General features: G+C 52.7%; 105 protein-coding genes, 4 tRNA genes and 1 other RNA gene (2 of these 110 running past the window's edge). 60 read left to right on the top strand and 50 right to left on the bottom strand.

Annotated elements, in window-relative coordinates; all coding sequences use genetic code 11:
- The 4 genes in view from KZZ10_RS09715 to glyQ are tightly spaced (at most 3 nt apart) and all read right to left on the bottom strand, a layout consistent with a single transcriptional unit that may run on beyond the window.
- A protein-coding gene (locus tag KZZ10_RS09715; RefSeq protein ID WP_259661507.1) for a lysophospholipid acyltransferase family protein crosses the window boundary here: on the bottom strand, positions 1-610 show its 5' portion. Its footprint begins 116 nt before the window's first position; 610 of the gene's 726 nt are visible here — the first part of the coding sequence; its start codon is at positions 608-610; the stop codon falls past the left edge of the window.
- A gap of 3 nt (positions 611-613) precedes the next feature.
- On the bottom strand, positions 614-1,156 hold the full coding sequence (gmhB, locus tag KZZ10_RS09710; protein WP_259661316.1) for a D-glycero-beta-D-manno-heptose 1,7-bisphosphate 7-phosphatase: 543 nt from the start codon (positions 1,154-1,156) through the stop codon (positions 614-616).
- Positions 1,153-3,285 carry a glycine--tRNA ligase subunit beta gene (gene glyS, locus KZZ10_RS09705; RefSeq protein ID WP_259661315.1) on the bottom strand — a complete coding sequence of 711 codons (2,133 nt, stop codon included), beginning with the start codon at positions 3,283-3,285 and terminating at the stop codon, positions 1,153-1,155. The genes gmhB and glyS overlap by 4 nt, the downstream gene beginning before the upstream one ends.
- Entirely contained in the window at positions 3,285-4,184 is a 900-nt protein-coding gene (glyQ, locus tag KZZ10_RS09700) for a glycine--tRNA ligase subunit alpha (RefSeq protein WP_259661314.1), read from the bottom strand. Before glyQ ends, glyS begins: the two co-directional genes overlap by 1 nt.
- 162 nt (positions 4,185-4,346) lie before the next feature.
- Here glyQ and KZZ10_RS09695 point away from each other — a divergent pair, with 162 nt between their 5' ends.
- Positions 4,347-5,114 (top strand): crotonase/enoyl-CoA hydratase family protein, encoded by a 768-nt coding sequence (locus KZZ10_RS09695; protein ID WP_259661313.1) that lies wholly within the window; start codon positions 4,347-4,349, stop codon positions 5,112-5,114.
- A gap of 53 nt (positions 5,115-5,167) precedes the next feature.
- Positions 5,168-6,691: a fumarate hydratase gene (locus KZZ10_RS09690; RefSeq protein ID WP_259661312.1), complete on the top strand. Its 1,524-nt coding sequence runs from the start codon at positions 5,168-5,170 to the stop codon at positions 6,689-6,691.
- On the opposite strand, the gene KZZ10_RS09685 is transcribed toward KZZ10_RS09690, so the two are convergent.
- The 9 genes from KZZ10_RS09685 to KZZ10_RS09645 are packed head-to-tail and all read right to left on the bottom strand — an operon-like array spanning position 6,653 to position 15,697.
- Positions 6,653-8,326 (bottom strand): AMP-binding protein, encoded by a 1,674-nt coding sequence (locus KZZ10_RS09685; protein WP_259661311.1) that lies wholly within the window; start codon positions 8,324-8,326, stop codon positions 6,653-6,655. The two genes, KZZ10_RS09690 and KZZ10_RS09685, sit on opposite strands and share 39 nt — an antisense overlap.
- A 1-nt stretch (position 8,327) precedes the next feature.
- Positions 8,328-9,044, bottom strand: a complete 717-nt coding sequence (locus KZZ10_RS09680) for an ABC transporter ATP-binding protein (RefSeq protein WP_259661310.1) — start codon at positions 9,042-9,044, stop codon at positions 8,328-8,330.
- A complete protein-coding gene (locus KZZ10_RS09675; RefSeq protein WP_259661309.1) occupies positions 9,041-9,790 on the bottom strand; it encodes an ABC transporter ATP-binding protein in 750 nt (249 codons plus the stop codon). The genes KZZ10_RS09680 and KZZ10_RS09675 overlap by 4 nt, the downstream gene beginning before the upstream one ends.
- Positions 9,787-10,671: a branched-chain amino acid ABC transporter permease gene (locus KZZ10_RS09670; RefSeq protein WP_259661308.1), complete on the bottom strand. Its 885-nt coding sequence runs from the start codon at positions 10,669-10,671 to the stop codon at positions 9,787-9,789. The genes KZZ10_RS09675 and KZZ10_RS09670 overlap by 4 nt, the downstream gene beginning before the upstream one ends.
- A 13-nt stretch (positions 10,672-10,684) precedes the next feature.
- A complete protein-coding gene (locus KZZ10_RS09665; protein WP_259661307.1) occupies positions 10,685-11,557 on the bottom strand; it encodes a branched-chain amino acid ABC transporter permease in 873 nt (290 codons plus the stop codon).
- Positions 11,558-11,571: 14 nt separating this feature from the next.
- The gene (locus tag KZZ10_RS09660) at positions 11,572-12,690 is read right to left on the bottom strand and encodes an ABC transporter substrate-binding protein (RefSeq protein WP_259661306.1); all 1,119 of its coding nucleotides are present in this window, start codon (positions 12,688-12,690) and stop codon (positions 11,572-11,574) included.
- Positions 12,691-12,738: 48 nt separating this feature from the next.
- The gene (locus KZZ10_RS09655) at positions 12,739-13,929 is read right to left on the bottom strand and encodes a CaiB/BaiF CoA transferase family protein (protein WP_259661305.1); all 1,191 of its coding nucleotides are present in this window, start codon (positions 13,927-13,929) and stop codon (positions 12,739-12,741) included.
- Complete coding sequence (locus KZZ10_RS09650) at positions 13,926-14,780, bottom strand: MaoC/PaaZ C-terminal domain-containing protein (RefSeq protein WP_259661304.1); 855 nt, start codon at positions 14,778-14,780, stop codon at positions 13,926-13,928. Before KZZ10_RS09650 ends, KZZ10_RS09655 begins: the two co-directional genes overlap by 4 nt.
- A 2-nt stretch (positions 14,781-14,782) precedes the next feature.
- Positions 14,783-15,697 (bottom strand): SDR family NAD(P)-dependent oxidoreductase, encoded by a 915-nt coding sequence (locus KZZ10_RS09645; protein ID WP_259661303.1) that lies wholly within the window; start codon positions 15,695-15,697, stop codon positions 14,783-14,785.
- 304 nt (positions 15,698-16,001) lie between these two features.
- Between KZZ10_RS09645 and KZZ10_RS09640 the strand changes: the two genes are divergently transcribed.
- From KZZ10_RS09640 to KZZ10_RS09630, 3 genes are read left to right on the top strand one after another with little or no spacing between them, the layout of a single operon-like run.
- The gene (locus tag KZZ10_RS09640; RefSeq protein WP_259661302.1) at positions 16,002-17,381 is read left to right on the top strand and encodes an ethanolamine ammonia-lyase subunit EutB; all 1,380 of its coding nucleotides are present in this window, start codon (positions 16,002-16,004) and stop codon (positions 17,379-17,381) included.
- A gap of 1 nt (position 17,382) precedes the next feature.
- Positions 17,383-18,189: an ethanolamine ammonia-lyase subunit EutC gene (gene eutC, locus KZZ10_RS09635; RefSeq protein WP_259661301.1), complete on the top strand. Its 807-nt coding sequence runs from the start codon at positions 17,383-17,385 to the stop codon at positions 18,187-18,189.
- Between the two features lie 50 nt (positions 18,190-18,239).
- Complete coding sequence (locus KZZ10_RS09630; protein ID WP_259661506.1) at positions 18,240-19,166, top strand: tripartite tricarboxylate transporter substrate binding protein; 927 nt, start codon at positions 18,240-18,242, stop codon at positions 19,164-19,166.
- A gap of 6 nt (positions 19,167-19,172) precedes the next feature.
- Here KZZ10_RS09630 and KZZ10_RS09625 read toward each other — a convergent pair whose 3' ends face one another.
- The 5 genes from KZZ10_RS09625 to KZZ10_RS09605 all read right to left on the bottom strand — a co-directional run bounded on the left by KZZ10_RS09625 (position 19,173) and on the right by KZZ10_RS09605 (position 23,644).
- Positions 19,173-20,171, bottom strand: coding sequence for a Bug family tripartite tricarboxylate transporter substrate binding protein (locus tag KZZ10_RS09625; protein ID WP_259661300.1), 999 nt, complete (start codon positions 20,169-20,171; stop codon positions 19,173-19,175).
- Between the two features lie 60 nt (positions 20,172-20,231).
- Positions 20,232-21,206, bottom strand: a complete 975-nt coding sequence (locus KZZ10_RS09620; RefSeq protein ID WP_259661299.1) for a tripartite tricarboxylate transporter substrate binding protein — start codon at positions 21,204-21,206, stop codon at positions 20,232-20,234.
- A 70-nt stretch (positions 21,207-21,276) separates the two neighbouring features.
- Positions 21,277-22,005 carry a 3-oxoacid CoA-transferase subunit B gene (locus KZZ10_RS09615; RefSeq protein ID WP_259661298.1) on the bottom strand — a complete coding sequence of 243 codons (729 nt, stop codon included), beginning with the start codon at positions 22,003-22,005 and terminating at the stop codon, positions 21,277-21,279.
- On the bottom strand, positions 22,002-22,673 hold the full coding sequence (locus KZZ10_RS09610) for a 3-oxoacid CoA-transferase subunit A (RefSeq protein WP_259661297.1): 672 nt from the start codon (positions 22,671-22,673) through the stop codon (positions 22,002-22,004). Before KZZ10_RS09610 ends, KZZ10_RS09615 begins: the two co-directional genes overlap by 4 nt.
- Positions 22,674-22,675: 2 nt before the next feature.
- On the bottom strand, positions 22,676-23,644 hold the full coding sequence (locus KZZ10_RS09605; RefSeq protein ID WP_259661296.1) for a Bug family tripartite tricarboxylate transporter substrate binding protein: 969 nt from the start codon (positions 23,642-23,644) through the stop codon (positions 22,676-22,678).
- 148 nt (positions 23,645-23,792) lie between these two features.
- Between KZZ10_RS09605 and KZZ10_RS09600 the strand changes: the two genes are divergently transcribed.
- The 4 genes from KZZ10_RS09600 to KZZ10_RS09585 are packed head-to-tail and all read left to right on the top strand — an operon-like array spanning position 23,793 to position 28,138.
- Complete coding sequence (locus KZZ10_RS09600; RefSeq protein ID WP_259661295.1) at positions 23,793-24,983, top strand: acyl-CoA dehydrogenase family protein; 1,191 nt, start codon at positions 23,793-23,795, stop codon at positions 24,981-24,983.
- 8 nt (positions 24,984-24,991) lie between these two features.
- A complete protein-coding gene (locus KZZ10_RS09595) occupies positions 24,992-26,101 on the top strand; it encodes an acyl-CoA dehydrogenase family protein (protein ID WP_259661294.1) in 1,110 nt (369 codons plus the stop codon).
- A gap of 16 nt (positions 26,102-26,117) precedes the next feature.
- Positions 26,118-26,948, top strand: a complete 831-nt coding sequence (locus KZZ10_RS09590) for an HTD2 family dehydratase (protein ID WP_259661293.1) — start codon at positions 26,118-26,120, stop codon at positions 26,946-26,948.
- Positions 26,945-28,138: a CaiB/BaiF CoA transferase family protein gene (locus KZZ10_RS09585; RefSeq protein WP_259661292.1), complete on the top strand. Its 1,194-nt coding sequence runs from the start codon at positions 26,945-26,947 to the stop codon at positions 28,136-28,138. The genes KZZ10_RS09590 and KZZ10_RS09585 overlap by 4 nt, the downstream gene beginning before the upstream one ends.
- Positions 28,139-28,157: 19 nt before the next feature.
- Here the strand turns inward: KZZ10_RS09585 and folK are convergent, their stop codons facing one another.
- The 4 genes from folK to hda are packed head-to-tail and all read right to left on the bottom strand — an operon-like array spanning position 28,158 to position 31,413.
- Positions 28,158-28,634: a 2-amino-4-hydroxy-6-hydroxymethyldihydropteridine diphosphokinase gene (gene folK / locus KZZ10_RS09580; protein WP_259661291.1), complete on the bottom strand. Its 477-nt coding sequence runs from the start codon at positions 28,632-28,634 to the stop codon at positions 28,158-28,160.
- Between the two features lie 9 nt (positions 28,635-28,643).
- A complete protein-coding gene (pcnB, locus tag KZZ10_RS09575) occupies positions 28,644-30,017 on the bottom strand; it encodes a polynucleotide adenylyltransferase PcnB (RefSeq protein ID WP_259661290.1) in 1,374 nt (457 codons plus the stop codon).
- The gene (locus KZZ10_RS09570; protein WP_259661289.1) at positions 30,017-30,715 is read right to left on the bottom strand and encodes an HAD family hydrolase; all 699 of its coding nucleotides are present in this window, start codon (positions 30,713-30,715) and stop codon (positions 30,017-30,019) included. The genes pcnB and KZZ10_RS09570 overlap by 1 nt, the downstream gene beginning before the upstream one ends.
- On the bottom strand, positions 30,712-31,413 hold the full coding sequence (gene hda / locus KZZ10_RS09565) for a DnaA regulatory inactivator Hda (RefSeq protein WP_259661288.1): 702 nt from the start codon (positions 31,411-31,413) through the stop codon (positions 30,712-30,714). Before hda ends, KZZ10_RS09570 begins: the two co-directional genes overlap by 4 nt.
- Before the next feature lie 71 nt (positions 31,414-31,484).
- Here hda and purM point away from each other — a divergent pair, with 71 nt between their 5' ends.
- On the top strand, positions 31,485-32,531 hold the full coding sequence (gene purM, locus KZZ10_RS09560) for a phosphoribosylformylglycinamidine cyclo-ligase (RefSeq protein ID WP_259661287.1): 1,047 nt from the start codon (positions 31,485-31,487) through the stop codon (positions 32,529-32,531).
- A gap of 24 nt (positions 32,532-32,555) precedes the next feature.
- Here purM and miaA read toward each other — a convergent pair whose 3' ends face one another.
- The 5 genes from miaA to KZZ10_RS09535 all read right to left on the bottom strand — a co-directional run bounded on the left by miaA (position 32,556) and on the right by KZZ10_RS09535 (position 38,118).
- Complete coding sequence (gene miaA / locus KZZ10_RS09555) at positions 32,556-33,497, bottom strand: tRNA (adenosine(37)-N6)-dimethylallyltransferase MiaA (RefSeq protein ID WP_259661286.1); 942 nt, start codon at positions 33,495-33,497, stop codon at positions 32,556-32,558.
- Positions 33,494-35,305: a DNA mismatch repair endonuclease MutL gene (gene mutL, locus KZZ10_RS09550; protein WP_259661285.1), complete on the bottom strand. Its 1,812-nt coding sequence runs from the start codon at positions 35,303-35,305 to the stop codon at positions 33,494-33,496. Before mutL ends, miaA begins: the two co-directional genes overlap by 4 nt.
- A gap of 63 nt (positions 35,306-35,368) precedes the next feature.
- Positions 35,369-36,730 carry an N-acetylmuramoyl-L-alanine amidase gene (locus KZZ10_RS09545; protein ID WP_259661284.1) on the bottom strand — a complete coding sequence of 454 codons (1,362 nt, stop codon included), beginning with the start codon at positions 36,728-36,730 and terminating at the stop codon, positions 35,369-35,371.
- A complete protein-coding gene (gene tsaE / locus KZZ10_RS09540) occupies positions 36,673-37,218 on the bottom strand; it encodes a tRNA (adenosine(37)-N6)-threonylcarbamoyltransferase complex ATPase subunit type 1 TsaE (RefSeq protein WP_259661283.1) in 546 nt (181 codons plus the stop codon). The genes KZZ10_RS09545 and tsaE overlap by 58 nt, the downstream gene beginning before the upstream one ends.
- A gap of 6 nt (positions 37,219-37,224) precedes the next feature.
- Positions 37,225-38,118, bottom strand: a complete 894-nt coding sequence (locus KZZ10_RS09535) for an AEC family transporter (RefSeq protein WP_259661282.1) — start codon at positions 38,116-38,118, stop codon at positions 37,225-37,227.
- A gap of 50 nt (positions 38,119-38,168) precedes the next feature.
- Between KZZ10_RS09535 and xerD the strand changes: the two genes are divergently transcribed.
- The 10 genes from xerD (at position 38,169) to recR (ending at position 49,532) form a co-directional block, all read left to right on the top strand.
- Entirely contained in the window at positions 38,169-39,074 is a 906-nt protein-coding gene (gene xerD, locus KZZ10_RS09530) for a site-specific tyrosine recombinase XerD (RefSeq protein WP_259661505.1), read from the top strand.
- A gap of 43 nt (positions 39,075-39,117) precedes the next feature.
- Positions 39,118-39,193, top strand: a tRNA-Arg gene (locus tag KZZ10_RS09525).
- A 28-nt stretch (positions 39,194-39,221) separates the two neighbouring features.
- Entirely contained in the window at positions 39,222-40,457 is a 1,236-nt protein-coding gene (locus tag KZZ10_RS09520; RefSeq protein WP_259661281.1) for an MFS transporter, read from the top strand.
- A gap of 15 nt (positions 40,458-40,472) precedes the next feature.
- The gene (locus tag KZZ10_RS09515; RefSeq protein WP_259661280.1) at positions 40,473-40,616 is read left to right on the top strand and encodes a hypothetical protein; all 144 of its coding nucleotides are present in this window, start codon (positions 40,473-40,475) and stop codon (positions 40,614-40,616) included.
- A gap of 10 nt (positions 40,617-40,626) precedes the next feature.
- Positions 40,627-43,365, top strand: coding sequence for a PD-(D/E)XK nuclease family protein (locus KZZ10_RS09510; protein ID WP_259661279.1), 2,739 nt, complete (start codon positions 40,627-40,629; stop codon positions 43,363-43,365).
- Positions 43,355-46,744 (top strand): UvrD-helicase domain-containing protein, encoded by a 3,390-nt coding sequence (locus tag KZZ10_RS09505; protein WP_259661278.1) that lies wholly within the window; start codon positions 43,355-43,357, stop codon positions 46,742-46,744. Before KZZ10_RS09510 ends, KZZ10_RS09505 begins: the two co-directional genes overlap by 11 nt.
- A 19-nt stretch (positions 46,745-46,763) precedes the next feature.
- Positions 46,764-46,861, top strand: an RNA gene (ffs, locus tag KZZ10_RS09500) — signal recognition particle sRNA small type.
- Positions 46,862-46,890: 29 nt separating this feature from the next.
- Positions 46,891-48,561, top strand: a complete 1,671-nt coding sequence (gene dnaX, locus KZZ10_RS09495) for a DNA polymerase III subunit gamma/tau (protein WP_259661277.1) — start codon at positions 46,891-46,893, stop codon at positions 48,559-48,561.
- 26 nt (positions 48,562-48,587) lie between these two features.
- Entirely contained in the window at positions 48,588-48,914 is a 327-nt protein-coding gene (locus KZZ10_RS09490) for a YbaB/EbfC family nucleoid-associated protein (protein ID WP_259661276.1), read from the top strand.
- Between the two features lie 9 nt (positions 48,915-48,923).
- Positions 48,924-49,532 (top strand): recombination mediator RecR, encoded by a 609-nt coding sequence (gene recR, locus KZZ10_RS09485; protein WP_259661275.1) that lies wholly within the window; start codon positions 48,924-48,926, stop codon positions 49,530-49,532.
- Positions 49,533-49,561: 29 nt separating this feature from the next.
- Here recR and tal read toward each other — a convergent pair whose 3' ends face one another.
- Positions 49,562-50,515: a transaldolase gene (gene tal / locus KZZ10_RS09480; RefSeq protein ID WP_259661274.1), complete on the bottom strand. Its 954-nt coding sequence runs from the start codon at positions 50,513-50,515 to the stop codon at positions 49,562-49,564.
- A gap of 134 nt (positions 50,516-50,649) precedes the next feature.
- Here tal and carA point away from each other — a divergent pair, with 134 nt between their 5' ends.
- Genes carA through KZZ10_RS09460 form a run of 4 tightly spaced genes read left to right on the top strand, consistent with a single transcriptional unit; the run spans position 50,650 to position 56,966 of the window.
- Positions 50,650-51,762, top strand: a complete 1,113-nt coding sequence (gene carA / locus KZZ10_RS09475) for a glutamine-hydrolyzing carbamoyl-phosphate synthase small subunit (RefSeq protein WP_259661504.1) — start codon at positions 50,650-50,652, stop codon at positions 51,760-51,762.
- 9 nt (positions 51,763-51,771) lie between these two features.
- Positions 51,772-55,005, top strand: coding sequence for a carbamoyl-phosphate synthase large subunit (gene carB / locus KZZ10_RS09470; protein ID WP_259661273.1), 3,234 nt, complete (start codon positions 51,772-51,774; stop codon positions 55,003-55,005).
- Positions 55,002-56,201, top strand: coding sequence for a CaiB/BaiF CoA transferase family protein (locus KZZ10_RS09465; protein WP_259661272.1), 1,200 nt, complete (start codon positions 55,002-55,004; stop codon positions 56,199-56,201). The genes carB and KZZ10_RS09465 overlap by 4 nt, the downstream gene beginning before the upstream one ends.
- A 3-nt stretch (positions 56,202-56,204) precedes the next feature.
- Positions 56,205-56,966: an SDR family oxidoreductase gene (locus tag KZZ10_RS09460; RefSeq protein ID WP_259661271.1), complete on the top strand. Its 762-nt coding sequence runs from the start codon at positions 56,205-56,207 to the stop codon at positions 56,964-56,966.
- Positions 56,967-56,980: 14 nt separating this feature from the next.
- Here KZZ10_RS09460 and KZZ10_RS09455 read toward each other — a convergent pair whose 3' ends face one another.
- From KZZ10_RS09455 to KZZ10_RS09445, 3 genes are read right to left on the bottom strand one after another with little or no spacing between them, the layout of a single operon-like run.
- Positions 56,981-57,628 carry a histidine phosphatase family protein gene (locus tag KZZ10_RS09455; RefSeq protein ID WP_259661270.1) on the bottom strand — a complete coding sequence of 216 codons (648 nt, stop codon included), beginning with the start codon at positions 57,626-57,628 and terminating at the stop codon, positions 56,981-56,983.
- Positions 57,629-57,658: 30 nt separating this feature from the next.
- Complete coding sequence (locus tag KZZ10_RS09450; RefSeq protein ID WP_259661269.1) at positions 57,659-58,321, bottom strand: TetR/AcrR family transcriptional regulator; 663 nt, start codon at positions 58,319-58,321, stop codon at positions 57,659-57,661.
- Between the two features lie 26 nt (positions 58,322-58,347).
- A complete protein-coding gene (locus KZZ10_RS09445) occupies positions 58,348-59,121 on the bottom strand; it encodes a ferredoxin--NADP reductase (RefSeq protein WP_259661268.1) in 774 nt (257 codons plus the stop codon).
- A 336-nt stretch (positions 59,122-59,457) separates the two neighbouring features.
- Between KZZ10_RS09445 and greA the strand changes: the two genes are divergently transcribed.
- A complete protein-coding gene (gene greA, locus KZZ10_RS09440; RefSeq protein WP_259661267.1) occupies positions 59,458-59,934 on the top strand; it encodes a transcription elongation factor GreA in 477 nt (158 codons plus the stop codon).
- Positions 59,935-59,962: 28 nt separating this feature from the next.
- Here greA and KZZ10_RS09435 read toward each other — a convergent pair whose 3' ends face one another.
- Entirely contained in the window at positions 59,963-60,568 is a 606-nt protein-coding gene (locus KZZ10_RS09435; protein ID WP_259661266.1) for a YhbY family RNA-binding protein, read from the bottom strand.
- Positions 60,569-60,586: 18 nt separating this feature from the next.
- Between KZZ10_RS09435 and KZZ10_RS09430 the strand changes: the two genes are divergently transcribed.
- From KZZ10_RS09430 to glmM, 4 genes are all read left to right on the top strand, one after another.
- Positions 60,587-61,222: an RlmE family RNA methyltransferase gene (locus KZZ10_RS09430; protein WP_259661265.1), complete on the top strand. Its 636-nt coding sequence runs from the start codon at positions 60,587-60,589 to the stop codon at positions 61,220-61,222.
- A gap of 192 nt (positions 61,223-61,414) precedes the next feature.
- On the top strand, positions 61,415-63,307 hold the full coding sequence (gene ftsH, locus KZZ10_RS09425) for an ATP-dependent zinc metalloprotease FtsH (protein ID WP_259661264.1): 1,893 nt from the start codon (positions 61,415-61,417) through the stop codon (positions 63,305-63,307).
- A gap of 20 nt (positions 63,308-63,327) precedes the next feature.
- Positions 63,328-64,173: a dihydropteroate synthase gene (folP, locus tag KZZ10_RS09420; RefSeq protein ID WP_259661263.1), complete on the top strand. Its 846-nt coding sequence runs from the start codon at positions 63,328-63,330 to the stop codon at positions 64,171-64,173.
- Positions 64,170-65,516 (top strand): phosphoglucosamine mutase, encoded by a 1,347-nt coding sequence (gene glmM, locus KZZ10_RS09415; protein WP_259661262.1) that lies wholly within the window; start codon positions 64,170-64,172, stop codon positions 65,514-65,516. Before folP ends, glmM begins: the two co-directional genes overlap by 4 nt.
- A gap of 9 nt (positions 65,517-65,525) precedes the next feature.
- Here glmM and ppx read toward each other — a convergent pair whose 3' ends face one another.
- Positions 65,526-67,013: an exopolyphosphatase gene (gene ppx, locus KZZ10_RS09410; protein ID WP_259661261.1), complete on the bottom strand. Its 1,488-nt coding sequence runs from the start codon at positions 67,011-67,013 to the stop codon at positions 65,526-65,528.
- A 106-nt stretch (positions 67,014-67,119) separates the two neighbouring features.
- Here ppx and ppk1 point away from each other — a divergent pair, with 106 nt between their 5' ends.
- From ppk1 to KZZ10_RS09380, 6 genes are all read left to right on the top strand, one after another.
- Positions 67,120-69,198 (top strand): polyphosphate kinase 1, encoded by a 2,079-nt coding sequence (gene ppk1 / locus KZZ10_RS09405; RefSeq protein ID WP_259661260.1) that lies wholly within the window; start codon positions 67,120-67,122, stop codon positions 69,196-69,198.
- A gap of 158 nt (positions 69,199-69,356) precedes the next feature.
- Positions 69,357-70,382 (top strand): phosphate ABC transporter substrate-binding protein PstS, encoded by a 1,026-nt coding sequence (gene pstS / locus KZZ10_RS09400; protein ID WP_259661259.1) that lies wholly within the window; start codon positions 69,357-69,359, stop codon positions 70,380-70,382.
- Positions 70,383-70,456: 74 nt separating this feature from the next.
- A complete protein-coding gene (gene pstC / locus KZZ10_RS09395; RefSeq protein ID WP_375372557.1) occupies positions 70,457-71,416 on the top strand; it encodes a phosphate ABC transporter permease subunit PstC in 960 nt (319 codons plus the stop codon).
- Positions 71,417-72,310, top strand: coding sequence for a phosphate ABC transporter permease PstA (pstA, locus tag KZZ10_RS09390; protein ID WP_259661257.1), 894 nt, complete (start codon positions 71,417-71,419; stop codon positions 72,308-72,310).
- A gap of 26 nt (positions 72,311-72,336) precedes the next feature.
- Positions 72,337-73,119, top strand: a complete 783-nt coding sequence (gene pstB, locus KZZ10_RS09385; RefSeq protein ID WP_259661256.1) for a phosphate ABC transporter ATP-binding protein PstB — start codon at positions 72,337-72,339, stop codon at positions 73,117-73,119.
- Between the two features lie 30 nt (positions 73,120-73,149).
- A tRNA-Pro gene (locus KZZ10_RS09380) sits at positions 73,150-73,226 on the top strand.
- A gap of 402 nt (positions 73,227-73,628) precedes the next feature.
- Here KZZ10_RS09380 and KZZ10_RS09375 read toward each other — a convergent pair.
- From KZZ10_RS09375 to KZZ10_RS09355, 5 genes are read right to left on the bottom strand one after another with little or no spacing between them, the layout of a single operon-like run.
- Positions 73,629-74,027 (bottom strand): dihydroneopterin aldolase, encoded by a 399-nt coding sequence (locus KZZ10_RS09375; protein ID WP_259661255.1) that lies wholly within the window; start codon positions 74,025-74,027, stop codon positions 73,629-73,631.
- A gap of 8 nt (positions 74,028-74,035) precedes the next feature.
- Positions 74,036-74,815: an SDR family oxidoreductase gene (locus KZZ10_RS09370; RefSeq protein WP_259661254.1), complete on the bottom strand. Its 780-nt coding sequence runs from the start codon at positions 74,813-74,815 to the stop codon at positions 74,036-74,038.
- Positions 74,816-74,859: 44 nt separating this feature from the next.
- A complete protein-coding gene (locus KZZ10_RS09365; RefSeq protein ID WP_259661253.1) occupies positions 74,860-76,338 on the bottom strand; it encodes an amidase in 1,479 nt (492 codons plus the stop codon).
- Positions 76,339-76,367: 29 nt separating this feature from the next.
- Positions 76,368-77,624, bottom strand: a complete 1,257-nt coding sequence (locus KZZ10_RS09360) for an MFS transporter (protein WP_259661252.1) — start codon at positions 77,622-77,624, stop codon at positions 76,368-76,370.
- Complete coding sequence (locus KZZ10_RS09355; protein WP_259661251.1) at positions 77,621-79,705, bottom strand: acetate--CoA ligase family protein; 2,085 nt, start codon at positions 79,703-79,705, stop codon at positions 77,621-77,623. Before KZZ10_RS09355 ends, KZZ10_RS09360 begins: the two co-directional genes overlap by 4 nt.
- Positions 79,706-79,881: 176 nt before the next feature.
- Between KZZ10_RS09355 and KZZ10_RS09350 the strand changes: the two genes are divergently transcribed.
- Genes KZZ10_RS09350 through KZZ10_RS09340 form a run of 3 tightly spaced genes read left to right on the top strand, consistent with a single transcriptional unit; the run spans position 79,882 to position 83,982 of the window.
- A complete protein-coding gene (locus tag KZZ10_RS09350; protein WP_259661250.1) occupies positions 79,882-81,453 on the top strand; it encodes an ArnT family glycosyltransferase in 1,572 nt (523 codons plus the stop codon).
- A gap of 39 nt (positions 81,454-81,492) precedes the next feature.
- Entirely contained in the window at positions 81,493-83,247 is a 1,755-nt protein-coding gene (araD, locus tag KZZ10_RS09345; protein WP_259661249.1) for an L-arabinonate dehydratase, read from the top strand.
- Positions 83,248-83,262: 15 nt separating this feature from the next.
- A complete protein-coding gene (locus tag KZZ10_RS09340) occupies positions 83,263-83,982 on the top strand; it encodes a ribonuclease activity regulator RraA (protein ID WP_259661248.1) in 720 nt (239 codons plus the stop codon).
- A gap of 67 nt (positions 83,983-84,049) precedes the next feature.
- On the opposite strand, the gene KZZ10_RS09335 is transcribed toward KZZ10_RS09340, so the two are convergent.
- Positions 84,050-84,125: transfer RNA gene (locus KZZ10_RS09335), tRNA-His, on the bottom strand.
- 82 nt (positions 84,126-84,207) lie between these two features.
- On the opposite strand from KZZ10_RS09335, the gene cls reads away from it, so the two are divergent.
- Positions 84,208-85,668 (top strand): cardiolipin synthase, encoded by a 1,461-nt coding sequence (gene cls / locus KZZ10_RS09330; protein WP_259661247.1) that lies wholly within the window; start codon positions 84,208-84,210, stop codon positions 85,666-85,668.
- 3 nt (positions 85,669-85,671) lie between these two features.
- Here the strand turns inward: cls and KZZ10_RS09325 are convergent, their stop codons facing one another.
- Entirely contained in the window at positions 85,672-86,430 is a 759-nt protein-coding gene (locus tag KZZ10_RS09325; protein ID WP_259661246.1) for a transporter substrate-binding domain-containing protein, read from the bottom strand.
- A 170-nt stretch (positions 86,431-86,600) separates the two neighbouring features.
- Here KZZ10_RS09325 and KZZ10_RS09320 point away from each other — a divergent pair, with 170 nt between their 5' ends.
- Positions 86,601-87,404 carry a peptidylprolyl isomerase gene (locus KZZ10_RS09320; protein ID WP_259661245.1) on the top strand — a complete coding sequence of 268 codons (804 nt, stop codon included), beginning with the start codon at positions 86,601-86,603 and terminating at the stop codon, positions 87,402-87,404.
- A gap of 12 nt (positions 87,405-87,416) precedes the next feature.
- Here KZZ10_RS09320 and KZZ10_RS09315 read toward each other — a convergent pair.
- Positions 87,417-87,493, bottom strand: a tRNA-Arg gene (locus tag KZZ10_RS09315).
- Positions 87,494-87,546: 53 nt separating this feature from the next.
- On the opposite strand from KZZ10_RS09315, the gene KZZ10_RS09310 reads away from it, so the two are divergent.
- From KZZ10_RS09310 to KZZ10_RS09265, 10 genes are all read left to right on the top strand, one after another.
- Positions 87,547-88,179 carry an L-threonylcarbamoyladenylate synthase gene (locus KZZ10_RS09310; protein ID WP_259661244.1) on the top strand — a complete coding sequence of 211 codons (633 nt, stop codon included), beginning with the start codon at positions 87,547-87,549 and terminating at the stop codon, positions 88,177-88,179.
- A gap of 25 nt (positions 88,180-88,204) precedes the next feature.
- Positions 88,205-88,852: a site-2 protease family protein gene (locus KZZ10_RS09305; RefSeq protein ID WP_259661243.1), complete on the top strand. Its 648-nt coding sequence runs from the start codon at positions 88,205-88,207 to the stop codon at positions 88,850-88,852.
- Between the two features lie 96 nt (positions 88,853-88,948).
- A complete protein-coding gene (dapA, locus tag KZZ10_RS09300; protein WP_259661242.1) occupies positions 88,949-89,854 on the top strand; it encodes a 4-hydroxy-tetrahydrodipicolinate synthase in 906 nt (301 codons plus the stop codon).
- 1 nt (position 89,855) lies between these two features.
- Positions 89,856-90,995, top strand: coding sequence for an NlpB/DapX family lipoprotein (gene bamC, locus KZZ10_RS09295; RefSeq protein WP_375372554.1), 1,140 nt, complete (start codon positions 89,856-89,858; stop codon positions 90,993-90,995).
- A 195-nt stretch (positions 90,996-91,190) separates the two neighbouring features.
- Positions 91,191-91,430 (top strand): MbtH family protein, encoded by a 240-nt coding sequence (locus KZZ10_RS09290; protein WP_259661240.1) that lies wholly within the window; start codon positions 91,191-91,193, stop codon positions 91,428-91,430.
- Positions 91,431-91,456: 26 nt separating this feature from the next.
- Positions 91,457-92,209, top strand: coding sequence for a ParA family protein (locus tag KZZ10_RS09285; RefSeq protein ID WP_259661239.1), 753 nt, complete (start codon positions 91,457-91,459; stop codon positions 92,207-92,209).
- Positions 92,210-92,220: 11 nt separating this feature from the next.
- Positions 92,221-92,997, top strand: coding sequence for a hypothetical protein (locus KZZ10_RS09280; protein WP_259661238.1), 777 nt, complete (start codon positions 92,221-92,223; stop codon positions 92,995-92,997).
- A 60-nt stretch (positions 92,998-93,057) separates the two neighbouring features.
- A complete protein-coding gene (locus tag KZZ10_RS09275; RefSeq protein WP_259661237.1) occupies positions 93,058-93,666 on the top strand; it encodes a YcjF family protein in 609 nt (202 codons plus the stop codon).
- A gap of 39 nt (positions 93,667-93,705) precedes the next feature.
- The gene (locus KZZ10_RS09270; RefSeq protein ID WP_259661236.1) at positions 93,706-95,343 is read left to right on the top strand and encodes a cyclic peptide export ABC transporter; all 1,638 of its coding nucleotides are present in this window, start codon (positions 93,706-93,708) and stop codon (positions 95,341-95,343) included.
- A gap of 15 nt (positions 95,344-95,358) precedes the next feature.
- Positions 95,359-96,294, top strand: a complete 936-nt coding sequence (locus KZZ10_RS09265) for a prohibitin family protein (protein ID WP_259661235.1) — start codon at positions 95,359-95,361, stop codon at positions 96,292-96,294.
- A gap of 23 nt (positions 96,295-96,317) precedes the next feature.
- On the opposite strand, the gene KZZ10_RS09260 is transcribed toward KZZ10_RS09265, so the two are convergent.
- On the bottom strand, positions 96,318-97,157 hold the full coding sequence (locus KZZ10_RS09260; protein WP_259661234.1) for a hypothetical protein: 840 nt from the start codon (positions 97,155-97,157) through the stop codon (positions 96,318-96,320).
- A 171-nt stretch (positions 97,158-97,328) separates the two neighbouring features.
- Between KZZ10_RS09260 and KZZ10_RS09255 the strand changes: the two genes are divergently transcribed.
- A complete protein-coding gene (locus tag KZZ10_RS09255) occupies positions 97,329-97,538 on the top strand; it encodes a hypothetical protein (protein ID WP_259661233.1) in 210 nt (69 codons plus the stop codon).
- Between the two features lie 45 nt (positions 97,539-97,583).
- Positions 97,584-98,840: a hypothetical protein gene (locus tag KZZ10_RS09250; protein ID WP_259661232.1), complete on the top strand. Its 1,257-nt coding sequence runs from the start codon at positions 97,584-97,586 to the stop codon at positions 98,838-98,840.
- Between the two features lie 60 nt (positions 98,841-98,900).
- Here KZZ10_RS09250 and KZZ10_RS09245 read toward each other — a convergent pair whose 3' ends face one another.
- The gene (locus KZZ10_RS09245) at positions 98,901-99,590 is read right to left on the bottom strand and encodes a thioesterase II family protein (protein WP_259661231.1); all 690 of its coding nucleotides are present in this window, start codon (positions 99,588-99,590) and stop codon (positions 98,901-98,903) included.
- A 69-nt stretch (positions 99,591-99,659) separates the two neighbouring features.
- The gene (locus tag KZZ10_RS09240; RefSeq protein ID WP_259661230.1) at positions 99,660-100,256 is read right to left on the bottom strand and encodes a YcjF family protein; all 597 of its coding nucleotides are present in this window, start codon (positions 100,254-100,256) and stop codon (positions 99,660-99,662) included.
- 188 nt (positions 100,257-100,444) lie between these two features.
- Between KZZ10_RS09240 and KZZ10_RS09235 the strand changes: the two genes are divergently transcribed.
- From KZZ10_RS09235 to KZZ10_RS09220, 4 genes are read left to right on the top strand one after another with little or no spacing between them, the layout of a single operon-like run.
- Positions 100,445-101,260: a substrate-binding periplasmic protein gene (locus KZZ10_RS09235; RefSeq protein WP_259661229.1), complete on the top strand. Its 816-nt coding sequence runs from the start codon at positions 100,445-100,447 to the stop codon at positions 101,258-101,260.
- A gap of 3 nt (positions 101,261-101,263) precedes the next feature.
- Positions 101,264-101,929, top strand: coding sequence for a 50S ribosomal protein L11 methyltransferase (locus tag KZZ10_RS09230; RefSeq protein WP_259661228.1), 666 nt, complete (start codon positions 101,264-101,266; stop codon positions 101,927-101,929).
- A 14-nt stretch (positions 101,930-101,943) separates the two neighbouring features.
- Positions 101,944-103,590, top strand: a complete 1,647-nt coding sequence (locus KZZ10_RS09225) for a transporter substrate-binding domain-containing protein (protein WP_259661227.1) — start codon at positions 101,944-101,946, stop codon at positions 103,588-103,590.
- Positions 103,587-104,201, top strand: coding sequence for an ABC transporter permease family protein (locus KZZ10_RS09220; RefSeq protein WP_259661226.1), 615 nt, complete (start codon positions 103,587-103,589; stop codon positions 104,199-104,201). The genes KZZ10_RS09225 and KZZ10_RS09220 overlap by 4 nt, the downstream gene beginning before the upstream one ends.
- Positions 104,202-104,236: 35 nt before the next feature.
- Here KZZ10_RS09220 and KZZ10_RS09215 read toward each other — a convergent pair whose 3' ends face one another.
- The 4 genes from KZZ10_RS09215 to KZZ10_RS09200 form a co-directional block, all read right to left on the bottom strand.
- Positions 104,237-104,548, bottom strand: a complete 312-nt coding sequence (locus tag KZZ10_RS09215; RefSeq protein ID WP_259661225.1) for a DUF6072 family protein — start codon at positions 104,546-104,548, stop codon at positions 104,237-104,239.
- A 222-nt stretch (positions 104,549-104,770) separates the two neighbouring features.
- The gene (locus tag KZZ10_RS09210) at positions 104,771-106,396 is read right to left on the bottom strand and encodes a GMC family oxidoreductase (RefSeq protein ID WP_259661224.1); all 1,626 of its coding nucleotides are present in this window, start codon (positions 106,394-106,396) and stop codon (positions 104,771-104,773) included.
- A gap of 22 nt (positions 106,397-106,418) precedes the next feature.
- Positions 106,419-106,871 carry a potassium channel family protein gene (locus KZZ10_RS09205; RefSeq protein ID WP_259661223.1) on the bottom strand — a complete coding sequence of 151 codons (453 nt, stop codon included), beginning with the start codon at positions 106,869-106,871 and terminating at the stop codon, positions 106,419-106,421.
- Between the two features lie 50 nt (positions 106,872-106,921).
- Entirely contained in the window at positions 106,922-107,899 is a 978-nt protein-coding gene (locus KZZ10_RS09200) for a MerR family transcriptional regulator (protein ID WP_259661222.1), read from the bottom strand.
- 130 nt (positions 107,900-108,029) lie between these two features.
- Here KZZ10_RS09200 and KZZ10_RS09195 point away from each other — a divergent pair, with 130 nt between their 5' ends.
- Genes KZZ10_RS09195 through KZZ10_RS09185 form a run of 3 tightly spaced genes read left to right on the top strand, consistent with a single transcriptional unit; the run spans position 108,030 to position 109,451 of the window.
- Positions 108,030-108,521, top strand: coding sequence for an RrF2 family transcriptional regulator (locus KZZ10_RS09195; RefSeq protein ID WP_259661221.1), 492 nt, complete (start codon positions 108,030-108,032; stop codon positions 108,519-108,521).
- Positions 108,493-108,708, top strand: coding sequence for a TIGR03643 family protein (locus tag KZZ10_RS09190; RefSeq protein WP_259661220.1), 216 nt, complete (start codon positions 108,493-108,495; stop codon positions 108,706-108,708). The genes KZZ10_RS09195 and KZZ10_RS09190 overlap by 29 nt, the downstream gene beginning before the upstream one ends.
- On the top strand, positions 108,705-109,451 hold the full coding sequence (locus KZZ10_RS09185; protein ID WP_259661219.1) for a 2OG-Fe dioxygenase family protein: 747 nt from the start codon (positions 108,705-108,707) through the stop codon (positions 109,449-109,451). The genes KZZ10_RS09190 and KZZ10_RS09185 overlap by 4 nt, the downstream gene beginning before the upstream one ends.
- Before the next feature lie 54 nt (positions 109,452-109,505).
- Here the strand turns inward: KZZ10_RS09185 and KZZ10_RS09180 are convergent, their stop codons facing one another.
- Together KZZ10_RS09180 and KZZ10_RS09175 are read right to left on the bottom strand one after the other, a co-directional pair.
- Positions 109,506-110,639, bottom strand: a complete 1,134-nt coding sequence (locus KZZ10_RS09180) for a hypothetical protein (RefSeq protein ID WP_259661218.1) — start codon at positions 110,637-110,639, stop codon at positions 109,506-109,508.
- Positions 110,640-110,738: 99 nt separating this feature from the next.
- Positions 110,739-112,013, bottom strand: a complete 1,275-nt coding sequence (locus KZZ10_RS09175; RefSeq protein WP_259661217.1) for a serine hydrolase domain-containing protein — start codon at positions 112,011-112,013, stop codon at positions 110,739-110,741.
- Between the two features lie 100 nt (positions 112,014-112,113).
- Here KZZ10_RS09175 and KZZ10_RS09170 point away from each other — a divergent pair, with 100 nt between their 5' ends.
- On the top strand, positions 112,114-112,989 hold the 5' portion of the coding sequence (locus KZZ10_RS09170) for a tripartite tricarboxylate transporter substrate binding protein (RefSeq protein ID WP_259661216.1). 105 nt of this gene lie beyond the right edge of the window; the window shows 876 of its 981 coding nt (coding positions 1-876); the start codon lies at positions 112,114-112,116; the stop codon falls past the right edge of the window.

Raw genomic sequence — 112,989 nt, 5'->3', positions numbered from 1 at the left:
AGACTGTGATGCAACCAGGTCTCTTAATGAAGGCGTTACGTGGCCAACATTCGCCAGCGTTGTGTGCGATGGGGATAATCGGTACGCCTGTACGCGTGGCGAGTAATGCGCCGCCCATTTTGAAACGGCTCGTCTTGCCGGGTGCGATACGCGTTCCCTCTGGAAATAAGATTGGCCAGCGCCCTTCATCAAGACGTTGTTGACCAACTTTCACGACCTGCTCGAAGGCGTCGCGTCCTTTGCTGCGATCGATGGGGATCATCGCCAAGAGAGCGAGACCCCATCCAAAAAAAGGCACGCGGTGTAACTCGCGCTTATAGACAAAACATACTTCGCGCGGAAGGTGGGAGGGTAAAAACAGCGTTTCCCAGGCAGACTGATGCTTTGACAGCACAATAGCAGGTCCGTCGGGGAGGTTTTCCCAGCCTTGCACCTTCCATCGGACACCGCAAATCACTTTTGCGCCCCAAACCGCGAGCCGTGGCCAACCCATCGTCAGCTTGTAGCGCCAACTCAGGGAGAGTGGTGCCCAAAGCATGCAGGCAAAGGCGTAGGGAATCACGGTGACGATCAGAAAGAGCGTAAAAACAGTAGCGCGAAGCGCAAGCATCATTTAATTAGTCTCGGACAGAATTTGGTCGACCGCATCGGCGAGATCTTTGGCGACGCGTAGGCCTGCAGGGAGGTCCCCTTTGGCTTGGGTCTTGCTGCCATTGCCTGTCTGGACAAGCCAAGGCACGCAGCCCGCAGCAGCCGATGCCTGCAGGTCTCGTAGGGAGTCTCCCACAGCGGGAACGCCCTCTAAAGATGTATCAAATCGCCGCCCGATATCATGAAACAAACCGGGGAGTGGTTTGCGGCACAGGCAATTGTCATCGGGACCATGAGGGCATACAAAAATAGCATCGACAGCTCCACCCAAATGAGAGAGTGCTTTGCGAAACTTTTGATGGATATCCGAGAGTGCAGTGATATCGAAAAGCCCGCGCGCTAAACCTGATTGGTTCGAGGCGATTGCAATGGTCCAGCCTGCCTGATGCAGGCGAGCAATTGCCTCTAAGCTACCGGGAAGCGGATGCCATTCGTCTGGGTGTTTGATGTAGTCGTCGCTATCCTCGTTAATCACGCCATCGCGATCGAGAATGATCAGTTTCATGGAGCGAGCCTTGAAATGTCTGCAACCTGATTCATGAGTCGATGCAGCTGATCCAATAACGCGAGTCTATTGTTTCGTACTGCGATGTCATCGGTCATGACCATGATGTCGTTAAAAAACAGGTCAACCGCCTCTCGGGTCTGCGCTAAGGTATCCATTGCTGCCACATAATCGCCCGCTTCAAACTGCTGCTGCGCGATCGGTTGTGCTTGGGCGACGGCCTTGGCAAGTGCTTGTTCGGCAGCCTCAGTCAATAGCTTGGGTGTAACCGTTGGTAACTGGCCTTCCGATTTCTTTAGCAGATTACCAATCCGCTTGTTCGCGGCCGCGAGACTTGCTGCACTTGGACTTAAAGCGAATTTCTCTGCAGCGATCACGCGCGCCACGACTTGGTGCAGCGGCGGCGTGAGGGCGAGTACTGCTTCGACCGCGTTGCGATCGTGCTGTGCAATCAACTGATTACGTAACCGTTCGAGAATGAAGTCTCGGACTTCTGGAACAGTTTGTTCAGTCAGTGTGCCGGGTGCGAACTGTTTGGCACTGTGCGTGAGTAACTCCTCAAGGGAGAGTGGCCCAGCATTTTGTATTTTTAAGAAACCGCCTGCGGTGAGCTGCTCGAATGCACTGATAACACCCAGCGCGGCACGACGCAAACCGAAGGGATCCCGCTCACCTGTTGGTGCTAAACCGATACCCCAGATACCCACGAGGGTTTCGGCGCGTTCTGCGATAAATAAGATCGTAGCGATCATATTGCTCGCGGTGATCGGTGTATCTAGACGGATACGATATTGCTCAGCAAGTGCCTGAACGACCTCAGGGGCCTCATTGTCACCGCGGGCGTAATAGGCGCCCATAATGCCTTGCAGTTCAGGAAACTCACCGACCATGTTTGTCGTGAGATCTGCTTTAGCGAGTTCAGCAGCGCGCTCAGCCTGCGCTGCATCCGCACCAAGCGTCTGTGCAAGGTAGGCCGCAATCGCGCGAACACGGCTAACGCGCTCTAACTGTGTGCCAAGTTTGTTGTGATAAACGATTGAGTCGAGTTGGGCGACACGCGCGTGTAAGGGCGTTTTGCGATCGGTTTCAAAGAAGAACTGCGCATCGGCCAGACGGGGCCGCACGACGCGCTCGTTGCCTTCGATGATCGCTCTCGGATTGTCCGTGGGCATATTGCTCACGATTAGGAACTGATTGGTGAGAGCACCCGTGTCTTTGTTGAATAGCGGAAAGTATTTTTGATTCAGCCGCATTGTCAGAATCAGACATTCCTGCGGGACCGTTAGAAAACGTTCCTCAAATGTTCCGACATACACTGCCGGTGCTTCCACTAGCGCAGTGACCTCATCGAGTAGTGCATCCACTTCTGGGCCTGTGCCAAGGCTGGCCTGAAGTTTTTGCGTTTGGGTGTTTAACAATTCGGCGATTTGCGCACGACGCAAGGCAAAGCTAGCCGTGACTTTTCCGGTTGTCGCCAGCTGGGCTTCATAAGTATCGGCGTCCTCTATCGTTATAGCGCCTGGATGTAGGAACCTGTGCCCAAATGTTTGCCGACCGGATTGCAAGCCAAGAATAGTTGCAGGAATAATTTGCGAGCCGTGCAAGGCGATGAGCGAATGCGCAGGACGTACAAACTTAACTGCTGTTTCGCCATCTGCAAGTTGATACTTCATCACTTTTGGGATCGGCAGAGCGGCAATGCTGGTCTCAATTGCGCCTTGCAAGGCATCGCCAAGTTTTGCCCCAGCTGCTGTTCCACTTGCGACGAGATATTCTTGCTTGCCATCTGACTCGCGCGCGAGCGCGCTGATATCCATGGACTCCCAGCCTTTGGCGGCTAGTTTTTTTAGCAATGCAGGTGTTGCGTTTCCGTTTGCATCAAGCCCAACTTTGACGGGCATGAGTTTTTCTGAGAATGTCTGATCGGGCGCGATAGGTTGGACGGCGCTAAGCCTAACGCCGAGTCGGCGCGGTGTTGCAAAGGGTTCGACAGAACAGTTTACCTCTGTGAGCCCGAGTGTTTGCAGGGCGTCGTGCAGGCCTTGTGCAAAGGCTTGACCAAGCTTGGGAAGCGCTTTAGGGGGAAGTTCTTCTGTAAAGAGCTCGACAAGAAGGGGGAGGCTGGACATTAGTTCGCCCCTTTGTTTGTATGCAGCATGGGGAAGCCTAGTTGTTCGCGCGACTCAAAGTAGGCTTGCGCAACAGCGCGAGACAGGTTTCTGATCCGACCAATGTAGGCAGCACGTTCTGTCACGCTGATTGCTCCGCGTGCGTCGAGCATATTGAATGTATGGGCAGCTTTCAATGTTGCCTCATAGGCAGGCAAAGCCAAGGGGACTTCCATGAGTCGTTTGGCGAGTGTTTCAAAATCGGTAAAGTGACGGAACAACGTTTCAGCGTCTGAATGCTCAAAGTTGTAAGTCGACTGTTCGACTTCATTTTGATGAAAGACGTCACGATAGAGAACTTTGCCGCGCGGCCCTTCGGTCCAGACCAGGTCATAGACGCTTTCAACGCCTTGCAGATACATTGCGAGGCGCTCAAGGCCGTAGGTGATCTCCCCAGTCGTGGGGGTGCAGTCCAAGCCGCCTACCTGCTGAAAGTAGGTGAACTGCGTGACTTCCATCCCGTTGAGCCAAACCTCCCAACCTAGTCCCCATGCGCCGAGGGTTGGGTTTTCCCAGTCGTCCTCAACAAAGCGAATGTCATGCTCTGTTGGTTTGATTCCTAAAGCGACCAGTGAGCCAATGTATAGGTCCAAAATATCAGGCGGCGCAGGCTTAAGGACTACTTGATACTGGTAGTAGTGTTGCAGACGGTTTGGGTTTTCGCCATAGCGGCCGTCTTTGGGACGGCGCGAAGGCTGGACATACGCCGCGCGCCAAGGCTCTGGGCCGATTGCACGTAAAAAGGTGGCGGTGTGGGAGGTGCCGGCACCGACCTCCATGTCATAGGGTTGGAGCAGGGCACAACCCTGTTTGTCCCAGTATTCTTGCAGGCGCAGAATAATTTGCTGAAAGGTGAGCATCGAGATATTCGGTTAGGTCCGTAAGCGTGCCATTTTAGCTTGCGAGCGGCTTTGGTGTGGGCGTTGAGGGAGGTGTTCGACGCCCGAGCTTCGTGAATCGCCTATGATTTAGTCCATCTAGTCAAAATCTAACTGTTTTAGCCTTGTTTTTGAGGAGTTTTCATGTCGAGTCTGGTGAGTGTCGATGAGGCAGATGGGGTGTTAATCATCACGATTAATCGTCCTGAGGCGCGTAATGCGATTAGCTTTGAAACAGCGCAGCAATTGTCTGTTGCGTTTGAAACGCTTGATGCCCGAGAGGACTTGCGCATTGGGATCCTGACTGGTGCTGGTGGCACCTTTTGTTCGGGGATGGACCTCAAGGACTTCGCCAAGACCCGTAAGCGCTCTTCGGTGCCGGGCAAGGGCTTTGCCGGGCTAAACGAGGCGCCACCTCAAAAGCCTCTGATTGCTGCCGTGGAAGGCTTTGCGGTCGCAGGTGGTTTTGAAATGATGTTGGCCTGTGATCTGATCGTGGCAGCGAACAATGCGATGTTCGGCTTGCCCGAGGTTAAGCGTGGTTTGGTTGCCGGCGGTGGTGGCTTGGTGCGTCTCCCACGACAAGTTCCGTACCACATCGCGATGGAAATTTTGCTCACTGGGGATATGTTTCCAGCCGAGCGCGCGCAGCAATATGGGTTGATTAATGTAATGACCGACCCTGGTCAGGCGCTGGGAGAGGCGATGAAGCTGGCCCGCAAGATCTGCGAAAATGGCCCATTGGCGGTGCGTACATCGAAAAGTGTGCTGGTTCAGGGACTAGATTTCCCTGCGGCAAAAATGTTCGATTTGCAACGTCCCCTGACAGATCATATTTTTATGTCAGAAGATGCCAAAGAAGGTGCAACCGCTTTTGCAGAGAAGCGTAAGCCTGTGTGGCGCGGCAAGTAGATAAATTTTTGGTGTTATTGATTTCAACTATTGTTTCGTAGATAGGTACACATATGTCCGTCACTATTAAAGAAGAAGATTTTGTCGCCTCGATCGCTGATGCGATTCAGTTCATCAGTTACTACCATCCAGCCGACTACATCAAGCACCTTGCGCGCGCTTATGAGCGTGAGGAGAGCCCTGCTGCGAAGGATGCGATCGCACAGATCCTGACGAACTCGCGCATGAGTGCAGAGGGCCGTCGTCCGATTTGTCAGGACACGGGCATCGTCAACGTATTCTTGAAGATCGGTATGGGTGTGCGGTTTGATACCAAGCGAACCATGCAGGAGCTATGCGATGAAGGCGTGCGTCGTGGTTATTTGAACCCCGAAAACCCACTGCGTGCATCGGTTCTTGATGATCCGATCTTCTTGCGCAAGAACACCAAAGACAATACTCCGTGTATCGTTAGTGTCGAGTTGGTGCAAGGCGATACGGTGGATGTGCAGGTCGCTGCGAAAGGTGGTGGCTCAGAAAACAAGTCGAAACTCGCGATGTTGAATCCGAATGATTCGATTGTGGATTGGGTGCTCAAAACTGTTCCGACGATGGGCGCGGGTTGGTGTCCGCCTGGCATGCTTGGAATTGGCGTGGGCGGGACTGCTGAAAAAGCTGTTTTGATGGCTAAGCAATCGCTCATGGAAGATCTCGATATGTACGAACTGCTTGAGCGCGGTCCTAAAAATAAAATCGAAGAGCTGCGTATTGAGCTCTATCACAAGGTCAACGCGCTAGGCATTGGTGCACAAGGGCTAGGTGGTCTCACTACGGTTCTGGATGTGAAGATTCAGACCTTTGCGACGCATGCTGCGTCTTTCCCCGTCGCCATGATTCCAAACTGTGCCGCGACGCGCCATGCGCATTTTGAGTTGGATGGTTCCGGACCGGCACACCTGCATCGTCCCTCGTTATCGGACTGGCCTGATGTGCATTGGGCGCCAGACTACAAGTCCTCAAAGCAGGTGGACTTAAATAAACTGACCCGTGAAGAAGTCGCAAGCTGGAAGCCAGGTCAGACACTCTTGCTGAACGGCAAAATGCTGACGGGACGCGATGCCGCACATAAGCGCATTCAAGATATGCTGGCCAAAGGTGAGAAGTTGCCCGTAGAGTTTCACGGCAAAACGATTTATTACGTTGGGCCTGTGGATCCGGTCGGTGATGAAGTGGTTGGACCAGCGGGCCCAACGACTTCCACCCGTATGGATAAGTTCACAGACATGATGCTTGAGCAGACAGGTCTGTTTGCGATGATTGGAAAAGCAGAGCGTGGTCCGGCCACGATCGAATCCATTCGCAAACACAAGTCGGCCTACCTGATGGCTGTGGGCGGCGCTGCGTACTTAGTCTCTAAGGCGATTAAAGAGGCGAAAGTCATCGGTTTCGCTGACCTCGGCATGGAAGCGATCTATGAGTTTGACGTCGTCGATATGCCTGTCACTGTGGCAGTTGATTCAACCGGGACCTCTGTGCATACGACTGGCCCCAAAGAGTGGTCAGCCAAGATCGCGGGTATCCCGGTCGTCACCGCGTAAACGCGCAAGCGCCATGTCTCGGAGTTTCACGCGTTGAAACTTCAAGCCATTGGCGCTTTGTGTGGCGGGAAAAGCGTCGATAAACCAAATGTGGACCGGCACTTTAAAAGCCGCAAGCTGTTGCGCTAGCTGTGCGCGCACGCTGTCCGCATCGGGTGCCGGTTGACCAGGTGTTGTTGTGGCAAACGCAACGGGCCTGAGCTGACCGTTGATCTCAACGCCCACCACCTGAGCGCTTTCGATCCCAGTTTGTTCTGCGAGAGCATGTTCAATTTCCGTGGGATCCACCAAGAATCCACCCAGCCTCATTGTGTCGCCCATTCGAGATAGGTAGACAAAGCTTGCATCCTCTCGCAAGTAGCCCAGGTCACCTGTTTTGAAATAACCGTCCGGAGTGAACGCGCTTGCGGTTGCTTCCGCGTTGTTGAAGTAGCCTTTAAACAGTGTCGGTGAAAAAATTTCTATTTCCCCCGGAATGTTAGGCGCACAAAGCGCGTCTGTGTCGATGTCTCGTATTCTGACCCGAGCCCGCGGGCTTGCGGCGGGCGTACCACCGCCCTGAGCCCGATCCTCAAGCGGTAGGTTCTCCCGCTGCAGCGAAAACAGTGCGTGCACCTCACTTGACCCATAGAGGCCGTGCAGTGGGAATCCTCGCGCCGAGAGCGATCGCGCTAGCTCGACAAAGCGGGGACTAAACGATGCAAAACCGAAGAGCCGGAGACTAGGAAAAGGAATGTCACAGCGCTCCGCACGGGTGAGCGCTTGTTGATCGACGTGCTCGATGATTCGGCGCAGCATTTCGTCGCTGCCAAAGATGTGGGTAACACTTTCTGCCTGGATAAGTGCACTTGCGCTCGCTGCGTCAAAAAAATCCATCAGCACGAGTGGCATGCCTGCCGCAATCGCAGCCAGGGCGCTATTGAGTCCAAAGACACCACAAAAGGGGAGAGCGCAGAGCAGGCGATTGCCTGCCTGTTCGAAACCGTAGCCGTGTGCAACATCTCTTGCATGCTCGGTGAGCGTGCGTTGCGTGTGCATGACGAGCTTTGGACCTTTGGTGGTTCCAGAGGTCGTAAAGAATGCTGCGAGGGCGTCCGCATGCGCCGCATCATTTGCTGGGTTTGGCTGATGCTGCGCTGTGGGGTCGTTATTGTTTGAAATCGCGTCAAAAGGGGTTACCGGCTTGCCTAAAAGTTCAGCAGGCGCATCGTTTCCCACATCGAGCATAACTATTTTTTGCAAGCAAGGCAGTTGCTTGCCATCGACGCCTTCGATGACTTGTGCAAAGTCAATTTTGCGGAAATTGAGTTGCAAGACAAGTATCGATGCTTGTGAATTACCAAGAATGTTTTGCAACTCAAGGCTGCGATATTTTGTATTTACAGCAACGAGCGTGGCTCCCAGTCTTGCGAGCGCGAAAAATAGTACTAACCACTCTGAGCGATTAACGAGCCACACGGCGACACGAGAACCCTGCACAACACCTTGGCGCGAAAGCCACAAGCAGGTCTGTGAAACTTGTGCCTCAAAGGCGCTGTAACTCAGCGCCCGCCCATTCTCGATCAGAATGCTGCGTTGGGGGAACTGTGCAAGATGAGTACGATAAAGGGAGGTAAGCGACCCTACAGCGGACATCTCAATACAGTTCCATTAGTTCGGTATTATTGCTAAATGCTTCGGGTGTGCCTTCGCGGATGAGCTCGCCAGACTTCATCACAATCACACGATCAGAAATCTTAAGTGCTTCACGAACGTTTTGCTCAACGATCAAGATTGACATCTTGCGTTCTTGTTGAAGCGCACGAATCGGACCCACAAGGTCTTGAAAGAGTTTAGGCGCGAGACCGATGGAGGGCTCGTCGAGCAACAGGCACCGCGGTTGACTGAGAAGGGCGCGTCCCAGTGAGACCATTTGTTGCTGTCCTCCAGAGAGTGTGCCTGCGCGCTGCTGATAGAATTTTTTAATCATGGGTAATACGCTCATCACCCAATCTAGTCGCGCCGACTGCTCGCCAGCTGGAATCCCATTCGCCCAAAAACCGAGTCGCATGATTTCGGCTACGGTCAGTCCTGGAAACACACCACGACCCTCAGGTACGAGTGCGATACCCGCGGCATTCATGCCACGAGGGTCTGGCCGGTCAATGGTTTGTCCCTCAAGCAAAATCGTTCCGCCATTAAGAGGAACCAAGCCAAACAGAGCTTTGAGTAATGTTGATTTGCCCGCACCGTTATGTCCAATTAGACAAAGTACTTCGTTGTGCGCGAGGGCGACGCTGAAACTATCGAGTACGGGTCTGCCGCCATACCCAACCTTTAGATTCTTGGCTTCGAGAAAGTTGGTTAGGCTCATGAGCGGTCTCCAAAGTAAATCGCCGCTAGATGTGGGTCTTTGAGGATGTCTTGTGAGCTACCTTGGGCTAAGAGCTTGCCTTGATCAAGGAAAGCCACTCGGTCCGAAAGCTTAATCACGATATCCAAGTTGTGTTCGATGATGCATATCGTGATGCCACGCTTTGCATAGTCGCGTAATAGCGCCACGAAGCGATCGAAGGATCTTGGATCAAGGCCGGAAGCAGGCTCGTCTAGCAGCCAAAGCTTTGCTTCGCTTGCCATGATGCGCGCGAGGCTTAAGAATTTACGCTCGGCGTAGGCTAGATCGACTGCGCGTTCGGCTCGCTTCTCGGTTAACTGCGTTTCCTCGAGAATCTCATTAACCCGTTTCACTGCTGCTTGCCGTCCGCCTTGCCATAGCCAGCTGCTGCGCTCCATCACCGTCATGATGTTCTCTTCAACGGTCATTTGGCTAAAGAGACGTAGGTCTTGAAAGGTGCGGGCGATTCCCATACGGGCAATCCGCCAGGGTTCGATGCCCTTGAGCGGTTTACCGAGCCAGTGCACGGTGCCACTCGATGGGACTAAGTGTCCGGTGATCAGGTTAAACAGGGTGGTTTTGCCCGCGCCGTTTGGCCCAACAAGCGTCGTGATAACGCCTGCGGGTAAGTCGAGCGTGACATCTGAAATTGCCTGTAGGCCACCAAAATTTTTATTTATATTGCGGATCTCGAGCAGAATCTCTTGCTTGGTTGTTGTTGTCATGCGGATTTCTCCTTACTACGTCCGCCGACTAGTCCACCCGGGCGGAACATCATGAGCAACATCATTGCGAGGCCATAAATAATTTGCTGAATTGTTCCGAGCTCTGCGGGTGGTAAGAAGGGAAGGTAGGTGAGTGCAGCCGGCAGCGACATCAGTAGCGCGGCCCCAACAATTGGACCGAACAGCGTACCCGTGCCTCCTATGATGACCATCGCCATCAGCAGGATCGACATCTCAAGTGTGAAGCTCTCAACGTTAATGAAACTCATATAGAAAGCGTAGAGACAACCGCCAATGCCGGCCAGTCCAGACGACACAGCAACCGAGAGTGTCTTGATGGCGTTGACGTGCTTGCCGTAAGTCTGGGCCGCCGATTCGCTATCCCGAATAGTCATGAGGCTTCGACCGAAGCTGCCGCGAACAAGCAGCGCGGTAATGCCAATCATGATGAGCAATACGACGACGGCAAGTGCGAGAAAAGCGAGGTCGTCGTTAAAGGTGTATCCCAGTAACTTCGGTCGCGGAATGCCGATCATACCGCCTAGGCCACCGGTGGCTGCTTTCCATTCCGAAAAAATAGTGACTCCAATGACTTGGAGACCCAGCGAAGCTGCCACAAAGTATTCACCGCGCACGCGCAAGGCGGGGAGTGCCAAAGCCATGGAGAGAATGGCCGACACGGCAGCTGATGCGCCCATGCAGAGCAGGAGCGAATCTGAGGCATTCAGTGCGATGTACGCCGTCACATACGCGCCAACGCCAAAGAAAATAGCATGTGCCAACGAAAAGATGCCGGCGTAGCCCATGATGAAGTTCAAGGTCAACGCCAAAATGCCGTTGATGCAAAAAAGTACTGCAATGTTTTGTAGATAGGCGATCATGAGTTGTTCCTTTTCACGACACGACAGCGCGACCGTACACACCACCCGGGCGGAACAGGATGAACAAGAACAGAATGACAAAGGTCACAGCCTCGCTCCATTGCGGGTCGATGAAGGCCAGGCAGAGGTTTTCGGCTAGCCCCAACAGCATGCCTGCGACGGCTGCGCCGCGTAAACTGCCCACCCCGCCTACGATCGTCGCAGCGATGCTGATGAGCATGATGTGATGGCCCATCGCTGGGTTCAAGCCGGATGTTGCCGCAGTCAAAATCGCAGCTGGCACCACCAGAATTGAGCCGATCAAAAAAACGTACTGGGAAAGCCGTCTCGGTGTAAGACCATAGACTTCGATGAGTCCGGGGTTTTCACCCAACGCGCGCAAGGCAATACCCAGATTGGTGCGCGTCAGTAGCCACTGCAAAATAGCGAAAGAGATAATCGCGCAAACGATCACGACAGCTGCGATAGGCGCAATGAATAAGCCTGGGAAAACTTCCAAGCTTTTGCTTAAGGGCGTTGAGACTGTCACCATGCCGCGTCCAAAGACGATCGAGATGACGTTTTGCACAACAATCGCTGCACCAAAGGATGCAACAAAAACGGTAAAAAATGAGCCTTCGTGGCGCTGAATGATCGCGTACACATAGCGATCAAGCAGCACGCCGAAGAGACTGGCAGCGACTGCAGAGGCAATGGCCGCAAGCGGCCAATACCAGTGTAGTACGGAATAGCATTCATAAAAAATAAAACCTGCAATCGTGAAGGTTGCCCCATGTGCCGCGTGAAAAATCCGGGTCATGCCAAAGATCAGCGAAAACCCGGCCGCAATCAGCGCGTAGAGCGCGCCGGTCTGCAAGCCATTGGCTAAAAGTTGAGCAAACAACATGGGGCGATTTCCTATTATTTTCCAGCAACGACGACTTTGCTTGTGCCATCACCCACGATTTGGTTGATTTGAATAGGCGACTTGACGGTGCCGTCATCAGCAAAAGACACTTTCGCTCCAACAAACTGGAAAGACTTTGTCGCTTTGCGCTGTGCCAGCAAGTTCTCTCCTGTGACAGGTTTGCCAGCCTTTTCAAGTGCAGCCGCGAGTTCTGCAAACGTCAATACAGCGTTGTAGTAGTTCAGGACGTACATGTTTGGCTCTTTGCCATGTTTCTTTTTATAGTCCTCTTCCACGCGCTTAACGAGTGGATCATTTTTGTCGAGTGTGAGCAACTGGCTGGTGTAGTACAGTCCCTTGGCCTCGGGCAAATTCAGGACAGAGGGCAAAGACATTGCAGAGTAACTCGCCAGTGGTTGGCTGACTCCGTTGTCACGCAATTGCTTGACGAGTTGCACCTGCTGATTGCCATAGGTCGCGATATAGACTGCATCAGGCTTTGTGTCACGCACGCGTGCGGCAACGCCAGAAAACTGTTGCGCAGTCGTTGGGATAGAGAAAGAGCCCACGACAGCGCCGCCAGCTGCTTTGACTTCTTTAGTCAAGTCTGTGAGGACTGCTTGTCCTAGAGGATCGTCAACGTAGATCAAAGCGATGCGCTTAAATCCCTTCTCCTTAACAAGGAAAGGAACGATTGCGGTCACTTCAAAGTTCGCAAGCGGGATCACGTTCCAAAAGTATTCATTAAGTGTTGCGAGATCAGGACCAACGCCACCACCATTGACCATCACTGTTTTGGTGCGTGCGCCAATCGGTGCAATCGCTTTTGAGACACCAGTGAAGGCTGACAGCACATAGGGCACTTTGCTAACGTTCATGAGTTTGTTGGCTGCGATGACACCTTGCGCTGGCAGCCCTTGGCTGTCCTCATAAATGACGCTGAGTTTGCCTGATAGTTTTTTGTCGGCATTAATGTGTTCTGCTGCCAAATTAGCGGCAGAGCTAAATACTTGACCATATTCGGCATTTGGGCCGCTCATCGGAAATGCCGCACCTATTGTGTAGTCTTTGGCGAGCACAGGACCCGCGAGCGCCGTTTGCAGTAGGGCTAGACCTACAAGTAGTTTTTTCATGATGGTGTGTCTCCTAGTTATAAAAAATGACTGCTTTGTCGTGCGTAATTAGCTTTTTCCAAGAATCTCTTTAAGAATCTCGTCCGTATGTTCGCCCAGCATGGGTGCCGAGCGTTTGTACTGAATCGGTGTTGCAGAAAAATGCATTGGGCTTGCGGTAGTGGGTGCGGTGCCGCCGGTCGGATGCGGAATATTCTTCCAGATGTCTCGTGCGATCACTTGCGGGTGCGCAAACACCTGGTCGATTGTTTGTATCGGACCACAAGGCACTCCGACCGCCTCGAGCTTTGCAATCCAAGCGTCACGTTCACCCGTTGCTATAATTTTTTCAAGCGAGGGAATCAGCTCACTGCGATTCAAAATACGTGCGCGATTAGTGGCGTACTTCGGATCCGTGCCGTATTCTGGGATGCCGAGCGCGGTGCAGTAAGAACGAAATTGCGAATCGTTGCCGACCGCCACGATCATGAAGCCGTCCGAAGTCTTAAAAACTTGATAGGGAACGACATTCTGATGCGCATTGCCCGCCCGCTTTGGTGCTTGACCGGACGTCATGAAGTTTAGGTTTTGATTTGCCAACATCGATATATGGCAATCCAGAAGCGCGATATCGAGATGTTGCCCAAGGCCACTGTGGTTACGCTCTTGGATCGCTGCGAGAATCGCAACCGACGCATACATTCCTGTAATGATGTCAGTTACGGCAACGCCAGCTTTCTGAGGACCACCACCAGGCAGATCATCTCGCTCGCCGGTGATGCTCATGAGTCCGCCCATGCCCTGGATCATGAAGTCGTAGCCGGGGCGCTCTGCGTAGGGGCCTGTTTGTCCGAAGCCCGTGATCGAACAATAAATAAGCGTTGGGAATTCGTCTTTCATGCTTTCGTAGTCAAGGCCGTATTGCTTAAGGCCTCCAACTTTGAAGTTCTCAACCAATATATCGCAGTGCTTGGCAAGTTCTTTGACGAGTTTGATTCCCTCGGGACTCGCTAGATCAATTTCAATAGAGCGCTTGTTGCGATTGGTGCTGAGGTAGTACGCGGCTTCGGTCGTGTCTTCGCCGTTCTCGTCTTTCAGGTAAGGCGGACCCCAGGCGCGGGTGTCGTCGCCTAGTTTGGGTCGTTCAACTTTAATGACGTCGGCACCGAGGTCTGCAAGGTTTTGCGTACACCAAGGCCCAGCCAATACGCGCGACAGATCTAGAACACGGATTCCACTTAGAGGTGCGCGTCGCGTCATGCTTTGATCCCAGCAAAACCATGGCTCAAGACGACGACGTCGCGTTCAGCGACTTTTGCTCTAAAACGGACCGACTCGGCTGTGTCTTTCCAGATCTCACAGACCAGCGTTTCGCCTGGAAATACGGGTGAGGAGAAGCGTGTGTGTAGCGCGGTAAGTCTTGAAGCGTCGTTGCCGCAAGCTGCCTGGACAATCGCGCGTGCCGCTACACCGTACGTGCATAAGCCATGCAAAATCGGACGCGGGTAACCCGCACGTGTTGCGACAGCTGGATCTGCGTGCAAAGGATTGTTATCCGCACATAGGCGATAGATCAATGCTGCTTGCGGGAGGGTGGGGATCGAGCAGGTCATGTCAGGTGCACGGTCCGGCGTTGCGTCGAGTGCTGCGGGGCTCTCGTCGGAGTGGCTTAGTCCGCCGTCGCCACGGCAAAAGGTGGTTGATCCTAGCGTCACCAAAAGATTGCCATCGGCATCATGCAGAGTGCGCTCGCTGACCACGAGCGCACCTTTATCCGCGCCTTTGTCAATGACGTGGGTGATGCGAGTGCGTCCAATGACTCGACCAGCAGCGGGCAACTGACGATGAATCGTCAGTCGTTGCTCGCCGTGCACAAGCTTGACCCAATTAATCCCAGCTTTGGGGTCTTTCATCCAAAACCCTGGGTAGCCCAACACCACAGACATGGTAGGAAACGCTTGAAGGTCTTGTTCGTAGACGTATTTCAAGTGGTCAGGATTCGTGGGCTCTTGACCAAATCCGATCCCCAGCGCATAGAGAATGCTGTCGTTTTCTGTGTAGGTCCGGTCAACCTCTGGAAACTTCCAGTTTTTGATGAGTTGGTAATCCATGATTAGATTGGATCCCAGTCAATCGCATCGGGTGAGCGCTCAAGCGCCATGAAGTGATGTTTCATCGCAGGTGCGGCGATCTCGGCAATTGCTTCAGGCGTCCAGCCCGTGCTCATATGCACCGAGCGGATGGGGCGAGGCTGGCTAAACAACATGATTTCGTTCGCGCGCACACCAAAGATTTGGCCCGTGACTTCGCTGGCCCTGTCGCTTCCGAGATAAACGGCCATTGGCGCAATCTTATTGGCTTCCATCTTTTGCAACTTGGTTACACGTGCTTTTTCTTCGTCTGTATTCGCGGGAATAGAGCTTGTCATGCGGCTCCAGGCGAAAGGAGCGATACAGTTTGAGCGCACGTGGTAGCGTGCCATATCTAAAGCGATCGACTTCGATAGTGCTGCGATTCCTAACTTGGCCGCAGAGTAATTCGCTTGACCAAAGTTACCGATCAGACCCGAGGTCGAGGTCATGTGCACAAAGGCACCAGATTCTTGCTCGCGGTAATAGTTTGCAGCAGCGCGACTGACATAAAACGTACCGTTAAGGTGAACGTCAATGACTTGTGTCCATTCTTCTTCACTCATTTTGTGAAACACACGGTCACGCAAATTGCCGGCATTATTCACAACAATGTCGATGCGTCCGAATGTCTGTACAGCCGTTTCGATAATGTTGTTAGCGGTTACGCGCGTCGCAACGCTATCGGTATTGGGAACCGCTTGGCCGCCTGCCTTAATAATTTCATCGGCAACTTGTTGGGCGGGTCCGGCACCGGTACCTTCGCCGGCCAAGCTTGCGCCGATGTCATTGACGACGACTTTTGCGCCAGCAGCGGCCATGGCAAGCGCGATTCCGCGCCCAATCCCACCGCCTGCACCCGTGACCACTGCAACTTTGCCTGCCAACATTCCGCTCATTACTGCTCTCCTGTAAATCGGTTGTTCATTACCTTAACGCATTCGGCATGCTGCGGTGCGCAAGGCAAAGCGAGACAAGTTCCTATGACGTTTAAGCAATAGTAGATTTTTTCTTTCGGCAGGGGTATTCGTCATTTGCTAGGGCAGAGTTCGTTATTTTGGAAATATGCGGTTCGCCCGGGGTGTGTTGTCAGTAGACGCAGGGATAACCCTGATTTTTTTGTTCTGCAGCGAGAAAGATGTTTGAAAAGAATTGACGGGTATCATTGTTCTACGAACCGACTAGATTGCACTTGGGACAGCCATGGGTTTTAGAAAATCATTGGGTTCACGCAGCTATGTGTTTGCGGATTTAAGGTCTTTGATGGCCAAGGCCAGCCCCTTGCGGTCTGGGGACTGTTTATCGGGTGTGGCGGCTGCCACATCGGAGGAGCGAATTGCTGCAGCCCTTATTCTCGCTGAGGTGCCGCTAAAACGATTTCTTGACGAGCCGCTCATCCCCTACGAAGAGGACGAGGTCACGCGTGTGATCTTGGATGATCACCAACCCGATTCGTTTGAACGCATTTCAGGTCTGACCGTTGGAGACTTGCGTAATTGGCTCCTCTCCGACGCGGTGGGGACAGAGGATCTAGCCCAGGTCGCTCGGGGATTAACCCCTGAGATGGTAGCAGCGGTCTCCAAGATCATGAGAAATCAAGACTTGATTTTGGTGAGTGCAAAGTGTCGGGTAGTCACTCGATTTCGGAATACATTGGGATTAGATGGCTGCCTGTCAGTCAGGCTTCAGCCTAACCACCCCACCGATGACGTGCGAGGAGTAGGAGCCTCGATCATCGATGGTTTATTGAATGGGGCGGGAGACGCTGTTATTGGAGTGAATCCCGCCTCAGATAATCTGCGCGAAACGAGCCGTATCCTTTTGTTGTTAGATAAAGTGCGTCAAAAATTTGATATTCCCACGCAAACCTGCGTCCTGGGGCATGTGACGACGACGCTAAAGGCTATCGAGGGTGGACTGCCTGTCGACCTGGTCTTTCAGTCGATTGGCGGAACAGAGGGCGTGAATCGTAGTTTTGGTGTGAGTGTTTCTTTATTGGAAGAGGCTTATGACGCTGCCCTGTCTTTGGGGCGGGGCACCGTAGGCAATAACGTGATGTATTTTGAAACGGGTCAGGGGAGCGCGTTATCCGCTAACGCACATCACGGCGTTGATCAACAAACGATCGAAGCTCGAGCCTACGGCTTGGCGCGCAGATTTAAACCTCTTCTCGTAAATAGCGTTGTAGGTTTCATTGGGCCTGAATACCTCTATGACGGAAAGCAGATCATCCGCGCTGGCTTGGAAGATCACTTTTGCGGCAAATTGCTAGGATTGCCGATGGGGGTTGATATTTGCTACACCAACCACGCCGAGGCAGATCAGGACGATATGGATACCTTGCTCACGCTGCTGGGTGTGGCAGGCATTAACTACATTATGGGTGTGCCTGGGTCGGACGATATCATGCTGGGATATCAAAGCACCTCGTTTCACGACGCCTTGTACATACGGCGAGTGTTGGGTAAGCGACCTGCACCGGAATTTGAGGCGTGGCTTAAGAAGATGGGGGTGACGGACGAGCGCGGCGATCTTATTCGTCACGCAGATGTACAGGCATTGTTGAAATTTGAAGGAACCTAACGTGACCGAGTACAAAATAGCACCGGATCAACCCTCATTTTTAGAAGCGACGCCAGCGTGGTCCGCCCTGAAGGAATTTACTCGGGCTAGGATAGCGCTTGGACGCACAGGTGTGAGTCTTCCGACAAACGAACTTCTTGAATTTCGACTTGCTCACGCTAGAGCGCGCGACGCAGTGCATGAGGCACTCGATATAGAGACGCTCACGCAGGGGTTGGTTCACATGGGATTTGATCCTACCGCTGTCTCGAGCAGAGCCGAAAATAGAGAGCACTATCTGTTACGACCAGATTTGGGTCGTCGCCTCTCGGACATCAGCATTCGCACGTTGGAAGAGTCAATCCGTCAAGCGCGCCTCTCGCCCGGCGCGATCGCATTTGTTGTTGCAGATGGACTCTCAGCGAGAGCGGTTCAAACGCACGCGCTTCCGACGCTCAAGGCGTTGCAGGCTCTCGGATCGCCGCTCGATAACTCGGCGGTTGTAGTGGCTACACAGGCGCGCGTAGCGCTTGGCGATGAGATCGGTGAGGTCTTGGGTGCCGAGATAGTTGTTGTTTTGATTGGTGAGAGGCCAGGTTTGTCGGCGCCCGACAGTATGGGAGTCTATATGACTTGGCATCCTAGGGTGGGACGCAACGACTCTGAACGCAACTGTATATCAAACATCCGACCCGAGGGTTTGAGCTATGCTGGTGCTGCACAGAAACTTGCTTGGTTAATTGCGCAAGCAAGAGTTCTTGGTAAAACTGGCGTAGATTTAAAAGAAGCGTCGGAATACGAAACAGATACGATAAGGATAAAAAAATGAGTCAGTCATTTGCAGCGACCTACCTTTTAAAAACATGCGCGCTGATTGGTATGTGTTTGGTGACCGGCCTCACGCAGGCTGCTTGGCCAGACAAACCGGTTACCTTCATTGTGCCGTTTCCTCCTGGTGGGCCAGTAGACACAACGGCACGTCTTACGACTGCACCGTTATCTCAGTTGTGGTCGGTCACTGCCCCTATTGACAATAAAGCAGGCGCGGGCGGTATCGTCGGTGCGCAAGCGGCTGCTAAGGCTGCGCCCGATGGTTACACCTTTTTCTTTGCTGCTATCCATCACGCGGTACTTCCCAGCTTGAAGAAAAGTCTGAGTTACGACATTCAGAAAGACTTCGTGCCAGTGGGGATGGCCGCGAGGTTTCCGATCGTGCTTGTGGTGCATCCTTCTCTGCCTGTTAAGTCCGTCGCAGAGTTGATTGCCTATGCGAAAGCCAATCCAGGAAAGCTCTCTTATAGCTCCTCGGGTACGGGCGGTGGTACCCATCTCGCGGGTGAACTATTTAATAGCCTTGCTGGTACAAAAATGCAGCACATTCCCTATAAAGGGAGTGCTCCAGCGATGCAGGATTTGGTTGGTGGCCAAGTGCAATTGATGTTTGCTGATGGCCCTTCTGCCTTGCCCTTTATCAAGTCCGGAAAAATTAGAGCTCTTGGTGTTGGTAATCCGGAGACTTCAAAGTTTTTCCCTGAGGTCCCCACGATTTCCGCCGCAGGTTTGCCAGGTTATGAAGCGTATTCTTGGACAGGTGTAGTGGCGCCCGCCGGCACGCCAGCCGATATTGTCAAGCGTGTCAATGCCGATATGGTGCGGGTCTTGTCCGCTCCAAAAACGGTGGAAGCCTTGATGGCTGCTGGCGCAGAACCGGCGCCAGGGTCACCTGAGCAATTCAAAGCGTTTTTGGAAAACGAATTGAAGAAGTGGAGCGATACGATAAAGAGTGCGAATATCGTTGCGGATTAAAGTGGATCAATCAGGATAAATCTTTCCTTTTGTCACAACGCCTTCCCACATTGCGTATTCACTATTGATCTGTTTTTCAAGATCTTTGGCATTGCCTTTGTCGATGGTGTAGCCTGCTGCCACCGCAGAATCCGTAAACCCTTTGCTTGTCTTCGCGGCTTCGACAGCTTTGGTGAGTTTTGCGACGACCTCGGTAGGTATGCCTTTAGGTCCGATGACGGCAAACCATCCCAACACTTCGTAGTCGGCGATTCCAGCTTCGATCATGGTGGGTACGGTCGGTACGCTTGGGTTGCGCGTCTTTGATGTGACGGCGAGTGCACGTGCTCTGCCGCTTTCAACAAACGCTTTGCCTGTCCCGACGATATCGAACATGAACGTCACCTTGCCACTAATCACGTCGACCATCGCAGGGGCGTTCCCCTTGTAGGGGATATGAAGCATTTGGGTATTGGTGGATTGCTTGAGCAGTTCGGCGGACAAGTGATTTGACCCGCCAAAGCCGGCAGAGCCAAAGGTGACTTTGTCTGGATTTTGTCGGGCGTACTCGACAAGCTCTTTGACTGTCTTGACGTTTGTTTGAGACCCAACGAGTAGCATGTTGGTGTAGCTAAGGATCGGACTAATCAGCGTGAAGTCTTTACGTGGGTCGAAAAGCTTGCTGCGTTGAACAATCGGGGAAATAGTAAGACTAGGACTCGCGACATAGTTAAGCGTGTAGCCATCTGGCGCTGACTTTGCCGTTGCGTCAGCGCCGATCATGCCGCTCGCACCCGCGCGATTTTCTACAATGACGGACTGATTAAGCTGCTCGCCCAAGAATTTTGCGAAGACGCGGCCCGAGACATCCACGGGTCCACCTGGTGGGTAAGCGACGATTAGTTTGATCGGACGATCAGGCCAATTTGCCTGCGCATTCGCAGCGGTGCCAGCTACGCCCGCCAGTAACGTTACGCCGAGTGCACCGAGCAGGCGAGCGATTTTTTTTGTAGTGAATGTTTTCATAGAATCTCCGAAGTACATGTTGTCGCGTTCTGCGCAGCCCAGCAAGGTGCACAGTCAGTGTTAGTTAATTTTTGCGCCCGAGTCTTTGACGGCTTTATTCCACATTTGAAGTTCCGCTTCAATATGTTTGCCGAATTCAGCAGGGGTGGACCCCACCATCTGGTAGCCGTTTGCAGCCAGTTGTTCCCGGATTTTTGGATCCTGAGCGACTTCGGCGAATGCTTTGTTGAGTCGATCGATCGCCGCGCTCGGCGTACCTGCGGGGGCCAAAATTCCATACCAGACGTTTACTTCAAAGCCTGGCAACGTTTCAGCTACGGTGGGGACATTGGGCAGAATCTCGGTGCGCTTGGCACCAGTTACTGCAATGGCTTTTAGCTTGCCCGCTTTAACCTGTTGGTACGAGGTGGAAATGCTGTCAAACATCAAGGAGACTTCACCGCCGAGCATCGCGATGACAGCAGGGCCACTCCCTTTGTAAGGGATGTGCACCATCTGCGTACCCGTTTTGCTCTTGAAAACTTCAACAGCTAGGTGACTGGTGTTTCCATTGCCTGCTGATGCGTAAGACAGTTTGTCTGGATTCGCTTTAGCGTAGGCAATGAGCTCAGGAATTGTATTGACTGGCGTTGTCAGGGGTGCAGCCACCAACAAAGGCAAGGTTGCAACAAGAGACACTGGTGCAAAATCTTTACGTGTGTTGTAAGGCAACGAGGGGTAGAGCGCATCGTTGATGGCGTGTGCCGTCAAGACCATCAGAATCGTGTTGCCATCTGGTTTGGCGCGCGCGAGTGCTTGCGTAGCAATGGTGCCACCGGCGCCTGCTTTGTAATCGAGTACGATTGTCTGGCCAAGCTTCTTTTGAAGCTCGGGAAGTATCGGCCTGGCAAGCATATCGGCGCTACCGCCAGGTGGATAGGGAATGATCAGTGTGATGGGCTGGTTACTTGCTGTCTGCGCATTCGCTGCAAAGCTAGCAGCGAGCGCTAGCGAGGCAAGTGCTGTCTTGGCTGACGCCAGGATCGTTGTTGTCATGTTGTTTAGCTCCTGATTAAAAAAACGGCGCCTGCGGCGCCGTTTGATTCAACGCGTATGGCGATTCACACTATCGATCGTAAAAAGGCTTTCCTTCCGAATTACGACGAATCACCGACAGCTTAGACGATGCTTTGATGGGCGCGCCAGTTTTTTGCTTAAGGGTTTCCATGGATAGACCCTCAATAATGGCACGGACTTCGAACCCTTCTGCTCCAATATCAATGATCGCCAAATCGGTGTACACCTGATTCACAACGCCGGCTCCTGTGAGTGGATAAGTGCAGGCTTTCATGAGTTTTGGTGTCTGATCCTTGGCCACATGCTCCATCATCACGATCACGTTACGTGCGCCAACCGCGAGATCCATCGCTCCGCCAATTGCTGCGATGGCATCAGGACCTGAAGTGATCCAGTTTGCCAGGTCACCATTCGCTGCTACTTGAAAGCCTCCTAGGACCGAATAGTCGAGATGGCCTCCGCGCATCATTGCAAACGATACGGTGTGCTCCGTAATCGAGGCGCCAGCAAGTAGCGTGACGGGCGTGCGACTGGCGTTGATGATATCGAGGTCTATCTCGTCTCCCACGGAGGCGCGGCCCATACCCAAAATACCGTTCTCACTGTGCAGGAGTATTTCGCGATCAGTGGGAAGGTGGTCTGCAACCTGAGTCGGCATGCCAATTCCAAGGTTCACGACTGAGCCATCCGGGAAGTCGTTGGCAACCAGGTAGGCAATTTCACTGCGTGAGAGTGGCTTGAGAGTGCTGTCTGAATTGCTGCTTGAAACGTTGCTCATCGCTCCCCTCCGATTGCTACGACTGACTGAACGAATATCCCTGGCGTCATCACATGTTCTGGCGCTAGGTCTCCTAAGGGTACGATGCGATTGACTTGGGCGATCGTGTGCTTGGCCGCCATGCACATCACAGGTCCAAAATTTCGAGCGGCCCACCTGTAAGTCAGGTTGCCCCAGCGATCGCCGAGGTTGGCGCGCACTAAAGCAAAGTCGCCTGTTAACGGCTGTTCCATGATGTAGCCTTTGCCGTTAATGACACGTTGTTCTTTGCCCTCGGCGATGAGCGTGCCGTAGCCTGTCGGGGTGAAGAACGGGCCCAAGCCAGCGCCTGCCGCACGCAAGCGCTCTGCCAATGTGCCTTGCGGCATGCATTCGAGTTCCACTTGACCTGCACGATAGGCATTAGCAAATACATCGGAGTGCGCAGGACGAGGGTGCGAACACACAACCTTACGAACCCTGCCTGCCTTGATGAGCCCAGCAATACCGGTCTCGTGCGTGCCCGCGTTGTTGCTAATGATGGTGAGTTCGCGCAAGCCCTTATCCATGATGGCACTCATGAGCTCAAAGGGGATGCCTGCATCACCGAAGCCACTCACCATCACGGAGGCACCGTCTTGAATCGGCGCGATCGCCTCTTGGAGTGACTGCTTGACCTTATCCAGCATGATTACTCCATTTGCAACTTGGCGGCTTCAACAATCTTTCTCCAGCTTTCACGCTCTTTGTCCATGAAAGCGCCAAACTCTGCAGGGGTATTTCCGCCTGGTACACCACCCATCGTCGCGAAGCGCTTTTGAATATCAGGCATTGCTAATACTTTTTTCGTTGCTTGCTGAATTTTGTTCACGAGCTCTGGTGGAGTACCGGCAGGAGCAACGAAACCAAACCAAGCTGTGACGACCATATCTTTAATGCCGGCTTCGGCCATCGTGGGTACATCAGGTAGTTGTGCAGAGCGCTCGGCGCCCGTCACGGCGAGAGCACGGAATTGGCCGGACCGGATGAATTCAATCGAGCTCGGCAAGTTATCAATCGCGAATGTAACTTGACCACCCAACAGGGCTGCAACGGCTGGACCCATGCCTTTGAATGGGATGTGGGTGAGTGTCAGGCCCGTGCGCTGCGCAAACATTTCAGCCGACATGTGTGGTGACTGTCCCGTCCCAGAGGAGGCAAACGAATAATTGCCTTTTGGGTCGTTTTTGATTGCATCAACGAGATCCTTCACCGTTTTATAGGGTGATTTGCTATTGACCACGAGCACGTTTGGTACCGAGATGACGAGCGTGATGGGGCTGAAGTCCGTGTGCTTGTAGGGAAGCTTTTTGTACAGGCTGTAATTGATGCCGTTCGGACCAATGTTGCCAAATCCGATGGTGTAGCCATCAGGTGCGGACTGTAACAAGGCTTGGGTGCCGATAATGCCAGCTGCGCCCGCGCGGTTTTCAACGATAACGGTCGTGCCCAGTTCTGCACCAATTTTTTCGCTCAGGAGGCGGGCGGTGATGTCGGTTGTTCCACCCGGGGCGGCGGGAACAATGAGGCGAATCGGTTTGTCAGGCCAGGCAGCTTGTGCCGTTGGGGCGAGGGCAAGCGCGCAAAGGCTAATAAGGCCAGCTCGAATTAGGGTTTTCATGGGTAGTCTCCTAGGAAAGGGTGTTTTTTAGCATTTTGCTGGATTGTATGGCCTCTAGAGGATTTTTACTTCCTGAACGCTGGGTTCCAAAATACAAGAAGCTAGCGGTCGACCACGGCGTTAAGATTGTGCGCATAGGAGAATACTTATGGATCTGACTTGGACCCCAGAAGAGCGCGCCTTTCGAGAAGAGGTGCGCGCATTCGTGCTGGCAAAGCTTCCCGCAAGTTTGCGGGCAAAGACGTTCGCACATCATCGTCTCAAGCGCGAAGACTATATGACATGGCATCGATTGCTGGCAGCACAAGGCTGGGGTGCACCTAGTTGGCCGATTGAATACGGTGGTACGGGTTGGAATCCGCTGCAACGTTTGATTTTTGAAATCGAATGCTTCAAGGCGGGTGCCCCTCGGTTGCTTCCGTTTGGGTTGGGAATGATTGGCCCGGTCCTAATGAAATATGGATCCCCAGCACAAAAGGATCGTTTTCTTTCGCGCATCATCACTGTCGAGGATTGGTGGTGTCAGGGGTATTCGGAGCCTGGTTCCGGATCCGATTTGGCGTCTCTTAAAACGCGTGCAGAACGAGTGGGTGACCGCTACGTCATCAACGGGCAAAAAACCTGGACCACACTAGCGCATCATGCTGATTGGATGTTCTGCTTGGCGCGTACAGATCCTGCGGCTAAAGCGCAACGTGGTATTTCGATGATTCTGATCGACATGAAGCAACCTGGGGTTCAGGTTCGTCCGATTAAGACCTTGGATGGTAGTGCCGAGGTCAATGAGGTGTGGCTTGAGAATGTTGAGGCTCCGGTTGAGAACTTGATCGGTGAGGAAAATGCCGGCTGGACGTATGCAAAGTATTTGCTTGGCCATGAGCGCAGTGGTATTGCAGGGATTGGGCATTGCCACCGTGAGCTGGCCATTTTGAAATCTTTGGCCGAGCGCATGATGGCCAGCGGCGAGTCAGTGAGCTTGAATCCCAGGGTGCGCGACGCCATCAATCGTGTCGAAGCACAGGTCCTGGCGTTGGAAATGATGGTGCTGCGTGTAGCGACAGACGACACCACGGAGCCCGGACCAAAAGCATCCATACTCAAAATCCGTGGCTCTGAGTTGCAAATGGAACTCGCAAAGTTGCAGATGCAAGTGGCGGGAGCAGAGTCCTGGCCTTACGACCCAGAGTGGATGTTTGCCGAGTCTGCATTTCATGGTCCAGGCCCTGAGTATGCAGCCGCAGCCGCAGCCGCCTATTTTGATATGCGCAAGACGGCGATTTATGGCGGAACCAATGAGGTTCAAAAGGGCATCATCGCCAAGCAGATTATCGGGGTTTAGGACACATCATGGATTTTTCATATTCAGAAGAACAGCGTATGTTGACCGATAGCCTAAAAAGGCTGGTGGCAGACGAGTGGACGCGTCCAAAGCGTCGGTCGCGTTTAGGTGGGCTTGACGCAGCGGCGTGGGGTAGCCTCGTCGAATTGGGAATGGGTGGCCTGTTGGTCTCCGAGGAGTTCGGAGGCTTCGGTGAGTCACCGGCCACGATGTTGGCGGTTCACCAGGAGTTGGGCCGCGGACTAGTCAGTGAGCCAACGATTTCGAGCGCTGTCATGGCAGTCACGCTATTGGGCCATGCAGACTGCCAAGTACTCAAGCAGCGTTGGCTCTCTGCGCATGCAGAAGGTGAAGCTTTGCTAGCAGTGGCTTGGCAGGAGTCGGGTGAGCGCGACGCGCAACGCCCGCTGTGTACGCGTGCCACCGTGGTTGCGGATGGGTATGCGTTAGACGGACAAAAGATCCTGGTTTGGCATGGTGCGTCAGCCAACGGCGTGATCGTATCGGCGTTGTTGGACGGAGAGCCAGCGTTGTTTATGGTCGAGCAAGGCGCCCAGGGTTTGTCTTGCGAGGATTTCCCGACGTTTGATGGGAGCCGCGCCGCCACGTTACGCTTTGATCGCGTTGTCGTATCTGGCGATCAGCTTATTGCTACTGGTGCACAAGCACAAGCCTTGCTTGCGCTGGCAATCGACTTTGGAATCACCGCACTTTGCGCGCAAGCTTGTGGCGCAATGGCGGCACTGACCGACACGACTATTCAGTATTTGAAAACTAGAAAGCAGTTCGGCCAACCGCTTGCGGCCTTTCAGGTTTTGCAACATCGCTTGGGCGATATGTTGATTCAGTCCGAGATGGGTTTGTCGATGACCTACGCGGCAACCATTGGCCTCGCAGAGCAAGATCCCATCAAGCGTGCGCGGCTAGTGTCGATGGCCAAGATCGAAGTGGCTGCGGCTGCGCGTTTTGTCGGTGAAGCTGCCGTACAGTTGCACGGCGGGATGGGCGTAACGGATGAGTTGGAGGTCGGTGATTTCTTTAAGCGCTTGACCTATGTCGATTTATTGCTAGGCGACACCAACTACCACCTGCAGCGTTTGCAGGACCTCACGGATTAAAGATTAAGGATGATGCATGTCTAGTACTGACTTGAGCGCTTGGCTTGGTAAACAACAAACTGTGGTGGATCGGATGGATCCCGGGCATGCGGCGCGCATTGCCGTCACATTAGGCGATCCCATCCCTGAAGTGGGGATGAAGCTCTCGCCGTTGTGGCATTGGGCTTTCTTTTTGGAGACCGTGCCGATCGCACAAACAGGACTGGATGGTCACCCCGCACGCGGGAGTTTCTTGCCACCTGCGGATAATCGCAATCGTATGTGGGCAGGCGGACGTGTGAGTTTTGATGGCGCGCTGGAAGTGGGTGTAGAAGCCCGCAAGACGTCAACGGTTACCGCGATACAAGAGAAAAAGGGACGTACAGGCTCTTTGCTGTTTGTTACCGTCAAGCACGATATCGAGCAGAATGGAAAGCTTGTCGTGAGCGAGGAGCAAGACATTGTCTACCGCGAGCCAAGCCCACCGAAGTTGCAAGGTACTGAGCCCGCACCAGCATCGCAATGGAGCGAATTAGTTGATCCTAGCCCAGTGCTATTGTTCAGATACTCGGCTGTGACATTCAATAGCCATCGAATTCATTATGATCATCCGTATGTGACACAGACCGAGGGCTATCCTGGTCTAGTGATTCATGGACCACTGATCGCAACGATGATGTGCCGCGCTTTCGCGCATGCTCATCCAAAGGCATCGTTAAAACATCTGGCTTATCGAGGTTTGCGTCCACTGATTGCACCCAAAGTGTTCTCTGTGGCCGGTGCCGTGGTAGCGCAGGGAGAGGCGAAACTTTGGGCAGAACAGGACTCGACCCTGGCGCACCAAGCGGAATTGAGGTTTGAAGCATGAAGAACGTAAAGCCACGCCCCTTGGATGGGGTGACTGTTATCAGTCTAGAACACGCCATTGCGGCGCCATTTTGTACGCGACAACTTGCAGATATGGGCGCGCGCGTCATCAAGGTAGAGCGCCCAGGCGTTGGAGATTTTGCACGCAAGTACGATGAGCGGACCCACGGCATGGCATCGCACTTTGTCTGGACGAATCGCTCCAAAGAGAGCTTGACGCTGGATTTAAAGCACGAACAGGCTGGTCCAATTTTGGAAGAGCTCTTGGGGCAAGCAGATGTGCTGGTGCAGAACCTTGCACCAGGCGCTGCTGCGCGGATGGGGTTGTCATTTGAGGTTTTGCATAAAAAATTTCCTCGCTTGATTGTCTGTGATATTTCCGGTTACGGAGAAGGCGGTCCCTACGAAACAAAAAAAGCTTACGACCTACTTATTCAGAGTGAAAGTGGCTTCATCTCGGTGACAGGATCTGAGGACTCACCTGCCAAGGCTGGTTGCTCGATCGCGGATATCGCAGCAGGCTCCTACGCGTATTCAAGTATTTTGAACGCCTTGCTTTTGCGTCATCAGACAGGGTTGGGCAGCCACCTTGATGTCTCGATGCTTGAGAGCATGGTCGAGTGGATGAGCTTCCCGTTGTATTACGCGATTGATGGGCAAAAGCCGCCGCCACGTGCAGGGGCGGCGCATGCGACGATTTATCCTTACGGACCCTTCCCGGTTGGCGATGGCAGTAACGTGATGTTGGGTTTGCAGAACGAGCGTGAATGGCAAGTGTTCTGCGACAAAGTGCTTGGGCAGTCGGATTTGGCTACGAATCCCCAGTACGACTCCAATCCGAAGCGTGTCGCGAATCGTGAGCATCTGCGAGGCTTGATCGTTGCTGCGTTTTCAAAGATGACAATTGATCAAGTCGTGCAAGCGCTCGAAGATGCGCAAATTGCCAATGCGCGCGTCAATGAGATGAAGGATGTTTGGTCGCATCCCCAGTTAGCGGCGCGTGGGCGTTGGACGCAGGTCGAAAGTCCCGTAGGTGCGTTACCTGCGTTGTTGCCGCCCGCAACCAATAATCAGTTTGACGCACGCATGGATCCAATCCCTGGGATCGGTCAACACACGCTAGCAATCCTAAAGCAACTTGGCGTGAGTGATGAGGTTGTTGCGACTCTTCGTGCAGATAAAGCGATTTGAGACTCGCCTGGCACAGTGCTCAGGGCAAGGGCGAAAGACCCTGGTCTTTGCACTGCCCCAAAAGCGTGTCAAGACTGCCTTGCGATAGCGTCATATTTCCCGCTATGTCGCGCAGTGGTTGGAGCACAAACGCACGCAAATGCATGCGCGGATGCGGGATGGTGAGCATAGGCGTATTGAGTGTGATCTTGTCGTACAGTAAGAGGTCTAAATCCAAGGTTCGCGGCGCGTTAACGTAAGGACGTTCGCGCCCGTGATGCAACTCAATCTTTTGTAGTGCTGCAAGCAATTGCTCAGGGCTAAGTGATGTATGGATACTCGCCACGGTATTGATGTAGTTTGGCCCACTTGAATCAATCGGTGCGCTCGAGTAGAGCGGCGCCACTTTCACGAGCTCGATTCCAGGTTCTGCAGCGAGATCATTTAACGCAGCCTGTACTGTCTCGCGGGCGGCCCCGAGATTTGCGCCTAGACCGATATGTGCGAGTATCGACATGGCTTGTTGTCACTCTTGCTGGGTGGGGCCGTCTGTTCGGTCACCACTCGTTGGGCTACGGCGCCGTCGACGCGTTCGGCTTCGGGGTGCTGTTGTACTCGTATCCTTCGGTAGACGGCTGAGTTCCTCGAGCATCTCAACGCGCGCCGTATCATCGGCATTTGCGAGGTCCATCCACCACTGCGCTAGGACGCTATCAAATTGATGCGCAGCGGCGCGAAGTTGCAGAAAGTCGACAGAAGCACGAAATCTCGGTTGCTCAAACATGCGCCAGATCGATTTAGGTAAACGCTTTTCGAAGCGCGGCTGCATGAACCAGATTTCGCGCATATCAGCGCTGAAACGCTTTTGGATTGCGAGCTTTTCTGTTTGCTCATCTAGCACCGAGTCGGCTGCATCCATGAGAGCCTGAATGCTTGGTTCGCCTGCTTGAATACGCTTTTTCCAACGAAGATCGACTTGATGCCAAAGCAGCGCAGCGAATAAAAAGCTTGGGCTAACAGTTTTGCCGCTGCGGATACGATGATCGGTGCGATCGAGTGCGAGTTCGATGAATTCTTCGCCACCTGGCTGTTCGAGCACAACATCTAGCAAGGGCAAAATACCCTGATGTAGGCCGTCTTGCCGCAGTTGCTGCAAACAGTCCATTGCATGACCACAGGTCAATAGCTTGAGCATTTCGTCAAACAGTCGAGAGGCGGGTACGTTCTCGATTAGCTCTGCCATCGATTGCAAGGGTGCTTTCGTATCGGTATGAATTGTCCCTTTTAACTTTACGGCAAAGCGCACCGCACGCAACATTCGCACGGGATCTTCACGGTAACGGGTACGAGGGTCGCCAATCATTCTGACTGTGCGTGATTTAAGGTCTTCTACACCATTGTGGTAGTCGATCACTTCTTCAGTGGTGGGGTCGTAATACAACGCGTTGATGGTGAAGTCACGTCTTGCTGCGTCTTGCGCATGCGTGCCGAACTCATTGTCGCGTAGGATGCGACCATGGTCGTCGGTCGCCTGCGATTCAGACGCAGGTGCGCGAAAGGTTGAGGTCTCAATGATTTCTTGACCAAAGACAACATGGACGAGCTGGAATCGACGGCCGATAATCCGGGCCCGGCGAAATAGGGGGCGAATCTGCTCGGGTGTGGCGTTTGTTGCCACATCGAAATCCTTCGGCTCAAGTCCAACGATGAGGTCTCGTACAGCGCCGCCGACAATGTAGGCTTGATAACCTTCGTGCTGAAGTACTTCGCATACTTTGATTGCATGACGTGAAACATTGCGTCGATCGATCCCGTGCTTTGCTCGCCCAATCCGGCGCATCGCCTTTGGCTGCTGACCTAAAAGTTTTCCAACAAAGCGTTTGAGTGTATCGGTGATCATCAGGATTTTTTATCGGACAACTGATTAAATAGGTTGAGCACGGGCCAGGTGCGCTCTTGCGCAACTGCAAGTAGGCCGGGGCTTGGGTTGGTTGCGATGGGGTGCGTGACGACCTCTAGCAAGGGAAGATCGTTGGATGAGTCACTGTAGAAATGTGAAGTTTCAAAATCCTGCAACGTCTTTCCAAGGCTTGCTAGCCAGCTTTCGACGCGAATAACCTTGCCATGTTTGAAGCTGGGCGTGCCTGAAATCTTTCCGGTGTAGCGTCCAGCCTGATACTCGGGTTCAGTTGCAATTAATGTTGGGATACCGAAGGCGCGTGCAATGGGAGAGGTCACGAAGCTGTTCGTGGCGGTCACGACCGCACATAGATCGCCTGCTTGTAGGTGTTTTTCGACTAGCGCAATCGCTTGAGCGGTCATCGCCGGACGAATCACTTTTTGCATAAATTCCTCGTGCCATGCTGCAAGCAAGTGCGGTGGATGTGCAGCAAGGAGGCCGAGCATGAACTCGGCGGCCTGCTCGGCTGTGAGCTCACCTGCGTTGTAACGATCCATTAACTCTTGATTGCGGCGCAGTGCCTCTGCAGGGTCTCCGGCACGTCCGGTTTCGGCCATAAAGATGGCCCATTGATAATCGCTATCCAAAGGGAGTAGTGTGTGATCTAAGTCGAACAGAGCGAGTTTTTTATAGGTCATGATTGGAGAAATTCACGGTCGGCTAGCATCAGTCGTACGAGAGGAACCGTGATCGTACGGTGCTTGGACAGAGAGTAGCGGTCTAAGGCATCGATTAAGGCGAAGAGCTGGCGAATGTCGCGTGAGTAATGTGTCAGCATCCAGTCCAGCACGTCAGAGGAAAGCGGTAGTCCTTGCTGTTTGGCATAGGTCACGAGTGCTTCGGATTTGTCTGTATCCGAGAGGGGTTCGAGCCGGAATACAAGATCCCAGCCTAAGCGGGTACGTAAATCTTCGCGCAACGACATCGACAGCGGAGCGCGATCCCCAGTAACGACAAGCGCGAATGCCGCTGCAGTCGAGGCTAACTCACGCCAGCGATTGTACAGGGCAAATACGGCCGCCTGCTGTGGCTCGTCGAGCTCCTGGATGTCGTCTACTGCGATAACTTCAGCGGCTTTTTCAAGAGTGGGGTTGGTTGCAAGGGCCATCATGGCGCTGGCTGAGGTGCCAGCGCCGAGCAATAGGGTAGACCTAGACCCAGCGATTGCGCGCAGCAGATGGCTGCGCCCTGAGCCTGGTGGCCCCCAAAGATAGAGCGCTCGCCCCCGTTCTAGGCCCGTCACAGCCGAGATGGCAGCGGCATTAGCACCCATTACCGTCGCGGCTAACGTCGGCCCCTGAGCGGGGATGATTTCCAGAAGTAATTGCCGACTCATCGACTCATCGTAAAATTGGTGAAAATGATGGTTCAAACCCCACAATTGTCACACAACAGCGATTTTTCTCCATGACTCAACCACAAACTCCTCTTACGTACCGTGACGCCGGCGTCGATATTGATGCAGGTGACGCCCTTGTTGATCGGATTAAACCGATGGCCGCTCGCACCATGCGTGAGGGTGTCCTTGCGGGAATCGGGGGGTTTGGAGCTTTGTTTGAGGTGCCTAAGCGCTACAAAGAGCCTGTGTTGGTGTCGGGTACGGACGGCGTTGGTACCAAGCTGAAGCTGGCTTTTGATTGGCAGCGCCACGATACGGTTGGTATCGACTTGGTTGCGATGAGCGTGAACGATATTTTGGTGCAAGGCGCAGAACCGCTGTTTTTTCTCGATTATTTTGCCTGCGGCAAACTTTCGGTGGATGTGGCAGCGCAAGTAGTCGGCGGCATTGCACGCGGCTGTGAATTATCCGGTTGCGCCTTAATCGGCGGGGAAACCGCGGAAATGCCAGGAATGTATCCCGATGGTGAGTACGATCTGGCTGGTTTTGCTGTGGGTGCAGCGGAAAAGTCGGCGCTGATTGATGGCAAGTCGATCCAGCCAGGCGACGTTGTGTTGGGGCTCGCCTCCAGCGGTGCGCACTCTAATGGCTATTCATTGTTGCGCAAGATTTTGCAGCGTGCTGGGGCAAAGCCAGCACAAGACTTTTTCGGACAGCCTCTTGCCGACGTGGTGATGGCGCCAACGCGCCTTTATGTCAAACCCGTGCTAGCTGTTTTGAAGGAGTTTGGTTCCAAAGTAAAAGGGCTTGCCCATATTACGGGCGGTGGCTTGTTGGATAATGTGCCCCGGATCTTGCAGCCAGGCCTGCAGGCTAAGCTGCAGCGCGATGCTTGGCAAATGCCCAAACTATTCACTTGGCTCCAGCAGCAAGGCGGGGTAGCTGATACAGAGATGTATCGCGTCTTTAATTGCGGTGTCGGTATGGTGGTTGTCGTCAGCGCTCAAGATGCACAAGCGATCAGTCAGGCTTTGACTGCGCAAGGTGAGATGGTCTACAGCTTGGGTGTTATTCAGGGTTGTCAGACAACTGATGCACAGACCGTCGTTGTCTAAGTGCGTGTCGCGGAGGCAGTGGTTTTAATCGAGAAGTCTGCCTACTTCCTGCACAACGGTTTCCTCCGTGGCCGATGCGCAGGCTTGAATGGTTTTTCGTTCTGGCAGACTCCTTAGCCAGGTGAGCTGACGTTTGGCTAGTTGTCTGGTCGCTGCGATGGCTTGCAATCTTGCTTCTGAATAATCAATTTCACCCTCAAGAAGACTCCAAAGCTGTCGGTAACCGACGCAACGGACCGAAGGTAGGTTTGTGTGCAAGTCTCCACGCGCATGCAAAGTTCTCACCTCGTTTAACAAACCCGCTTCAAGCATTTGATCAAACCTCAGAGCGATGGTCTCGTGCAGGATGCTTCGTTCGGTTGGTTCGAGACTTAGGGTCAGAGTCTTGATCGGGATATCTTGCTGCGCTGGTGCGTTGAGCAGCACGGACATGGGGGTACCGCTCACGCGCCAAATCTCTAGTGCGCGTTGGATGCGTTGGCTGTCGTTGGGAGACAAACGCTTCGCAGTTTCCGGATCGACTTGCGCGAGCTGGTCATGCATTGCTGGCCAACCGATCGTTGCTGCGCGTTGTTCTAGCTCGAGCCTGATCGCCGGGTCAGCGCCCGGTAAGTCGTTGAGCCCATCTCGCAGTGCTTTAAAGTAAAGCATTGTCCCGCCTGACAGCAGAGGTATGTTGCCGCGCGCACGTATTTCTTGCACGCAACGTAACGCATCACGCCGAAAGTTTGCAGCCGAATAGGTCTCAAGAGGATCGAGGATGTTTAGCAGATGGTGGGGGGTCTCGCGTTGTTCTGCCTCCGAGGGTTTCGCCGTACCAATGTCCATGCCGCGATAGATGGTTGCCGAGTCGACGTTAATGATTTCGACCGGCCAACGCTTAGCAATCGCGCGCGCTGCAGCGCTTTTGCCTGAGGCCGTCGGACCCGCTAAACAGATCAGCGTTTCGCTCGTGTATTGGCTCATTGGCCGCGCAAAAAGAATTTATCTAAGTCCGATACATTCCAGTGGACCCAGGTGGGACGGCCATGGTTGCATTGGTCAGCACGTTCGGTTTGCTCCATTTGCCGAAGTAGTGCGTTCATCTCTTCGATCGATAGCTGACGATTGGCGCGCACGGCACCATGGCACGCCATCGTCGCAAGCAGCGTATTACGCTGCTCTGTCAGTAGTCTGCTGGCTCCTACCTGTTCGAGATCGCGCAGTATGCCTCGGGCGAGGGCCTCAAGGTCCCCACGCGCGAGCAAGGCAGGCACTGACCGAAGGGTCAGGGCTTGCGGTCCTGAGGCAGCCATTTCAAAGCCGAGCATGGCAAGTTGCTCTTTGCACTCCTCGGCGAGTGCAATCTCTTTATCTGTTACTCGAAACACGACAGGCACTAACAGCGCTTGCTGAGGCAACGTCTGTGCGTCGAGCGCGTGTTTGAGTTGCTCGTAGACTACGCGTTCGTGCGCCGCATGCATGTCGATTAGGGCGAGTCCTGAACTTGTCTGCGACAAGATGTAGATGCCGTGCACCTGCGCTAACGCACGTCCCAGCGGCCAAGTGGGAGCGTCTTGGGCCACCGGTTGGTACAGGGTTTCCCAGTCTTTAAGTCCCCCTGCGGTGCCTGTGGGCTCGCGAAGATGCAAGGCAGCCTGCGAAGTCGGTTGCCATGTTGCCTGCCCCGGCGGAGCAGATGATGAAAAGGACGAGGCTGTGTTGTAGGGCGTTTGGGTGTTGCCAATGTGCGACCAAGATTGCGCACCCTGATCTGTGAAGACTGCAGGGTTGACTTGGTGCGCACCCGCTGTGCCGGACAAAGCTCGGGTGATGGTGTGCGATACAAAGCGGTGTACCGCACCTGTGTCGCGAAAGCGGACCTCGTGTTTTGCTGGATGTACGTTGACATCCACTGCGCTTGGATCAATCTGTAAAAATAATACAAAGGCCGGCTGACGATCGCCATGGAGTACATCCGCGTACGCACTCCGTATGGCGTGTGACACGGTACGGTCGCGTACATGTCGACCATTCACAAAGAGGAATTGACGATCTGCGCGCGCGCGTGCTGCGGTTGGACGTGTGATGACCCCTAGCAGTGAAATTGGACCACTCTCGGCGTTGACTTCGATGCCGTGTTCGTTGAATTCGTCACCCAACACATCACTGATGCGTTTGAGTGCCGATGCGGGTAACCATTGGCGGACCGCACGCTCATTATGAAAAACGCGAAAGCTAACTTCAGGAAAGGCGAGGGCAATGCGCTCAATTGCATCAATGCAGTGTCCGAACTCTGTTGGTTCAGCGCGAAGAAATTTACGCCGTGCAGGAACGGCGTCAAAAAGATACTTAACCTCGACGGTTGTTCCTTGCGCACCCGCTGCGGCCACTGGGCTTGTTGAGCCAGGTGCCAGGCTCCAGGCGTGATCGGCATCGCGCGTACGTGAGATGAGCGTTAGCTGCGAGACTGCTGCAATCGAGGCGAGCGCTTCACCCCTGAAGCCCATCGAGTGCACGGATTCCAGTTCATCAAGCGATGTGATTTTGCTCGTTGCATGACGCGTCAAAGCAAGTGCAAGTTCATGAGGGGGAATTCCAGCGCCGTCATCAATGACTGCGATGCGTCGAATACCCCCGGCTTCAAGGCGAATCTCAACAGACTGAGCACCTGCGTCGACCGCATTCTCCACGAGTTCCTTGAGCACAGAGGCAGGTCGCTCAATGACCTCGCCGGCTGCGATTTGGCTAATGAGTAAGTCGGGGAGAGCGCAGATGGGGCGGCGGTTTGGCATGGCAGGCGCAACAAATATGAAGCACCTATTTTAGAGCTATGTCGTGGCTCTTGCGGCTAAAACCTAACGCGAGGCGATCAAGTGGGGATTTGCGGCGAAGAAGCGATTGATGCCGCTATGCAGTGCCTGTGCAAACTTATCCTGTGCAGCCTGGCTACGCAGCATGCGCTCTTCTTCCGGATTGCTGATAAATGCTGTTTCGACCAAGATGGATGGCATATCAGGCGCTTTCAGTACTGCAAAGCCTGCCGACTCAACCTGAGGTTTGTGTAAACGGTAAACATTTTTCAGTTCGTCGAGCATCCGCATGGCTAGATTGGTTGAATCTTTGATTTGGGCGCTAGTAGATAGATCAAGCAAAATTTTTACAATATTTTGATTTTGCACATTGAGGTTTACGCCCCCGATCAAGTCCGCGGCGTTTTCTTTCTGAGCCAGCCAGCTCGCGCTTGTGCTCGAGGCCCCGCGTTCTGACAACACATAGACCGAGCTACCTCCTGCAGTGGGACGTACAAAGGCATCTGCGTGAATTGACACGAATAAATCAGCCTTTACACGACGCGCTTTTTCAACACGTACGTGTAAGGGGACGAAATAATCGCCATCTCGAGTCAAGTAGGCGCGCATTCCAGGTGTTGCATCGATCCGCGCTTTTAATTTCTGAGCGATTGCGAGCACAACGTTTTTCTCGTAGGTGCCGCCTTTACCGATTGCGCCTGGGTCTTCTCCGCCGTGTCCGGGATCTAGCGCGATCGTTATGGTGCGGCCACGCCGATTGTTGGGCTGTGGTGCGATCTTCGCTTCGATTGGGGGCGCAACGGAGTTTGGGATGACAGGCATCGTTGCCCTGCCTGTGCCCTTTGGATTGCGTCCGATATCTTCAAGAATGCGCGCCAGTGGATCTTCTTCCATCTTCTGCGGATTCTTTTTTAGAAGCGCGGCGAGGGGGTCTTGCGCGTTCTTTGGATACAAGTCTAGAACCAGTCTGTACTTGTAATTCCCAACCGGCTTGAGCGTAAACACTTGCGGTGCTATCGCTTGTTTCAAATCAAAAACGATACGCACGACATTCGAGCGGTTCTGCGCCACGCGTAGCGATTGAATGTAGGGATCATCAGGTCGAACTTTGCGCACGAGCTCGTTAAGTGCGGGGTTGACATCCATACCTTGAATATCAACGACCATACGATGTGGATTTTCGAGAGTGAAATGTTCCGCGCGTAATTCACTATCAAGCTCTAGCGTCACGCGAGTGTATTCGTCTGCAGGCCAAGTGCGCACAGCGAGTAACTGTGCGGCCATCGCAATGCGCGGGATAACTGGGAGTAATAAAAGAGTCGTGGCGGCGCCCAGGAGGCGACGTCGGCTTAGCGCTCGTGTGTTTGACGGCTCACCATCAAGAGAGGAGGCAAAGCGTTGATCCATGAAAGCCCTTTTTCTGAATACGCACTAAGTGTGACTATGCGGCCTAATCCGGCATAGCTGAGCTCGATCAGTAAGTCTGGGTCGCTCAGCAAATTACCTGCGCGCTCTGGCCATTCAATCAAAATGAGCGCGTTGTTTTTAAAGAGATCGCGAAACCCTGCATCTAGCCAATCGGCATTTTCGCTAAATCTATAAAAATCAAGATGATAGAAGTATAAGTTAGAAACTTCATAAGATTCAAGTAGTGCGTAACTTGGACTCTTAATTCGACCAGGAATGCTGCACTGCCGCAAAAGTGCTCGCACAAGTGCTGTTTTTCCCGACCCTAAGTCACCTTTGAGGTGAATGCGACCACCCGCAGCGGGGCCTGGTTGCAGTTTTCCATGCGAATCAGTGGTCAGATCAGCGGCTAGGTGTGCAAGTGCATGGCCAAGTGCGTCGGTTGCGTGTTCGTCCGGAAGTTCGAGCGTAAGCGGTGGGTGTGTCATGTTGATTCAGGAGATAAGCGACAACCAGACAGGCAGCGTTAGCGCTGAGAGAGGAATCCCGATGGAGATCAGCAGACTGACTGCGCGCGCATCACCGCCCATGCGTACGGTCAATACATAGGCAGCGGTTGCTGGTGGCATGGTGGCGAACAAAATTAACATTTGTCGTTCTAACGCATTGAGAGTGAAAAGATCGCATACAAACCATGTGCAGATCGGTAATGCGACGAGCTTGATCGATAACATCCAACCAATGAGTTTAAAGTTCGTCTGCCCTGGCTCCCAAGTCAAACTCGCACCTACGCACAGAATGCCGAGCGCGATGGCCGCAACTCCAAGCTTGCCAAACAATACATCGATAAACTGCGGTAATTGCAGTCCTGCAAGATTGAACATTAGCCCAAGAACTGTCGACACAAGCAAAGGATTGCGCAAGAGCGCACCTACAAATCCGACACCCTGATGTCGCGCGAGTGCGTAGATCGCAGCGAGGTTAACGATAGGCACGGCAAAGCCAACGATCAGAGCCATTACCGCTTGCCCAGGCGCCCCAGCCAAGCCCGGGGCCAGCGCGAGGGCAATGTAGGTATTGAATCGGTAGCCGCACTGTGCCACCGAAGCCATCGTAAAAGAGGGCGCACGTAGGATGGGCCAGGCAAGCCACGACAGGGCGATACCACATGCCGCGACAGAGGCTGTCGCAAAAAACAACTCTGCCGCAGCGCTCATCGAAATCGGCACGCGGACAATCGATTGAAATAGCAGAGCAGGAAACAAGACGTAGTAAATCAGCTTCTCAAGACTATTAAAAAAATCGCGAGAAAAGCCAAATTTTCGGTTGAGTAACCATCCGAAAATAATGATTAGAAAATCGGGCAGAACAAGTAATGCGGGGGACATGAAATGGAGTTGCTTGTCTGAGACATGAATGGACTGAATGCTACTATTGTCTGGCCATGAGTGCACCTGAGTCCGCCGCGATTAGTGCTTTTATCGATGCCGTCTGGCTCGAAGACGGTTTGTCGACGAACACGCTTGCCGCTTATCGACGCGATTTGGTCGCTTTTGAACAGTGGTTACTGCTTGAGCGCGGCCTAGATATTGATCACGCGCAGGCGGGTGATCTTCAGGCATGGTTCGCGGCAAAACATGCGGAAACGAAACCAAGTACGGCAAACAGGCGGCTAGCAACGCTTCGCCGCTATTACCTTTGGGCTCTTCGGCATCAGCGTGTTTCTGTGGATCCTTGTTTGCAGCTGACGTCGGCCAGACAAGCTTTACGGATACCCAAAACCTTGTCTGAAGGCCAGGTTGAGGCGTTGCTCAAGCAGCCACCCTTGCACACGCCACGCGGCTTGCGCGATCGTGCGATGCTTGAGGTCTTATACGCGACGGGTTTGCGTGTCTCAGAGTTAGTGGGTTTAGCGGTGTTGGACGTGAGTCTTGGGGACGGTGTGGTGCGTGTCGTGCAGGGTAAGGGTGGCAAGGATCGCCTCGTGCCACTCGGGGCTGAAGCCGCGCACTGGATAACGACCTACCTTAAGGAGTCTCGACCGATTCTGATGGGCGCGCGCACAGCGCCCGCCCTGTTTGTTACCGCACGGGCCGCCCCAATGACGCGGCAGTCGTTTTGGTTGCTTATTAAGAAATACGCGGTGTTGGCGGGTGTGCACGCGCCCTTGTCGCCGCACGTCCTGCGTCACGCCTTTGCAACCCATTTGCTGAATCACGGCGCAGATTTAAGAGTCGTGCAGATGCTGCTCGGACACGCAGATATCTCGACGACACAGATTTACACGCATGTAGCCCGAGAGCGACTCAAATCCTTACATGCGCAGCATCATCCTCGGGGCTAGTTCAAGCGCCTGCTGAGTGCGCACCTTGTTAAACTAGGGCCACGCCGCCGTAACTCAGTGGATAGAGTACCTTCCTCCTAAGAAGGGAGTCGGACGTTCGATTCGTCTCGGCGGCGCCATTTCCTCCCCTTTTCGTAGCAACGCAACATGACGCAAAACGCAGAAAACCGTAATCCTGGCTTGCTCGAGAACCCCCTGGCGTTCCGAACGATCGTGCTCGGCACCTTGATTGTGTTGCTAGCGATGGGTATCCGCGCAACGATTGGGCTATTCATTCAGCCGATGGGGCTAGAGCGGGGATGGGGGCGCGAAGTGTTTTCGATGGCGTTCGCTCTGCAGAATCTTGTTTGGGGCTTTGGCGCGATTGGCGCTGGCATGATGGCAGACCGCCTGGGTTCCGGCCGAACAATTGCACTGTGCGTTGGTTTCTATGTGATCGGTCTTCTGGGCACAAGATTTTCTACGACGGAACTTGAGTTGTATTTGAGTGCGGGAGTCTTGATCGGTTTGGGGCAAGCCGGAACGACCTTTGCAGTGATCCTGCCTGTCATTGCGCGAACAGTTCCTCTTTCTTCACGCAGCACCGCGATGGGGATCGCAAGCGCCGGCGGATCTCTCGGTCAGTTCCTGGTCGTTCCGACAGGTCAATTATTGATTGACACACTAGATTGGAGTGGCGCTTATTTGGTTCTCTCGATCGTGTTTGCCGCAACACTCCCGCTCGCATGGTTTCTTAGAGGGAAGCCTGGGGCGAGCACGGGCCCAGAGCAGTCGATGTTTTCTGCAATTGGACAGGCGCTCAAACACCCCACATTTCATTTTCTGTTTTGGGGATACTTCGTTTGTGGATTTCACACCGCTTTCATTACCTTGCATCTACCTGCCTTTGTGGTCGATAAAGGCCTGAACGCGAGCACCGGTGCGTTCGCCATTGGTCTGATTGGATTGTTTAATGTGTTCGGCTCTTTCACGGCTGGCAAACTTGGTGGTACCTACAGTAAGAAAAATCTGCTCGCTGGGCTTTACGCTTCGCGAGCGGTTTGTCTCATCTGGATTCTTGTGATGCCAACCTCTCCTTGGGTTGTTTATGTTTTTGCAGCATGGATGGGTGTGTTTTGGCTGGGCACCGTTCCGCTGACACAAGGCCTGATTGGTCAGATTTATGGCTTGCGCTTTGCGGCAACGCTCTCGGGTATGGTTTTCTTGGGCCACCAACTTGGCAGCTTTACGGGTGTCTGGTTAGGTGGCCGTTTGCAGGCAATCACGGGAAGTTATGATTTGGTTTGGTGGATCGCCATTGCGTTAGCTCTCGCTGCCTCAGCCTTGTGTCTTCCCGTGCGTGAGAATCCAATCAACGTTCAACAGCTTGCCAAAGCGGCTTAGAGTTCTAGAGGTGTTATGCAACGACGCACCAAGCAACGATTAATTTGGGTCACGGCCAGTGTGGCGTTGAGTGTGGTCATGGTCGTTGGTCTCATTGGATACACGACACCAGGGATGCGTCTGAACTGGGAAACTGTTGCCTCGCTCTGTGGCTTCTGATCCGCAAACCATGCGGCCCCCGACGCAATACCCTGTCGTGCAGGCATCCAACCTTGGGATGCATGCCGCACGAAATGTGTTTGTCTTAACGGTAAATAATCGTTTGGCGCGACGCTTGATCCAGTTGCTCTCACAGCAGCAGTCGGCGCGTGGACAGAGCGTTGCTGAGATGCCAGAGGTGATGCCCTGGTCGGGCTGGGTGACCCACCAGTTAACGCGCGCTAGCTTCGAAGAGTTTTTGACACCTTACTCTCGTCTGCTTGATGGTTTTGAGGCCCAGCTTTTGTGGGCACAAGTCATTGAGCAACTTGAGGGCGACAACGCATTGCTTGATGTTTATCAAGCAGCAGCGATGGCGCTTGGAGCTGATCAGTTAATTCAAGAGTGGCAGATCGATGTTTTTGCATACGAATACACCGAGGAATATGCTCGCTTCCTTCAATGGCGTGACGCTTACCGCGAGCGCCTGCATGCATTGGACGCTCTGGATACGAGTAGCGCACTGACTCGCTTGGTTCAGTATGTTGAGAACGGTTTGCCGTTGCCTGAACAAATCGTGCTCGCAGGCTTTACGGAGATCTCTCCGCGGATGAGGACCTTGCTCGAAGCACTCGTTGCACGCGGCGTTGTTGTTTCAACGCTGCTAGAAGATGTGCCGCAAGAGTCTGTCGTGACCAGAGTCCAAGCAGCTAGCACACAGGCTGAGTGGTTGGCTGCCGCAAACTGGGCGCGTGCGCAACTCGATGCACAGCCTGACGGACGGTTTGCAATTGTTGCTGTTTCCCTAGACGCACAAGCAGCCTTTGCACGACGTGTGCTTGAAACAAGTTTGAGCGATGTAAACGGTGCTCGCGCACATGCGTTCAATGTGGCGGTCGCGCGGCCATTGTCCGACTGGGCAGCATGTCGTGCTGCATTGGCTTGGTTGCGTACGTTTGTTTTGATGAAAGAGCAGTTTGGTGCAGCGCCAGTCGATCTTGGTGCTGCATTGTTATCTGGACACTGTATTGGACATAGCGTGGAGCAGGGCGCGCGCGCCATGATCGATGCGGGCTGGCGTCAGTGGCAGGTGAGTCGTGTCTCATTGGCTGCTTGGACTACAGCGATAGAGCCTCTGCACCAGCTATCACCTGCTTGGCAGCGCGCGTGGCAGGATTGGCAAGCGCTGCCTCGCACGATGGCGTTGCATCGGTGGTCGGTTGTGTTTCGGGCCAGCTTAGCGACGCTCGGCTTCCCAGGGCGCGGTACGCAAAGCTCTGCGATGTATCAGGTTCTTGAGGCGATTGATGGCTTGCTTGAGCGTTTTGAATCACTCAGCACACTTTTTTCGTCGATACCGTCCTCTGAGGCCTTGAGCATTTTGAGCCGCCTATCTCGCACAACGATGTTTCAACCACAGCGAGATCCTGGTGCCCGTCTAGATGTCTTAGGTCTTCTTGAAGCCGAAGGGGGGCAGTGGGACGGGGTATGGATACTTGGCTTAACCGACGAGGTTTTGCCTGCCGCGACAAAGCCGAATCCATTGATCCCGATGGCGGCTTTGCGTCGCGCCCAAGCTCCCCGAGCCACACCTGAGCGAGAGATTCAATGGGCCCATCAAATTTTTGCCAATCTATGCAAAGTTGCACCGATTGTCACGGTGAGTGCTCCCCGCCTTGATGGTGAACGAGCCCTTCGCCCTTCGCCGCTGATTCAGAGCCTTATCCCCACGGAGATGCTCGATGACCCGATGATTGAGCCATTTGTGGGGGGACGTATTTCTGGCTTGGAAGTGTGGCAGGACGACAAAGGCCCGCCACTTGAAGCCGGCGAAAAGGTGACGGGCGGAGTCTCTGTGCTGGAAACGCAGTCCATCAATCCTTTGTGGGCTTTCTTCCGGCATCGTCTCGGTCTCAAGGGACTACCTGCCTACGGCGAGTTACCGCAAATGGCGTTGCGCGGAAAATTTCTGCATCGCGTCATGGAGCGCGTATGGGAAACATTGCAGGACCAAGATAGTTTGAAGCTTGCAATCGCACAGGGCACTCTTTCGCTACGACTCGATCAAATTGTCGAGGCAGTCGCGGCAACTGAGCTCAGCGCGTACGACACGACTTTACGAGAGCTCGAGACTAAACGTGCAATTCGCTTGGTGAGTGAGTGGCTGTTGCTCGAGGCGAATCGTGCGCCTTTTGTCGTTCAGGAAATTGAGCAAAAGCGTCAGCTTAATGTCAAGGGCTTAGTGCTTGATGTGCGATTAGATCGTCTGGATCATCTTGTCTCTACGGATTCAAGTGACCGAGTCACGCGTCTTGCAGTAATAGACTACAAAACTGGACAATCGTTATCCGGAGTGTTGAAGGACTGGGAAAGCATTCGTCCAGTTAATTTACAAGTTCCGGTCTACGCTGCGATTCTTGATACGCAGACAGCCTCTGGCGATGAGGCGCGCAACCACATCAGTGCCCTAATGCTAGTGCGTCTGCATGCAAAAGGTTGTGCCGCAGTCGGGCTCGCAGAGCAAGATGATCTCGAATTGAAGGGCTTGAAGACGCTTGCCGAAGCGAAATATCAGGATGCAGACTGGCCTCTTTTGCTTTCACGCTTACGCGCTGTGATCGAAATGCTCGCGCAGGAGTTTGTGCAGGGAGAGGCGCTGAATCAGACTTGGAAGACGGCGAATTTAGAGTATTGCGACCTATTGCCGCTCTTGAGGTACTACGATCAAAGTGAAGAAGACGCGCAGGGAGGTAGCGACGATGACGTCTAACCAACCGCCGTCAGACGCCCTGATCCGTGCGAGCGCGGTTGACCCGCGGCGTTCTTTTTTGGTGCAGGCCCCTGCAGGTTCTGGAAAAACAGAGCTGCTAACCGACCGCATCTTGGCTTTGTTGGCAACGGTGAGGCGGCCAGAAGAAATTGTCGCGATCACCTTTACCCGCAAGGCCGCCTCGGAAATGCATGATCGCGTCCTTAAAAAACTCTCGGACGCGATGACACTGCACGAACCGCCAGAGGCCGAACATGATCGGCGCAGCTGGTTGCTTGCGCGTGGCGCTCTGCAGCGCGATAAAGAGTTTGGTTGGAATTTGCTTGAGTACCCTGCGCGTTTGGCGATTCGAACGATCGATTCATTTTGTTCCGGGTTAGTGCGCAGCATGCCGTGGCTATCATCGATGGGAGGACTGCCTGTCGTCGCGGAGGATCCGGATATTCACTACCAGGCTGCTGCGCGGGCGACGATCGCCATGGCTGGTCAAGAGCATGGGGTCAAGCGGTTGCTTGAGCACATGGATCTGGATATTCAGGCAACATGCGACGCGTTGGCCTCAATGCTGGCGCAGCGAGATCAATGGTTGTCCTTGCTTCAAGAGGGTAACGATCGCTCCCTCTTGGAAGCTAATTTTGAGCAGACCGTATCCCAGCAGCTTGAACGACTACTTTCGGAGATGCCACCAGGATGGTGGCAAGACCTGGCACCCTTGGCCCGTTTCGCCGCCGACAATCTAAGCCGCGACAAACCTGAGCACCCGGTCTGCGCCTTGTCGGGTTGGAGCGACGGCCCCCTAGAGGCGGATGCAAGCGACCTGGAGCGTTGGCGAGGGTTGGCAGCCTTGTTGCTCACTGCAGGTAAGGCAGTTCGTACCCAGATCAGTGTAAGGATTGGCTTTCCACCCGGGGCGGCCTTTGCTTCGGCAAAACAAGCTTTTGCGCAATGGCTTGAACCCTTTCGCACTGAGCCAGTGCCGCAGTGGGTCGAGCGCTTGGCAGAGATCGCTCAGACGCCTAGTCCTGTGTTTAGCGAAGATCAGTGGGAGATCCTTCAGGCGCAATTGCAGTGTCTGCGGCTAGCTGCTGGTCAACTCACCGTGCAATTCATGCAGACCGGTGAGGTGGATTTCACTGAAATTGCGAGAAGAGCAGATCTTGCCTTAGGTCGCGTCGATCAGCCTAGCGAACTCTTGTTGCGACTGGACTCAAATATCCAACACTTACTGATCGATGAGTTTCAGGACACGAGCCAATCGCAAATTCAACTAATCGAGAAAATTACCGCCGGTTGGCAACCCGACGATGGACGGACTGTGTTCTTTGTTGGCGATCCGATGCAGTCGATTTATCGATTTCGCAAAGCTAATGTCAGCTTGTTCTTGCAGGTTAGGGATCACGGGCTACGCGCCTATCGTGACGACTGTCTCATACCTGAATATTTGCAATTAACTGATAATTTTCGATCGCAAGCGGGGATTGTGCAGTGGGTTAACAAGACCTTTAAACCTTTGTTCCCGCAGAATGACGATGCTGAAGTCGGGGCAATCTCTTATGCGAGCTCAGCACCTTTTAAGGCCGCGTCGCCGGGCGATGCGGTGCAGTTTCATCATGCTTGGGTTGGGGCATCGCCCAGCGCGCAAGACATTGTGGTCGACTTGGTTCGTCAAGCGCTTGCGCAGTTTCCAGAGGCGAAGCATCCTGTCGCCGTGCTGGTTCGCGCCCGCTCGCATCTTAAGGATGTGACGCGCTTACTCACCCAGGCGGGCATTGCTTGCCGAGCTGTGGATTTGGTGCCTCTTGGTAAGCGACCGTACGTAATAGATTTGCTTCAGATTGTGCGGGCAGTCACACATCCTGGTGATCGTGCCGCATGGGTTTCTATTTTGCGATCCGCATACTGTGGTTTGTCTTTGAAGAGCCTGCATGCGTTGTTTGCTCAGCACTCGAGACTTTCAGTGCCTCAGGTCCTGCATCGCTTAATGCACGTACCGGACGATGGCCAAATGTGTCAGGCCGAGAAAATATTGGAGCCCTCACAGTTTGAACGGCTTTGTGCGGTGGCGCCTGTCTTACTTGATGCGCTTGAAACAGATGATGTGTTGCCTTATGCCTCGCGGCTGCAACGGGTGTGGCGAGATCTCGGTGGTCCTGCGCTGGCACAGTCGCCAGCGGATTTGCTCGATGCTGAAAGTTTGTTTGGCCTCATTGAGCGCTTGGCACCCTATGGTGGCTTAGATTTAGGCGTACTTGAAACACAGATCAAAAAATTGTTTGCATCGCCTGGAACGGATGCTCAGGCTGTCGAAGTGATGACGATGCACAAATGCAAGGGCTTGCAATTTGAGTCAGTGATTTTGTATGGACTGCACCACGGGCCTTCGAACGATAAGATTCCCCTCGTTTACTTTGAGCAGGTCGGTTCGAAGTTGATGCTCGGACCGATTAAGCCACGTGCCAGCGAGGAGCATGATCCTATTTCACGCTATCTTGGGTTGCGCGAGAAACGCCGCGGTGATTTTGAAGTGGACCGTTTGCTTTATGTTGCGGCGACACGCGCGAAAGAGAGTTTGCATCTCATTGCTGAGGTCTCTGTCAAGGACGGTGTGATCGCCAAACCTGCAAGCGGGAGCTTGCTCAGCAGGTTGTGGTCAAGCTGGCCGTCTCTTACAGTCCCGCCTGATTTGCTGAACGCGAGCGGAGCCTCGGACCCGATCCCCGCCCATCGCGGGTCAGACCTGTTGAGACGTGAGCGGACTGCTGTGTGTGCCCAGCGCGATAAAGCGAAGCAGCATTTAAGCAGAACCATAGCGTCTGGATTGGGCTATTCGCAGGGATTTACCTGGCCCGCCGTCAAATCCCATGAACGTGTCCTTGGCACCTTGATCCACTCTTGGCTAGACCATTTAGGACGGCACGCTGGCCAAGGATGGACCGTTGAGAAGCTGTGGGCGCAGCGTGGACGACTTGAAGTGCAATGCCAACAACTTGGTTTACCTCAAGAAGCGATTGCTGAGCTGGCGCAGGAGGTTCTTGAAACGCTGTCGGCGATGCTGACGAGCAAGCAAGGCCGAGCGTTGTTGAGCGCTTTGGATGCGCGTCGTGAGTGGGCGCTCTTGGATGCAACTGGGAGGGTGTCTGTACTTGACTTGGCGATCTCTGAGCCCGAGGGGTGGTTGGTGGTTGATTACAAAACTGGTCGCCCAGCGCCGCAAGAGAGTCATGAAGCGTTCGGTGCCCGTATGTTGGCGCGGTACACACCGCAGTTGGCACGCTACTGTGATCAGGTAAGCGCCTTTGATGGCCGCCCGGCGCGGGCAGCCCTTTATTTTCCGCGTGATGACCTCTGGTTTGACTTTGATCCGCGTGCAACGGGCTAGCCCTGCTAGAATTGAGGTTGGCGGGCCCCTTCGCATGGTTCGGCGGCAAACCTGGTCAGGTCGGGAACGAAGCAGCCATAGTCGTGCAGAATCAGTGCCGAAGTCAGGCTCGCCTCTTTAATTTCCGTTTGTGGTCGGTACAGCTCATGAGTTATCTGGTCCTTGCGCGCAAATGGCGTCCCCGCTCGTTCGATACTTTGGTCGGACAGGATCATGTTGTCCGCGCGCTGACGCATGCCTTGACGACGCAGCGTTTGCACCATGCGTGGTTGTTTACGGGTACCCGCGGGGTGGGGAAAACGACCCTATCGCGCATCTTGGCAAAAGCACTCAATTGCGAGAAAGGCATCACCGCAACTCCTTGTGGAGTGTGTCAGGCTTGCACTGAAATCGATGAAGGTCGTTTTGTCGATTATCTTGAGCTAGACGCGGCGTCCAATCGTGGCGTCGAGGAAATGACGCAATTGCTTGAGCAAGCTGTTTATTCCCCAAGTGTAGGGCGTTTCAAAGTCTACATGATTGATGAAGTTCACATGCTGTCGGGGCACGCATTTAACGCGATGCTCAAGACGCTTGAAGAGCCGCCGCCTCACGTTAAGTTCATATTGGCTACAACGGATCCGCAGAAAATACCGGTCACCGTGTTGTCCCGTTGTTTACAGTTCAACCTTAAGCAGATGCCGGGTGAGGCGATTGTGGGTCACCTTGAAAACGTTCTGGCTCAAGAGCAGATGCCGTATGAGGTCCTAGCGCTCAGATTACTAGGGCAGGCCGCTGGCGGTTCCATGCGCGACGCATTGTCCCTGACGGACCAAGCAATCGCCTACAGTGCCGGAAACCTGACCGAGGAAGCGGTGCGTGGCATGCTAGGCACGATCGATCAGCGCCACTTGGTACGCTTGCTTGATGCGCTTCAGGCTGGCCAAGCCTCGACTGTGCTCGAAATTGCGGATGAACTGGCGACTCGGGGCTTGTCGTATCGAGCCGCCCTTGCAGATTTAGCCATCATGTTGTCCCGTATTGCGATTGTTCAAAGAGTGCCGCAGGCGGTGGACCAGACGGATCCGATCGCGACCGACTTGTCGCGCTTTGCGACGAGCTTACACGCTGATGTGGTTCAGTTGTTCTACACCGTCGCGGTGCATAGTCGTAACGAACTGGTCCTCGCACCCGACGAGTATGCTGGGTTTGTGATGGCGTGTTTGCGTATGTTGGCACTAGTGCCGCGCGGTGCGCAAGAGCCAGAAAAGCTTCTCCCAGCTGAGCCTGCTCCACAGCGAGTCATCGACTCGACTCCGGTCGCCGCACCAAACCAAGCTGCTGGCGCAGTAGTCGCAAAGCCCTTAGCGGCAGTGGTCGCTTCCGTCAAAGCACCAACCGTCCAGAGTGCGACGCCCACGCCAGCGCGTGCGCCGTCATCCGATGTTGTATTGCCTGAGCCTTGGGCTGCATTTTCTGCCAAATTACCGTTGACCGGCATGGCCATGCAACTCGCTCGCCAGTCCGAATGCGTAGCCGTCAAAGGGCGTGCCATCTTGTTGCGAGTGTCTAACAAAGCGCTGTCTGAAGGTGTGCACGCAGAAAGGTTGCGCGTTGTACTCAAAGAGTTTTTTGGTCAAGACGTGCAAGTTGCCTTTGAGGTTGGAGTCGTACAAGGCCAATCTGCGCACGCGCTGGATCAGGCTGAGCAACAGACCCGCCAACAAGACGCCGAGGCTTCTGTTCAGATTGATCCCTTTGTGCAGGCGTTGGTAAAAGATTTTGGCGCGCAGGTTGTCCCGGGTTCTGTTCATCCTGGGCAGTCAAATTCAATTTAAATCACTCGTATTGAGGAATCTCTATCATGATGAAAGGGCAGATTGCCGGTTTGATGCGCCAAGCGCAACAAATGCAAGAAAATATGAAGAAAGCGCAAGATGCGCTCGCTGATATTCAGGTCGAGGGTGCTTCGGGTGGTGGTCTGGTAAAGGTCACCATGACCTGCCGTCATGACGTCAAGCGTGTCGTGATTGATCCGACCCTGCTCGCCGACGATAAAGACATGCTCGAAGATCTGGTCGCGGCAGCGTTTAATGATGCGCTACGCAAAGCAGAGGCGACTTCCTCCGAAAAAATGGCGGCTGTGACGGCCGGTATGCCTTTGCCGCCCGGAATGAAACTGCCTTTCTAATTTCATTCTATGGAAAACTCGACATCAGAGCCGCAGCCGCTACTCGCCTTAGTAGACGCCTTGAAGCGACTTCCTGGTGTGGGCGTGCGCACCGCACGACGGATGGCCTACCATTTGCTTCAACATGATCTGCAGGCAGCTCAGCAATTAGGTCAGGCCCTGACCAATGCTGTGGAGCGACTGCAGCATTGCGAGCAGTGCAATGGTTTTACTGAAGTTCCAATCTGTGCAACTTGTTTGCATCCAGAGCGCGATAAGACACTGCTTTGTATTGTCGAGACACCAGCAGATCAAAACTCAATCGAAGCCACACATGGTTACACCGGCCTCTACTATGTTTTGATGGGGCGGCTGGCTCCGCTCGAAGGCACCGGTCCCGATGAGCTTGATTTCGATCGCGTGCTCGCGCGCGCGGCGGATGGGATCGTTCAGGAGGTCATTCTCGCGACGAACTTTACCGCTGAGGGCGAGACAACGGCGCACTATTTGTCTGAGGCGTTGCGCACACGCGGGATAAAAGTCACAAGATTGGCCCGCGGAGTACCTGCAGGTAGCGAAATCGAATACGTTGATGCGGGCACCGTTGCCTGGGCCCTCATGGAACGTAAGCCAACCTAAAGTCGTTGCGCCAAACCAGCAAAAAAGTTTTAGCGCTGGGCTTCGATCAGGCTATCGAGCTTGCGCGCATCAGCCACGAAGGCGCGTATCCCTTCAGAAAGTTTTTCGCTCGCCATGGCATCTTCGTTCAAGAGAAACCGAAAGGCCTGTTCGCCTGGCGGTAGACGTTGCGCAGGATTGGCGCGTGCAAAGTCCTTATTTAGACGAGAAGGCACGACGCCTTGATCCGTCGACAAGCTTGCAAGTAGTTCTGGACTAATCGTGAGTAGATCGCAGCCAGCAAGCGCCAAAATTTGACCTGTGTTTCTAAAGCTCGCACCCATGATTTCGGTGTCGATGCCAAAATTTTTGTAATAGCTATAAATACGCGATACGGACAGTACACCGGGATCCTTGACGCCGCTGTTGGCGGTCTCGTCCCAGGCTGTGCCTTGTTGTTTTTTGTGCCAATCGTAAATACGTCCGACAAAGGGCGAGATCAATTGCACCTTTGCATCCGCGCACTCAACGGCTTGCACCAACGAGAAGAGTAGGGTGAGATTACAGCGGATCCCCTCGGCCTGTAGGACCCTTGCAGCTTGTATGCCTTCGTAGGTTGCCGCGATCTTGATGAGAATGCGCGTGCGATCAAAGCCTGCCTTCTCGTACAGACCGATGAGGCGGCGAGCTCGCTCGATGGTGCTGCGCGTGTCGAAAGAAAGTCGCGCATCGACTTCGGTCGATACGCGTCCGGGGACGATATTCAGAATTTCTGTACCAAAGGCAACCAATAAGTGATCAACAATGTCGGGCGTGCTCGCGGCTACGTTGGCACGCACACAACGCTCGAGCATTGGCTTATACGTGTCTTGTTGGACTGCTTTGAGGATCAAAGAAGGATTGGTTGTCGCGTCCGTGGGCTGATAGCGCCGCATGCCCTCAAAGTCACCTGTGTCGGCGACAACGGTCGTTTGGGATCTTAAGGATTCGAGAAGGCTTGGCATCGGGTTATACTTCCAAGGTTTGCTTACTGATTTTGACGCCGGGGTTGATTGTGCTGCCTAATATATTCCACGAAATAGAGCTAAAAAATGCTAAGCAAAACGCTTTTAAGCAGAACTCTTCCACGGCGCGGCCACTGGCGATTTTAGCGCTCGCGGACGGAACCGTCTTTCAGGGCGTTTCGATCGGTGCTGAAGGCCATACGGTGGCTGAGGTGGTTTTCAATACCGCCATGACCGGATATCAAGAAATCCTTACTGATCCCAGCTACAGCGGCCAAATCGTCACACTGACCTACCCCCATATTGGTAACACCGGAATTAATCCCGAAGACGTTGAGTCCAGCAAAGTACATGCAGCTGGGTTGATCGTGCGTAACTGCCCACAGTTGCTCTCCAATTTCCGCTCGACCCAATCTTTGCCCGATTATTTGAAGTCCCAAGGCATTGTTGCGATTGCCGAGATTGACACAAGAAAGTTGACGCGTATTCTGCGTGAGGGCGGTGCGCAAGGCGGGTGCATTTTGGTGGGCGACGATGCCAAGCGTGCGCTCGCGTTGGCTGCGACATTTCCTGGCATGTCCGGCCAAGATCTGGCAAAAGTTGTTTCGTCGACTGCTTCGTCTTCCTGGACCGAAAGCACCTGGGCCTTGGGCGAGGGCTATGGCAAGACCGACGGCAAGACCCCTCATGTTGTGGCCTACGATTTTGGTGTGAAGTCAAACATCCTGCGCCTGTTGGCTGAGCGCGGTTGCCGCATTACGGTGGTGCCAGCGCAAAGTTCGGCGGACGACGTTTTAAAACTCAATCCTGACGGTGTGTTCCTATCAAATGGTCCTGGGGATCCTGATCCCTGCGATTATGCAATCGCTGCAGCCAAAGTCTTCCTCGAGCGCAAGCTGCCCTTGTTTGGTATTTGTCTTGGGCATCAGATCATGGGCTTGGCGCTCGGCGCAAAAACAGTAAAGATGAAAACCGGTCACCACGGTTCCAATCATCCCGTGCAAGATTTGGCGACAGGTCGTGTGTTCATCACTGCGCAAAATCACGGTTTTGCAGTCGATGCCAAGACGCTTCCGAAAAATGCACGCGTCACGCACGTCTCTCTGTTTGATGGAACCTTGCAGGGTTTTGAGTTGACGGATCGTCCCGCTTTTTGTTTTCAGGGGCACCCCGAAGCAAGCCCAGGACCGCACGACATTGTTGTTCTGTTCGACAAATTCATGAGCCTGATGGCTAGTAAAAAATAAAGAGTCACCATGCCCAAACGTACTGACCTAAAAAGCATTCTCATCATTGGCGCGGGTCCGATCATCATCGGTCAGGCTTGCGAATTCGATTACTCCGGTGCCCAGGCTTGTAAAGCCCTGAAGGCTGAAGGATATCGAACGATTCTGGTGAACAGTAATCCCGCAACAATCATGACGGATCCGGAAACGGCCGACGTCACTTACATCGAGCCTATCACTTGGCAAGTTGTAGAAAAGATTATTGAAAAAGAGCGCCCTGACGCAGTATTGCCAACAATGGGCGGTCAAACAGCTCTGAACTGCGCATTGGATTTGGACAAGCACGGCGTGCTCAAGAAATTTGGCGTTGAACTCATCGGTGCAAATGCGCATGCGATTGAAAAAGCCGAAGACCGTCAAAAATTCAAAGTGGCGATGACATCGATTGGTCTGGAGTCCGCCAAGTCGGGTGTGGCGCATAGTCTGGAGGAGGCTTGGGAAGTACAGAAGCGTATCGCGATCGAAATTGGTACATCTGGATTCCCAGCGGTGATTCGCCCAAGCTTTACTCTCGGTGGTAGCGGCGGTGGTATTGCCTACAACGCAGAGGAATTCGAAACGATTTGCCGTCGTGGTCTCGAGGCATCGCCCACGAGCGAACTCTTGATCGAAGAGTCGCTTCTCGGCTGGAAAGAATTTGAAATGGAAGTTGTCCGTGACAGCGCAGACAACTGCATCATCGTGTGCTCGATCGAGAACCTCGATCCGATGGGTGTGCACACCGGGGATTCGATTACCGTTGCGCCAGCTCAGACACTCACCGATAAAGAATATCAGATCATGCGCAATGCATCGATCGCGGTGTTGCGAGAGATCGGTGTTGATACGGGTGGTTCAAACGTACAGTTCGCAGTCAATCCGGATAACGGCCGGATGATTGTGATTGAAATGAACCCTCGTGTGTCGCGCTCTTCGGCCTTGGCGTCTAAGGCAACTGGCTTTCCGATCGCGAAAGTCGCAGCCCGCTTGGCGGTTGGCTACACGCTCGATGAGCTGAAAAACGAAATTACGGGTGGCGCAACACCGGCTTCATTTGAGCCAACGATCGATTATGTCGTCACGAAGGTGCCTCGCTTTGCGTTCGAGAAGTTTCCGACTGCAGATGCGCGACTAACCACTCAGATGAAATCTGTGGGTGAGGTCATGGCGATTGGTCGGACCTTCCAAGAGTCCTTCCAAAAAGCACTGCGCGGGCTAGAGGTTGGTGTCGATGGGCTCAATCAGAAAACGACTGATCGCGAGAAAATTCAGATCGAACTCGGTGAGCCAGGCCCGGAGCGTATCTGGTATGTGGGTGATGCATTTGCGCAAGGCTTCTCGCTTGAAGAGGTGCATCAACTCACTCATATCGATCCGTGGTTCTTGGCGCAAATCAAGGAGATTGTTGATATCGAGTTGGCTCTCGAGCAACGCACTCTCGGTGATGTCGATGCGGAAACCTTGTTGCAACTAAAGCGCCGTGGTTTTTCTGACCGTCGTTTGGCATTTTTACTCGATACGGTTGAGGCTGAGGTGCGCAAGTTGCGTCACCAGTTTAATGTGCGTCCCGTCTATAAACGGGTTGACACCTGCGCAGCCGAATTCGCAACGAACACAGCCTACCTTTACTCGACGTACGAGCAAGAGTGTGAGGCCGAGCCAACGAACCGGAAAAAGATCATGGTGCTGGGCGGCGGTCCCAACCGGATCGGTCAAGGTATTGAATTTGATTATTGCTGCGTGCATGCTGCGTTGGCGTTGCGGGAAGATGGCTACGAAACCATCATGGTGAACTGCAACCCAGAAACTGTGTCAACAGACTATGACACCTCCGACCGCTTGTATTTTGAGCCGCTCACGCTTGAGGACGTCTTAGAGATCGTTCACAAAGAGAAGCCGATCGGGATCATTGTGCAGTATGGTGGTCAGACGCCTTTGAAATTAGCGCGTGCGTTAGAGGCTAATGGGGCGCCCATTATTGGGACGAGCCCGGAGTCGATTGACGTTGCGGAAGACCGCGAGCGTTTCCAAAAGCTGCTCAATAAACTGAATTTGCGCCAACCCCCGAATCGGACTGCGCGCACTGAAAGTGAGGCACTCAATCACGCACAAGAGATTGGGTATCCGTTGGTGGTGCGCCCAAGTTATGTGCTTGGCGGCCGTGCGATGGAGATCGTTCACGAACAGAACGACCTCGAACGTTATATGCGTGAGGCGGTGAAAGTCAGCAACGATTCACCGGTGCTCTTGGATCGCTTTTTGAACGATGCGATTGAAATCGATGTGGACTGCTTGTGCGATGGACAGCAGGTGTTTATCGGCGGTGTGATGGAGCACATTGAGCAGGCGGGCGTCCACTCTGGCGACTCGGCGTGCTCGTTGCCCCCGTTTTCGCTATCAGCCGAGATGACTGCCGAGATTAAACGTCAAACCGCCTTGATGGCCCGTGCGCTGAATGTTTCCGGTTTGATGAACGTTCAGTTCGCTGTTCAGAAAGGTGATGTTTATGTGCTTGAGGTGAATCCTCGTGCTTCGCGAACAGTTCCTTTCGTCTCCAAAGCCACTGGCCTTCAGCTTGCCAAGATCGCGGCGCGCGTGATGGTGGGGCAGACCTTGGCTTCGCAGGGTGTCACGACCGAAGTTGTACCCCATTATTTCTCGGTAAAAGAAGCGGTATTTCCGTTTGTTAAGTTCCCAGGTGTTGACACAATTCTCGGTCCCGAGATGAAGTCCACGGGTGAGGTGATGGGTGTTGGTGTGACGTTTGGTGAGGCCTTTGTAAAGTCACAAATGGCAGCAAGTGTGAACTTACCCACCTCCGGCACGGTTTTCTTAAGCGTCAAGAATCAGGATAAACCTAAGGCGGTAGAGGTTGCGCGCGGTTTGAATGCACTAGGCTTTAAGATTGTGGCCACGCGTGGTACCGCAGCGGCGATTAAGGACGCAGGAATTCCTGTGGCTGTCGTCAATAAAGTCGCCGAGGGACGTCCGCACATTGTCGATATGCTCAAGAACGGTGAGGTCTCGCTCGTGATCAACACGGTCGAAGAGCGTCGGAATGCGATCACCGATTCTCGTGCCATTCGTACCCAGGCGCTCGCTGCACGCGTAACCTACTACACCACCATCGCTGGAGCTTGGGCGGCGGTGGAAGGGATGCAGTATTTGCGTGAAGGGCTTGGTATCAAGGTCTACGCCTTACAGGATTTGCATCGTTCGTTATGATCGCCGACGCCGACCTTCCCTATGCAGGTCTTCGCGTCCTGGATATTTCCCAAGGGATCGCGGGCCCCTATTGTGCACATGTTTTGTGGCAGCAGGGCGCCCATGTTTTAAAGGTTGAGCCGCCGGCGGGTGATTGGATCCGTTTTGTGGGTGTGACGAAGGGTGACCATAACGCCCTAGCGATCCAGTACAACGCCGGTAAACAGGCTTTGGCGTTGGATGCTCGCACAGACGAAGGAAAAAAAATTCTGCGCGGCTTAGCGTCACAGGCCGATATCGTCGTACAGAATTTTCGCCCTGGGGTGGCAGAGCGTCTAGGCGTTGGCTACAACGAGTTATCGCGCGAAAAGCCTGATCTCGTCTATGTTTCGATCAGTGGCTACGGACCGGATGGTCCCTACGCAGACGCGCCCGCTACCGACTCTGTGATGCAAGCTGATAGCGGTTTGATGTTCTCTAATCAAGACGAATCAGGTGTGCCACGACGTGTTGGTTTATTGGCTGCTGACGTGATGACCGGCCTCTATGCCTCACAAGGGGCGGCTACTGCGCTGTATCAACGTTTGGCGCGTAAGCGTGGCACGCACGTGCAAGTCAGTTTGTTTGAGGCCTGTGCATCGTTTCAGGGCATGTGTTTTCTTGAACAAGCAATGGCAGGCAAAAGGCCCTTTGGTGCAGTGAGTGCACCCAATGGCGTGTTTGATACCTTGGACGGAAAAATTTCTGTTGTAACGGTAAATACAGATCACTTCCATCGTATTTGTCGTGCGATGGAGCGGCCCGAGTGGATCACGGATGCGCGTTATCTCGATAACGCCATACGCTTTGACAACCGTGGGCAACTGCATGCGGATATGAATGAACAGTTAAAACTCAAACCCACCGCACACTGGACGACGTTGTTTCAAAAGCACGATGTATTGCATGCAGCTGTGCGCGACTACACGGGTGTCATGAATCACCCGCAAGCCTTGCACCTGAAAATGTTTCAGGCACTAGAGCAGGCAGGTGTGGGTACGCTGCCCTACATGGGTTTGCCCTCGCACCCTTATCATCGGAAGGCGCAAAGTTCTCCGCGTATCGGTGAACACTCCGTTCAAGTCTTGATGGAGTATGGGCTAGCCAAGCCCGAGATCGAGCGGCTCTTGACTGCCGGTGTCGTCAAGCAAGCTGGCTCAGTGTCTGACGCCGCCTGATTCATGCCAGTCTTTATCACCGGTGCGAGTAGCGGGCTAGGCGCTGCGCTAGCGCGGCACTATGCTGCGCAGGGGCAGACTCTTGGTTTGTTGGCTCGGCGTGCCGATCGTCTGCATCGCTTAGCCGCCTCTTTGCCCGGTCAGCATCATGTGTATGCTGTCGATGTGTGCGATCGGGATGCCTTGCACGCCGCTGCGCATCACTTTCAAGCGCAAGTTGGTTTTGTTGACACGGTGATTGCCAGCGCGGGCATTAGTGCGGGCACCTTGACAGAGTGTGAGGATGATTTTGCGGTCTTCAGTTCGATCATGCAAACGAATGTCAATGCAACTGTCTCGAGTTTTGAACCTTTTGTTGCTGAGATGAAAGCTAGACAGGCGGGTACCTTAGTAGGGATTGCCAGTGTCGCAGGGGTTAGAGGCTTGCCGGGGGCGGGTGCCTATAGTGCATCGAAAGCTGCGGTGGCGACGTATTGCGAGAGCCTTAGGCTTGAGCTCAAGCCACACAAGGTGAGTGTGGTCACCATTGCACCGGGCTACATCAAGACGGAGATGACGGCGCATAATCCGTATGCGATGCCGTTCTTGATGGAAGCGGATGCTTTCGCGAGGCGGGCGGCCAAAGCGATTGCCGGTGCCCGCTCTTATGTCGTTATTCCCTGGCAGATGGGCGTCGTAGCAAAGGTCATGCGCCTGTTGCCAGACTGGTTGTACGATCGGTTGGCCGTGAATGCGCCGCGCAAACCTCGCCGTTCGGAACGTTAACAGGCGAGTTTCTATTAAGGTGTGACGTCGTTTTGTGCTCCGCTTGCCAAATGATCTACATCACCCCAACGAATAACGCTCCATCCTTGTGGTGAAACCTTTAGCCGGTTCAGGCTCGCATTCAACAGAGGGGCTTGACGCGGCACTTGCAGGCTAACCTGGTTAGCGTGACGCCACATAATATCCATGGCGCCACCATGACTGACCACCATCACGCGCTGGCCAAGATGGCGTGCCGCGATTTCATCGATTGCGCTCACGACACGAGTATGAAAGAAACCTAGCGATTCACCACCTGGGAGTTCAGCGTTTGGATCCCGCGAGCGCCAAACGGCCGCAGCTTCCGGAGCGTGGGCATCCATCTCGTCGTAGACCAGTCCTTGCAGCACGCCGAAGTGACGCTCTCTAACACCTTTGTGGATATTGAGCGGTAAGTTCACTTCGGTCGCAACGGTTTGCGCAGTCGCATGTGCGCGTTTTAGGTCGCTTGTGTAAATCGCATCAAGAGGCTGACCGGCTTGTGCGAGTTTCTTGATATGAAGTGCGAGCGCCCGTGCTTGTTCAACACCTGTTTCGTTTAAACCGATATCTTCCCATCCCTGCACGCGTCGCTCTGCGTTCCAATGCGTCTCTCCGTGTCGTACTAGCCAGATTTCTGTCATGCTAATGCTCAGTTAAACAAAGCGAGCAGTTTACAGTGCGGCGGGGGTGAGTACCGTGCGGAGTACTGCGTCAATGACAAAGGTTTCCCATTGTTCGAAGACGGCTGGAGTCTCCAAATCTTCGCCTAAAAAAGCGGATAGGGTGAATCTATTGGATTGATAGAAATAGCCCAAAGCGACAATCATCATATAGAGGTCGCGCGAGGCGACTGTTGCGCGAAAGCTTCCTTGCGCAATACCCCGGCGTAACACCTCGTCGACCACACTAATCGCAGGCGAGGAAAATTCCTGTGCTTTGTTTGAGCGCGCAATATGCTTGCCGCGGTGGAGATTCTCGCTATTGAGTAGCGTCACAAACTCTGGATGCTTCTTGTAATAGTGCAGAACAAAGCGCACCACTTGCTCGAGAGCAAGCTTGGGCTGCGCCAAATCGAGTTTAAGTGCGGCTTCGGCGACGTTGAAACGTCGATAAATTTCCTCGAGAGCCGCAACAAATAGACTTTCTTTATTACCGAAGTAGTAATAAATCATTCGGTCATGTGAGTTGGCTGCCTTCGAGATCTGGTCGATGCTGCCACCGTCAAAGCCGTGCTTGGCGAAGACTTTGATGGCAGCCCTGAGCAGACTATCGCGGGTGGTTTCCGCTGACTTTTCGCGGGCCCCGACTTTGCGCTGGGGCTGCGAGTTAGACATGGCCTTGGCGGTCATTGGTTGACGAATTACTGCTCTGCAAACGCACGCTCAATGACAAAGTCCCCAGGTTTCGAGGTGTTGCCCTCGTTAAAACTGCGCTCTTCAAGCATGGTTTTAAGGTCGCGCAACATGCCAGGACTACCGCAAATCATGATGCGATCTTGTTCGCGATTTAAGGCAGGCACGTCCAAGTCCGAAAAAAGCTTACCGCTTTCAATTAGGGTGGTGATACGCCCCGTGTTTTTATAGGCTTCACGCGTCACGGTGGGGTAGTACTTTAATTGCTTGGAGACCATTTCACCTAAGAGCTCGTGCTGAGGCAGCGTCTGGGTCAGATAATCGTGATAGGCCAGCTCGGCGACTTCACGCACGCCGTGTACCAAGATGACTTCTTCAAATTTCTCATAGGTCTCTGGATCACGAATGACGCTGAGAAACGGTGCAAGTCCGGTCCCGGATGAAAACATATACAGACGTTTGCCAGGTAATAAATAGTCGATGAGTAAAGTGCCAGTGGGCTTGCGTCCAACAACAATAGAGTCTCCGACTTTGATGTGCTGCAAGCGAGAGGTCAGCGGGCCGTCCTCGACTTTGATGCTTAAGAATTCAAGATGCTCTTCGTAGTTGGCGCTGACGATGCTATAGGCGCGCAGCAAGGGCTTGTCGTTGACGCGCAAGCCGATCATCGTGAAATGGCCATTGCTAAAACGCAAGGAGGGATCGCGTGTTGTTGTGAAACTAAACAGTCGATCAGTCCAGTGATGAACTGTTAACACTCGCTCTTCATTAAAGGCACTCATGGCGGACTCGTCGTAAAGTGATAGAAAGAAACCTGTCCTTGACACCATGCAAACTGGCTTGGCGCTGACAGCTTTTTTAACGGTGTCTGCAATGTAGCATTTACAACATTAAATTTTAGTGTTCGCTACATTTTTTCTTTGAAAAGTGTTTGATTTGGACGACAAAAATCAGGATGGTCGGACTTCTAGTTGCAAGCACTCAGAATGCCTTTATCTAATTCGTAAGGCCAAAAAGAACGCAGTACTTGCATTTGCCCTAAATTTTCCTCACAATACAGTCTTGTTGATTGCCCCGGTTTCGACTCGATCCGGGGTTTTGCTTTTTGGGAAAACACTATGGCCACTATTCCTCTTACCGTGCGCGGGGCCGAGCGCTTGCAAGCTGAACTGCACCGACTCAAGCACGTCGAACGTCCTGCTGTGATTAACGCGATTGCTGAGGCGCGCGCGCAGGGTGATTTGTCTGAAAACGCTGAATACGATGCAGCGCGTGAACGCCAAGGCTTTATCGAGTTCCGCATCGGCGAGCTCGATGGGACCTTATCCAACGCGCAGTTAATTGATCCGGCATCGATTGATGCGGATGGCCGTGTCGTCTTTGGAGCGACGGTCGAGATCGAAGACCTCGAGTCTGGCGACAAAGTCACTTATCAGATCGTTGGGGATATCGAAGCCGACATCCGAGCGAACCTGATTTCGGTGTCCAGTCCGGTTGCACGTGCACTGATTGGCAAATACGAGGGCGATGTGGTGACCGTGAGGGCACCTTCGGGCGAGCGTGAGTACGAGATTCTGAGTATCAAGTACGCCTAAGCCCTTGGTTTGCCAAGAGCCGCGCAGACTAGCGTTTCACCGGCGCGCGCTTGCGCGCACTTGTTGCGGCTAGCGTGCCGCGCCGAGCACCGGCTCGCAACGATAGGGCGCTTCGGCGAGGAATCCCGTGTGCTGTATCCTTGCCAGTGTTTGCACGCGTACTTGGACGGGCAGGCCTGTCTCCGGCGAACACTGTAGGACGTTCGCTGTCAATGTCTTGATCTCGCTCGGCACGTGTTCGGCGTTTAGGTTTTTCAAGCTTTTTGCCATGAGCCGCAAGCTTTTTGGGCGTGTGCGGTTCGGAGGGCTTGCGTATGGCGGGGCTGCGAGGCTCGACCGGCGGTTGGAGGTAGGTGCTCTGTTCTCCGGACCGGAACAGGATCAACATTTTGCCTAAGTGGTGCACGGGTGCGCACGATAGCGCTTCGCAAATTGCCGAAAGCATTGTGTCTCGCTCGTCGCGATCTGCTGTACCAGCGCGCACTTTGATTAATTCGTGCGAAGAAAGCGCGCGATCGATTTCTTTTAATACGGCCTCAGTCAAACCATTGTCGCCAATTAACACGACAGGTTTGAGGGGGTGGGCGGCGGCGCGCAGCGCACTGCGTTCGCGTGGGGTGAGTTCCATAGTCATAAGGTGAATTGTACGGGAATGGCCAAGAACAAATTTTCAAAAGAGTGGGTAATGCAGCATATCAACGACCCATTCGTTAAATTAGCGCAACAAAAAGGGTATCGGGCTCGTGCGGCGTTTAAGCTCACGGAGATCCTGGATGCCGAAAAACTCATGCGCCGGGGCGACGTCGTGGTCGATTTAGGCGCGACCCCAGGTAGTTGGTCGCAGGTTGCGCGCGAACGCCTGGTGGTGAAGGGCGGTGTAATCGATGGTCGAATTATTGCCCTGGATCTATTGCCGATGGAGCCAATCGAGGGTGTGGAGTTCATTCTTGGCGACTTCAACGAAGAGGGCGTGGCGCAGCAGCTAAATGCCCTTCTCCAAGGACAGGCTGTAGATCTCGTCATGTCGGACATGGCGCCCAATTTATCCGGGGTGGGCAGTGCCGATTCGGCCAGAATTCAACAAGTTTGCGATCTAGCTCTTGAATTTTCACTAATGCACCTCAAACCTGAGGGGGCGTTAATCGTCAAAGCCTTTCATGGAAGCGGATTTTCCCAAATCGTGGAAAGTTTTAAGCGCCACTTCAAAAGAGTGGTGGAGCGCAAGCCAAAGGCCTCGCGGGATCGATCTTCTGAAACCTTTTTGATTGCCAAGGGTCGAAAGGGTTAGCGCCCAAGAATTTGGTCAGACGTAGGTGCTTTTTTAGCTGTTTTTTCAAGCTCTTATACCCCTTCTTATCAACCGGCATTGCTACGAATTGCGTGGTTGAAACGGGGTAGAATGGGCAATGGATCCTTTTGCGGTGACTCCTTTGGGCCAAAAGGAATCGCCTCTCGTCAGAATACAAGCTGGAGATCGGCCTTGAATAATTCTTTTTCGAAAGTTGCGGTCTGGATGGTGATTGCGCTTGTGTTGTTTACTGTGTTCAAACAGTTCGACACGCGTGCGCCTTCGCAAGACTCGGTGAGCTATACCCAGTTCATGGACGATGCGCGCTCCGGAAAAATTCGTAAGGTCGATGTTCAAAGCGACGTCCTGCATGTCACACCTGACTCCGGTCGCTCCTACACCTTGACCTCTCCAGGTGATCTCTGGATGGTCTCTGACCTGATGAAGGCGGGTGTGCAAGTGTCTGGTAAGGCGCGTGAAGAGCCTTCCTTCTTGATGAGTATTTTTGTTTCCTGGTTCCCGATGTTGTTACTGATCGGCGTATGGGTGTTTTTCATGCGTCAAATGCAGGGTGGCGGCAAAGGCGGTGCGTTTAGTTTTGGTAAGTCGCGCGCGAAGATGCTTGACGAGAGCACCAATGCCGTGACCTTTGCTGATGTGGCCGGGTGTGATGAGGCCAAAGAAGACGTACAAGAGCTGGTCGATTTTTTGCGCGATCCGACTAAGTTTCAAAAGCTTGGTGGACATATTCCGCGCGGCGTGTTGATGGTGGGTTCGCCCGGTACAGGTAAAACACTCCTGGCCAAAGCCATCGCTGGTGAAGCCAAAGTTCCTTTCTTTAGTATTTCGGGTTCTGACTTTGTCGAGATGTTTGTCGGTGTGGGCGCAGCGCGCGTGCGCGACATGTTTGAAAACGCTAAAAAACAGTCACCTTGCATCATTTTTATCGATGAAATCGATGCGGTTGGTCGTCAGCGCGGCGCAGGCTTAGGCGGCGGTAACGACGAGCGTGAACAGACGCTGAACCAGTTGTTAGTGGAGATGGATGGCTTTGAGTCGGGAGTGGGTGTCATTGTGATCGCGGCGACCAACCGTCCAGATGTGCTGGATCCGGCTTTACTGCGACCAGGCCGCTTTGATCGTCAAGTTGTCGTGCCGCTGCCGGATATTCGTGGTCGCGAGCAAATTCTCAAGGTTCACATGCGCAAAGTGCCTTTGGCACAAAACGTGGATGCACACGTGTTGGCACGTGGTTGCCCCGGATTTTCTGGCGCAGATCTGGCTAACTTGGTCAACGAGTCTGCCTTGTTTGCGGCGCGTCGTAATGGCCGTACGGTTGATATGTCCGACTTTGAAAAAGCCAAAGACAAAATCATGATGGGCGCTGAGCGACGTTCACTCGTGATGCCCGAAGAAGAGCGTCGTAATACGGCCTACCACGAGTCTGGTCATGCCGTGGTTGCGCGGATGCTGCCCAAAACCGATCCGGTTCACAAAGTCACGATTATTCCTCGTGGTCGTGCGCTCGGTGTGACGATGCAGTTACCTGAAGGTGACCGCTACAGCATGGACAAAGAGCGTATGTTGTGCACGATCGCCGTGTTGTTTGGAGGTCGTATCGCCGAGGAGTTGTTCATGAACCAAATGACGACGGGCGCCTCGAATGACTTTGAACGTGCCACAGCGATGGCGCGCGACATGGTGACGCGTTACGGTATGTCGGAAGAGCTCGGCCCCATGGTGTATGCAGAAAATGAGGGCGAGGTTTTCTTGGGCCGCAGCGTGACTAAAACTACGCATATGTCTGAAGACACCATGCAAAAAGTCGACCGGCAGATTCGCAAGATCATCGACGAGCAATATGCGGTGGCCCGCGCGATTCTTGAAAACAATCGCGAGAAAGTTGAACTGATGGCGAAAACGTTGCTTGAGTGGGAAACGATTGATGCGGATCAGATCAACGACATCATTGAAGGTCGTCCTCCGCGCGAGCCAAAAGTCCCCGATGTGCCTATGGATTCGACAGGTTCGCCTCCCAGCGGAACTGCACCGGGAACAACGAGTGATCCAGCCGCTGCGGTCTAAACGCGACGATTCATTCCGGTATGCATAAAGTATGGCAGTGCGGGCGCTACGAGTTTTCCCTCGAGCGCCCGATTCTTATGGGCATCGTCAATGTCACCCCCGACTCTTTTTCCGATGGGGGACAGCATGATCAGACGGATGCTGCCATTGCGCATGCACGTAAGCTTGTAGCCGAGGGCGCAAATATTCTCGATATTGGTGGTGAGTCCACGCGTCCCGGTGCTGCACCTGTTGCGTTAGAAGCTGAACTAGCGCGTGTCATGCCGGTTCTAGAAGCTGTTAGAGGCAGCGGCGTGGCCGTTTCTATTGATACCTGCAAGGCCGAGGTGATGCGCGTAGTGCTTGCCGCGGGTGCAGACATCATTAATGACGTGACGGGTATGCGGTCCGCGCAAGCCCGTGCTGTTGTGGCGGCCCATCCTAATTGCGGCATATGCGTCATGCATATGCAGGGTGAACCTCGCACGATGCAGCAGGACCCACAATATGAGGATGTTGTGCGTGACGTTCATGAGGCTTTGTTGCAACAAGCGCACAGCTTGGAGCAATTGGGCGTGGCCCGCGCCCGAATCAGCCTGGATCCTGGTTTTGGGTTTGGTAAAACAGTTGCTCAAAACTATCAACTGATTGCCGAGTTGGAGACTATCGTATCCAGCGGTTATCCTGTCGTTTTTGGGGCCTCGCGTAAATCGATGCTTGGTGCAGTAACCGGAAGGTCGGTTGATCAGCGTTTGGCCGGTAGTATTGCGGCGGCCCTGGCAGGGGTCGCACATGGTGCGGAGGTACTTCGGGTGCATGATGTGGGTGAGACCCGCGATGCACTGATCATTTGGCAGTCGGTAAAGGATGCGGGAAACACGGTATGAGTCAACGTAAGTATTTTGGAACAGATGGCGTGCGTGGCGAAGTTGGCGGCGATGTGATTAATGCTGCGTTTGCCCTGCGTCTAGGCTATGCCGCTGGCAAGGTGCTAGCCAAAGAGCATGCGACGCGTCGCGGTAAGCCAACAGTGCTGATCGGCAAGGACACGCGTATTAGCGGTTATATGCTGGAGTCGGCGCTTGAGGCTGGCTTTGCTGCTGCAGGCGTTGAGGTGCTCTTGGCGGGTCCGCTCCCCACGCCAGCGGTTGCTTACTTGACGCGCACTTGGCGTTTGGTTGCGGGGATTGTGATCAGTGCGTCACACAATGCTTACCAAGACAATGGGATCAAATTTTTTGCGTCCAACGGGATGAAGCTTCGCGATGAAACTGAAGCAGCGATCGAGGCGGCCCTTGAGGAGCCCTTGGGTTGTGTCACTTCCGAAAAGCTTGGTCGCGCGCGTCGTATCGATGACGCACCAGGTCGCTATATTGAGTTTTGTAAAAGTACCTTTCCTTCAGATCTGGACTTAGATGGTCTAAAACTGGTGATTGATGCGGCCAACGGTGCGGCTTATCACATCGCACCGCATGTTTTCAGGGAGTTGGGGGCGGAGGTGCACGCAATTGGTGTATCGCCGAACGGCTTTAACATTAATAAGGATGTCGGTGCGCTGCATCCCGAGAGCCTTGCTGCGGAAGTGAAAGCGCGTGGCGCTGATCTTGGTATTGCGCTAGATGGGGATGCGGACCGCGTCCAAATGGTCGACGCCTCTGGTCGGATCTACAACGGCGATGAGTTGCTGTTTGCTGTGGTGCGCGAGCGCATGACGCGAGGTGCAGTTGCCGGTGTGGTGGGTACCTTGATGACTAACTTCGGCTTTGAGAAACAGATTCGAGCCTTAGGGATTGACTTTGAACGGGCACAAGTGGGTGATCGGTATGTGCTCGAGCAGTTGCGTAAGCGTGGTTGGCTCTATGGTGGGGAGAGCTCGGGTCACTTACTTTGTCTGGACTGCCATACCACGGGTGATGGCATCGTTGCGGCGCTTCAAGTATTGGCTGCACTCAAGCGGAGCGGCGAGTCACTTGAGGCCTGGGTGTCCGCACTGAAAATGTATCCTCAGAAAATGATTAATGTGCCACTTAAACCCGGCATAGATTGGGCAAGCCATGCGGGCTTGCAGGCTGCGCAAAAACAAGTGGAGTCGCTGTTGGGTGACAAGGGACGCGTATTAATTCGGGCCTCAGGCACAGAGCCTAAACTTAGGCTGATGGTGGAGGCCGAACAAGAGGCACTTGCGAGCCAGTGCGTAGAGATCTTGGCGGCGGTCGATTTGACCGCTTAAGCGCGACGTCTAGACGGGAATAAGCTCAAAGTTATAGCCGACTTTTACCCACTCATCCTCTTCTCCGTGCAGAGAAAAGTCTGTCAGAGGGTGTGAGGCCAGCCATTTTTTATCGACTTTACATGTGATCGTTTGGTTCTTGACGCCGATTGTTAATGGTAGTTTGCTGACATCTTCGCGGCGCCGGCATAGCAGCACTGCTAGGCGTAAGCACAGAATAGCCAGCCATTGATCTTTGGTTTTGATCAGCGCGTCAGCTCGCGACAGTTTTCCAGTGTGCGCAAGCGCAAGAAGCCCCAGGCTTTCCTGGTCTACCTTCGAAAAGCCTGGCATATCGGCATTATTCAGAATGTAGGCACTGTGTTTGTGGTAACCAGCCTGCGCGATTGAGACCCCAACCTCGTGTAGCGTTGCCGCCCAGCGAACCGTTTGCTTTAACTCGTCTTGTTCGCCACGCTCAGGAAATAAACTCTCAAAGAGAGTGAGGGCACAACGTTTAACGCGTGTCGCTTGACGTGCATCGACGTGATAGCGGCGGACGAAGGCGGTGACCGTTTGGTCGCGACGGTCGTGAGATTCCTCGCGGCCCGCTAGGTCGACCAGTACGCCAAGGCGCAGGGCGCCGTCGCCCGTCTGCATCCGTTCAACACCCATTTCATCGAAAAAAGCGCTCATGATGGCTAAACCGCCCGTTAATACCTCTGCGCGTTCGGTTTTAATGCCGGGCAACTGGTCAGGAATGACTCGACCACTTCGCACAAGCTTCGCTTTTAAGCGCTCAAGTCCCTCGCGCGTAATTCCGTCCTTGGAGAACTTGCCCTCCGTCAGGATGGCATACAGCGCTTTGGCGGTGCCCGAGGAGCCGTAGGCCACGTCCCAACCCATCTTGCGGTAGGGTTTGGTGATCGGCTCTATTTCGCGTCGTGCGGCCACTTCTGCGAGCTTGAGTGAATAGGCGTCGATCTTGCCGTCTGGAAAAAACTTTCGGCTAAAGCTTACGCAGCCCATATAGAGTGAAGACATCAAAACCGGCTCGTCACCCTTGCCAATAATGACCTCGGTGGAGCCGCCACCGATATCGACGACCAGACGTTTGGTTTGAGACACGGGCAGGGTATGACTCACCCCTGTGTAGATCAGACGCGCTTCTTCGCGTCCAGCGATCACTTCAATGGGAAACCCCAGTGCCGCCTCGGCTTCGGGTAGAAAATCTGCCACATTTCGCGCTACGCGGAAGGTGTTTGTGGCCACTGCGCGGACACGATCTGGATGAAAAGTCCGCAAGCGATCCCCAAAGAGGTGTAACACCTCGATTGCTCTCTTGATGGACTCTTGGTTGAGCATTTTTGCCGAGTCAAGACCGGCAGCCAAGCGGACGGTCTCTTTGAGCCGGTCTATTTGGTAGATGTGTTTCGTACCATTTTGTTCAGCCACCCGACCGATTGAGAGCCTAAAGCTGTTTGAGCCAAGATCAACGGCCGCAAGCAGGTTTTTCATAAAATCCAACCAAAGTGTGTTTGATGTCATTATAAAAGGCTATTGTGTCAAATCACTGTAATCTTCAGGGATTAAAAGACAGACCTAACTGAATAGGTTCCTACCCATGCCTGCCCGCAAAAAGCCCGAGCCCCTGTATTTCAATCGAGAGCTATCACTGCTCAAGTTCAATGAGCGTGTGCTGGCCATGGCGGAACTTGCCGACACACCTGCGCTAGAAAAATTGCGTTATGTCTGTATTGTCGGATCGAATATTGACGAGTTCTTTGAGATTCGGGTCTCGAGCCTAAAGGCACAGATTGCGCAGTACCCCAATGTTGTGGGACCTGACGGCATGACGGCCGAGTGGGCCTTTGAACAGGTGCAGCAAGCGGTGCATGCCCTGGTGGCGAGGCAGTACGCTTTACTCAATGACAAGGTGCTTCCCGAACTCAAAGCTTCGGGTGTTGTCTTGCACCATGCTTCAGAGTGGAACAAAGCGCAGACCGACTGGGCGCGAGAAGTGTTTCACCGTGATGTGATGCCGTTGCTCACGCCTATTGGTCTGGACCCTGCCCACCCTTTCCCTCGGGTGTACAACAAGAGTCTTAATTTCATTGTGCCCTTGTCGGGTGTCGACGCCTTTGGGCGTAAAGCAACCATTGCGATTGTGCAGGCGCCGCGTGCACTACCGCGACTGATTAAGATGCCTGCGAGCGTATCTGGTTACCCGCATGGTTTCATTTTGTTGACTGGATTTTTGCGGGCCTTCGTCGGGGAGTTGTTTCCTGGTATGCACATGGAAGGTTGCTACCAGTGGCGGGTCACACGCAACAGTGATTTGTTCGTGGATGAAGAGGAGGTCACAAACCTACGTCAAGCGCTGCAAGGCGAGCTTTCACAACGCAACTTTGGTTCGGCTGTGCGGCTCGAGATTGACCACAACACGCCCGAGCATATCGAAGCGTTTTTGCAAAAAGAGTTTGCACTGACTCCTGCCGACACCTATCGTGTAAACGGGCCAGCAAACGTTGCGCGACTGATGCAGATTTGTAATCTGGTGAAAGAGCCGGATTTATTGTTCCCAGACTTTCAGGGTGCTATTCCCGCGCCTTTCAATAGCGCGCCTGCGAAGCCCTCTGCGATTTTCGAGATTATTTCCAAAGGGGATAGGTTGTTACACCATCCCTACGAGTCCTTTCAGCCCGTGGTTGATTTTTTAACAGCGGCTTCGATTGATCCGGATGTGGTAGCGATCAAACAGACGATTTATCGGACGGGCGAAGACTCCGAATTGATGCGCTTGCTGCTGGCTGCCGCAAAGTCTGGCAAAGAAGTCACCGTAGTTGTTGAGTTGATGGCGCGCTTTGATGAGCAAACGAATATCAACTGGGCCTCGCGTCTCGAAGAAGTTGGTGCGCACGTCGTTTACGGGGTAGTTGGTCACAAGACCCATGCAAAGATGGCGCTTGTCTTGCGACGTGAGAAGGGGCGCATTAAGCGCTACGGTCACCTTGGCACAGGCAATTATCACTTGCGAACAGCGAGGTTGTATACGGACTTTGGGCTGCTCACAGCCGATCCCAAATTATGTGAAGATATGGATCAAGTGTTTTCTCAGTTGACGGGGCTGGGTGAGCGGCGCAAGTTAAGGCATCTGCTGCAGGCTCCATTTACTTTGCACAGCAATGTTGTTGCGATGATACGGGCCGAAGCGCGTGCCGCCCGCGCGGGGCAGCCAGCACGTATCCGCGCGAAAATGAACTCGCTGCTTGAGCCCATTGTGATTCAAGAGCTTTATAAGGCCAGCCAAGCTGGTGTGAAAATCGACCTGGTGGTCAGGGGCGTGTGTGCCTTGCGGTCTGCCGTGCCGGGGCTTTCAGAAAATATCACCGTACGTTCTATTGTTGGTCGCTTCTTGGAGCACTCCCGTGTGTTTTATTTTTACGCGGGTGGTGAAGAAAAGGTCTATCTCTCCTCCGCTGACTGGATGGATCGCAACTTCTTCCGACGTGTCGAAGTGGCGTTTCCCGTCAATGATAAAAACCTCAAGAAACGTGTCATTGACGAGGCGTTTACCCAGGCGCTACGAGACAATTTGCGTGCTTGGGTGCAGCAAGCGGATGGCACATATTCCCTTGTGCGCCGCCGAGGAGCTGTTTTTTCTCTTCACCAGCACCTGATTGAGCGGCTCGGAGCGTCGTGAGCTTCCTGAAGAAGCCCGCATATGTCTGAAGCAAAGAATTAAAAAATACTTTGCTTTTTATCGGGACTCTGCTTGTCACAATTCCGTCATGTTAGCCCTCTAGTATTCGGTCTGATTTAGCGAAAGAACCTCTTTCAACGATCTTTGAGGAACTACAAATGATTAAACGTGCTCTCCTTTCACTGACGGCTGGCTTGCTCTTGAGCGGCGCAGCCTTGACAAGCCAAGCCGCGGACATCACCGGCGCTGGCGCTACTTTTCCCTATCCTATCTTTGCCAAGTGGGCAGAAGTTTATAAAAAGATGGAAAACGTTGGCTTGAACTATCAGTCGATCGGCTCCTCCGGCGGCTTGCGCCAAATTCGCGCCAAGACTGTAACCTTCGGTGCTTCGGATGCGCCTGTAGCAGGTGCTCAACTCGATAAAGATGGCATGGTGCAGTTTCCCGTCATCCTGGGTGGCGTTGTGCCGATCATCAACGTTGAGGGCTTCAAGCCTGGCGAACTGAAAATCACCGGTGCGGCGTTGGCCGAGGTTTTCATGGGCACGATCACCAAGTGGAATGACCCCAAGTTGGTTGCTCTGAACCCAGGTAAAAAATTACCGGATCAATCCATTACCGTTGTGCATCGCGCGGATGGTTCTGGCACGACCTTTATTTTTACCGACTACCTGACCGAGGCTAGCAAAGCCTGGGCGGACAAAGTTGGCAAAGGTGCAGCAGTGAAGTGGCCGGCGAGCAGTTCCGTAGGCGGTAAAGGTAACGAGGGTGTGGCCGCAAACGTGTCCCGCGTGAAAGGTTCGATCGGCTACGTAGAGTTTGCCTATGCCAAGCGTAATAAAATTCCCCACATGCAGTTACAAAACAAAAACGGTAAGTTCGTGGATCCGAGTGAAGCCACTTTTGCAGCAGCTGCGGCCGGCGCTGATTGGTTTAGCGTACCGGGTATGGGTATCTCCTTAGTTGAGCAGAAAGGCGATGCTGCATGGCCAATTACAGGTGCATCCTTTGTTCTTATGTACAAAGATCCTGTTAGCAAGGCTGCTTCAAAAGATGTCTTAAAGTTCTTTACTTGGGCGTTTAAGGATGGAAAGCAATTAGCGTTGGATCTGGATTATGTTCCTCTGCCAGATACATTGACGAAAGCGATCGCCGATAAGGTTTGGTCGCAGATCAAGCACTAAGTCGTTAGTTGTAATAGCCGAAAAGAGCACGTACTTAGGAGTGGTGAATGAGTCAGATCCCTACAGATAAAAGCATGATGGAGCCGAGCATGCTTGCTGTGGTGAAAAAGCAGCGCATTCAAGATTTTCTATTTCATAAAGTGACGTTGCTTTTTTCGGTGTTGGTTTTAGTGGCACTGGCAGGGATTCTGATCTCCCTGCTTGTGAGTGCATGGCCCGCTTTTCAGAAGTTTGGCATTGGTTTTATCTGGCGCATAGAGTGGGACATCATCAACGAAGAATTTGGCGCGATGATCGCCATTTACGGCACGTTAGTGAGCTCGTTGATTGCCTTGTTGCTGGCGGTACCCCTCGCATTTGGAATTGCTTTTTTTCTGACTGAAACGTGCCCCTTGTGGTTGCGCAGGCCGCTGGGCACAGCAATTGAACTTCTCGCCGCAGTGCCGTCCATCATTTATGGCATGTTTGGTCTTTTTATATTTGCGCCACTGTTCGCTGAGTATGGCCAACCAGCTTTGCAATCTACCTTAGGACAAATGCCTTTGATTGGCCCACTTTTTGGTGGGGCAATGAACGGGATCGGTTTGCTTGCCGCAGGGATCATTCTTGCCTTCATGATCTTGCCATTTATTGCTGCGGTGATGCGAGATGTCTTTGAGATTGTTCCGCCGATTCTTCGTGAGTCGGCGTATGGCCTGGGTTGCACCACCTGGGAGGTAGTGCGTTACGTGGTGCTGCCCTACACGCGCAAAGGTGTGATTGGTGGCGTGATGCTTGGGTTAGGTCGAGCGTTGGGCGAAACGATGGCCGTTACCTTTGTGATCGGAAATTCTCAGCGTTTGAGTGAGTCGCTGTTCGCGCCAGGCACCTCGATCGCCTCAACCCTCGCAAATGAATTCGGTGAAGCGGATGACTTCCATCTCTCCACGCTTTTTGCGTTGGGTTTTTTGCTTTTTGTTATTACCTTTGTCGTGTTGTCTGTCGCCAAAATTATGATTTTGCGCGCCGAAAAGGCACAGGGAGCACGTACTTAAATGCCTAATTCAAACCAAACGCACGTGTCGCACGCCACCAATCTCGACATCAATTTATATCGTCGGCGCAAGTTTACAAACTACCTTGGCCTGATTTTATCCATGGCTTCAATGGTCTTGGGTCTGGTGGCACTGATCTGGATTTTGATCATTTTATTTAAGAACGGTTTCGCCGGTTTGAGTTGGGCCGTTTTCACTGAGTCCACACCCGCTCCGGGCTCTGAGGGAGGCGGTTTGGCGAACGCGATTGTCGGCAGCTTAATGATGATTGGCGTGACGGCCCTTGTGGCAACGCCCATTGGTATCTTTGCAGGCGTATATCTGGCCGAGTTCGGTGATCGTAGCGTCGTAGCATCAGTCACGCGTTTCGTTACCGACATCATGTTGTCCGCGCCATCGATTGTTCTCGGTCTATTTGTGTATGCGATTTTGGTTGCGCAGGTAAAGCATTTTTCTGGGTGGGCCGGATCCTTTGCCTTGAGTTTGATCGCGATCCCTGTCGTGATCCGAACGACCGAGAATATGCTGCGACTAGTCCCAGGCAGCTTGCGTGAAGCCGCTTACGCGTTAGGTGCACCGCGTTGGAAAGTTACGAGTTACGTGACCTTGCGCGCCGCTCGCGCTGGTGTTTTGACTGGCTTGTTGTTGGCGCTTGCCCGTATCAGTGGAGAAACCGCACCGCTGCTGTTCACGGCCCTGAATAATCAGTTTTTCTCAACCAACATGAATGCCCCACTGGCGAACTTGCCTGTTGTGATCTTTCAGTTTGCGATGAGCCCCTATGAGAACTGGGTGAACTTGGCTTGGGCGGGCGCTTTGCTCATCACCCTCGCAGTCTTGTTGCTCAATATTATTGCGCGCGTTTTGCTACGTGATAAAAAAGCTGGGCATTAATTCGCCGATCCCTCTGGAATATGTATATGAATAACCAAGCTAACTCCACGCCCCTCGCCACTGCGATTGCAATCCGGGATCTGAATTTCTATTATGGAAAATTCCAGGGTCTGAAGAATATCCATCTGGATATTGCAGAGCGAAAAGTCACTGCGTTTATCGGACCGTCGGGTTGCGGTAAATCAACGCTGCTGCGTGCGATTAATCGTATGTACAGTTTGTATCCAGGGCAGCGCGCCGAGGGTCAGATCAATTTTTATGGGCAGAATATTCTCGATCCCAAACAAGATTTGAATATGCTGCGCGCACGCATTGGCATGGTGTTTCAGAAGCCAACGCCTTTCCCGATGTCGATCTACGACAACATTGCATTTGGTGTCCGCCTGTACCAAAGCCTAAACAAAGCAGATATGGACGAGCGGGTGGAGTGGGCTCTCACCAAGGCGGCTTTGTGGGGTGAGGTGAAAGACAAGCTTGCTCAAAGTGGCTTATCGTTGTCTGGGGGGCAGCAACAGCGCCTTTGTATTGCGCGCTCTGTTGCAGTTAAGCCTTCCGTGATTCTGCTCGATGAGCCGACGTCGGCGCTCGATCCGATTTCAACGGCCAAAGTTGAGGACCTTTTGCATGAGCTTAAAGCGGATTACACCGTAGCGATTGTGACGCACAACATGCAACAGGCGGCGCGTGTATCGGACTTTACGGCTTTCATGTATCTCGGAGAGTTGGTTGAGTTCGGTGCCACGGACAAAATCTTCGTCAAGCCCCAGCGTAAAGAAACAGAGGATTACATCACCGGACGATTCGGCTGATGGCCAAGAATCTGGTATAGTGTCGGTCTTCGGGGCGTAGCGCAGCCTGGTAGCGCATCTGCTTTGGGAGCAGAGGGTCGTGAGTTCGAATCCCACCGCCCCGACCAATACAAACGGGTCTTAGGTTTACGCCTAAGACCCGTTTTCTATTGCGGTTTTCTTTTGCGGTTTTTTGCGCATACACAACGCACGCGCAACGCACGCGCAACGCACAATCCAAGTGCCTATCCGCATGGGTTGGGTGATTTTGCCTGCACTCGAAGTCTGAGGCTGGCTTCACGACTCGGTCATACCAAATGAAGAGACCGCACGAAGGCATGTTGGCTAACAATGCAAGGACCGGATCCCAGTCTTGCATCGCTTGGCACCATCGTTTGGCACAGCGATATGTCGTAAAAAAACAGGGAGCTGCTGATTATTTTATATCGATGTACTATTTTTATAAAAATTAATGTACTAGATTAAATTAATTTAAGCATTTGATTTATTTTAATTAAATTATAAAAATATTAATTAGATTTAAATCTAAAAATTTCCACACCTACACTTTTGCAATCCGGATATACGTCGGGTTTTTCGGTGGATACGCGGGTTGCAAAGACCAAGGGGTGCGCCAACATCCTGTCTGCGATTTCGTCGCAAAGTGTTTCCTGCAAGTGAATATGCCCCGCAGAAATGATGTCGGCGATCGTTTGACGCATGAAGTCGTAGTCGACCACTTCAGCTAAGTCGTCCGTTTGCGGGGTGTTACTTTCCAGTGGCACGTACAAGTCAACGTTCACGATGACGCGTTGCTCACCTTTCTTTTCAAACTCATGGACGCCAATATTCATATTGACTTCAAAATTACTTAGGAACAGACGTCGACAATGATGAAGACTGGGGAATTGCGCTGAGGTTGGGATCATGGAGTGAGTCAGGAAGTCAGGAACATGACATCACGTTCCGAGGGTTTAAGGTGCTGGCCGCCGTCGACAAAGAGGGTGGTTCCTGTGATGGCGTGCGCACGCGCGAGATAGACGACAGCCTGGGCAATATCGTCTGGTGTGGAGGATTTGCCGAGGGGAGTTTGACGATGCGCAGCTTGGAAGCCTTGCTCTGTCTGGTCGCCCGACACAAGCGTCAGGCCCGGAGCCAAGCCTACCACGCGGCACTCGGGCGCAAGCGCTTGCGCAAGTAATCGTGTCGCCTCTTGTAAGGCAGCTTTTGATAAGGTGTATGACAGAAAATCTGGGTTCGGATTGGCGAGTTTCTGATCTAGAAGATTGATGATGACAGCTGGAGTAGTCGCTTGTTGCACCCGCTCGCAGCGCGCCTTGTACAGCGCTGTCGCAAGCGCGATGGGAGCTGCCGCATTCACTTGCATGTGTGCTTGAAACGTAGCCGCTGTAAATGTGTGGGCGTCGTCGTACTCGAACATTGAGGCATTGTTCACCAGGCATGTTGGTAGACCGATCTCCGCACTGCAGCGCTCGATAAGGGAAGCTACTTGATTCGGATCATTTAAGTCTGCTTGCATTGCACAAGCTCTTCGACCTAGAACCTGAATTTCTTGAACAAGCTGCTTCGCTTCGTCTTGCGCCCGGCCATAATGCACAGCGATATCCCACCCGTTATGTGCGAGTGTGAGTGCAATGTGCTTGCCTAGGCGTTTGGCTGCGCCGGTGACAAGTGCGATCGGTGCGGACTGGTTCATCAGCGAGATATTAACTTGCCTTGACCAGTCCGTCAGAATAGCCCTTACGGCCGAGCAAGTAGCGTGCTTTGAATGCGGGAGTATTTACTCGCCAGATCATACGCATGTCCCAGCTGCAACACCGAGAAGTCGCTTTGTGTCGGTCCAATAATCTGTATGCCAGCGGGCAGTCCTGCAGCGCCAAAGCCTGCTGGAGCCCCTAACGTAGGTAAGCCAGTCATGGTGACTGGAACGACTGACTGCATCCAGCGGTGGTAGGTATCCATAGATTTACCTGCAAGTTCCTTGGGCCAGTGCAGTTCGGCGCTAAACGGGAAGGCTTGCGTGGTGGGCATGACCAAGAAATCAAACTGTTGGAAGAGTCGGATGATTTCGTTATACCAAGCGGTCCGTATTTTTGCAGCGTCGAAGATTTCAGTGCCCGTCAGCGCGAGGCCGCGTTCGATTTCCCAAATGGCCTCAGGCTTGAGTTGGCTGCGGCGAGCGGCGTCGTGGTAGTGCTGCGCATGTCCGCCCGAAAACGTGAAGCTGCGCAGCGTGATCCAAGCGCGCCATAGTTGTTCAAAATCAAAGCGGGGTTGAGCGGCCTCAACCGAACAGCCGATTGCTCTAAAGTGTTCGAGCGAGCCTTGTGTCAGCGTCAATAATTCCGCCTCCATGGGCAAATGACCACCCAAATCGCCGAGCCAGCCGATGCGGATACCGCGCATATCGCGCTCGAGCGGTTGCGCAAAGAGGCGCGGATCGTCTTGCCTGCGCGTGAGCGGTAGTCTTGGATCAAAACCAGCTTGGACGCCTAACAGCAGTGCAAGGTCCGGTACATTGCGCGCCATGGGCCCCGTGACACTGAATTGCTGAAAAAAAACTTCATCACCTGGGCCGTGCGGAACGCAGCCAACCGAGGGCCTGAAGCCAAAGACGTTGTTGAAGGCTGCCGGTACGCGTAACGAACCCATCATGTCAGAGCCATCGGCTACGGGCAGCATGCGCAGAGCAAGTGCGACGCCCGCGCCGCCGCTGCTACCGCCCGCTGTGTGTGCGGGATTGAAGGCGTTTCGGGTAATGCCATAAACACGGTTATAAGTATTTGCGCCAAGTCCAAATTCTGGCGAGTTGGTGCGCCCAATGAAAATCGCACCGCTCGCTCGGACGCGCGCATTGGCCGCCGAATCTACTGTGGTCACTTGCCCCGCAAAAATTGGGGAGCCGTTAGTCGTGACTAAGCCCGCCAAGGGGGCAATATCTTTTGGGGCTTGTGGAAACCCATGAAGCGGACCGAGACTTTGCTTGCGTGCAAGCTGCTCGTCGCGCTCTTTCGCTTGTGCAAGCAACTCTTCACGTGGCGGCATGGCCACGATGGCATTGACTTGTGGATTAAGACGATCGATTTGCGTTAAGTATGCGTTGACTACCTCGGTGCAGGACACCGCGCGGCGATGAATGGCGTTAGATAGCGCGACCGCATCCATCTCCACAAGGTCTGAGGGTTGTGCGGTCACTGGTGTTTGGGAGGCGACGTTCATCTAGTCATTCCTGCAGTCGAGGGGGTTGTTTAAAGCGAGGGTGGATGCGAGCGGGATCGGATGTTCGCGGCCCAAAATAGCATCGCTAGCAGAACCGCAGCACCCACTTGAGCGATGAGGACGATATCGTAGGATTGATCGACCGCCCAAAGCCAAGCGGCAATAACAGGGCCGACCGCACGGGCGACGATCGTGGGAATCGTAATAAGCCCATTGAGCGCGCCATAGGCGTGTTTGCTTAACATTTCCGGAACAACTTGTGCTCGCACGATAGTGAACACACCGTTTGCGAGCCCATATGCAGCGAAGACTATTGCGACCAGCATGAAGCCTGGAGAGTCAGGGATGAAGGCTGCAAAGATGAAGGGGAAAAGGCTCAACATAATAGAGCCCAACGTGCGCATAGACACGCGGGCAGCGAAACGACTGATGATGATTCTGCCGAGCACTTGTGCTGGACCAATAATCGAAAGGGCAAAAACCACTTCGCCAGTGGGAATCTGCTTATCAAGCAGCATCGGGTACATATGGTACGTAAAAATCGAAAAGACCATGGAGTAGACCGTTAGTGCGATCAAGAGCAACCAAAAGACCGTATTGCGTAAGGCTGCGTGTACGATGGATTTGTCTCGTGCAATGTTTTCCGCTTTTGTAACGGAGTGCGAGGCATGCACGGCGTCCAATTCTGGTTTGACCCAATGCCAGTAGCCCGCTGCGCAGACGAGATTCACGCCCGCCAGGACCCACAAGGAGGCGCGCCAACCCCAGCCGTCCATCAAGAACTGTTCTAAGGGGATGAAGACGGTGCTGGCAAACCCGGCCCAGAGCGTAATGGTCGTAATGCCTGCACGTGAATGCTGCGGCCCCACGCGTCTTGCTAGCACGGCGAACGCGGACTCATACAAGATTGCTGCTTGAAGCGAGCCCATCGCCGCGGCGATCACATAGAAGACAAAAAGATTTGAGACATAAGACCAGGCAACAAAGAGCAGAGCTGCAATGACGGAGCAAAAGCAAAGCACGTGTCGACCAAACCCTCGATCGATCGCCACACCAACCGGGTAGGCTAGACCCGCGGCGAGTAACAGACCGACCGTGAGTGCGCCGTAGACATCAGCCTTTGACCAGCCCAACTCTTGTTGCATGGCCAGGACGATTAACGGGAACGCATAATAGATGGTTCCGTAGGAGCAGATTTGAGCGATGCCGAGGAATCGCGCCAAGCCAAGTGCACCTTTGTTGGGCGAACTCGAGTGCTGGGGCACTGTATCGCCAGAGCTTGTCATGCCAGTCTCACCAAGCCATCTACGGCGATGACTTTTTCTGCTTGAACAAAAAGTGGGTTGATTTCAGCCTCAAGCACATTGACTTCACGCACACAGGCCAGACGAGAAAAATCCGCGATGGTTTTCGCCAAAATTTCGCAATCTGCCTGGGGTAGGCCGCGGAAGCCGCGCACCAACTGGGTGATGCGTACCTCTTTAATCATCTCGCGTGCCTGTTCGATGGAGACGGGGGCAATACGCAGGGAGAAGTCAGGAGAGATTTCTGCCGCGATGCCGCCAGCGCCTAGTAAAACCGTTGGTCCGACCAACGGATCGTTGCGATAGCCGAGAATCAATTCCAGGAGCTTGGCTTCCATCGCTTGGACTAATAGGCCATCGACTTTAGCTGCAGGCGCGTGATGCGCTGCATTCTTTTCAATAGCCGCTGCACTTGCTAACAACTCTTCCTGATTATGTACACCGACTTTGACGCCGCCGACCTCGGTCTTGTGCGGGATATCTCGAGAGGAAATTTTGACGACAACGGGGTAGGGTACCGTATGACTTAAATCGTTTAGTGGTACGCGTTGCGCTTGTGCGGTAGTCAGTCCAAGTGTGGAAAAGAGTTGCCCTGACTCGTATTCAGTGAGTAGTCCGGTCCGCGGCAGCGCTGCAGGCCATGGTGTGACAGGAAGGTTTGGCGGCGCTTCCGTTTGTGCCTCAAAGAATACCGACAGCGCATCGGCACAGGACTCCGGAGTGCGGAAGGCAGCTATCCCTGCCTGTTGCAGTAGGGCAAGCGAAGCGTTCGCCTCTGGCGCAAGAAACACCGCCAGTGCTTTAGTGGTTGGTTTTTCGGCTTGAATCAACGGCTTGACGGCCAGCTCTGGGTGGAATTGTGCGGAGGACCCCACGACACTGAGGACTGCGTCACACCAGTCGGTTTGTAACAACTGTTCAAGCAGATCTTTGTATTGGGCGCTGGTCGCAGCCAAGGTTAGATCGATGATGGCGGTTTCACGAATGTTCATGCCGCGAGTAGCCATGTGTTCGATAAAGGCTGGTGGGGGTGGCACGGCGACCATGCCATTTAATCCCAGGTTATCTACAACGGTAGCGGCGCCACCTCCTGTTGTGGTGATGACTGCGACGCGTGCAGGCGTCGGATGGGGATGGGTCTTGCCACGATATCGTTCTGCTAGCGGGGCGAGCTCGAACAAGGTTTCGAGATGACGCACCCGCATCACACCATGGGCCCGTAAAAAAGCGTCTACCGCAACGTCGTTACCCGCTAATGCGCCAGTGTGAGATTGCGCGAGCGCGTCACCTTGCTCCGAGCGCCCGATCTTGTAGGCAATCACTGGTTTGTGGTTTGCGCGAGCGCGCTCCAGCGCTGCGGCGAGCGTCGGTGAGTCGCGCAGGGTTTCCAAAAACAGCAAAATGACTTTTGTATCCGCATCGTCAACCAGTGCGTCAATGATCTCGCCCACTGTGACATCGCTTTCATTGCCGACTGAAACTGATTTCGCAAAACCAAAGCCACGCGCTGCTGCGCGGGCAATCAACGAACCCATCATCGAGCCACTTTGCGACACGAGACTGAGTCCACCTCGAATGAGGGTTTCAGCCTCGAAGGCTGCGTTGACGGAGAGAATCAGACCGCTTTGTAAGTTAGCCAAGCCAATGCTATTGGGCCCGATAATGCGCACCCCGAGCTCTTTTGCTCGAGAAATCAGCTTGTTTTGCTCGGCCATACCCGCTGGCCCGGTTTCACCAAAACCGTCAGAGTAGATGGTGATCACTTTGGCACCGGCTTTGGCACAGCCTTCAATCATGGGGTAGACCAAATCGCTTGCCACCATGATAAAGGCGTGGTCGATTGGCCCAGGAAGTTCGGCGAGGTCGGCGTAGGCCTTTTCGCCCATGATTTCAGACTGGGTGCGATTAATCGGGTAGATCTGCCCCGCAAAACCATGCTTACGCATGAAGCGCATCGGTCGTGCCGTGTTCTTTTGCAGATTCCCAGAGGCCCCGACGAGGGCGACTGCGCGTGGAGAGAAGAGGGCCTGCTTGAAATCGATGGGCGTTGCTGCGGTTTTCATTTTGTTGAAACGAGTATCAAAAACGAACGGACAATGAAAAATAAGATGCTTACGGTACGATACTCCAAAACGAGCTTTTGTCTGATCGTCAAGATTTTCCACACACAGCGCTCGCCGCTCGGACAGCGTGTAGCGGTCTGACCTACAATCGGTGGACTGCCACTTACGAAGTGCCAATGAAACTACTAACCAATCGCGTCTGGGTATTTTGCCAAGGGCCTCGGGCTGTCCCTTGGCTATTGTTGGGGGCTGCCGTGTGGCTTTGCGGTTTGGCCTGGATCAGGGACCTACACCTTCCTGATGAGGGCCGCTATGTTGGTGTGGCCTGGGATATGGCGCGCGCCGATAGTTTTTGGGTGCCGTTAATGAACGGCATGCCGTATTTCCATAAACCCCCACTTTTTTATTGGCTGGATCAGCTTTCATTCATGGTCTTTGGGCGCAATGAATGGGCGGCAAGAATGCCCTCGGTGCTTGCAGCGTGGTCGTGCGCGACAGCGGCCTACTTTTTTGTGCGCAAGTACCGTGGGGTCCCCATCGCGACCCTCACCTTTATCGCGCTCGTCACCATGCCTTATTTTTATGGTGCTGCGCAATACGCAAACCTCGACATGCTGGTGGCGAGCATGATTAGCCTGACTGTCTTGGCGGGGGCTGAGGCTGTGTTGCGCCAAGAAGTGGGAGTCTCTTACAAGTCGATGATGTTCGCCGCGGCGGTGACGGCGGCTTTGGGCATGCTGGCAAAAGGACTAATCGGCGTTGCCTTGCCAGGCGCCGTTCTACTTTGCTGGGTGCTCTTGACTGGGCGTTGGAGAAGTCTGGCAGTACTGTTGTGGCCCCCGGCAATTGTTGTGTTTTTTATCTGTGCGGTGCCATGGTTTTGGTTCATGCAACAAAAGTATCCAGGCTTCTTTGATTACTACTTCATCCACCAACAGGTCGAACGCTTTGTGGGAGAAAGCTTTAATAATCCTCAGCCTGTTTGGTTTTACATACCCGTGATTTTTGGAATGACACTGCCCTGGTCGGTTGGTTTGATCGGAATAATGAACCGGACCTTTTGGAGATCGTCGGGGGCCACGTTAGCTGCTCTCATGGTGATCTGGTTTGCTGTGATCATGGTGTTTTTTTCAATACCCGCGTCTAAGCTGATCGGCTACACACTCCCTGCGCTCGTCCCCTTGGCGGTGTTGGTGGCCGAGGGACTATGGGCGCTTCGTCGGGCGCGCGGTTCCGCTTTTATGATCCCCTTGATTCGCGGCTTTGTCGTGGGCTCAGCGATCGCATGTGTCATCGGACTGATGGCGTTTCGGGTGACACAAAAAGACAGTGCGAACCACACCGGTGCTGCGATAGCTGCGCAGTGGAAACCTGATGACACCTTGGTGTACTTGCGAGCCTTTTCTTTTGATCTGCCTTTTTATATTGGCAACCGCAACCCGGCCTGGGTCATTGAAAACTGGCCGACCATACCCAAGCGCGATAACTGGCGTAACGAATTAGCGGATGCGGCAAACTTCGACCCAGCGCTTGGCAAAATCGTGCTGATTACCGAAGCTGCGTTCGTGCCACGGTTGTGCGAAACGAACGATAAGGTGTTTTGGGTACGCTCTGATGCCTGGGGCCCAGCGGCTTATCCCTTTTTAAGAGAAATTGAGCCTTTCTTTACCCAAAGCAATGGAGGTCGTGTTTGGAAAATCAGAACGGACACCGCTTTCAAACAAAAAGTCTGCCCTAAGCCGGGCTAGGATCTCGTTATCGTCACAACACTGAAAGGAACACTGTTTATGACTCAGTCCAACGATAGTAAGCGCGTCAAAACACCGGACAGCTTACGCAGTGCGCGCTGGTTTGCTCCTGATGATTTGCGTTCATTTGGACACCGCTCGCGCGCGATGCAAATGGGTTACGGTCCGGAAGACTGGGTGGGTAAGCCTGTTGTTGGTATTGTGAACACCTGGTCGGATATCAATCCTTGTCACAGCCATTTCAAACAGCGCGTTGAGGATGTCAAACGTGGCGTTTTACAAGCAGGCGGGTTTCCGATTGAATTGCCAGCCCAGTCACTTGCAGAGCAATATGTAAAGCCGACAACCATGCTCTATCGCAACCTGTTAGCGATGGACGTAGAAGAATTGTTGCGCTGTCATCCGATTGATGGCGTGGTGTTGATGGGTGGCTGCGATAAGACCACGCCTGCGCTGTTGATGGGGGCGACGAGCGCGGGGTTGCCCGCCATTTACGTGCCTGCAGGTCCCATGCTGCGGGGTAACTGGCACGGGAAAATCCTCGGTTCGGGGTCTGATGCCTGGAAGTACTGGGATGACCGTCGCGCTGGCTTAATCAACCAGAAAGAGTGGATTGAAATCGAAGGCGGGATCGCGCGCAGTCATGGTACGTGCATGACGATGGGGACGGCGAGTACGATGACCGCAATAGCGGAGGCGCTGGGGATGACGCTACCTGGTGCGTCCTCCATTCCTGCACCTGACTCTAATCATGTGCGAATGAGCGCAGAGTCCGGTCGACGCATCGTGGACATGATCTGGGAGGACCTCACCCCATCGAAAATCCAGACGCACGCCGCCTTTGAAAATGCGATCGCTGTAGCGATGGCGATGGGGTGCTCAACTAACGCAATCATCCATGTGATTGCGCAGGCCAAGCGAGCAGGCTGTGATATTGATTTGGCAGATTTTGACCGCTTTAGTCGCTTCGTGCCTGTGATCGCCAATGTGCGTCCAAGTGGCGATCAGTACCTCATGGAAGATTTTTTCTATGCGGGAGGCTTGCCAGCCTTGATGAACCGTATCAAACAGCATTTGCATCTTGACACCCTCACCGTAAGCGGGAAGACGCTCGGGGAAAATATTGAAGGCGCTGCTGTCTATAACGATGACGTCATCCGTCCTTTAGATAATCCTATTTATGCGGAAGGGGCTTTGGCCGTTCTGAAAGGCAATCTTGCTCCGGATGGCTGCGTGATCAAGCCGAGTGCTTGTCCCGAACACCTGCACCAGCATACGGGTCCCGCTTTAGTATTCGATGATTACGCTTCGATGAAAGCGGTCATTGATGATGACGATTTGGATGTGACTGCGGATCATGTATTGATCTTGCGTAATGCGGGACCACAAGGAGGTCCGGGCATGCCAGAGTGGGGGATGTTGCCTATGCCCAAGAAGCTCCTGAAACAAGGCGTGCGGGACATGTTGCGTCTTTCGGATTCGCGTATGAGCGGTACGAGTTACGGCGCTTGCGTGTTGCACATTTCGCCTGAGTCGTATGTGGGAGGGCCACTCGCGCTGGTCAAGAATGGGGATATGATTTCCGTCAATGTCCCAGCACGAACAATCAACCTTGAAATTTCAGACGAGGAGTTTGCGCGTCGTCAGGCGGCGTGGAAAGCACCCGCACCGCGCTATGAGCGAGGCTATGGTTGGATGTTCTCAAAGCATATCCAACAAGCACATGAAGGCTGTGATTTTGATTTCTTGCGCACCGATTTTGGTGCGCCAGTATCTGAACCTGATATTTACTGATCAATAGGCGAGAAGATGACCAAACTTTCCGCGGCGACCCGCGAAAAACTGCTCAAAGTAAGTACGGCAACCCTTGGAACTTGTTTGTTCAAGCGTGGCTTGCGCTCACAGTTTATGCAGAACGTTCAGCGCTTGTCGAAGTCGACCAAAAATATGGTGGGCGAGGCCTACACGCTACGCTACATCCCTGCGCGCGAAGATCTTAATGGGATCGAGGTTTTCAAAGATCGTTCGCACCCCCAGCGTAAAGCGGTGGATGAATGCCCTGCAGGCGCGGTGCTTGTGATTGACAGCCGCAAGGATGCGCGTGCTGCTTCGGCAGGTGGTATCTTGGTTGGTCGCCTGATGGCGCGTGGTGTGGCTGGGGTTGTGACCGACGGCGGGTTTCGTGATTCTGCTGAGATCGCTGAGTTAGGAATCTGTGCATATCATCAACGGCCCTCGGCGCCAACGAATCTGACGCATCATCATGCAATCGACATCAACGTACCGATTGGCTGCGGCGATGCGCCTGTGTTTCCTGGTGACATCATTGTTGGAGATGCAGATGGAGTCTTGGTCGTACCGGCCCACCTTGCTGAGGAGTTAGCAAACGAAGCGTTTGAGATGACGGTGTTTGAGGACTTCGTAACAGAAGAGGTCAAGAAAGGCCGGACGACAATGGGCCTGTATCCGAATACGGATCCGCAGACAACTGTTGATTTTGAAGCTTGGCGTAAAAAGGTGGGGCGCTAAAATTGGCCCAGCGGAGGCTTCCGTTGGCGATTGCCTGCCATGGCTGGCGCAGGCAATGCGCTAAAACTGGGGTGAGCGACGGGGCTCGAACCCGCGACAACCAGAATCACAATCTGGGACTCTACCAACTGAGCTACGCCCACCACAGGAGCAGAATTCTAGCATGTTTGAAGCAGCTTATTGTGGTCACTGGTTGCGTTGGTTTGCCGGGTAATGGGGTCTGTCATGCATAGCGTCCAGCATGTTTTTACGGAATATTGGCCTCACATCCTATTTGTCATTTCCGGCGTGGCGAGCGCTGCGGCTGCAATCCATGCCGCGATGACGAAGCATGATGTACGAGCCGCCATTGGCTGGGTCGCGGTCGTGCTTTTTTCCCCGCTGCTTGGCGCAGCGTTTTACTTAGTTGCTGGAATTAACCGAATTCGAAAGCAGCGCGTTTCGCAACAGCGAGCCCACACGACCATACCGCAAGAAGTTATTCACCGGCTGCTCGTTGACGATGTCGCCTCTGTTTCTGGCGCGCAGTTCTCTGCACTCAAAACCTTAGGCGATCGTGTCAGTGACTTTAAGTTGCTCGGATCCAATTCAATACGCCTGCTCGATGGTGGCGATGAGACGTATCCAGCCATGCTGGAGGCGATTAAGGGCGCCCAGCGCTCGATTGCCTTACAAAGTTATATTTTCGATCACGATGAGGTGGGTGTAGAGCTTGCCCAGGCGCTCATTGATGCCCAGGCGAGGGGTGTTGCCGTGCGTGTGTTGATCGACGCCGTGGGAGCAAAATACTCTCGCCCGCCGATCGTGCATATGCTTGAAAAAGGTGGCGTACAGACTGCGCGTTTCATGCGCCCTGTGATCGGCGTGCGACTGGTGTATGCCAACCTGCGCAGCCACCGTAAGTTGTTGGTGATCGATGGCACGCATGGGTTTACCGGTGGCATGAATATTCGGGCGGGCTTTGTGACGGCTATCGCAAAGGAAAACGTTACCCGCGATACGCACTTTCAAGTAGCTGGTCCCGTCGTGTATCAACTGATGATTAACTTCGCTCACGATTGGCAGTTTACGACTCAAGAAAAGCTATCGGGCCCAGAGTGGTTTTCGACGAGTCCTGCAGATTTTATTGAGGAGCACGGCGTGCCCTTGCGTTGCGTGCCCTCTGGTCCGGATTCAACGCTTGAGAGTACACACGACATGTTGCTCGGCGCGCTATCTGTGGCACAGCGACATGTTCGAATTCAAAGTCCTTATTTTTTGCCTGATGTTTCCTTGGTTGCAGCGTTAGCGACAGCGGCGCGGCGCGGGGTGTTAGTCGACATCGTGATCCCCGGTGCAAATAACCTCAAGCTCGTGAATGCCGCCATGATGGCGCAGATCGATCAATTGATTTTGACTGGTTGTCGCGTTTGGCGATCGTCGGGGACGTTCGATCACTCCAAGCTGTTCACGGTCGATGGGGGCTGGTCGTATGTCGGCTCTTCCAATCTTGATCCACGCAGTTTGCGCTTGAATTTTGAATTGGATCTTGAGGTTTATGATCGCGCGTTGGCACAGCAGTTAGATGCGCGTATTGACGCCACCATTTCGAGTGCCGAGCGGATCACCATCCGCTCCTTGATGCGACGTCCGTTTCTATTGCGTTTGCGAGACAAGATTGTTTGGCTTGCCTCGCCTTACCTCTAGGGTTTAGTTGGTAGTGTCCAGCGGATCTTTATCTGGATCTGCCGCATAGCCCACGCCTGCTCCCTGAATGCCGTGGCGGGTCATAGAATCTTTGACGAAGCCTTTCGCTTTCATCTCCTCTACAAAGTGACGCAGATAAACTGCAGCGCCCAGCCCTTTGGATTTCGGAACGCCCATTGCCTGGTTGATCACCATAAAGCGTTCGGCAAGCATGCGAAGACCTGTCATCCCTTTTGTGTCAGCCTCAAGCTGTTGCTTGACCCCAGCAGCAATTTCGATGTGTTGGGAAAGGAAATCAGGGATGACCGCTTGGGAAGAGGGTGCCCGGATAATCGTCGCGTGCTTAAGGTGACGAGACAAGAATAAATCGTAGGCGCTACCTTTTCCCACAACCACTTGTTTTCCGACGACATCTACGTCTGTGTTCTTTGTGACGAGAGAGTCACTGCGCACCATGTAATACCCCTCGATCAGGACATACGCTGCGGTGAAGGCGATATCTTTGCCGCGCTCCGGGTCGATCGCAAAAAAACCGACATCCGCGCGTCCAGCTTCAACGGTTGCAACGGATTTACCTGCAGTTTCGTTCACGATGAGCTCGCAACGGACCCCCAGTTTTTCTGCGAGCGCATGGGCGAGGTCAATGGAAATACCGAACGGTTTGCCCTCTTTATCCAGATTGGCCAGCACGGGGTTGCCTACGTTCAGTGAGGCACGCAATACGCCTGTCGGTGCAAAGGCTTTGAGCAAGTCGGCATTCATAACGTTTTCCATCCTTTTTATTTTTGCTGGCACGTGCTTTCTAGAGCGAATCGCATGAAGTTAACAGATATAAAACCCCTGCGAAACGCGCCCCTAGCCCTATAATCAACTTATTCGCTAAACAAATTTTAATCTTCTGCGCTCGCGCACGCACTGGGACTCTTTCACATATGAACCGACGTTTATCTAATTTTTTGGTGAGCCTGTTGATTGTCGGTCTGGCAAGCCCCTTGGCCTCTGCGCAGACTAAACCGGCGAGTGCAGTCGCTACGGTGAATGGCGTGGCGATCCCGCAGGCGCTGCTTGACCAGAATGTGCGTGTGAACATTGCGCAAGGGCAACGTGACACGCCCGAATTGCGTCAGGCGATTCGAGATGAGCTTGTGAATCGCGAGGTACTGGCGCAAGAGTCCGCGCGGTTGGGTCTAGACAAGACCGCCGATGCCCAAACGCAGTGGGCACAAGTTCGGCAGACCTTTATGGTCGAAATTCTCTTGAACGATTACGCCCGACGCAATCCTATAACGGAAGATGCTCTAAAGGCCGAATTTGATCGGCAGATTGTGGCAATGAAGGATGAGCAGCAGTATCGTGTGAGCTTGATTGTGACTGCGACGGAGCCGGAAGCCAAAGCCATTTTGGCCCGGTTAAAGAAAGGCGAAGCGTTCACTAAGTTAGCCAGCGAGTTGTCGATTGATCCCAGTAAGAAGAACGCTGGTGAGGTGGGATGGGTAGTCGCCGCTCAAATACTGCCGGCGATTTCGAACGTAATGGTGAACCTAACCAAAGGTAGTTTGTCGGTGGCGCCGATTCAGACACCGGCCGGCTGGAACATCATTAAGCTCGAGGACAAGCGCGCGTTTGTTGCGCCTAGTTACGATCTTGCGAAAAATGATATTCGGCAAATGTTGCTGCAAAAGCAACGCTTCGACTATGTGAAAACACTCCGCGATAAGGCCAAGGTCGTTCAATAAGCCGAGGTATTGTGGCGCCCCCGGCGAGAATCGAACTCACAACCACTCGCTTAGAAGGCGAGTGCTCTATCCAATTGAGCTACGGGGACGTTGAGCCCGTATTCTAACCGCCCTGCGTTTCCTTGCATCGGACATACGCTTCATGTCGCAGTTATTCGTCGTTCATCCCAGCAACCCCCAGCCTCGCCTGATGAAACAGGCAGCTCAGTTTTTGCAAGCGGGCGCAATTCTCGCTGTCCCGACTGACTCAAGTTACGCTTTGGTTGCCAGATTGGATGATCGACATGCCGCAGAGGCGCTGCGTAAGCTGCGCGGGCTCGATGATCGCCATCACCTAACGGTGCTTTGCCGCGATATGGCTGCGATTAGTCAGTTTGCTCGTGTCGACAACGCACAGTTTCGTTTGTTGAAGCTTGCGACACCAGGTCCCTGGACATTTATTCTTGAAGCTTCACGCGAAGTGCCTCGGCGAGTTTCCCATCCTTCGCGCAAAACCATCGGCGTACGCGTTCCTAATCATCCCGTGACGCTGGCTTTGCTTGAGCTAGCCGAGGGCCCGTTGTTGTCGACCACGCTTATCCCCGAGGGCGAAGAATATCCCCTGAATGACCCAGTTGAAATTCGGGAGCGCTACGAGCATCGATTAGCTGCGGTCATCGATGCGGGCGCCTGCGCACTCGAGCCCACAACGGTGATTGATTTAACCGGAGCGACGCCACAAATTGTGCGTCGTGGTCTTGGGGATCCTGAAACACTTGGTCTGTCGCACGACTGAGGCGTTTAGCCACTACAATCGCCTCATGAGCGAAATCATTCAGACCTTGACGGTCTATGCCCTGCCGGTCCTCTTCGCGATTACCTTTCATGAGGCCGCGCACGGATATGTCGCCCGCTTGTTCGGGGATGCGACGGCGACCCTTGAAGGCCGCGTGACCTTAAACCCCTTAAAACACATTGATCCGATCGGCACGATCGCGGTTCCAGTTGGGATTTTGTTGCTCTCCAAGCTCCTCGGTGGGCCAGCGCTGTTGTTTGGGTGGGCTAAACCAGTACCGGTAGATTTCGGGCAGTTGCGCCGGCCTAAGCAGGACATGCTTTGGGTGGCGCTGGCTGGTCCAGCCGCGAATATGTTGATGGCGATTGCCTGGGCGATTGGTCTGCGAATCCTTTTTGACAGCGGTGAGCGTGCTGGTTTTTGGTTTGAGATGTGCCAGGCAGGCATTCACATTAACTTAGTGCTCATGGCCTTGAATTTATTGCCTATTTTGCCCCTTGACGGTGGGCGCATTTTGTTCAGCCTGCTTCCTAATCGCCTGGCTTGGCAGTACGGCCGTATGGAGCCCTACGGAATGTGGGTTGTGATTGCGCTACTCGCAACAGGGATGTTGACGACTTTGATTTCTCCTCTGGTAGCTGGTGGGGAGTGGATCCTGCGGTTATTTCTATAGGTTTTCGCTCTTGTTTTGCCGCTTATCCGTTAAACTTAGTTAAGATTTTTAATGGCGCTTGCGCGCCCCTAATGTGCTCTGGACCCAATAATATCTATGGCTACGACTTCTTCTACAAATGGACCCCAGTTTCAGGGGAGTATGGTTGCTCTAGTAACCCCCATGCATCCTGATGGCAGCATCGATTACGACAGTTTCAAATCGTTGATTGACTGGCACGCTAAAGAAGGGACAGACGCTTTGGTGATTGTGGGGACCTCCGGTGAGTCTCCAACCGTTAACGTAGATGAACACGCCGAATTGATTCGCTTGGCCGTTTCGCATTCTGGGAATCGTATTCCCGTGATTGCGGGCGTAGGAGCGAACTCAACGGCCGAAGCCATTCACTTGGCTGAGCATGCTCGTAAGGTGGGTGCCCATGCCGGATTGTCGGTTGTGCCGTACTACAACAAACCTTCACAGGAAGGAATGTATCAGCACTTCAAGGCTGTTCAAGAAGCGGTTGATTTGCCAACCATTTTGTATAACGTTCCCGGTCGTACTGTTGCGGATCTTGGGCATGACACCGTAGTGCGTTTGGCGCAGATTCCTGGAATTATCGGGATCAAAGATGCAACGGGGGATATCGGTCGTGGCGCCTTGCTGATTCGTGACTTACCTTCTAGTTTTGTGGTGTTGAGCGGTGATGATGCAACCGCTGCTGCGTTGATTTTGCTTGGAGGTCGCGGCAATATTTCGGTGACAGCGAATATTGCACCGAAGGCAATGCATGACATGTGTGCCGCTGCGTTGCAGGGCGATATTGCCAAGGTGCGCGCGCTCAACGGTTTACTTGGACCACTGAACAAACTGCTGTTTGTTGAGGGCAATCCAGTGCCGGTTAAGTGGGCTCTTAATCAGATGGGCCGAATCCCGAAAGGAATTCGCCTGCCCTTAGTTGAATTAGGTGCGCAGTTTCATGCACCACTACGAGCCGCGATGGTTCAGGCGGGACTGCTCTAAGATGAAAACCCAAGGTTTCAATGTGAAAGCTCTCAAGGTAACGGCTCTGTTGGGGTTGTTGGTAATCAGTGGGTGCGCGCAAATGCGTTCAGTTTTGGATGGCGACAACTCAGTCGACTACAAGAGTGTCGTGATGACCGACCCATTAAGCATTCCGCCTGATATGACACAAGCGGCAAGTGATCCGCGTTACCGTGCTCCATCGAGCGGTAGCACGACGTTCAGTCAGCTTCAGCAAGCTGGCCAGCAGGCCGCCGTCAAAGGGGCGAGCGCGACCCAAGCGGCGGTGTTACCCACACGCAATGACATGCGCGTTTTGCGCGATGGTGATCTGCGTTGGTTGTCCGTCGATATGTCGGCCGACAAGGTTTTCTCTTTAGCTGCTGATTTTTGGAGTGAAAACGGATTTACGCTGGACGTGACGGATCCGAAGGCTGGCTTGCTTGTCACGAATTGGGCGGAAAACCGCGCCAAAATTCCCGAGAGTTGGATTCGGCAGTTGCTCGGTTCAGTGCTTCAGGGGTTGTGGGATAGTGGCACGCGTGACAAGTTCCGCACGCGTATCGAGCGAGCAGGGAATCGCACCGAGGTTTACATTTCGCATCAGCACATGGATGAGATCTCCACTGCACAAGACGGCACAGACATCCGCTGGGTGCGTGGCAAGGAAGACCCAGGTTTAAACGCTGCGATGCTCGCACGTTTGATGGTGTTTATGGGTGAAGATGTAGATGGTGCGCGCAAGAAGATGGCGCAGTCCGTCGCAAACCCTCAGAGCCCTAAAGTTGTAGCGCCCGCCGCCGATAAGGCGGTGCTGATTATTAGCGAAAGCTTTGATCGTGCTTGGCGTCGGGTTGGTGTTGCGTTAGATTCTGGCGGCTTTGCGGTGGATGATCGCGATCGTTCGGCAGGGGATTACTATGTCCGTTATGTCGACAGTGACACTGGGTTCAAACGCGAAGATCCTAATTTCTTGAGCCGACTGTTTGGGGCAAAAGATCCTGGCAAAGCTCCAACCTACCGAATTCATCTCGGTGCCCGAGGCAATGAGACTGAAGTTACGGTGCTCAACGACAAAGGGATGCGTGACGAAAGCGATACAGCGAAGCGGTTGCTTGCAGTGCTAGCCGACAAGATTTGATGGTTGTTTCGTGCACAGGTAGGAATTGTTTCCTACCTGCACGCAAGCATGAGGTTTTGCGAGCACACCGAGGCTGACTCGGTGTAGATTGTAGATGCGCGTGCTAATTAAAATTTAGTTGGCGCCTTAATGTTTTGGGCGAAGCTCAAAACATCGTTTCAATCAACTTTAGCCCTTAAGTAAAAGTGATCAATCATGGTAGAAAAAGCAACGGTCCGTCTAGACGCCTACACGATTGATGGTGATCGCTTCAAAGTGATCATCAACGACGAGGAACAATACTCAATCTGGCCTGAGCAAAAAGCTGTGCCAGCAGGATGGCATGAAAAAGGTTTTGCTGGTTCCAAAGATGAAGTGACACAATATATCGACCAGCATTGGACCGACATGCGTCCTGCTAGTCTACGCAAAGCGATGGATGCAGTAGCCAAATAGCAGTTGTTTTTCTTAGGTGTTGTCCAATGCGAACAATCGCGGTTGCAAATCAGAAAGGTGGCTGTGCCAAGACAACCACGGTAGTTAATTTGGCTGCAGCGCTGGCGGAAACTGGGCAGCGGGTGCTAGTGATCGACCTAGATCCTCAGGCGAATGCCAGTCAGTGGTTGGCCGCAGGCGAGCATGCGGATGGTGCGTTCAAGCTGTTGACGGAGGCCGGCGCTGTTGAAAAGCTGATTAGTGCCTCGGCCACGCCAAACATTGGCGTGATTATCGCTAGTCAAGATCTGGCAAATGTAGAAAAGGCGCTTGCTGGCAAGCTTGCTATTGATTCAATATTGAAGCGTCGACTGGCCAAGCTTGATGCGTCAAAGTGGGATTACATCTTGATTGATACGCCACCCACTCTTGGTGTGGTGACGCTAAATGCTTTGGTCGCTGCCAAAGAACTGTTGATCCCCGTCACGACGCATGTGCTTACGCTCTCGGGTGTGGCCCAACTGATGTCTTTAGTTGACGAGATTAAAGAAGTGCTGAATCCCGACCTGGAAATACTTGGTTTTGTAGCGTCCCGTGTTGATGCGCGAACGAGACATTCGAAGGATGTACTTGAGCTTTTAACAGAGCGTTTCGGTGCCCAGGTATTGCAGACGCTGATTCGAGAGAATGTTCGCCTGGCCGAAGCGCCTTCTTATGGAATGCCAGTGCTTGAATACGACGCTTCGTGCGCGGCCTCGGCCGACTATCGTGCGCTCGCAACAGAAGTTGCTCAACGATAGATAAGGTAGATATGGCTACGACCCGAGCAAAAAAAACGATTCGTCTCAACCCACTGGTGGTAGACACGAAGTCAGCCCCACCCCGATCAGGATTGTTGTCTGATTCGCCAGTGGCTGCGCGCACGGGAACGGCGAAGACAAAGTCCGTTGCTGCGCGCCCAGAAAAGACCAAAGCTAAGCCATCAGTGAAAGGGACTGGAAAAGCTGTCGCGAAAAAGACAAGTAAGGCTGACATCAAATCGATCAAGCAAGTCAAGCCCGCCTCACCTGAAAAGGCCGTAGCAGCTAGCGGTGTTTTGGAAGAAAAAAAGAAGAGTGTAAAAACCCCGAGAAACAAGAGTAAAGCTGTCGTTGCCAACGCGGCACCGGAGGTGAGTGCGTCACAAGAGTACGGCAGAAGCAAGGAAGGGCAGGCTGAGGTTGTTGCGGTCCCGGTTTTGCGCAATCGCCCCGTCGCGCAGGTCCGCTATGGCGATGTATTGAGTGTCCGAGAGATTGTTCCAGGGCCACAATCGGACGAGTTTGGTTTCTACGAGCCTAATGGTGAGTTCGTTTCGCTCATGCATCTTGAGGGGCCGGTCGACCGATCGAGATCTGGGTTTTTCCCTCTTGCTGTTGCTGGGCTTGTTATGGGTGGTGGGTTAGGGTTCGTGACGGCGTCCATCTTAAATATTCGCAAAAACACAATTTTCTTGGCTCGACAATTGAATGGACAGCACAAGTATGTTTCGCTTGACTGGAATGGACTGAGTCATTTGAAGCGAATGGCGTTTAAACTTGGTCGCTGAGTCGACTACGGTGCAGCTCAACTTAGACTGCCCCGGTATTATTTTGAAAAGGTAACTGTCATGACAAAATCCGATCCAACAGACCGTAACGTCCGTGGGCAAGCTGCGGCGCAGCAGTTTGAGGCGGAGTACTCCAGGGATGAGGACTTAGCATTAGCGGAGCCGCTGATGGTCAAAGACTTTCGTCGCTTGCTTGCGGATCAAACTGTCAAAAATTGGTCTCAATGGGCAACGGTTGCGGGCTTTATACCCGTGCCTTTTCTTGATCTCGCCGCAATCTCTGGTGTGCAGATTAAGATGATTTATGACTTGTGTAAGGTCTATGACATCCCCTTTGAGCAACGACAAGTTCGCGCAATTTTGTCTGGTTTGGCGGGAGGGGGTATCACGACAGTAGCTTCGACGGCGCTATCTGGCACGCTAATTAAGAGTGTGCCTATCATTGGCTCGACACTTGCTGCGGTAACCCAGCCTGTGATGTCTTACGCGACCACGTATGCAGTCGGTACGATATTCGTCAGACATTTTGAGTCTAATGGGACGCTTATGTCTATGTCGATTGATGCAATAAAGTCGACTTATCAAGAGCAGGTCGCTTATGCAAAAAAAATGTTTCTAAAGAAAAGTGCTGCAGAAAAAGCGGCCGATGTAGCTGCGACCCCCATTTAAACTGGGCCAACGCAGTGCTGACTTAAATGGAATGGACAGATGCGTAGTGCACGACAAGCTTCAGAGCTCATTAAGTTAGTCCAAGAATACAGTGGCTTAAGTTTGGGTCGTATTATTTACGTGGCTGGTCTTGCCGGCCTATGCAGCACGGCCTTGATTGCACTCGTGAACTACTCCGCCGCACAAGTGGCTGCGCAAGACACGCCTTTATGGGCGTTCGCGTTGTTCATACCCCTATTGATTTCCTACACAGTGTTGGTACGAATCAATAATAAAGAAAGTATGACCGCTACTCAGATTCTGATCCATCGCATTCGGATGCGTGTGATGGGAGAGGTCTTAAAGACGGATCTGTTGACTCTGCAGAAAATTGGCCCCCCTCACATCATGACCATCTTGAGCCGAGATACGCTGACGATCAGTCAGGGGGCCACGATGTTTGTCCCCACCTGCCAAGCAATGTCCATGCTTGTCTTTGCAGTTGGATATTTGTTTTATCTGTCTTTTGCGGCCGGACTGATTACGCTGGTGTTTGGGTGTGCAATCCTCGTGTATTTTGCTGGGAATTTTACGGCGATGCACGACAAGCTCGAAGATGCGTGGATGGAGGAAGGACAAGCAAATTCCCAAATATCTGACTTCCTGACTGGCTTCAAAGAGATCAAGATGAACTCCGCGAGGGCTTTTGATATCAGTAGTGACATCATCAACAGCTCGCGCCACGTCGCTGATGTCAAGGCACGAACCTTCATTTATTTGTCTAATGGTTTCGCCTCAATTCAGGTGATGATTTACGCTTTCGTCGGCGTAGCGATTTTCGTGATCCCGGTGATTTCTTCTGAGTTTTATAAAAGCGTGGTTGCTGTGTCAACGACGGTATTGTTTATCGCGGGTTCCTTAACCGGGATCATTAGCTCGCTGCCGCTTCTCTCGCAGGCTAATACCGCCGCGGAAGAAGTAAATCGTTTTATGGCACAGCTCGAGGCGATTAAAAAAGAAATTCCTGCCGCCGATGATTTCGTTGATCAGGTCGTTGAGAGGATTTCTGTCGAGAACGTTTCTTATCGTTTTGAAAGTAAGCCAGGTGCGACGCCTTTTGTGTTGGGCCCCATTAGTTGTGATTTTGAAGCAGGCAAGGTCTATTTTGTTCGTGGTGGTAATGGGTCGGGCAAAACATCGTTTATCCGTATCTTGACTGGCCTGATTGCACCCGACTCAGGGCGAATTCTTTTGAATGGTGTTGAAGTCAACAGTGCACAATCACAAGCGTATCGAGATCTGTTCTCGACAATTTTTAGTGATTTTCACCTGTTTAAAAAATTGTATGGCATGTACGATACGCCTGACGAAGAGGTTGATAAGTGGCTCAAAAAACTAGAGTTACCAGAGCGCGTTACCTTTCAAAGTCGATCCTTTAGTGATTTAAATTTGTCGACAGGCCAAAAGAAAAGAATTGCATTGATCGTTTCAATCTTGGAGAAACGACCCATTATTATTTTGGACGAGTGGGCTTCTGATCAAGACCCTGAGTTTCGTAAGTTCTTTTACGAAAAAATTATTCCTGAGTTACGAGCGATGAATAAAATTGTGATCGCGATTACACACGATGATCATTATTTCCATGAAGCCGACCACCTGCTGTTTATTCAAAATGGCAAGCTTCGTGCATTTGATTAATAGGCACCAGATATCATGAGTCGAATAAGCTCTTATTTTTCCGAGTTAGTGCACGACTACATCAATTGGCTGAGGTTGCACGCAGTCAGTATCGTGGTGATAGTTTTGGTGCTCATGGGTGGCGGTCTTGTGATTTGGCCTCACTCGGTACACATCATCCCGGCTGGTCATTTAGGCGTCCTATACAAACGCCTAGGGGGCGGTACGGATCTCGATAACGTGTACCAAGAGGGCCTAACCTTGACCCTGCCTTGGAACCAAATGACAATCTATACGTCCCAAGTGCAGCAAAAGACAACGGATATTGAGGTTTTGACTTCTGATCGGTTGAAGTCAAAAATGACCATTTCTTTTCAGTATGTGGCCTATCCCTTCAACCTTCCTCTCTTGCACAAGTTTGTTGGGCCAGACTATTACGAAAAAACTATTCTGCCCATCATAGAAGCGCAAGCGCGTGAGTCGGTGGCGCAATACTCATCTGTCGATGCTTTTACCAAAGATATACAAAAAATTAGCCAAACAATTTCCTTGGATACCAGCGATGTCATTCTGAAAAAGATCACGCCGATCGGGTTAACCGATGTGCGGTTGCTGACGATCAGTGACGTGCAAGTGACGAAGTTCAGCTTTCCTGGAGACCTTGAGGCGGCGTTGCAACAAAAGGCGGTCGAACTCGTGAAGTCCGAGGCATATCAATATCGTCTAGTGACCGAAAAGTTAGAGGCTGAGCGAAAGCGAATCGAAGCTGCTGGTATCAGAGATTTTCAATCGATTGCAGATAACGCTTTAACTGAAAATTACCTTCGTTACAAAGGCATTGAAGCTAGCGCAAATCTCGCGGCCTCGCCAAACAGCAAAGTGTTGATATTCGGATCGGGCAGTTCTGGCTTGCCGCTGATCATGGGTGGAAGTGAAGTGCTTAGAGACACACCTCTAAAGAGTGTTCGCTGAAGCATCGGGCTGTGTGGCGTGCTTCAATCGTCGTGTTTGATGTACAGATTGTTGGCATCATCAAACAAAAAATCTACCTTAAAGCGATTGGACGGCGTTGTTTTGATTGTGAGTGTCTTGTCTAATAAAAAACTTTCGTACTTCCAGCCTTCCGGTTTATTCAATAAAGGTCCCATCTCGGCGAGGTTGGCTTGTGTGAGTTGTTTGATTACACGTGTTGTGTAACCGTACATGATGTAGCGATCGCCATTAGGCGCAACGAGGCGGTGGATAGGCTTGCCAATATTCCAGATGTACTGAATATTGCCGTGCATAGTGAAGGGCCTGTAATTGCTGGCAATTAGGTTGTCCGGTATATAGTTCTCCGCCCTAATCAAATCCACTAAACCAATACGCACTTCACCTACTGCGGAAAACATAAGCTCTCCGATTCGAACAAAGGGATTGGGTAGGGTGGCTAAGTTCACATCCATTAAGTAGCGATGTGCACCGCCGCGCACAACAAAAAGAGGTTGTTGTACGGCACGAAGTTGTGCCTCCATTGACGCAAGCGTGAGGCTGTCATAGTGCTGCTCATCACAGTTTTCAGTAAGACCCATTGTGGAATACTGCTTGATGCGTAAAGTCAGTGTCCACCAGTCAAATTTTCCGGCAAATATCGAACAAACTAAGCCTATCCGTCGCTGTGCGAGGTTTTGCGAGATTTTTGCGTTAGGGATACGGCCCTCGCGGTCAGGTGCACTAGCCGCTGTCGTCTTGTCCGTTGTCGCGGGATTGGGCGTTGCGTTGCCTGGCTGTGCAGCAACAGGTGCGGCCAGGCAAGCTAGGCACAACGTGAGGACAGCTCTGAGTCTTTTCTTCACCGCTATCATTATTTATCCAATACATCTGAAAACCAGATTTTTTCGATGGAGCATTATCGAAAAGTACAGCTTGTTTCGGTATGATAGCAAAAGAATTCGCAAAGCCCTGCTGTTAAACGCTCACACAAGCAAGTGTGTGCATCATTATCTTGGCCTTTATTGGAGCCCACTGTGACTGCTATCGTTGTAATCAAGATTTTGTTGGTCGGGGCCATGCTTGGTGGCTTCATCATGTTTTCGATTTTTCGCCGTAAACAGTTTGGTGCGGACGGGAAACCCATTGGTATTTTCGCCACGTTATTAAACTTCATTGTCCGTGTCGTTTTAATTGGCGTAGTCGCTTTCGCTTCCTTTTGGTTCATCACAAAGTTTTTGGGTTAAGTCGCGTAGACGATGGTTTCCCTTTGACATACGGAGTATTTTCCAATGCGTAAATTTTTTTTATTGGGCATGGCGGTGGTCGTTGCTGTGCTAAGCGGTTGCGGTTCTACGAATTCCACAACCTTTCGTAGTATGTCCGCAGCCTACAGGGACGTCGTAGAGTCCTACAGTAATGACAATACTCTCATTAACGTCGTGCGCGCATCGCAAAAAATGCCCGTGAGTTTTTTGGATATTCCGTCCATTATGGGCACGGGTAATGTGTCAGCCAACGCGTCGTTAACGGGTACTGCGAACAGCCTCTCTACAATGTCTAACACCTTGACACCCACTGTAGGGTTGACGGTCAGCGGTGGATATACGTTTACCCAGTCGTCTCTCGACAACGCGACCTTCATGAAGCCTTTTTTGTCAGCAATACAGCCTGAGATCGTAGGCTATTTGTCGGCCAATCAAGCTGCGCCTAGATCTGTGTTGTATTCGCTCGTGATCGACTCGATCGATGTGGTGACGGACAAGAAAGATGTTATTGCCAGTTTCGTGAATGACCCTTCCAAAGAAGACTATTTGAGCTTTCAGAGGGTGTTGTATGTGCTGGTGGCAGCTGGTTTGAGTGTTGAGCCAACTTTCATGAAAGTCCCTCAGTCGCCGGTTATGGACGAGGCTACGATGAGAGCATCGATGGGGATGTTCACTGCAGCGCTGGCTTCCGGCGTCACCGTGGATGAGATTGCAACGCCAGGCCGCCCTAACAGGTATCAACTGGTTCGACTTGTTCCTCAGTTCCGTATGTGTTTGAATCGCACTGATGGTCAGGTTTTATTTGGGGACTCACTAGCTCCGTCGATGTACTGTACACAAACGTTCAAGGCGCGCGCACCGAGTCGCACGGCGACTGAGCTTGGTAAATTGCTGGCAGATTTTGGTAATCAAACCTATAAAAATTTATCGATCAATATCAAACTGCGCTCAACGCGAAATGTCTTCGACTTCTTGGGTCAGGTCGTCTCGATGCAGAATGCGGAAAAACCAACGATCGTGAAGATCTTCAATCCTGAGGCACTCGAAGCAAAGCCTAACTCGACGGCGGAAGACTTTCCTCCAGTGCCCTTGTTCATTGTTCACAAGAACCAGCGTCTCGCTAATACGTTGACTGCTTTGGAGTATCGAGGAGCCACCTACAGCATACCGGATGACTCGAATAGTTTTAGTAAAGAGGTGATGGTGTTGTTATCTCAACTGCTTACTCTGAATAAGATCTCGGGCTCTATCCCACCTTCACCTGCCGTACTGGTGAAGTAAGCGGGTGAGAGATGCAAAAAGGCCACGATTTGATCGTGGCCTTTTTTTTAGGCTGAGCTATTACGTTGATAAGAGTGTCTGTCTGATTTTCTTTAGAACATCTTGCTGGCAGCTATTTAAAAAAAAATGTCCGCCCGTAAAAAGTGTTGAGTCGACGGATACATCACTGTGTTGATCCCACGCGTAGGTGCTTTCGACTGTTGTTTGCTGATCTTCTGTCCCAGCGAATACGTGAATGGGATGTTTTAATTTTGGACTCGTTTTGTATTGATAGCTTTCGCAGAGTGTGAAATCGGCACGAAGTGTCGGCAAGATGAGTTCCATCATTTCGATGTTATTCAAAATCTCTTGGTCGAAGCCACCGTACTGTTTTAACTTCTCGACAAACGCCTCAGTAGATAAGTCACTAAGTGGGGTACGTTGCAAAGGTAGGTGCGGGGCACGGTGTGCTGCGACAAAAATCCTTTCGGGGTTGGGTAGACTGTCATCATTGGCGATCGCTTGGGCAAGTTCAAACGTGACTAACGCTCCCATGCTGTGTCCATAAATCGCATAGGGCCGATCTAAATAAGGACTAAGGTGTTTCTTTAGCGTTGCTACCAAGGCGTCCACACCGGTGAAGGCCGGTTCGAAGATTCGTCCCTCGCGCCCGGGAAACTGAATAGGGCAGACCTCGAGCGTTGGCCCAAAATGTGTAGCCCAGGAACGGTAGACCGAGGCCCCTCCGCCTGCAAAGGGTAGGCAAAACAAGCGCTTCGTTGCGTGAGCACTAGGAGACGGGCGCGTAACCCAAAGGTTGGGTGACACTGCGGGCACGTGTTAAGCCGCGGGCGCTGTTTTTTTAAAGGCTGCGCGACCCTGCTTGAACTTATCTATAAAATATTGCTCCACTTCTTTCACAGAAAGCTCTGACATATTCAGACCTTTTTCGAAGTGTTGGATAAAAACAGCGCCTAACGCATAGGTGGCACCGTACGCGACGGCTGGCTGTGTAAGCGAAGACAGGGTTGATCCGACCAGAGGAATATTGCGAATCATCGTAAATGCCAAGCTCGCTGATAGCAAGCCAGTCAGGCTTCCGCCCAAAAGACCTGAAATAATCGACGAAAGCGCCTCGCGCTCGAATTGCTTATCGTAGATTTTGCACAGGCTGTGTACCATCTTTGCTTGAGCGGCAGAGATTGATAGGATGTCTACGACTGGAATTGGCACAAAACCAGCGACCGTTGCCCATTGACACCAGTGGTGGACGGTTTGGTCTGCGTACAGGCGCCTGAAGTTCTTGTCGGAGGTGGGCAGTGCCTGAGTGTCCGACGTTTTTTCAACATGCGACTCTTTGGCAAAGAGCTCTGTCGCAAGTGCAACTTTACAAGTTGGCACCTCGCGGGGTATCGGGGTGGTTTTATTTTTAGCCATATTTCATTATAAGCGTGCGTAGGGCTTCGGACTAGTCTGCGCGGAGCTGCTAGGTTGGTAATTCCTCTCATGATCTCGCACCAGAGTGAGTTTGCACTGTCAGAAAGCGTTTACGCTGTACGCCTAGGCTATACTTAATTTGTGATTTTGTTGCCTTTTAGCACTGTGCGAGTAAAAAAACTATCCCGATGAAAAAATTTACATTTATATCTGCGATAGCGAGTGTTTTGATCACGGGATCTGTGCAGGCACAGGTCTGTGATTCAGTGACTGTGACGGGACCGCCGTCTGGTGCCCCATCTTCTTGGGTGTATAACGGTGCGTTAGTGGGTGCATCAGTCGAGTTAGCGCAAATGACGTTGCGAGCCGCTGGCGTTAAAAAAGTAGACATTAAGATGTTTTCTTCTTGGCCGGAGGCTCTTGAAGCGACTCGCCGTGGCGATGTAGATTTGATTCTTTCAGCGGGTTGGTCCTCCGAACGTGCCCGATATTTAACCTATGTATATCCTGCCTACGCCTATCAGTTTTTGCAGGTGATTGTACGCAAAGGCACTGGATTTCCTCTTAATTCCTATGCAGACCTCAAAGGTCGGGTCGGTGTCGCTGGTCGAGGCGAAACTTATGGAGACAGTACATTCGGCTTGTTTGTGGAGAAAGAGCTTCAACTAGAGCGCTCGCCTAACCTTAGCGCATCGATCGACAGACTCTTGGCGGGTAATGCCGATTACGTTTTAGCGTATGAAAATTCGGCATATTCTGAAATCTACACACGAGATTTGGGTGACAAAGTACATATTCTGCCCACATACCCGTTCAGGGCAGATACGTTTTTTGCGTTCTCTAAGCGCTCGAGATGCGCTAATGCGCTCATTCCAAAACTGGAATTAGAAGTTGTGAAGGCCAATAAAAGAAATGAATTTTATTTGCTAACAAAAAAGTATCGAACGCTGTTTAATGAGAGTCAGAATGCCCCTGCTGTTACCCCACCGAAACCAAGTCGGTAGCGCATGACAACCTACGTGTATCAATTTCGACCGAGCCAATACACAGCGACTTTATTACAGGTAATTGAGCAGCAGTGCTTAGGTCGAAGAATGACGAGCGTGCTGGACATAGGGGTAGGGAGTGGAGTGCTCTTGGCAGCGCTAGCAAAACTCGGTGCTCAGCAGTTGTGGGGTGTAGATATTAGTGAGGCAGCGGTTGAGTCCTCTGAGCGTTTGCTTGCAGCGACGCAACCAAATATTCCTCGCCGCTTGTTAATTGGTGACATGTGGAGTCCGTTGCCAGTAGAGCAAGACTTTGATGTCATCCTCGCGAATTTGCCTCATTTCCCTGCGCTGGTATCTGAGAAAGATAGACCACCTGGATGGACGGGAGGCGATGGTCGACTCTTAATTGATCGATTTATCGGAGCGTTACCCAAACGGTTGGGGCGGTCTGGGATTGCGTACTTTACGCATCATGATCTCGTTGGGTATCCGGATACGGTCAGGCTGTTAGAGTCGCTTGGTCTTGAATATCGCTCGGTCTTGGAATGGACGGTTTTTGAGTCACCCGAGCGCATTTCAGCTGTGCCGCCAGAAGTTCTGCTAAGGAATGGGCAGGGCCTTCGAAGATATGGCGATTACGTCTTTGCTAATTCACGTATTTTGGAAGTCTGCGTTAAACGCTAACCAGAGTCGCTTTAATGAAGATTATGCGTTTATTGTGTCTTGTTGTGCTGATGCAAATCTTCCACTTTAATGTGCGCGCAGAAACCGTGCCGGTCATGCAAGAGGTTGCAGCCCACATCAACAGTGCAAAATCAAAATGTGGTCTTGCTAATGTAAAGCAAGATACTTTCACGCAAGTTATTTGCTCTGGTCGTTTTGACATTGGTGTACGTGTTAATTACAGCGAATTCGGCGTCTTGGCTGACGGTGTCCATACAGGGTTTGAGATTGACCTAGCACGTAGAATTTCCCGTGATCTTGGCGTCTCCCCGGTGTTTGTGCCCGTTAGTCCCGCGAATCGCATTGCCTTATTGCTGGAAGGGAAGGTAGATCTCATCCTAGCCACAATGGGCCACATCGCCTCTCGGGCCAAGGTTATCGAGTTTATCGAGCCTCATTATTATGCGGCGGGGTTTGCCGTTGTGGCGGCCCGTGATAATCAGTTGACAGGCTTGAATAGCCTTTCCGGCAAGTCGATTTGTGTACCGCTTGGAAGTTATTCAAATGCAGAGATTGCAGCAGCGGGCGCAAAGTTAATCCTGTTTGATCGGCCAGATCGGATGATCGGCGCGCTCAAGCTCGGTGCCTGTTCAATAATCGCGCATGATGAACCCTTGCTCTATGCGGGCGTAACGGGGCCGAATGCGCCGCGCGAGCTTCGTGAAAAGTTTGAACAAAAGTTTTCGTACTCGACCGTGCCTTGGGGAATGGCCGTGCGTCTTTCCGATGGAGAGACCGTTGGAGAAGAGACTCTTGGTGTAGTGCTCAGATTGTTATTGATTCACTATCATAAAAGCGGATTTTTAGTTGAGGCAGCCAACCAACATGGGATCAAAACCGAATTTTTAGTTGAACAAAATCGGCTGTGGAACGACACCTCGTGTTTTTATCCTTCCTCATATGAGATAAATCCAAGTTGTGTATTGGCTGCAGTAGACCTTGAGGGGCCTGCCACCTCGATCGCCCCCTTGGTCATTGAATTACAAAAGTGGTTGCAGTCGGTCGCGCAGTTAAACATCACTTTTCCAATGTTAACGAGTCAGGCTTCCGCAAAGCTGTTCGGGACGGGATTAGCTGTCTCGTTGACATTTGTCATGGCAACAATCCTGGCAACGTTATTTCTCTCAGGCTTGTTTTTTTTACTATTAAACGCGCGGTATAAGTTTTTCCGGCTACTTGGGCGTCTTCTCACAACTGCACTGATGAATAGTCCCGTTATTCTGTTGCTGGTGCTTGGTTATCTTGTGGTGACCTCATTCCTTCCTTATAACTATTGGTTGGCGGGTACGGTCGGGCTCCTGATGATTGGACTCAACAACGGTTCGACGGGTGGTGTAGCCTTAGCCGAGATCGCTCAAACTATGCCTGCAGAATCGCGCTTTAGCGAGGTTGTGGCACACGGCGGGGTTCAGTTGCGAGCGTGCGTCATCAATGCCGTAAAGGCTAGCCCAGTTGCTGCATTTATTGGTGTCCCAGACGTATTAACTGCGCTCGTACATATTTCTTCTTTTACCGGTGAACGGTCAACGACATTTCTGATTGTCACTATCTTTTATATTCTTGTTGTACAAGCAGTGGTTATCGGTTCCTCTTTTATCATTAATAGGAGGGCACCCCGATGAGCGCGATCGATATGGCGTTTGCCTTTGATTTTATACAGGCATTTTATGTAAATATATTGGTGGGATTTGCCTCGTTGCTCGTTGGGTTAGCACTAGGAATCCCTCTTGCATACGCTGCCTACTCTGGAGGTTTGATTGCCAGTTTGGTTGGAGCAATTGTTGGATTGCTGCGCGCCTCGCCGGTTTTCGTATTCATGTTTCTATGCCTTAACATTTTGACGCAGATGATTGATGGCGGTTCATCTACGGCAATTTTTGCACCAGTGATCGCGTTGATACTCGCCTTGTCCTGCTATTCGATTGCGGTCGTGGCTGATACATGGTTAGATTTGTTCAAGCGCTATGGCGCTATGACCCGCGAGTCCATTATGTTGGCGATACCCATACACAGTCGAACGTTTGTGATCCTGGTCATGTCGACGAGTGTTGGTGCGGCGATTGGCGTGCGTGAGGCAGTCACGCTTACGCTTGCACGCGGAGATGCAATGAGCTCACGGCAGGATCAAATTGAGCTTGTCTTGGTGGTGCTGCTGTTCTTTGTGGTGTTCTTCTCGATCGCTAAATATCTGATCGTTTTATTAACTCGTAAGCTTAATAAAAAAAGCGGATGACATCGTCATCCGCTTTTTTACATCAGTCTCGGTGCTTATGCAGCTTGAGCTTCTGCTTCAACTTGAGCAGCAGCTTTGGCGGCCTTGGCAGCTTTGCGAGCCTCGATGCCATCCTTGACGTGATCCCAAAGGAACTTGTCGGTGACCGACTTCGAGAACGAATCAGCACAGACTAGCACGACACCCAGAGGACCAAGGGCGAGACGTGCGCCGATGCCGACAGCAGCGTGTGCTGCGCCGTTCAAAAACTGACCATCCATCAAAAGGCTTGCGCCGGGGAGAACGGATTCACCCACCAGTTTCGCGCCGTTAGTTAGTACATTCAGGTCGTTTGCTTGCGTTTGCATGATTCCGATTTCTCCAAAATTCAAAAAATTCTGAGCTTCTAATTTAACTTAACCAGATAGATATCTGTGTTAGCCGAATAGCTTACAGAGCAGAGAATAACAGGTTAATGTGACATCAACAATACAATATTTCTAATCTAATTTAAGAGGCGTGATAAAAAATACCTTTTAAATCAATGATTTGTGTATGGCCTAGGGTGTTGTTGTCTGGGTAACTTCTATTCAATACCCAAGGTTTTGAGAGGAATTGCGAGAGTCCTCCAGAATCATCCCCGCAGCCTTGTCCGCAACCATAATAACGGGTGCACTCGTGTTGCCCGAGGGGACTTTGGGCATGACGGATGCATCCACTACACGCAAGCCCTGAATTCCATGGACGCGCAAGCGATGATCGACCACGCCGAGCGGATCGGAACCCATGCGACACGTGCCCACTGGGTGGTACATGGTTTGTGCTTGCTCTCGGCAATAGGCAATCAAATCCTCGTCGGTGTGACGGTCTGGTCCTGGAAGGGCTTCCCCTGTACAGATCTCGCTGAACGGCGCCTGGGAAAAGATACGGCGTATCAACCGTAAGCCGAATACCAAGGGTGCCGTGTCTCTTGGGTCCGTAAGGTAGCTTGCAAACATGCTTGGCGCCTGACGAAAGTCAGCTGATTTCAACGACACCGATCCCGCAGAGTGCACGTGGAGTAAGCCGCAAGATGCCGTGATTGCTGGGAAGTTATCTGCCTGAAACATACCACCCGCCCCCAGCATGCTGAAAGGACGCATCTGCATTTGTAGATCGACTTTGTCGGAATTCACGCCTGATTTGGCAAACAGCGCCACCTGCGCTGCGGCAGAGTTGAGGAGCCCTTTACGGCTCACTAAATAGCGCAACACATCAGGAATCATTCGAATATTGCTGCAAATCTTGTGATTGACTGAGAACGCAGGTTTTACTTTTGCCATCGCATGCACATACACATGGTCGTGCAAATTTTGTCCGACGCCAGGTAGCGGGTGCGTCACCGTGATGCCGTGTTTAACTAACTCATCTGCGGGCCCAATGCCTGACAGCATTAATATTTGCGGTGAATTGATTGCGCCCGCCGAAAGAAGCACCTCTCCTGCATTAACTTCAATTATCTCGCCGTTTTTTTCGAAGCGCACGCCTGTTGCGCGCTTGCCAGTTATCACAATCCGTTCGACGAAGGCGTTGACCTCCACGGTGAGGTTCTTTCTATTGCGAATGGGCTTTAGGAATGACCGGGCTGCAGAAGAACGTACGCCGCGATGAATCATCAGTTGTACATATCCAACACCTGCTTGTTCAAGTCCATTGAAGTCGTCGTTCGGTTCAATGCCACAATTTACCGCTGAGGCGACAAAAGCCTGGGAGGCAGGTTGGGGCTCCTGTAATGCTGATACCTTGAGCTCCCCCTGTGAGCCGTGTAAGGCAGATTCGCCTGCGAAGTGACACTCTGTTGCCTTGAAGTGTGGCAAAACATCTTCCCAGCCCCAGCCAGGATTGCCGGCATCGCGCCACCCGTTGTAGTCGTCGGGCGTACCACGCATATAGACATGGCCGTTAATGCTGCTTGAGCCTCCGAGTGTCTTGCCGCGTGGCCAGTGGAGCCTGCGGCCGTTGAGACCAGGCTCGGGTTCTGAATGATAGCCCCACGTGATAGTTGGGTCCGCAACGATACGCGGTACTCCCGCAGGAATTTTTATCCAGGGGTTCGTGTCTGACGGTCCTGCTTCAAGCAGGAGTACGGTTTTTGAGCCGTCGGCAGACAGTCGATTGGCCAAGACGCAACCAGCAGAGCCAGCGCCAATAATGACAAAATCGTAAGTATTCTTCATAGTTTTGTCTCTATATTTTTCTCTATTTTAATTTACGTAGGTCCGCCCAATTGCGTTGCATCTCAACAAACAGAAAAGAGGCCGACCAGGTAATCAGTATGATGCCGGTTAGTGACTCGATACCGCCAAGGTAGCGCAACTCCCCCTGCGCAACGACATCACCGTAGCCCACGGTGGTGAAGGTGACAAAAGATAAGTAAACGCAATCAAGAATCCCTCCCGCATCGACTAGATTTCCCGTCAAAGATCCCATTCCGTCGATTTTGCTCGATAGGTAGAAGGCGAGCGCAAAGAGCCAAATCTCAAGTACATGAACAAGGAATATGCATAAAGCACCAACCAACACTTGAAAGCGGGGACGAATCTGACAGAGTGTTGGTAATTTTTTTGAGAGCCAGAAAAGTGCTTCGTAGTGGATCAACATCGTTGCGATGACCACTGCTGTGTTGATGAGGAACGCGATAGCCAAAGTCATGTAAGTGGTTCCTGTTTTTTTGTGCTGATCAGAATTGCTAGCGATCGCGCTTATTCTTGAGCATTCAGATCAATGCCTTCATGGCTGGCAACTTTTTCTAAGGCTTGTTCAAAAAGGGCGCGGGCTGATCCGGATACCGATGATAAGTAAGCGTGTAAGTGCGCGTCTTCGGCGCTTTTGTTTAAACACTCCTGGCTATATTGTTCAAAACTGGCGAGTTGTGCAATGATCTCTGCCACATGACGTGGGCACTCGCATAGAACGTTTGTTGAAATCCCACTTATTTTTTTTAAAACGTAATCGGAGTATTTGCGAGCAGGTATCGTTACGCTTGTTGTGGTTTCACTCAATTCTTGGCTAGCGTCCACAACAAGCACCGAATTGATGAGCTCTGCAAGTTCATAATCAGACAAGGGCTCGCGGCGTACCATCATTCTGTAGTCGCGCATCGAGCGCACGACCTGCTCCCTGCCGTAGTTATACAGCACGACAATTTTGCTTGCTCGCATAGCGCGCGCTGCTTGCAAAATCTCGTGCACCACAATCTCGTGCAGAGTATTGATTTTCAGAAGAAAGATGTCAGGCGCAGTGTTCGGTGGCGTTTGTCGAACCATTTCTAAACTTTGGTACACGCCAGTGGTGACAAGGTGAATGTTTTGCAGGTGCGCGGAGAACGCTTTGCTTTCGACTTGCCCGGCAAGTGCGAGGCCGACGATGGCTAACGAGACATTTCGATTGCTTGCCAGTTTTGCCAAGCCACTACTTTGGCCGCTCTGTTTATGCATTAAGTCGTTGAGTGCCGCAATATCGAGCGAGGCGATTGTGCTGATGGCGTAACCCTGATCGCTTAATTGCTTTAGGAGGGTTGCTCTTAGGAGATCTTCTTCGCCGTAAAGCCTATGCTGACCGGCGGTTTTAATGGGCCTAAATGCTTGGTGCCGAGCTTCCCACACCCGCAAGGTCGTAACAGGTACTCCCGCAAATTTTGCAATGGCGCCGATCCGATATTGTTGGCTTAGTGATTTCAATTTAAATTTAGTATGAGTAGGTATTGAGTAGATTGTAGGTTATTTTTACGAATTTATCATTATTTGAATAGATATTTGATAGATAATTCGGACTCATAACTGTTTTATCCTACTCAAAAAGAGTGATGCCATGAGCGCAAACGAAGCAAAGCACGCATTAAATCTGGTTGTTTCTTTGGCTAAACTACCAAAATCCTCGACGCTAACGACGCAGGAGCTTGCGAGACGGCTCAGCTTGTCCGTGTCCTACGTCGAGAATCTACTCAAAGTGCTCCGTACGCATGGGCTGGTCGCTTCTCGCCGCGGACCGCTGGGTGGTCACTCTTTCGCTGGTTCCCCTGCACGGCTCTCGGTCTGGGATGTCGTGTCTGTGTTCTATGTCGCTCCCGCGCCGCTTCGGCATAGTGGCTCAAGAGAGGATTTTACGGGGTGGCTCGAGCAGCAATACGAGCAAGAGCGAATCGTATTCTTTAAATCGCAACGCTTTGCCGACTTGTTGGCCGAGAAAACACCTGAATGGCAAAGCGAGGTTCGGATTGAGCGAGAAGCCCCACATTTTGAATACATCGAGCCACATTTCCAGAGTTATCGAGATGGCCTGGGAAGATCGCACGCCTTTTGAGGCGATTGCGACCCAGTTCGGCTTAAATGAGGCCGAGGTGATAAAGTTGATGCGTCGCGAGCTTAAGCGCTCGTCTTTTCGACTTTGGCGGGAACGTGTATCGGGTCGACACACTAAACACTTGGCTCTGAAGCCGGCGTCTATGGTGCACGAATACCGGCACGTCGCACGTTTAGGAAACCGATGACTTCGTCACAGCTCGCACCACCTCTGACAGCACCCGCCGACTTGCACCTCAAGTTAAAAGAGCAGGGATTTGCTGTGCTCGGTCCGCGCGCCGTCAGTGACTTGTGCGGCGTTGCGCTCTCTGTATTAGAAAGTCTGAACAGCTTCTGGAACGATCTACCTCCTGATCAGTATTTGAAAGACGGCGGTCGATATCGTCGTCGTCGGCATGGCAGCTTCACAGTGCTCGGTGATGACGTTACACAGCACGCGAACCGTGCACATTGGCAGCCGCTTTCTTACAATGCGCTGCATGGTGGGATGCTCCGATGGTTTGAGCCGCTCGAGGTAGCCATGACACAGACGATGGCATGGTCACACTTGCTCTCCTTTTTAGGGAGAGTCGCCTCAAGTTTGCGAGGTGAGCAGAAGTGGTATGTCGAAGCCCATCCGTTTCGTATCGATACGACCGATGGGATTGGTCGGCCCACCCCAGAGGGTGCGCATCGTGATGGTGTCGACTTAGTGGCAGTATTCTTGATTGGTCGCCACGATATTAAGGGCGGTGAGACAAGAGTTTTTGATGTGAACAGCCCGGTTGGACAACGGTTCACCTTGAGCGAGCCCTGGTCTTTGCTGTTGCTGGATGACGCCCGAGTCATTCATGAAACGACCCCCATTCAGCCGCAAGGGGATTGGGGGTGGCGAGATACGCTGGTCGTTACCTTACGCTCGGGCGGTTTTTTGGATGAACCGGCTAGGTAACTTGTTTAGTCAAGTGAGCGTAACCTCACCCCCAGGCCACCCATCGATTTTTTGTTATTTACGACGTGCGATCAGCACCACGTAGTTTCCGTCTTTGTAATAGCCAAAGCGGTAGTTCAGTGGTTTGATGTCAGACCGTTGAGTAAACGCCAGCGCTAAATCTGTGTGGTAGCTTTGGAAGGCGTGGTGGGCAATCACAAACTTACCGTAGAGCGCCACATCAAACGACTTAATCAGTGCCGAGTAGTTCAGGGCGGTTTCATCCTGTACCACGAGCGGTGCCTTCCCCAGAATTTCTCTGGCAATCATATTGAAGTTCGCATTTTGCGGAAGGTGCGAGGCCGCTTTAAATATCGTGGGATTCGCAGACGCTAATTGAACGAACTTCAAATTCTCGGGTGAGGCTTGTAATCCAGGGTTGGATAAGTCCATCTTCAGGTAGTCCACCACGATGGGCTTGCCCGCTTTGGTTGCGTAAATTCGAACAGAGGGCCAATTCCGTGTTTCAGCGGGAATCTCCTCTACATCGCCTTCTGAGTTCACCTTGATAGGCACGATGCGATCAAGTTCAAACCCTTGCAATTTCATGAAAATTGTAATGAACGTGCTGGAGCCTATACGTCCTTGGGTTGCATAGTAGTAACGCTCAAGATACTCGGTAACGAAGAAACCGTGGGTTCCGTAGAGTTGCCATGCCGAAATAAGAATATCTAACGCTTGATCGGTCAATTGCGTATTGGTCGAGCCCAGATTCAGCGGTCTTTCTGCATTTTGCATGGCGATCATGATGTATCGCTTTGCATTTGGATAGATGCGGTAGGCTGTCGTGAAGTCCGGTCCCGAAAAAGGGTAGAACACGGTTTCACTAACTGCGGGAACCTCGGTTTTTGCCCACTCCACCATCGGAGTACCAATTTTTTCTGTGTACTCCGCCCAGTTCGTTTCAACGGTCTGCGTGTACGTGGCCCATTTTTGACTTTGGTTGACAGAGGCGGGCAAGCCGCTTGCCGGCGTTTTTCCGATGAGCAACGTCGCGACATCATCGTATTGTGCAGCGGTTAATAAACCGCTGGTGGTCGGTGTCGTTGCATTGCTTTGCGTTTGGGCGCTAATCTGAAAACTTGTAATCAATGCAGCTGCGCAGACAAATTTAGAAAGGCCAGCGAATCGAATTGTTGTTGTGTGCATGGGATAGATGTCGGTACGACAGCAATAAATGTGAAAAAAATAATCGCACAGTTTATTGCATATCGACCGACTCCAACTTAAGTCATTGATTTTTATGAATTATTTTTCTAGTGCTGCGTAAATCAAGGCATTGACGCGTTCACGGTATTCTTTACGCAGATCCCCAGGGGTGGCCGCCATCATGACAACAACCATGTTTTCTTTTGGGTCTGCGAAATACATCGTGCCATAGGCACCGTTCCATGTGTAATCGCCGACGTTTCCATTGATAGCGGAAACACCGCGGTACTTACGAACCGCGACACTTAAGCCAAAACCGTACTCTGCACGAGAGGCCTCGGTGACGGCTACGCGATTTTTGATTTGAGTGCCGAGGTGATCAGCGGTCATCAGAGCGACAGTTTGCGGACCCAGCACACGCTTGCCGTCAATAGAGCCGCCATTAAGCAGCATCTGACCGAAACGAATGTAATCGCCAGCAGTACCGTAGGCGCAACCTCCACCGCAGTCGTACTTGATCGGCGTTGTTAGTAACTGTATCGATTGTGGTTTATTGGTTAAGGGGTCGACTGCAAGGGGATGAGCAAAGCGTGATGCATCTTTGGTAGACATTGAAAAGCCAGTGTCCTTCATGCCAACTTTGTTCCAGATACGTTCACGCATAATTTCTTCGAGACGCTTATTCGCCATTTTTTCTTGAAGCAGTCCAAGTACGTCCAAACCGAAACCGTAGTCCCAGGTTGTTCCAGGCTCGTACATCAGAGGAGCGGCAGCGAGTTTGTCGATCAATGCGGTGCCGTCGTATTGCACGGCAGAAACGACAGAGCCGGCCGGATACTCTTTATGTATTGGGGTTGCACCTCGTCCACCGTAAGTTAGTCCACTTGTGTGACGCATTAAATCTTGGACGCTGATGGGCGTCTTGTTTGCCATCGTTGAAAATGTTCCGTCGGCACCGGGCTTTCCTAGTTTTTGTTCCTTGAACTGAGGAAACCAATTTGAAATGGACATCGTCAAGGGCAGTTTGCCTTCTTCGTAAAACGTCATAGCGCTGACTGCCGTCATCACCTTCGTCATCGACGCGAGTTGGAAGATGGTGTCTGTTGTCATTGGTGTATTCGTGGCCTTGTTGCGATAGCCGTAGGCTTCGTAAATAACCAATTTGCCATTTTTAGTCACCGCTAAAACCGCGCCTGGCATACGGTTATTGGCGACTTCTTGAGCAAAAAATGCGTGGATACGCTTAACACCCTCTGCAGAGAAGCCTTGAGACTCAGGTGCAGCCAGAGGCAACGGCGTCGGCGCTGGTTGCGCGCAGACTACGCTCGCGCAAAGAGTAAATGCACTAAAAAGGCTTGTCTTGACGAGTTTCATGGGTGTCTCCTAGGGAAATATCGCTGAGTTTTATTTATCTGGGTATAAACTTACCACTCAATTGTGCTTGAGCACTCAATTAGATCGTGGAGGTTTGAATATGATTCAGAAACATTTCAAGCAAGTGGCCTTGGCCCTAGCTTTATTGTGCGTCGCAGCGCCGGGCGTCACGTTGGCGCAGCAATGGCCCACCAAGCCTGTCACTTTCGTGTCACCCTTCCCACCCGGTGGCTCAGTGGATCCTTTGGCGAGGTTGTTTGCAGCCAAGTTGTCGGACGCGCTCGGTCAACAGTTCATCGTTGAAAATCGCACAGGTGCGTCAGGCTCTATCGGAACGGGATATGTCGCCAAGGCGGCGCCTGACGGCTATACCTTTGTGTTTGTGTTTGACACACATGCAGTGAATCCTTCACTGCTGCCTAAGATGACGTTTGACACATTGAAGGACTTGTCGCCAGTCATGTTGGTGGGCACAGCGCCAATGGCGTTAGGAACGGCGGCAAACAAACCTTACAAAAACTTCAGTGAGTTTGTCGCAGCTGCGAAAGCCAAGCCGGACTCTTTAAGTTATGGGTCAGTCGGTAGCGGTAGTTTGGGTCACCTCACCATGACGTTGGTTCAAAAGGCGGGTAACTTCAAAGTGATTCATATCCCTTACAAAGGGGGTGGCCCGATGTCTGCTGATATTTTAGGTGGTCAGATTGAGTCGGGTATCGGCTCGGTTGCAGTCCTGGCAAATCACATCAAAGGCGGAAAGATGCGCGCGCTTGCCGTGACTGGTGAGACCCGTTCTACTTCGATGCCTGATGTACCCACAATGGCAGAGCAAGGCTTTCCTGGCTTCTCCGCTGTAGCATGGTGGGCAGTTTTTGCACCGGCGGGCACGCCTCAACCAATCATTGACAAGCTCAATGCAGAAATGGCGAAAATTGCGAAGGATCCTGCTGTGAACAAGCAGTTGACCGAGACCTTGGGT

The sequence above is a fragment of the Zwartia hollandica genome, from assembly GCF_019923725.1.
Classification (GTDB): Bacteria; Pseudomonadota; Gammaproteobacteria; order Burkholderiales; family Burkholderiaceae_B; genus Zwartia; species Zwartia hollandica.
The sequence above is the reverse complement of the archived record's forward strand: the minus strand, read 5'-3'. Positions and strand labels throughout refer to the sequence as shown.

Bases quoted from the DNA above. Each gene is read 5' to 3' on its own strand.
- gmhB (WP_259661316.1), bottom strand. From the start codon at position 1,156: ATGAAACTGATCATTCTCGATCGCGATGGCGTGATTAACGAGGATAGC.
- glyS (WP_259661315.1), bottom strand. From the start codon at position 3,285: ATGTCCAGCCTCCCCCTTCTTGTCGAGCTCTTTACAGAAGAACTTCCC.
- glyQ (WP_259661314.1), bottom strand. From the start codon at position 4,184: ATGCTCACCTTTCAGCAAATTATTCTGCGCCTGCAAGAATACTGGGAC.
- KZZ10_RS09695 (WP_259661313.1), top strand. From the start codon at position 4,347: ATGTCGAGTCTGGTGAGTGTCGATGAGGCAGATGGGGTGTTAATCATC.
- KZZ10_RS09690 (WP_259661312.1), top strand. From the start codon at position 5,168: ATGTCCGTCACTATTAAAGAAGAAGATTTTGTCGCCTCGATCGCTGAT.
- KZZ10_RS09685 (WP_259661311.1), bottom strand. From the start codon at position 8,326: ATGTCCGCTGTAGGGTCGCTTACCTCCCTTTATCGTACTCATCTTGCA.
- KZZ10_RS09680 (WP_259661310.1), bottom strand. From the start codon at position 9,044: ATGAGCCTAACCAACTTTCTCGAAGCCAAGAATCTAAAGGTTGGGTAT.
- KZZ10_RS09675 (WP_259661309.1), bottom strand. From the start codon at position 9,790: ATGACAACAACAACCAAGCAAGAGATTCTGCTCGAGATCCGCAATATA.
- KZZ10_RS09670 (WP_259661308.1), bottom strand. From the start codon at position 10,671: ATGATCGCCTATCTACAAAACATTGCAGTACTTTTTTGCATCAACGGC.
- KZZ10_RS09665 (WP_259661307.1), bottom strand. From the start codon at position 11,557: ATGTTGTTTGCTCAACTTTTAGCCAATGGCTTGCAGACCGGCGCGCTC.
- KZZ10_RS09660 (WP_259661306.1), bottom strand. From the start codon at position 12,690: ATGAAAAAACTACTTGTAGGTCTAGCCCTACTGCAAACGGCGCTCGCG.
- KZZ10_RS09655 (WP_259661305.1), bottom strand. From the start codon at position 13,929: ATGACGCGACGCGCACCTCTAAGTGGAATCCGTGTTCTAGATCTGTCG.
- KZZ10_RS09650 (WP_259661304.1), bottom strand. From the start codon at position 14,780: ATGGATTACCAACTCATCAAAAACTGGAAGTTTCCAGAGGTTGACCGG.
- KZZ10_RS09645 (WP_259661303.1), bottom strand. From the start codon at position 15,697: ATGAGCGGAATGTTGGCAGGCAAAGTTGCAGTGGTCACGGGTGCAGGC.
- KZZ10_RS09640 (WP_259661302.1), top strand. From the start codon at position 16,002: ATGGGTTTTAGAAAATCATTGGGTTCACGCAGCTATGTGTTTGCGGAT.
- KZZ10_RS09630 (WP_259661506.1), top strand. From the start codon at position 18,240: ATGTGTTTGGTGACCGGCCTCACGCAGGCTGCTTGGCCAGACAAACCG.
- KZZ10_RS09625 (WP_259661300.1), bottom strand. From the start codon at position 20,171: ATGAAAACATTCACTACAAAAAAAATCGCTCGCCTGCTCGGTGCACTC.
- KZZ10_RS09620 (WP_259661299.1), bottom strand. From the start codon at position 21,206: ATGACAACAACGATCCTGGCGTCAGCCAAGACAGCACTTGCCTCGCTA.
- KZZ10_RS09615 (WP_259661298.1), bottom strand. From the start codon at position 22,005: ATGAGCAACGTTTCAAGCAGCAATTCAGACAGCACTCTCAAGCCACTC.
- KZZ10_RS09610 (WP_259661297.1), bottom strand. From the start codon at position 22,673: ATGCTGGATAAGGTCAAGCAGTCACTCCAAGAGGCGATCGCGCCGATT.
- KZZ10_RS09605 (WP_259661296.1), bottom strand. From the start codon at position 23,644: ATGAAAACCCTAATTCGAGCTGGCCTTATTAGCCTTTGCGCGCTTGCC.
- KZZ10_RS09600 (WP_259661295.1), top strand. From the start codon at position 23,793: ATGGATCTGACTTGGACCCCAGAAGAGCGCGCCTTTCGAGAAGAGGTG.
- KZZ10_RS09595 (WP_259661294.1), top strand. From the start codon at position 24,992: ATGGATTTTTCATATTCAGAAGAACAGCGTATGTTGACCGATAGCCTA.
- KZZ10_RS09590 (WP_259661293.1), top strand. From the start codon at position 26,118: ATGTCTAGTACTGACTTGAGCGCTTGGCTTGGTAAACAACAAACTGTG.
- KZZ10_RS09585 (WP_259661292.1), top strand. From the start codon at position 26,945: ATGAAGAACGTAAAGCCACGCCCCTTGGATGGGGTGACTGTTATCAGT.
- folK (WP_259661291.1), bottom strand. From the start codon at position 28,634: ATGTCGATACTCGCACATATCGGTCTAGGCGCAAATCTCGGGGCCGCC.
- pcnB (WP_259661290.1), bottom strand. From the start codon at position 30,017: ATGATCACCGATACACTCAAACGCTTTGTTGGAAAACTTTTAGGTCAG.
- KZZ10_RS09570 (WP_259661289.1), bottom strand. From the start codon at position 30,715: ATGACCTATAAAAAACTCGCTCTGTTCGACTTAGATCACACACTACTC.
- hda (WP_259661288.1), bottom strand. From the start codon at position 31,413: ATGAGTCGGCAATTACTTCTGGAAATCATCCCCGCTCAGGGGCCGACG.
- purM (WP_259661287.1), top strand. From the start codon at position 31,485: ATGACTCAACCACAAACTCCTCTTACGTACCGTGACGCCGGCGTCGAT.
- miaA (WP_259661286.1), bottom strand. From the start codon at position 33,497: ATGAGCCAATACACGAGCGAAACGCTGATCTGTTTAGCGGGTCCGACG.
- mutL (WP_259661285.1), bottom strand. From the start codon at position 35,305: ATGCCAAACCGCCGCCCCATCTGCGCTCTCCCCGACTTACTCATTAGC.
- KZZ10_RS09545 (WP_259661284.1), bottom strand. From the start codon at position 36,730: ATGGATCAACGCTTTGCCTCCTCTCTTGATGGTGAGCCGTCAAACACA.
- tsaE (WP_259661283.1), bottom strand. From the start codon at position 37,218: ATGACACACCCACCGCTTACGCTCGAACTTCCGGACGAACACGCAACC.
- KZZ10_RS09535 (WP_259661282.1), bottom strand. From the start codon at position 38,118: ATGTCCCCCGCATTACTTGTTCTGCCCGATTTTCTAATCATTATTTTC.
- KZZ10_RS09520 (WP_259661281.1), top strand. From the start codon at position 39,222: ATGACGCAAAACGCAGAAAACCGTAATCCTGGCTTGCTCGAGAACCCC.
- KZZ10_RS09515 (WP_259661280.1), top strand. From the start codon at position 40,473: ATGCAACGACGCACCAAGCAACGATTAATTTGGGTCACGGCCAGTGTG.
- KZZ10_RS09510 (WP_259661279.1), top strand. From the start codon at position 40,627: ATGCGGCCCCCGACGCAATACCCTGTCGTGCAGGCATCCAACCTTGGG.
- KZZ10_RS09505 (WP_259661278.1), top strand. From the start codon at position 43,355: ATGACGTCTAACCAACCGCCGTCAGACGCCCTGATCCGTGCGAGCGCG.
- dnaX (WP_259661277.1), top strand. From the start codon at position 46,891: ATGAGTTATCTGGTCCTTGCGCGCAAATGGCGTCCCCGCTCGTTCGAT.
- KZZ10_RS09490 (WP_259661276.1), top strand. From the start codon at position 48,588: ATGATGAAAGGGCAGATTGCCGGTTTGATGCGCCAAGCGCAACAAATG.
- recR (WP_259661275.1), top strand. From the start codon at position 48,924: ATGGAAAACTCGACATCAGAGCCGCAGCCGCTACTCGCCTTAGTAGAC.
- tal (WP_259661274.1), bottom strand. From the start codon at position 50,515: ATGCCAAGCCTTCTCGAATCCTTAAGATCCCAAACGACCGTTGTCGCC.
- carB (WP_259661273.1), top strand. From the start codon at position 51,772: ATGCCCAAACGTACTGACCTAAAAAGCATTCTCATCATTGGCGCGGGT.
- KZZ10_RS09465 (WP_259661272.1), top strand. From the start codon at position 55,002: ATGATCGCCGACGCCGACCTTCCCTATGCAGGTCTTCGCGTCCTGGAT.
- KZZ10_RS09460 (WP_259661271.1), top strand. From the start codon at position 56,205: ATGCCAGTCTTTATCACCGGTGCGAGTAGCGGGCTAGGCGCTGCGCTA.
- KZZ10_RS09455 (WP_259661270.1), bottom strand. From the start codon at position 57,628: ATGACAGAAATCTGGCTAGTACGACACGGAGAGACGCATTGGAACGCA.
- KZZ10_RS09450 (WP_259661269.1), bottom strand. From the start codon at position 58,321: ATGTCTAACTCGCAGCCCCAGCGCAAAGTCGGGGCCCGCGAAAAGTCA.
- KZZ10_RS09445 (WP_259661268.1), bottom strand. From the start codon at position 59,121: ATGAGTGCCTTTAATGAAGAGCGAGTGTTAACAGTTCATCACTGGACT.
- greA (WP_259661267.1), top strand. From the start codon at position 59,458: ATGGCCACTATTCCTCTTACCGTGCGCGGGGCCGAGCGCTTGCAAGCT.
- KZZ10_RS09435 (WP_259661266.1), bottom strand. From the start codon at position 60,568: ATGACTATGGAACTCACCCCACGCGAACGCAGTGCGCTGCGCGCCGCC.
- KZZ10_RS09430 (WP_259661265.1), top strand. From the start codon at position 60,587: ATGGCCAAGAACAAATTTTCAAAAGAGTGGGTAATGCAGCATATCAAC.
- folP (WP_259661263.1), top strand. From the start codon at position 63,328: ATGCATAAAGTATGGCAGTGCGGGCGCTACGAGTTTTCCCTCGAGCGC.
- glmM (WP_259661262.1), top strand. From the start codon at position 64,170: ATGAGTCAACGTAAGTATTTTGGAACAGATGGCGTGCGTGGCGAAGTT.
- ppx (WP_259661261.1), bottom strand. From the start codon at position 67,013: ATGAAAAACCTGCTTGCGGCCGTTGATCTTGGCTCAAACAGCTTTAGG.
- ppk1 (WP_259661260.1), top strand. From the start codon at position 67,120: ATGCCTGCCCGCAAAAAGCCCGAGCCCCTGTATTTCAATCGAGAGCTA.
- pstS (WP_259661259.1), top strand. From the start codon at position 69,357: ATGATTAAACGTGCTCTCCTTTCACTGACGGCTGGCTTGCTCTTGAGC.
- pstC (WP_375372557.1), top strand. From the start codon at position 70,457: ATGATGGAGCCGAGCATGCTTGCTGTGGTGAAAAAGCAGCGCATTCAA.
- pstA (WP_259661257.1), top strand. From the start codon at position 71,417: ATGCCTAATTCAAACCAAACGCACGTGTCGCACGCCACCAATCTCGAC.
- pstB (WP_259661256.1), top strand. From the start codon at position 72,337: ATGAATAACCAAGCTAACTCCACGCCCCTCGCCACTGCGATTGCAATC.
- KZZ10_RS09375 (WP_259661255.1), bottom strand. From the start codon at position 74,027: ATGATCCCAACCTCAGCGCAATTCCCCAGTCTTCATCATTGTCGACGT.
- KZZ10_RS09370 (WP_259661254.1), bottom strand. From the start codon at position 74,815: ATGAACCAGTCCGCACCGATCGCACTTGTCACCGGCGCAGCCAAACGC.
- KZZ10_RS09365 (WP_259661253.1), bottom strand. From the start codon at position 76,338: ATGAACGTCGCCTCCCAAACACCAGTGACCGCACAACCCTCAGACCTT.
- KZZ10_RS09360 (WP_259661252.1), bottom strand. From the start codon at position 77,624: ATGACAAGCTCTGGCGATACAGTGCCCCAGCACTCGAGTTCGCCCAAC.
- KZZ10_RS09355 (WP_259661251.1), bottom strand. From the start codon at position 79,705: ATGAAAACCGCAGCAACGCCCATCGATTTCAAGCAGGCCCTCTTCTCT.
- KZZ10_RS09350 (WP_259661250.1), top strand. From the start codon at position 79,882: ATGAAACTACTAACCAATCGCGTCTGGGTATTTTGCCAAGGGCCTCGG.
- araD (WP_259661249.1), top strand. From the start codon at position 81,493: ATGACTCAGTCCAACGATAGTAAGCGCGTCAAAACACCGGACAGCTTA.
- KZZ10_RS09340 (WP_259661248.1), top strand. From the start codon at position 83,263: ATGACCAAACTTTCCGCGGCGACCCGCGAAAAACTGCTCAAAGTAAGT.
- cls (WP_259661247.1), top strand. From the start codon at position 84,208: ATGCATAGCGTCCAGCATGTTTTTACGGAATATTGGCCTCACATCCTA.
- KZZ10_RS09325 (WP_259661246.1), bottom strand. From the start codon at position 86,430: ATGAATGCCGACTTGCTCAAAGCCTTTGCACCGACAGGCGTATTGCGT.
- KZZ10_RS09320 (WP_259661245.1), top strand. From the start codon at position 86,601: ATGAACCGACGTTTATCTAATTTTTTGGTGAGCCTGTTGATTGTCGGT.
- KZZ10_RS09310 (WP_259661244.1), top strand. From the start codon at position 87,547: ATGTCGCAGTTATTCGTCGTTCATCCCAGCAACCCCCAGCCTCGCCTG.
- KZZ10_RS09305 (WP_259661243.1), top strand. From the start codon at position 88,205: ATGAGCGAAATCATTCAGACCTTGACGGTCTATGCCCTGCCGGTCCTC.
- dapA (WP_259661242.1), top strand. From the start codon at position 88,949: ATGGCTACGACTTCTTCTACAAATGGACCCCAGTTTCAGGGGAGTATG.
- bamC (WP_375372554.1), top strand. From the start codon at position 89,856: ATGAAAACCCAAGGTTTCAATGTGAAAGCTCTCAAGGTAACGGCTCTG.
- KZZ10_RS09290 (WP_259661240.1), top strand. From the start codon at position 91,191: ATGGTAGAAAAAGCAACGGTCCGTCTAGACGCCTACACGATTGATGGT.
- KZZ10_RS09285 (WP_259661239.1), top strand. From the start codon at position 91,457: ATGCGAACAATCGCGGTTGCAAATCAGAAAGGTGGCTGTGCCAAGACA.
- KZZ10_RS09280 (WP_259661238.1), top strand. From the start codon at position 92,221: ATGGCTACGACCCGAGCAAAAAAAACGATTCGTCTCAACCCACTGGTG.
- KZZ10_RS09275 (WP_259661237.1), top strand. From the start codon at position 93,058: ATGACAAAATCCGATCCAACAGACCGTAACGTCCGTGGGCAAGCTGCG.
- KZZ10_RS09270 (WP_259661236.1), top strand. From the start codon at position 93,706: ATGCGTAGTGCACGACAAGCTTCAGAGCTCATTAAGTTAGTCCAAGAA.
- KZZ10_RS09265 (WP_259661235.1), top strand. From the start codon at position 95,359: ATGAGTCGAATAAGCTCTTATTTTTCCGAGTTAGTGCACGACTACATC.
- KZZ10_RS09250 (WP_259661232.1), top strand. From the start codon at position 97,584: ATGCGTAAATTTTTTTTATTGGGCATGGCGGTGGTCGTTGCTGTGCTA.
- KZZ10_RS09240 (WP_259661230.1), bottom strand. From the start codon at position 100,256: ATGGCTAAAAATAAAACCACCCCGATACCCCGCGAGGTGCCAACTTGT.
- KZZ10_RS09235 (WP_259661229.1), top strand. From the start codon at position 100,445: ATGAAAAAATTTACATTTATATCTGCGATAGCGAGTGTTTTGATCACG.
- KZZ10_RS09230 (WP_259661228.1), top strand. From the start codon at position 101,264: ATGACAACCTACGTGTATCAATTTCGACCGAGCCAATACACAGCGACT.
- KZZ10_RS09225 (WP_259661227.1), top strand. From the start codon at position 101,944: ATGAAGATTATGCGTTTATTGTGTCTTGTTGTGCTGATGCAAATCTTC.
- KZZ10_RS09220 (WP_259661226.1), top strand. From the start codon at position 103,587: ATGAGCGCGATCGATATGGCGTTTGCCTTTGATTTTATACAGGCATTT.
- KZZ10_RS09215 (WP_259661225.1), bottom strand. From the start codon at position 104,548: ATGCAAACGCAAGCAAACGACCTGAATGTACTAACTAACGGCGCGAAA.
- KZZ10_RS09210 (WP_259661224.1), bottom strand. From the start codon at position 106,396: ATGAAGAATACTTACGATTTTGTCATTATTGGCGCTGGCTCTGCTGGT.
- KZZ10_RS09205 (WP_259661223.1), bottom strand. From the start codon at position 106,871: ATGACTTTGGCTATCGCGTTCCTCATCAACACAGCAGTGGTCATCGCA.
- KZZ10_RS09195 (WP_259661221.1), top strand. From the start codon at position 108,030: ATGAGCGCAAACGAAGCAAAGCACGCATTAAATCTGGTTGTTTCTTTG.
- KZZ10_RS09190 (WP_259661220.1), top strand. From the start codon at position 108,493: ATGGCCTGGGAAGATCGCACGCCTTTTGAGGCGATTGCGACCCAGTTC.
- KZZ10_RS09185 (WP_259661219.1), top strand. From the start codon at position 108,705: ATGACTTCGTCACAGCTCGCACCACCTCTGACAGCACCCGCCGACTTG.
- KZZ10_RS09180 (WP_259661218.1), bottom strand. From the start codon at position 110,639: ATGCACACAACAACAATTCGATTCGCTGGCCTTTCTAAATTTGTCTGC.
- KZZ10_RS09175 (WP_259661217.1), bottom strand. From the start codon at position 112,013: ATGAAACTCGTCAAGACAAGCCTTTTTAGTGCATTTACTCTTTGCGCG.